Here is a 113,528-nt window from a genome sequence, read left to right as displayed (position 1 = left end):
AGCAGCCGCCGCTCGCGGAGCGACTCCCCGCCACGCAGCAGGCGCATGAAGGCCAGCCGGTCGGGGTCGTCGATGTGGAGCATGCGGCCGAGCGCCTTGCCGATCTTCTCGTCCAGGGGGCCGGGCGTACGGCCCCTGCCGGCCGCGCGGCGCAGCGCCGCCCAGCCGGGGCGGCGGCGGTAGAGGTCCTCCAGCTCCAACCCGGTCTCGTCGAGGAAGGCGGCCAGGGTGGTCTGTTCGGGCAGCGAGACGAGTTCGTCGGTCAGGTCGGGCCAGCGCAGGTTCAGCGACTGGCGGATGTTGTTCAGCACCAGCCGCGCGACCTCGCGGTCCAGGTCGATGTGGCAGCCGGGCGGCAGGGTGGGGAAGCCCGCTTCGACCTCGCGGGCGACGCCCGTACGGCTGGTGCCGGTCAGCGCGCGGTAACGACGGTCGAAGCGGAACCGGCGGTGCTGGTTGCCGATGAAGTCCAGCACGGTCAGGCAGGCCTTGCCGTCATCGAGGCGCAGTCCGCGGCCGAGCTGCTGCAGGAAGACGGTGGCACTGTCGGTCGGGCGCAGGAGGAGAACGGTGTCGATGCTGGGGATGTCGACGCCCTCGTTGAACAGGTCGACGGCGAAGACGATGTTGACCTCACGGGACCGCAGCTTCCGCAGCCCTTCCTCCCGTTCGGTGCGCGGAGTGCGGGAGGTGACGGCCAGGGCGGGGATGCCCGCCTCGCTGAAGCGCCGCGCCATGTATTCGGCGTGTTCCACGCTCACGCAGAAGCCCAGCGCCCGCATCCGCGCGACGTCGCCGATCTTGCGACGCAGCGTTTCCAGCACCAGGCGGACGCGCGCGTCGTTGCCGGTGAACACGTTGCTGAGGCGGGCCAGCTCGTAGCCCTGGCCGCGCTTCCACGGCACGGCGGAGAGGTCCACGCCATCGTGTACGCCGAAGTACTGGAACGGCGCCAGAAGCTGCCGTTCGACGGCCTCCCACAGGCGCAGCTCGACCGCGATCCGGCCGCCGAACCAGCGCTTGACGTCCTGGCCGTCGGTCCGCTCGGGGGTGGCGGTCAGGCCCAGCAGCACGCGCGGCTTGAGGTGGTCGAGCAGGCGGACGTACGTGGCCGCCTCGGCGTGGTGGAACTCGTCCACGATCACCATGTCGAACGCGTCCGGGCCGAGCGGGTCCAGGTCGAGGCGGTGCAGCGACTGGATGGAGGCGAACACGTGCCGCCACTGCTCGGGTCGTCGCCCGCCGACGTACAGCTCGCCGAACGCGCCGTCACGCAGCACGTGCCGGAAGGTGGCCTGGCTCTGGGTGAGGATCTCCTCCCGGTGTGCGACGAAGAGCAGCGAGTCGACCTCGCCCGCCTCGCGCAGCCCCCGGTAGTCCAGCGCGGACACCACCGTCTTGCCGGTCCCGGTGGCCATCACCACCAGGTTGTGCCAACGGTCGTGGACCTGCCGCTCGGCGGCGAGGTCGGCCAGGACCTCGCTCTGGTAGCCGAAGGGGCGTACGTCCAGGGACGCGATCGCCAGCGGCAGCTCGCGCGGCCCGGCGCTCTCCAGCTCCAGCGCCTCATCCAGACGCGCGCGATCCTCCCCCGACGTGGGGTCGTAGCTCTCGAAGGCCGGGTCGCCCCAGTACTCCTCGAAGGTGGCCGCGAAGGTGTCCAGCAGGTGCGGCTGCTCCATCGCCGACAGTCGGACGTTCCACTCCAACCCGTCGATCAGAGCGGACTTGGACAGGTTCGAGGATCCGACGTAGGCGGTGGAGAAGCCGGTCTCCCTGCGGAACAGCCACGCCTTGGCGTGCAGCCGGGTGGTCTTGGTCTCGTAGGAGATCTTGACGGTGGCGCCCAATTCGGCCAGCCGGTCGAGCGCGCGGCGTTCCGTCGCCCCTCGGTAGGTGGTCGTGATGACCCTCAGCCGTCCGCCTCGCCGTACGAACTCGGCCAGGTCGTCCTCGAGGATCCGCACCCCATACCAGCGGACGAAGGCACACAGCAGGTCGACCTGGTCCGCCGAGGCCAGCTCGCGCTTCAGCTCGTGGCCAACGCTCGGCTGCCCGTGCCCGTTGACCAGCAACGCGCTGGCCGCGAGCGGGGTCTCCGGGCGCCGCGGGAACACGGGCTCGCCGGCCGGGGTACGGTGGCGCGTCACGGCCAGCAGCAGCTCCCGCGAACTCGCCACCGTATCCTCCTGTGCGACCTCGCCCAGGACCGCGGCGAGCCGGTTGGCCAGCTCGACCTGGCCGGCCAGCCGCTCGGCGTCGGTGCCTCGCATCGAGCGCAGCGCCCTGCGGGTGAGCGCGGCGACGTGGGCGGTCAGCACGTCCGCGGCCTCGACATGGGTGAGCGCGCGCCGCTGAGCCAGGTCGCCGTGGCCGCTCAGCTCGTGGGCCAGCCCTTCGGTGACGATTTGCTCGTACAGCCCCGCCGCAAGATCAGCCATGGCCGGCACCGTACCTGAGGGGCAGCCGGCCGGTGGGCTGATCGACCGGGAATGCCGGGATTGCCATGGGCGGTGATGAGCCGCTTGTGCACCGGAGAATCGCTCCTTCCGAGGCGTGCCCCCGTCCAGACGACCCGGTCAATCGGGCCGCCGATGATCTGGCGTGGCGGAGAGATTCCTCTCGTCCTCGGCCACGTCCTGGGACAAGTGGGACACGGCACTCTCTTCGCCAAGGGAGACTGCATACATGACCCCGCCGTCCCAGGAGCATCAGCCTTTCGCGCACCTGAGCGCCCCCAACGCGGCCTTCTACCGGGAGATCCTGCGTTCTTTCGCCCGGGCGAAAGAACGTTTCGTCGTGCACCTTCGACCGGAGGACGTGGCGGCGGAACTGGGGCGGGCCAACGACGATTCCCTCGCACAGGCCCTGGAGAAGCTGCGGGAGTGGGGCAACCTCCGGGCCGACGCCGACACCGGCAGGGTCACCTCGGTGGAGGATTTCCACCGCAAGCGGTATCTGTTCCAGCTCACTCCCGCAGGTCAGGCCGCCGAGCAGGCGATCGCGTTCTACGAGGAGGCGATCGGACGGCGCGGCGTGCTGCAGTCGGTGGCGTTGGGCGACATCGCCGACCAACTGCGGTCGCTGACCGTACTGGCTCGGGACGGCGAGCCCGATCCGGCCCGGGTCCATCTGCTGCTGCTCTCCCTGACTGAACGGTTCTCGTCGCTGGCCGACAACGCGCAGGCGTTCATGGCGTCGCTGCGCCGGGCCATCGACTTCTCCGACGGTGACGTGGCGGGGTTCATCGCCTACAAGGAGCGGCTGATCGAATACATCAACCGATTCATCGCCGACCTCGCCAACTCCGGCGCGCGGATCGCCGCGCTCCTCGCCGAGCTGGAGGCGTCGGACCACGAGAGCCTGCTGAGGCTGGCCGCGCGCCGTGAGGCCGCCGACGCGGTGCCCGACAGGGAGGAGGCCGCGGACGCGTACGCCACGGCCGAGGAGGCGGCGTTCTCGTCCTGGCGCAACCGCTGGCGGGGGCTGCAGGACTGGTTCGTCTCCGCGGACGTGGGCCGGCCGTCCCAGGCCCGACTGCTGCGCCAGGCCGCGATCACGGCGATCAAACAGCTCATCGACGCGGTCGGGCTGCTCAACGAGCGCCGCTCCGGCCGCTCGGACCGCTCCGCGGATTTCCGCACCCTGGCGCGCTGGTTCGCCGAGGCGCCCGACGAGGCGGCGATGCACCGGCTCTGGCGGGCGGCGTTCGGCCTGACGTCCGCTCGGCACCTGACCGTCACGGCCGCGACTCTGGAAGAGTGGCGCGACGTCGGGGCCGGCGCGTCCTGGCGCGAGGCTCCGCCGATCAGGATCTCGCCGCAGTTGCGCCGTACCGGCTCGTACGAACGTCGCGGCAAGCCGAACAAGGTGGCCGACCGCGCCCACGCCCGCAGGCTCCTGCTGGAGCACGCCGAGCGGGAGGCCGCCGAGACCGCCGCGGCCCGCGCCCGGTTGCACACCGACGGGCCGGTCCTGCTGTCGGAGCTGAACGTGCTCGATCCGCGCGCGTTCCGGCTCTTTCTCGGTCTGCTCGGCGACGCGCTGGCGGCTCGGCGACCCGACGAGACGGAGGTGAAGACGGTTACCGGCGACGGCTCGATGGAGGTACGGCTGACCCTGGTTCCCGACGGCGGTGAGATCGAGATTCACACCGAGGACGGCGTCCTGACCGGGCCGGAGCACGTGATCGAGATCACCGATCTGATGGCCGCCCGATGACGCCCGAGGAGGAGGCGGCCCAACGGCGGACGGCACTGCGCGCTCTGCTGGCCAAGCCGCTGCTGACGGCCGAGGACGACGCCGAGACACTGGTGCTGGTCCGCCGCCACCTCGCCGAGTTGCGTGACTGGCTCACGCGGGAAACCGGCTGGCGGCTGACGGTGGATTCGGGCACGGCACGGCTGTTCAAGACCGCCGCCGACACCGCCGACGCCACTCACCCGGCCAGGGGAAAGGCCGGGGAGCCGTACGGCAGGCGTCGCTACGTCCTGCTGTGCCTGGCACTCGCTGTACTGGAGCGGGCCGACGCGCAGACCACGCTCGGTCGACTGGCCGAGGAGGTGCTGTCCGCCGTGGCCGATCCCGACCTGGACTTCGACTTCACCCTCGAGAGCCGGGCCGAGCGCGCCGACCTGGTGACCGTGGCGCGGACGTTGCTCGGCTGGGGCGTGCTGCGCCGGGTCGCCGGCGACGAGGATGCGTACCTGACCACGGGCGGCGACGTGCTGTACGACGTGCGCCGACCGGTGTTGGCCGCGCTTCTCACCGGCACGCGCGGGCCCTCCATGATCACGGCGGACACCTTCGAGGAGCGGCTGGCCGAGCTGACCGCCGAGACCGTCCCCGACACGGACGACCTGCGCAACCACGCGCTACGGCGCCGGTTGACTCGCAAGCTGCTCGAGGATCCGGTGATCTACCTGAACGATCTGGACGAGGCGGAACGGGCCTACCTGATCTCTCAGCGGCACGCGATCACCCGCCGGATCGAGGAAGCGACCGGATTGGTCGCCGAGGTGCGCGCGGAGGGCGTCGCGATGGTGGATCCCGAGGACGAGCTGACCGATGTGCGCATGCCCGAACAGCGGACCGACGGGCACCTGGCCCTTCTGGTGGCCGAGTATCTGGCCACCCGCGACGAGGTCGGCATGGAGGAGCTGAAGGACTTCGTGCGGCGGGCCGCGCGCGAGCACGCCTCGTTCTGGCGCAAGGGAGTGACCGAGCCGGGTGCCGAAGACGGGCTGCTGGCCACGGCGCTCGCCAAGTTGACCGCGTTGCGTCTGGTACGCGTGACAGCCGATTCCGCCGCGGGCCTTCCCGCGATCGCCCGCTATGCCCTCGACGAACCCGTCATCAAAGGACAGTGATGCCGCCTTCCCCGACCTCCGAGCGCTGGAAGCCGTTGCGCGCCGGGCTCGTCGACATGTTCTACTACGACGTCGAGGAGTTCCACTTCCACGACGGCCGCCTGCTGCTGCGCGGCAACAACGGCACCGGCAAGTCCAAGGTGCTGGCTCTGACGCTGCCATTCCTGCTCGACGGTGAGCTCGCTCCGCACCGGGTCGAGCCCGACGGCGACCGCCAGAAGCGGATGGAGTGGAACCTGCTGCTGGGCGGCAAGCACCCGCACCCGGAGCGGCTGGGCTACACCTGGATGGAGTTCGGGCGCCGCGCCGCCGACGGCACCGAGGAGTTCCGCACGATCGGCTGCGGGATGAAGGCCGTCAAGGACCGCGGCATCGTCCGGCACTGGTTCTTCGTCACGTCCCAGCGCGTCGGGTCCGAGCTTCACCTGCTCTCCGCGGCCGGGGTGGCGCTCACCCGGGAGAAGCTGCGCGAGGCGGTCGACGGCAGGGGCGTGGTCTACGACCGGGCCGCCGATTACCGCAGGGCCGTGGACGACGCCATGTTCGGGCTCGGTGAGCACCGTTACGAGGCCCTGGTGAACCTGCTGATCCAGTTGCGGCAGCCGCAGCTCTCCAAGAAGCCGGATGAGAAGCTGCTGTCCCGGGCGCTCACCGAGGCGCTGCCCCCGCTCAGCCCCGGCCTGATCGCGACGGTGGCCGAGGCGTTCCGCGGCCTCGACGAGGAGCGCGACGCGCTGCGCGGGCTGGAGGAGGCGCGCAAGGCCGCGACGGACTTCCTCGTCCACTACCGCCGGTACGCCGCGATCGCGGCCAAGCGCAAGGCGGCCGTGCCGCGGCTGGCCCAGAGCCGGTACGAGCATCTCGGTCGCGACCTGGGCGAGGTCGAGGCGGCGCACGCGGCGGCGGAGGCGGAGCTGGCGGCGGCCCATGAGCTGCTCGAGGAGCTCGCGACGCGGCGAAACCTGTTGGAGGCCCGCAGGGAAGCGCTGCGGCAGAGCCCGGAGATGCGGGACGCGGAACGGCTCACGCAGACCGGCGAGGAGGCCGAGCGGCTGGCTGCGCACGCGCGACGGTGTGAGCAGGAGCGGGACCGCCTCTCCGGCGAGACCCGGCGTCGCGAGCAGCGGGCCCGCATCGCCCTGGAGAAGGCCGACCAGGCGGCCCAGGAACTGGAACAGGCCCGGGAACAGACGCTCACGGCCGCCCGCGCGGCCGCACTCGAGTCCGAACACCTCTCCATCGCCGGCTGGGACGCCGCCGCCACGCCGTCCGAGGCGGCCGCGGCCCGCCGGGAGACCGAAGCGCTGGCGGCCCGCCAGGAGCAGGCGATCAACGAGCTGGAACGACTGATCGACGATGTGAAGCAGGCCCGGTCGCGGCTCGCCTCGGCGCGTGACGAGGTGGACCGGCTGACCGGCGAGCTGCAGGCCGCGGCCGAGCGCATCGCGGCCGCCGAGGGGATGACGTCGGCGGCGACGGCCGACCTTCTCCAGGCCTACTCCCTCTACCTGGCGGGGCTGACCGAGCTGCGGCTGGACGACCCCGACGAGCTGCTGACAGCGGTGGAGGCGTGGGCCGTCTCAGCCGACGGTCCCAATCCGGCCGTAGCCGCGATCGGCGACGCGGCCAGGAACGCCACCGACGCGCTCGGCCGTCTGGGCGCCGAGTTGGACGCCGAACTGCGCGGGGCGCGGCAGGCCGCGGCGTCGCTGACGGAGGAGATAGTCAGGCTGGAGGCCGGTGGACACGACGCCCCGCCCGTACCGCATACGCGCGCGCCCCAGGCCAGGATCGACCGCCCCGGTGCTCCCCTGTGGAAGGTCGTGGACTTCGCCGACGCCGTGCCGGCTGAGCATCGGGCGGGGCTGGAGGCCGCGCTCGAAGCCGCGGGCGTCCTCGACGCCTGGGTGACGCCCGGGGGAACGCTGGTCGCGGAGGACGACACCGTCATTGTGGCCGGCGAGCCGCTGCCCGGGGCGTCGTGCGCCGTCGTCCTGCGGCCGGCCGTCGACCGCGCCGATCCGCGGGCGGGGATGCTGGCCGACAGTGCCGTCGAGGCCGTGCTGCGCGGCATCGGACTCGGCCCGGGCGACGGCGGAACCTGGGTGGCCGTGGACGGCCGGTGGGCCAACGGCGTGCTCGCCGGATCGTGGCGCAAGGATGACGCCCACTACATCGGCGAAGGGACGCGAGAGGCGGCCCGGCGCGCCCGGCTCGCGGTGCTCCGGGCGGAACTGGACGAGGTCACCCTGCGGATCGACCGGCTGAGCGCCGAGCTCGACACGCTCGCGGCGCGGCGGGAGAAGCTCGCCGCCGAGCATCGGGCGCTGCCCGCGGACTCGCCGCTGCGGGAGGCACAGGTCAAGCTCGCCGCCGAGCACGACAGGCGGCGCGACCTGGACGCCAAGCACGCCCTCGCGACCCAGGTCGTGCTCGCGCGCCAGAACGAGCTGGACGCCGCCGGGGAGCGGGCCGCCGAGTTCGCGAGCGACGTCGGCCTGCCGGTGGATCACCATGCGCTGGCGCGGATCAAGGCGGGAGTCACCGACTATCGGCTGGCCCTGGCCCGCCTGTCGCCTCTCGGGCAGGCGTGGCGCGCCGCCCGAGAGGCGGCCGGCGAAGCCGCGGACGACCTCGACCTGATCGGGCGACAGCTGGGCGAAGCGGCGGAGCTGGCGGTCGCGGCACGGGAGAAGGCCGACGCCGCCGCCGAAACCTACCGTGCCCTGGTGGAGACCGCCGGCACGGCCGTCGAGGAGCTGTTCCGCCGGCTCGAACAGGTGGAACACGAGCTGGACGAACGTGCCCGCGCCGAAGCCGAGGCCCGGCGCAGGGAGCACGCCGCTCTGCAGGAACGCGGCAAGGCCGAGGGAGCACGCGACACGCTGCGCGCCCAGATCACGGACGCGGCCGTGACGCGGGATGTCGCGGTACGGGAGTTCCAGGCGTTCACCGCCACCGGCCTGCTGCATGTGGCACTCCCCGACCTGCGGGTGCCCGACGCGGCAGGTGAGTGGGCGGCCACCCCGGCCGTGCTCCTGGCCAGGACGGTCAACGCCGAGCTGGGCCAGGTGGACGACGGCGACGGTCCGTGGGATCGGGTGCAGAGAAAGGTGGCCGAGGAGCACAAACTGCTGTCGGACTCCATGGCCAGGCACGGACACTCGGTCGGGCTCACCCTGCACGACGGCGTGATGATCGTGGACGTGGTCTTCCAGGGCCGCAGCCGTGACGTTCCCAGCCTTGCCGCGGCGCTCGCCGAGGAGTCCGAGCACCGCGCCCGGCTCCTGTCGGCCAAGGAGCGCGAGATCCTGGAGAACCACCTGCTCAACGAAGTCGCCGGGACGCTGCAGGAGTTGATCGCCGCGGCCGAGTCCGAGGTCCGGGAGATGAACGCCGAGCTGGAGTCCCGCCCCACGTCCACCGGCATGCGCCTGCGCCTGGTCTGGAAGCCCGCCAAAAGCGCGCCCGAAGGACTGGACCGGGTCCGTGACAAACTCCGGCAGACGGTGGACGCCTGGTCGGTCGCCGACAGGTCCGCGGTCGGCGCGTTCCTTCAGGACCGCATCGCCCGCGAGCACGCCGGCAACCCCGCCGCCGGCTGGACCGAGGCGCTGACCAGAGCCCTCGACTACCGCACCTGGCACGAGTTCGCGATCCAGCGGCTGCAGGACGGGCAGTGGCGGGCCGCGACCGGGCCCGCGTCAGGCGGCGAGCGGGTGCTGGCGGCCTCGGTGCCGCTCTTCGCCGCCGCCTCGGCACACTACAAATCCGCCGGCAGCCCGTACGCGCCGCGGTTGGTCGCCCTGGACGAGGCGTTCGCCGGCGTCGACGACGACTCACGGGCCAAGTGCCTGGGGCTGCTTGCCACGTTCGACATGGACGTGGTGATGACCAGCGAGCGCGAGTGGGGCTGCTACCCGCAGGTCCCCGGCTTGGCGATCTGCCAGCTCTCCCGCCGTGACGGCATCGACGCGGTCCTGGTCACCCCCTGGCGCTGGGACGGACATGAGCGGCGGCGGATGGATCGCCCGGCCGTCGCGGTGCCCGCGAGTGGTTCCCGCGTCGAGGCGGCGATCGAAGGAGCACAGGACGGGCTGTTCGGATGAGCGATGACGACGACCGGCTACGGCGGTTGCTGGGCGGTGACGAGACGGCCTGGCTCGTCGAGCGGGTCCACCGCCGCCTGGAGCAGGGCAGGCCGCTGAGCGGAACGGTCACTCTCACCCGGGCGTCCGCGGCCCAGCGTCGCGCGGTCGAGCTGCTGCTCGGACGCCGTGCGGGTTCCGGCGGTTCGGTGTCGGTCTCCCTCGACGACGTGGACCGGATGCTGCGCACCAGTGGGGTCGCGCCCGAGGGGCTGCGCGAGGCCGTCGTACGGCTCCGCGGTCCGGTCCGCGACCTGGCGGTGGAGAGCGCGACGCGGGCGGCGGCCTGGCAGCGGGCGTTCGCGGAGCTCGACGCTCTCGTCGGCCGCCGCCCTGAGCTGTCCGGCTGGCGTTCGTGGCTGGAGAGCACCGGGCTGGTCAGGCGGCTGGCTCCGGCGGCCGAGGACGCGCGGCCGCTGCTCGACCGCCTCACCGCGGTGCTGGACCGGCTGCCGTCCCCGGGCATCCCCATCGGCCGCCTGGCCTCGGAAACCTGCGGTGACGCCCACGCGCTGGACGAGGGACGTCCGCTGGCCACACTCGCGCTCTCGGCGGCCCGCGCGCTGGGAGGGCGGTTGTACGCGAACGACGGCGGAGCGGACGCCCGGCGCGCGGCGTGGGCCGCGGTCGGGGTCCACCTCGACGATCTGTCCTCCCTTGTGCTCTGCCTGGGCCTGCCCGGCGACCGCCACACGCCCATGGGACGCGTGCTCAAGGCGGCGGCGGACGCGGGGGAGCCCTGCGTGCTGACCCTTCGCCAGCTTCGCCGCCACGAGAGTCCGCTGACCGCCGGTCTGGTCAGGGTCTGCGAGAACCCCGTCGTCGTGGCCGCCGCGGCCGACGAGCTCGGCCCCTCCTGCCCGCCGCTCGTCTGCACGGGCGGCAGGCCGTCGACGGCCGTCTGGCGGCTGCTGGATCTCCTCTCGTCCGGAGGCGCCGCGTTCGCCTACCACGGGGACTTCGATTGGGGCGGCGTCGCCATCGCCTCCGCCGTGTACGAGCGGTTCGGCTTCCGGCCGTGGCGCTTCGACGTGTCGGCCTACGAGGCGGCGCCCTCGTCGGCGCCGCTGACCGGCCGCCCCTGCGCGACGCCCTGGGACCCGGAACTCGCCAGGGCGATGGCGCGGCGCGCCGTACGCGTCGAGGAGGAACTCGTCATCCCCGACCTGCTCGCCGACCTGGCCTCAGCCATGTAGTCCGCGGGTGTGCGTGCGGTTCTCCCATATGCGGCTCTCGGCGGTCGTCGACCGGCGGTGTCCGGCGGTGTCCGGCGGTTCAAGATTCTGACTATTCTCAACAAGGGCGGCACCGTCGCCGCGGCGGCGGACGGCAGCCGGTTCGTCTGGGCGCCGGGTGACTCCGGGCTCCAGGTCGTTTACTCGACCGGCTCCGCGGTCAGCGTGCGGAACCTGAGCTGGAACGGTGCCCTCGCGCCCGGCGCGAGCACGACGTTCGGCTTCGGCGCGGGCTGGTCCGGCACGAACGCGGCTCCCTCGGCCGTCAGGTGTCCGGCCTCCTGAGCGGCGGAAGCACATGACAGGGGACGGCCGATGCCGGAGTTTCCGGGCCCCGGCCGTCTCGCCGCCGGGGCACACCGTAGGGGGAGTCCGTTTCGTCCGGAGGGACGAGAGCGGCCCGCACCGGGCTGCTTATTCTGTCCTCAGGGGGTGACCGGGTGGCGATGATCGAGAACGCGCTGGGCGGCGACGACGAGGGCGGGGAGGCGGCGGTGCGGCAGGTGGCCGAGCCCCTGAGCCGGCTCGATCAGATACGGGCCCGTCCCGGTGGCCGCCTCACTTTGAAGATCGTCGTCGGCGTGCTCGGCGCGGCGCTCGTCGTCGCGGGCCTCATCATGGTGCCGTTCCCCGGGCCCGGATGGCTCGTCGTCTTCGCCGGGCTGGCCGTACTGGCCACGGAGTTCCCGTGGGCACACCGGCTGCTCGGCTTCGCCAAGCGAACGGTCACGGCCGCGACCGGCTGGCTCAAACGCCAGAACTGGTTCGTCCGCGTCGTGGCCGCCCTGCTGACGGCCGCGCTCGCGGCCGCCATCGTCTGGCTCTCTCTCAAGCTCACCATGGGCGTTGACCTGATCGAGGAGGCCAGGCGTCTGCTCGGGTGACGTACCGACCACGACCGGGGCCGCCGTCGCCGTTCGCGCTTCGGCGAACGGCGAGCGCGCGGCCCGGCGCGGGAGAGGCGTCCCTCAGGACAGGACGACCGGATCGTCGTCCAGGTGAGAACGGTCCACCGCGAACGGCGGATGGGCAGGCTCCAGCACGATGTTCCGGCTCGGCGTGGGCACATGCCGGAGATCATGCGTGATCAGGATGGTCGTCCGCCCGGCCATGAGCCGTTGCAGGAGCTCCATGATCCGTGCCGCGGTCGGCGCGTCCAGGCCGGTCATCGGCTCGTCGAGGATCAGTACGGGCGCGTCGCGCAGGATGGCGCGGGCGATCGCGAGCCGCTGCCGCTGCCCGCCCGACAGCAGTCGTCCCCGCTGCCCGATCGGGGTGTCGTACCCCTCCGGCAGCGTGCGGATGAAGCCGTCCGCGTCCGCCGTGATCGCGGCCCGCACGATCTCGTCGAGGTCGGCCTCCGGGCGGCCGTAGGCGATGTTGTCCCGTACGGTCGCCGAGAAGAGCAGGTTCTCCTGCTGCAGGATGGTGATGTTCTCGCGCAGGGACCTGCGCGGCATCTCGCGGATGTCCACGCCGTCGAGCAGGACGCGGCCCGCCGTCGGGTCGTAGAACCGGAGCAGCAGCTTGGCGATGGTCGTCTTGCCCGCGCCGCTCGGCCCCGTGCAGACGACGAGCTCGCCCGGGGCGGCGGTGAAGGAGAGGCCGCTCAGCGTCGGCCTGGTCCGGTCCGGATAGGTGAACGCGACGTTCTCGAACTCGACCCGTCCGCGACCACGCGGGGTCGGGACGACTATGTCTCCGGATGCGCGGTCGTCCGCCTGGACGGTCGTCCTCCCGGACGCCGTCGCCGATACAGCGCCCGCGGCGGCTGTTCCCTTGTCCGCCCTGCCGTTCTCGCCGGCCTCGGAGACGCCGTCGTACGGGTCGGTGACGGCGGGCGTGGCGTGCAATACCTCGATCACACGGTCCGCGCCGGCCGCCGCCGACGACACGTTGAGCGCCAGCTCCCCGAGCCCCTGGAACGTCGGATACAGATAGGCCAGGTACGCGGCGAAGGCGAGCAGCCCGCCGATGGTGAGCCGGCCGGAGGCGATCTCCCACGCGCCCACGCCGATGATCATCAGCAGGCAGAGCGTCTCCACGATCTGCGCGGCCGGGCCGTACAGGGCGGAGAGCCGGGCCTGCGTCACGTTGGCGAGGAGCCACTTGCGGCCTTCCTCGTGCAGGCGCGCGGCCTCGACCTCCTGGCGGTTGTACGCCTGGACGAGGGACTGGTTGGCCAGGCTCTCCTCGATGACGCTGTTCATGGCGCCGTTGCTGGAGCGTTCGCGGGCGGACGCGTTGCGCAGCCGGGACGTGAACCCCTTGGAGACCAGCAGGAAGAGCGGGACCATCGCGAACGTCACCAGCGCGAGGTCCCACCGGATGAAGAACGCCGCTCCGGAGAAGAGCACCGCGCCCGCGGTCGTGGTGATGATCCGCACCAGGCCGGAGCCGACGAGCTCCTCGATGGCCTCGATGTCGTCGGTCAGGCGGGCCATCAGGTCGCCCAGGCGGCGGTTCTCGAAATAGTCGGGTGTGAGCGTCTGCAGGTGGGCGAACACCCTGTCGCGCAGCCGCAGCAGGAAGCGTTCCCCCGCGAGCGCCGTCGCGTACGCGCTGGAGAAGGAGAGCAGCCCGGCCAGGACGCCGATGCCGACCCAGGCTCCCGCCGGACCCCAGAAGGCGCTCAGCTCGCCGCTGGCCAGAACCTCGTCGGTGATGCGCCCGAACAGGCCGATGACACCGACCTCGCAGACCGCCGCCAGGACCGCGGCCGCGACGCCGGCGACGAACAGCCAGCGCACGCCGCGAGTCTGCGGCCAGAACTCTCGCAAGGTGGTGCGGATCGAGACGATCGGCGCGATGACGCCCGGCGCCTCATCCTCCGGGCCGGACGCGTTCTCCCCGGAGCGGGACACGTTCTCCGTGGACCGGAGGGCGTCGTCTCTAGACCCGGCCGCGCCGTCCCCGGAGCGGGACGCGCTCTCTGGGGACGGGGTCACGTTCTGTCTGGACCAGGGCGGGTCGTTCCCCGGGCGGCGTACGTCCTCCCCGAATGCGGCGTCGTGCCGCGGGCGACTCCGCCTCCGGGGTCTGTGGCCGGGCCGGATGATTTCCACCGTGTCCTCGGAGCCGGGGTCGTGGTGTGGGTCTGCCGTGTGGTCCCCGACCGCGTCGCCCGGCGACGTGTCGCTCGCCGCCGAGGTCGGGTTCGGGTCAGGTGTCGTGATCGCCGCACGCCGTTCTGTCGTCGTCTTGCCGGGGCGGGCGGCCGGTGTGGGGGCGGGGGAGACCGGGTGCCCGGTGTCGGCGTGCGGCGCGTACTCCTCGTCGGAAGATGGGTTCAGTTCCACGTGAGATACCTGCCTCTGTGATGGCCGAGAGCCGGCGGGAAAAACCCGCCGGCTCTCTTTCTTCAGATCAGCCAGGGCCTACCAGCAGCAACTGCGCCAGCAGCACCGGCGACGGCAGCAGCAGCGGCGACGACGACGGCAGCCACCCCAGCCACCGCAGCCTCCGCAGCCGCCCCCCCATCCCCAGGAGCTGAACTGCCCCGTCGGAAAGACTTTGGTAAGGCTCATTGGTGCCTCCCTCAGACTGGTTTCCGTGATCTTTCAAAAGCGACACTATCATCCTTAGTGCCACAAATCATTTAAAATGCGGTCGAATTGATCAGCTTTTAACTGGCGACCGAATGTGAATTATTCTGATTTAGTGTCAGCAAAGAATCTTGCCGATCCTGTTTGGGGGCGCTGGCGCATTGCCCCTGTTTGACGTGGGTGGACCCCCTCGCCATCGGTGTGTCGCGGGCGATGCGGCGGGCGCTTGCCGGTTCCCGGCATCGGGAAGCGGGAAAGCGTCGGGCTCGCCCGGGATTTCGCGACCGTTCCCCGACCTGTCAATGGTGTGTGGAATAACCGGTTACTGGCATTAACCCGGGATGTCAATGTATGCCGGGTAAAGCCGGTGCTCGATCCCTAAAGAAGGTGGTTCCGCGGACGCCCTTGCGGGAATGTCTGTACGGCTTCCGCCGCCGTCGTTATGATCACGATGGCCGGACAGAGGGGTATTCGTCGGAGGCGAGATGCCGGAGTTGGAGCGCGTTCCCGACGGGATCGACACCTCTGTGCCGAGTTCGGCGCGTGTGTACGACTATCTCCTGGGCGGCACGGACAACTCCGCCCTGGACCGGATGGTGGCGGAGAAGCTGCTTTCGGCCGCACCGGACGCGCGCACCGTCGCCCGGGCGACCCGGACGTTCCTCGCCAGGGCCGTCCGCCACGTCGCCTCGCAGGGGATCCGGCAGTACGTCGACCTCGGCGCGGGCCTGCCCACCTCGCCGAGCGTTCACGAGATCGCCAGGGAGTCGGTCCCGGACGCGCGCGTCGTCTACGTCGACTACGACCCCCTGGTCAAGATCCGCAACGACGCGACGTTCGCCGCCACCGAGGGCGTGATCACCCTGCGGCGCGACGTCCGCGACCCGGAGGCGATCCTCGGCGACCCCGATCTGCGCGCGGTCGTCGACTTCGGGGAGCCGGTGGCCGTGCTGCTCCTCGGCGTCCTGCACTTCGTCTCCGACGACGAGGGCGCCCATGACATCGTCGCCGCCTGGCGTGCCCGCATGGCGCCGGGCAGCCACGTGATCATCTCCAACCTGACCGCGGACAGCGATCCCGAGGCGCTGGCCCGGCTCGCGGCGGCGACGGCGGGCAGCCCGGCCGAGTCGACCTACCGCTCCCACGACGAACTGGTCCGCTTCTTCGACGGGTTCACCCTGGTCGCGCCGGGCCTGGTGCCGGTCCAGGAGTGGCGGCCGTCCCCCGAGGGGCCCGCCGTCGGTGCGAAGGTGGTCGTCGAAGGCGGCGTCGGCGTCCTGGCCTGACCCGTCCGCGCGTACGGGACCGGACGGCCTCGGCGGAACCCGCCGAACCTCCCGCTCCGGCGAGCCGCGGACCATGGATTCAGGCGCAGGACATCAGCGGTCGCGCTTCAGCGTGGCGTGCATGAAGAACGGCTGGTCCTTCGTCACCTTGTTCTCGCCGTGCCCGGAGTACTCGAAGCCGAGCGTGCCGTCGTCGTTGAGCGTGAGGAAGATCTCGCCGTTGCGTACGCAGTTGCCGCGCATGCTCGTCCGTTCGAGCCGTGCGATCGAGTCGGTGATCCCGGTGAGCTTGGACGTGCCGGTGCAGCGGTAGTCCAGGAACTGCTCCGTGGCGGTCCTGCTTCCTTTCTTTATGGTCAGCACCAGCCGGTCGTACGCGCCGGGGTCGTAGTCGACCCGGCCGCGCCACACTCCCGCGTAGCCCGCCGGGAATCCGTTCGTGCCCTTGGCGTCCGATCCGGATCCGGACGTGGGGGAGATTTCCGGCGATGGGGAAGGTGGATCGGACGAGGCCGAGGGAGCGGGCGGCGTCGGAGAGCCGGTCGTGTCGCTGATCTCCGGCCCCGTCGTCCCGAGCGCGGCCGTCCCGTCCCCGCCGCCGGTGGGTTCGCGGGAGTCCCCGTTCCCCGCGCCCTGCCAGAGCAGCACGCCCACCACCACGGCCACGGCGAGCGTGGCCGCTCCCGTGCCGGCGAGCAGCGCGTTCCGGCGGCGCGCGCCGTGCCCGCCGGGCGCGGTGACCACGCCGGCGTTCGTACCGGCGGGAGGGACCGTGGTTCGGCCGTCGGTTCCCCGCCCCCGGGAGGCGGGCCCCGGTGCGGTGTCCGAAGGCGCGGCGGACAGGTCCGCGTGCGCCCGCGGGAGCGGCAGCGGGGGCGCGTCGGGAGCGGCAGACGCCGTGGCGGGTGGCGGTGCGTCCGCCGCGGGCGCCTTCTCATCGGCCGGTCGGCCGAGCAGCCGCATCTGGATCTCGAGGATGGACGGGCGCCGCGCCGGATCCTTGCACAGCGCGTCCGTGACGATCGACCGCAGCGGCTCGACCAGATCGCCGAGGTCGGGTTCGCGGTGCATCACCCGGTTGATCACGGCGGGTACGGAATCGTCGCCGAAGGGCGGACGCCCCGTGGCGGCGAACACGACCACGCACCCCCACGCGAACACGTCACTGGCCGGCGTCGCCTTGGCGCCCGCGATCTGCTCGGGGGACATGTAGGTGGGGGTGCCGACCAGGCCGCCGCTTCTCGTGGTCGCGTCCAGGTGCCGGGCGATCCCGAAGTCGATGACCCGGGGACCGTCCGAGCCGAGCAGGACGTTGGCGGGCTTGAAGTCGCGGTGCACGACCCCGGCCTCGTGGACGGCCGCCAGGGCGGTCGCGGTCGAGACGGCCAGCCGGTGCAGCGCCGTCCCCGACCGCGGGCCGGCCTGCTGCAGAGAGGGGCCCTCGACGTACTCGCTCACGATGTACGGAAGGTCGGCGTCCACGTCGGCGTCGAGGACCTGCGCGACGCAGAAGGGCGCCACCCGGCGTGCGGCGCTGATCTCGCGGACGAGCCGCTGGCGGGTCTCACCGTCGGCCCATTCCCGGTGCAGGACCTTGACCGCGACGTTCGTTCCGTCGGGCGCGCGGCCCAGGTAGACGACTCCCTGGCCTCCCGCGCCGAGCCGGGCCTGCAGCGCGTATCCGCCGACCTCGCGCGGGTCGTCCGGAAGCAGCGGCTTCTCCACGCCGAATCCTCCCCTTTTTGCCCCCGCTTTACCTTAGATCGGTCCTGCCGCGCGGGCGAAGGGTCCGGCCGTACGAACGCGAGGAAAGGGAGGGCGGCCAGGGGAGGGGAAGACGGCGGAAGGCGGGGCGACAGGCGCCCCGCCTTCCGGTCGGTCAGGGGGCCTCGGCCGGCGGTCGATGTCGGCGCGAGCCGGCGGAGGACGATGTGGGGTGATGCGCGGAGGAGGTCAGAGGTAGAGACCCGTGCCGTGGTCGGTCTGCGGGGTCGCCACGGCGTGCAGGTCCCGCTCACGCATCACGAGGTAGACCTGGCCCTGGACGTCGACTTCGGACTGCTCCTCGGGGTTGAAAAGCACCTTGTCGCCGACCTTCACCGCTCGGGCGTTGGCCCCGACGCCGCAGACCACGCCCCAGACGAGCCGGTTGGCCATCTTGACGGTGGCCGGGATGACGATGCCCGCGTTGCTCCGCCGCTCTTCGGTCTCGGGGTCCGCCTTGACCATGACGCGGTCGTGGAGCATCTGGATCTCGAATTTGGGGTCAGCCACTCTCGCAGTTTACGCGGGCACGAGCATCGAGGGTGAAGCGCGCCTATCGGCCCATGGCCAGCTTGTAGCCGGTGCCGGAGGTCCGGTAGACCCGCCCGGTGCCCCACTTGAGGACTTCGAAGTCGACGTGGACGCTGTTGGAGCGGACGCCGGTGAGGTCGGCCATCATCTTCTCCGACAGGTCGAGAATCGCGGGGATGTCGTGCTGCGCGACGGCCCATTCGGCGGGACCGAAGTCCTCCACCACGCCGATCGCGCTCTTGCCCTTGTAGGTGACCTTGACCTTGGTGCCGAGCGGCCAGTACGGGCTGGCGATGGTCTCGTAGCGCATCGGCTTGCCGGAGGCGGTCTGCGCGTCCCAGAAAGATGTGGCGGTGGACCTGCCGGAGGGGAGCTTCGGCTCGGCCTTGGCCGTCTTGGCGGTCTCGGCGGCCGTGGTCTTGGTGGCGGTGGCGGCGCTCGTCTCGCTCGCCTTCGCCGGAACGAACTTCACCGGCTGAGCCGCCTGGGCGGCGGTGACCGCACCGGTCGTGAGGGGGATCGCGGTGCTCGCGGCGACATGGGTGGCACCGCCGGACTCGCCGGTGCTGCGGCTCTCGGTGGACGGGCCGGCCTGGGGGGTCGAGGAGGTCTCGGCGGCGGACGTCGACTGGGCGACACGCGCCCCGTCGACGCCCTGGCCCGGCGACATCATCACCGCGGCGGCGGCAGACACGCTTCCGATGAGCGTGAGACCTGCGGTCACGGTGACGATCGCCTGGCGGGCTCGCTTCTGCATGAGCATCCTTTCGCTGGATCGCGACTCGCTCCCGGAGGGGGCCGGGGCGAGTGCCGCCGCGAGAGGACGTGTGGCCGCCGTCGGGGGATCGACGGCGAACCTGGTTCCGGGCAGGCCAAAAACCGGCCCGGCGGGGTGTGAGTTGGGGGGACTCCGGGGGGAGGGAGGGCCACGTCATCTCAGGAGGTTTGCGACGACATTGCGATATTTGGGGATTTAGTTCGCAAGAGGGCTTTGCGTGGCACGAGTATAGGCAATCAGACAGTAAAGCGGACAAACCAGCACAAATGGGAGGTAGATCTTCTTTTTGGGACCGCCCTCGGAAAGCGCTCTCCTGGCATGATCGAGTGCACTCGAGTGAAGGAGCGGTCATGCCGTACACGGGCTGGGAATGGATCAACGAGCCCCGCGAATGGGCGGTGGAAGAGGCCCTTCGGGTCGTGGCCGACCCGGGCACCGATTTCTGGCAGAAGACCCACTACGGCTTCACGCATGACAACGGCCACATTTTCGGGCGGGTCATGGACGGCGACCTGCGGATCACCGCCACCTTCGAGATCGACTGGGGCGAGCAGTACGACCAGGCGGGGGTGGCCCTCAGGATCGACGAGGAGAACTGGATCAAGACGGGGGTCGAGCTGGTGGACGGCGTGCCGCTGGTCAGCGCCGTCGTCACGCGGGGCTGGTCGGACTGGTCCGTGGTCGCGGCGCCGGACGGCTTCCGCTCGGTCACCGTCGATCTCGAACGGACCGGCGACACCGTGACCGTGCGCTACGGGCTCGACGGCGCGGCGCCGGAGCGGATGCTGCGCCTCGCCTACTTCCCGCCGGGCGTCCCCGCGTTCGCGGGAGTGATGTGCGCGGCTCCGGTCGGGAAGGGCTTCGATACCCGTTTCCGCCACGTATCGCTCACCTGAACGGCTTCACTTTGATGCGCCGGGGGAGCCGGCGCGCGTTCGCCGGAACCCGGCAGGTGTTCAGCGAGAACAGTGCGGCCGTCGCCGAAGCGTCGGCCGCCTACGTTGGCGCTCATGACGACCGACCACCTGACGATCACGCCGAGTGTCCTCTACTTCGGGACACCGGTGGCCCTGCTCTCCACCGAGAACGAGGACGGCTCCTTCAACCTCGCCCCGATGTCCTCCGCCTGGGCGCTGGGGCGGACGATCGTGCTCGGCCTCGGGAAGGACAGCCAGACCGCGCACAACCTCGCCGCCCGTCCCGACCTGGTGATCAACCTTCCCGAGCCGGCGCAGTGGCCGGCGGTGGAGCGCCTGGCCCCGCTCACCGGCCGTGACCCCGTCCCCGCGCGCAAGCAGGGCGCCTTCCGCTACGAGCCGGCCAAGTTCGAGGCGGCGGGGTTGCGTCCCGAGCCGTCGGAGACGGTACGGCCGCCCCGGGTGGCGAGCTGCCCGATCCAGTTGGAGGCGCGGGCCGCACGGGTCCGGCTCGACGTGACCGGCGAGTTCCAGGTGATCGAGGCCCACGTGCTGCGCGTACACGCGGATCCGCGCATCGTCGTGCCGGGCACCCAGCACATCGACCCTGCGGCCTGGAGCCCGCTGATCTACAACTTCCGGCACTACTTCGGCCTCGGGCGGGAGCTCGGGCACACCTTCCGCTCGGAGACGGCGCGGCTCAGCGCGCGGGGAGCGTGAGCTCGGCGAACACGGCGCGATGATCCGTACGCGGGAGCGGGTGGACGCCGAAGGACCGGGTCGCCACGCCGGGAGCGGCGAGGATGTGGTCCAGCGTGACCGGAGGGATGCTCCACCCGTTGAAGTTCCACGGCTCGTACGGCCAGGTGGCGGCGAGGCCGTTCCCCGTCATGGCGGCGGCGTCCCGGTAGCCGGCGTCCAGCAGACGGCGCATCCGGGCGTGATCGAGGGTGGCGTTGAAGTCTCCGGCGAGGATCCGCACCGGACCGCCGGGCGCGGGCAGGGGCAGCGCCGCCAGCCCCTCCGCCCAGCAGGGGGCCCTCTCCGCGTACCGGGGCGCGCAGGGATGGACGGAGACCACCGCGACCTCGGGAGCCCCGGGCACGCGCACCGTCGCCACTCCCTGCCGGAAGTCGCCGAACCGGATGTGCCGGCCCGGAGCGACCGGGTGGCGGCTGTAGATGCCCGACCCGTGCGCGCCGGGCTCGGACACGTCCACGCCGTACGGCAGCAGCGCGCCGATCCCGGCCGCGTGCAGGCCCGCGGCGGCCGAGGGGGTGAGCTCCTGCAGAGTGAGTACGTCGGGACGGAGCTCCCGGATGAGGGCGACGACCTTCTCCGGCGGGACCGTCCCCATCTTGAGGTTGGCAGACAGGACCCTCAGCCGGGGACCAGCGGCGGCCGGGGCGCCGGCCGGGACGGCGCGGGGCAGCACGCAGGCCGCGAGCGTGGTGGCCACGGCCAGGCTCACCACGAGCGCGGCCCATCGGCGCGCCGGTAGCGCGAGCAGCGGAAGGGCCGCCGAGGCGAGCGCCACGTAGGGCGTGAACGCCACGGCGCGGATCCACTGGAAGTGCACGTCCGCGGGGATCAGCCGGAGTGCGGCCCACGCCGCGAAGGGCGCGATCGACGTCCAGACGAGGACGCCGACCCACCACCGCCGCCGACGCCCGGGGCACGGAGCGGGCATCGCGTCGCTCAGGCCGGCCGCCCCGGAAGTGCCCTCCGGTTCCGCCGCGTCCGCCGTCGGCCCATGGTCCAGCGAGGGTGTCGCTTCCGCCGCGTCCGACGGGATCCAATGTTCGGTCCCGGCCCCGGGTTCCGGCTGGTTCGCACGAGGCGTCGACTCGGCCGGGCGGGCCGGCGACAGCGGCGTCGCATGGTCTTTTGGAAGGGCGTCGGCGGATCGCGGATCGGTCAACTGAACGCACTCTCCCGTACCTGAGCGGCCGCCCGCGGAGGAAGGCGGGGATTGATCTTATGTGCCGGACCTTCATACTGTGATGCGCGTTCCAGAGGAAAGGTCGGTCGATGGTCAGGCTCGCCCCCTATGCTCGTTTCCCTTGGCCCATCCGATGGCTACTCCGTGTCGTGACCGTCGTGCTGGTCCTCGCGCTCGTGCTCGCGGGCGTGGTCACGTGGACCGTACGGCGGTCGTTCCCGCAGGTGGACGGTGAGATCAGGCTGCCCGGCCTGGCGGCGAACGTCAGCGTCCTGCGTGACCGGTACGGCGTCCCCCAGATCTACGCCGACACCTCGGCCGACCTCTTCAAAGCACAGGGCTACGTCCACGCCCAGGACCGTTTCTGGGAGATGGACTTCCGCCGCAAGACCACGGCCGGCCGCCTCTCCGAACTGTTCGGGTCGTCCACGCTCGACATCGACAAGGTGGTGCGCACGCTCGGCTGGCGCCGTACCTCGGAGAAAGAGATCGAGCTGCTCGACCCGGAGGCGCGCACGGCACTGGAGGACTACGCGGCCGGCGTGAACGCGTGGATGGAGCAGAACCAGGGGTTCGCGGCCCGGAGCCTTGAGTACGGCGTGCTCGCCCTGACCAACCGCTCGTACGACCCGGAGCCGTGGACCCCGGCCGACTCCCTCTCCTGGCTCAAGGCCCTGGCCTGGGACCTGCGCTCCAACATGGGTGAGGAGATCGAGCGCGCGATCGACGCGTCCGCGCTTCCGCTGGAGCGGGTGGAGGAGCTGTTCCCCGGCTACCCGTTCGACCGGCACCAGCCGATCGTGACCAGGGGAGCCGTACGGGACGGCAAGTTCAGCCAGGACGCGGACGAGAAGCGCGCCACCGGAGCCCCGGCTCAGCCCGCCGCGCCGCTCGCGACCCGGCCGGTGACCGGGAGCGCCACAGAACAGGAGCGGGCGTCCGACTCGTCTCTTTCCGGCGCGCCCGCGACCGAGGCGCTCGCCCGCGTCGCGAAGGTGCTCGACGCCGTCCCGAACCTGCTCGGCACGTCCGGTGCCGACCGGGCGGGCATCGGCTCGAACTCGTGGGTCGTCAGCGGCGCGCACACCGAGAGCGGCAAGCCCCTGCTGGCCAACGACCCGCACCTCGGGCCCCGGATGCCGTCGATCTGGTACCAGGCCGGGCTGCACTGCCGTACGCGGGGACCGGCCTGTCCCTACGACGTCAGCGGCTACACCTTCTCCGGCGTCCCCGGTGTGATCATCGGGCACAACCACAAGATCGCCTGGGGGTTCACCAACCTCGGGCCCGACGTCACCGACCTGTACGTCGAGCGCGTGCAGGACGACAGGTACGAGGTGAAGGGCTCGTGGGTTCCGCTGCAGACCAGGGTTGAGCAGATCAAGGTCGCGGGCGGGAAGACGATCGAGTTGACGGTGCGCTCGACCGCGCACGGGCCGATCATCTCGGAGGTCCTCGGGAACGCTCGGGAGGCGGTGCCGGGCGCCGCCGCCAAACTCGGCAAGCTCGACAAGGACATGGCCGTGGCGCTGCGCTGGACCGCGCTCGACCCCGGCCGGACCGGTGACTCGATCTTCATGCTGAACCGGGCGGAGAACTGGGAGCAGTTCCGCGCGGCGGCGGCGAAGTTCGAGGCCCCCGCCCAGAACCTGATCTACGCCGACCTGGAGGGCAACATCGGCTACCAGGCACCGGGCAAGATCCCGGTCCGCTCCGACGGTGACGGCACGTGGCCGGCCGCGGGGTGGACCGGCGCGCAGGAGTGGACCGGTTATATCCCGTTCGAGCAGCTTCCGTACGTGTACAACCCGCCCGAGGGCTTCATCGTCACCGCGAACAACGCCGCGATCCGGCCCGACTACGGCCCGTTCCTCACGTCCGACTGGTCGTACGGCTACCGCTCGCAGCGGATCGTGGACCGGATCACGCAGGCCGTCGGCGCGGGCAAGATCACCGCGGACACGATGCGGGACATCCAGATGGACTCGCGCAACGGTCTCGCCGAGGTGCTCGTCCCGCACCTGCTCCGGATCGGGGGAGGGGACACCCGGCTGCTGAAGGGATGGGACTTCACCCAGACCCGGGACTCCGCCCCGGCCGCGTACTACAACGCGATCTGGCGGCACCTGCTCAAGCGGACGTTCGACGACGATCTGCCGGAAAGCGTACGGCCGGGCGGCGGCGACAGATGGTTCGAGATCGTCGCCAAGCTGCTCGACGAGCCCGACTCGCCCTGGTGGGACGACACACGCACAGAGAGGGTGACGGAGTCCCGCGACGACATCCTGGCGGCGGCGATCAAGGACGCCGGGGCCGACCTGAGGGAGCGGCTCGGCGACGACTCGGACGCCTGGCGCTGGGGCGACCTGCACACGCTGGAGCTGACCAACGAGACGTTCGGCACCTCCGGCATCGGCCCGGTCGAGTGGCTGTTCAACCGCGGCCCGCTCCACCTCGCGGGCGGCAAGGACGCGGTCGACGCGACCGGCTGGGACAGCGACATGGGCTACGAGGTCGTCTGGGTCCCGTCGATGCGGATGGTCGTCGACCTCGCGGACCTCGACCGTTCGCGCTGGATCAACCTGACCGGGGCCTCGGGGCACGCCTTCCACTCGAACTACGACGACCAGGCGGAGCTGTGGGCCGACGGCCGCATGACCCCCTGGCCCTTCACCGAGCAGGGCGTACGCCGGGAGGCGGTGGACACCCTCACACTGACCCCGTGACCCGTCGTCGCCGTCCTACCGGGCGGCGACGACCGAGGTGATCTCGCCCAGCGGGAAGTCGAGGTAGTCCCCCGCCTCCTCGCACCACGCGTCGAGGACGCCGTCGCGCAGCTCGCCGTGGCTCACCGTGGCGGTCACGCCGTCCGCCAGCGTGATCAGCGCGCGTACGCCCCGATCGACGACGAAGCCGAGCAGCGTCTGCTGCGCGGTCGGCAGCCGGGTCGCCCGGCGCCCGATGACCGCCCACGTCCGGCCCGGCGCCCGGGCGGGCGTCTCGCCGGTGCGGGCGGCGCCGCTCGCCGCGAGCAGCCTCCGCGCGTGCTCGCGCGGGTCCGGCACGTCCGCCGGGAGGTCCGCGAGGCCGTCCGGCAGCGCGTGCGGCGGGTGGGGGACGTCGGCCTCGGCCGTCCGCCCGCCGGGGAACGGGATCAACCGGCCGTCGCCCGGTTCCGGCTCGCGCTTCGCGTCCCGGTCGCCGATCCGGTCCGAAGTGTCGTGGCTCGGGCGCGGGCCGCGCCGGACGGCGATCCCGCCGGAGCCGTCGGGCACCGGGGCGTACCCGGCCTCGCGCAGCGCGGCGAGCGTCCGCTCGGCGGTCGCGTCGCTCGCCAGAACGGTCGGCGCCAGGAGGCGGAGGCCGAGCCGGCCGAGCTTGCGATGCGCGTTGATCTCGGCCAGCAGCGCGGGGTCCGAGCCGAGGACGACGCAGCCCACCGAGGCCACGGTGACCTCGCCGTGCCTGCGGGCCACGTCCCGGACGAGGTACACGAGCGGCTGGGGCAGCGTGCCCACCTCGGCGAGCGCGTCGAGCAGCGTGTCGGCGGTCTCCCCGGCGTCCAGGGCACGCCGTACGCCGGCGGGGCCGAACCGCCAGACCGACGCCGCTCCCTGGGACTCGCGGTCGGCGGCGCGGTCGAGCAGGGACGCCAGCTCGGCGGAGGGCGGGCCGGTGACGACGGCCGTCAGGTCCGCGCCGAAGAGCGCCGTGCGCTGCGCGCTCGCCAGCGCCTTGGCCGACCGCTCCGCCAGGGCCGGGTCGTGCTCGATCTCGGGGACGGCGCTCTCGTTCTCGCCGCCCGCGACCGAGCCGAGCGCGGCCAGCGCCCGGCCCAGTGAGGTCAGGGCCGTGCCGGAGCACAGCCCGAGCAACTCGGCCTCCTCCAGAACGGCCGGCGCGCACTCGGCGAGCAGCTCCCTGTCGAGCAGCGGCGCCCGCCAATGGACGGCCTGCACGAGCTCCGGAAACGTCGCGAAGCCCCGGCCCTCGGGGATCTCCGCGAGCGCGCCGAGCAGGGCCCGGCGGATCCGGGCGAGCGTCTCGCCTTCGGGGTCGTCGCCCAGCACGGTCGCGTACCGCTCCTGGACGCGGCGCAGGGAGGACCGCTCCATCCGCCACCAGGCGGCCAGCAGCGCGCGGAGCCGGACGGGGCCCTCGGACAGCCGCCACCTGTCGAACCTGTCCGTGGGGACGAGCCCGCCCGCCTCCTCGTCCAGGCCGATCAACCGGGCCACGGCCGACACCTCGATCAGCAGGCGGGCCTCCGCCTCGGCGCAGCCGGTCTCCTTGGCGACGCGCTTCACCTCGCGCACGCCGACGCCGCCGCCCTTCAGCAGGGGCAGCGGCGTCTTGTCGATGTTCTCCAGGACGGCGGTCGCGCGGTCGAGCAGGCGCGGCGCGGCCAGGTACATGTCGTACTCGACCGCCTCCGCGCCGACCGGGACGGTCGCGAGGTCGGGCGGAAACGGCGTGAACGGCGGGTGGTACTCCGGCCCGCGCAGGGCCAGCGCCACCTCCCGCGGCATTCCGGCGACCCCCCATTGCGTACGGAAGAGCAGGCCGCGCTCGACGGCCCATTTCTCCGGGGTGCCCGGCGTGATGAACAGGTCGCCGTTCACGCTGCGGATCGGCCCGTCCCAGGCGAAGTCGTCGAGCATCCCGATCGTGCCCTCCGGCGCCTCGGCGACCAGGGAGGACAGCAGCTCGGCGTCGCTCAGGGTCGCCGACAGCCGAGTCATCATCTGGCGCTTCGTCCCCTGGGCCGGGACGCTCAGGTTGCGGCACATCCGCCGCAGCCCCTCGGTGTTCAGCGTCCACGATTCGAGGTACGCGGCGAGCGGCTCGCCGAGCCCGCACGGGGCCGTCCACCAGCGGGCGAGCGCCCCGGCCAGCCGGATCCTGCCGTCCGGCTCCGGCCAGGCCAGGGCGTGGTCGTACAGGCGGTCCAGCCAGGGGATCGTCTCGGAGACGCTCACCCCTAGGAAACGGGCGAGCCGGTCCTCGCCGGGGCGATCGCCGAGCGCGAGGCACGCCTGCACGATCTCCAGGGCCGGGAGGGGAAGCCTGCGCATGACCTCCATGACGGCGAAGTCGCCGGCGAGCCGTTCGGCGAGGGCCTTGAGCGTGCGGGGCCATGGCGGAATGAGGGCGTCCGGGCGGTTGCCCAGCACGCGCGTGAGTCGTTCTTCGTCGAGAGTGGCCAGCCAGCCGGTCAGGTGATCGTCCATCAGAGTCTCTCGGGAGTCTCGGGAGAGCCACCGTAATCCAGATCGCGGGCCGCGGGGGGCCGGGCGGCAGAAATATGAGTCCCTGTTTGACTCCTGTCGAGATCGGCCTGGAGGCGCGGCGACCCGGCCGCACCCCGCTCCCGACCGGCGTCGGGCCGAGTCAGGCGGAGAGGACGGCCCAGACGGCCTTGCCCTGGGGCGCGAGCGGGGACCAGCCCCAGCACACGCTCATGGACTCGACGATGTGCAGTCCCAGCCCGCCCGGCTCGAACGGAGACGGATCGCGCAGCACCGGGACGGCCGCGCCGGGGTCGGTGATCGCGCAGGCGACCAGCGGGCCGCGGCGGATCAGCGACAGCCGTACGACCTCGCGGTCGCGGCGAAGCGGTGTGGCACCGAGCATGAGGCCGTGCCGGAGGGCGTTGGTGGCGAGTTCGGAGACGACGAGCTCCATGCCCTCGGCCAGCGTGCCCATGTTCCAGCCGGCCAGCGTTCCCGCGGCGAAACTGCGGGCCGAGTGGATCGACTCCGCGCGCGGGAGCAGAACGAATGTGGCGCTCGCGGCGGCGGATCCGGGGGCGAGGAGATGACGCGCGGGCTCCGGCCACCATCCGAGGGGAGGCCACCAATCAAGCGCCGACCACTGGGTTTGGCCACGAGTCAGGTTCGCGGACTGCACGAGATCATGATGGTGCAAGGTCACGTGCATGTGCAAGAGCGGATGCACGTGCATTCGGGGGATGCAGGCGCTACGGTTACCCCCAATACACCTCTGGGACGAAGGGGGCGATCTTTGACAGACTGTGAACCAGTCCACATACCGGAGGAATAGCACGTGTCGATAGATCCGCCTGGATCCGGCTCCACCGTTCGGCGAATCATGCTTGGTGCGAGCCTTCGCAAACTGCGCGAGGACCGGGGGCTGACCCGGGAGGTCGCGGGATTTCATATCCGCGCCTCAGAATCCAAGATCAGCCGGATGGAGCTCGGACGGGTCGGATTCAAGACACGTGATGTCGAAGACCTGCTCACGTTGTACGGCGTCCACGACGACGCCGAACGCCGTGGCCTGCTGGAGATGGTCCGTGAGGCCAACACGCCCGGCTGGTGGCACAAGTACGGCGACGTGCTGCCGAACTGGTTCGTCACCTTCATCGGGCTCGAAGAGGCGGCGAGCGTGATCCGCACCTATGAGGTGCAGTTCGTGCCCGGCCTGCTCCAGACGGCCGCCTACGCCCGCGCGGTGATCCGACTCGGCTACCCGGACGACCCGGAGGAGTCGATCGAGCACCGCGTGCACCTGCGCATGCAGCGCCAGGAGCGGCTGCGGCAGAAGGGTGGGCCGAGGCTCTGGGCGGTCATCGACGAAGCCGCGCTCAGGCGTCCCATCGGTGGCGAGGGGATCATGCAGGAGCAGCTCCAGCACCTGCTGGAGGTGTCGATGCTGCCCAACATCACCGTCCAGGTGATGCCGTTCCGCTTCGGCATGCACGCGGCGGAGGGAGGGGCGTTCACGATCCTCCGGTTTCCCGAGTCCGACCTATCGGACGTGGTCTACGTCGAGCAGCTGTGGGGTGCGCTGTACCTCGACAAGCGTGAGGACATCGATCCTTACCTCACAGCCATGGAGCAGTTGTGCGTGGAGAGCACCACGCCCGGGGGTACCGCCGAGATCATCGGCGATCTTCTCAGAGAGATGTAAATGCAGACATATAACGGGATGCCGGCCACTGAGCTGACCGGGGTCACCTGGCGAAAGAGCGTTCGGAGCAACTCGACCGGCAACTGCGTGGAGCTCGCCGAGCTTCCCGACGGCGGTGTGGCCGTCCGGAACTCCCGGTTCCCCGAGGGGCCTGCGCTCATCTACACACGGGACGAGATCCGAGCGCTGGTGCTCGGAGTCAAAGACGGGGAGTTCGACGGTCTTCTGGTGTAACGCCGTTTTTACGCGACCACGTACGGCCTTAACCGGCTCGTGCGGAACCGTGTAACACGCGTCCGGCAGATTGGGTCCCACACCATCGTGAGATCAGGGGGCTCGCCATGCTGGACCAGATGACCTTCTATCCCGTGGCCGACGACGTGCTCTTCGCGCCCGGCGGCCGCGTCGTGATCCGCACGTACGGCGTCGCCACGGCGGCGGGGCCCGCCGACGGGCGGCCCCGGCCGGTGGCCTACCGGACGTGGGTCACCGGGGTCCGGGACCAGCCCAGGTACTGGCACTGGGGCCACTTCGAGGACGCGCGAACCGGACACCGCAAAGTCCTCGAATGGCTGACCGGACGCGGTCCCCAGCCCCAGCAGGTCGCGACCGGCTGAGCGCGCGCTCCGGCCGGGACGCCAGCTCCCGATGCACCACCTGAGACGCGTCAACGGCGCCGCGTCCGCAGCCGGGAGGCCGCGCCCACGCCACCCCTTTCCCCGGACGCGTCAACGGCGCCGCGTCCTCAAGAGAGCTGGGATCGTCAGGGAACCGGGGCGTTCCACCACATGATGGCGGGCTCGCCGTGCTCGAACCCGAGGGCGGAGTACGTCCCGGTGTCCAGCCGGAAGAACCGCCCGTCGGCGGCGGGCAGGCCCAGCCAGCGGGCGGCGAGCACGCGCAGGAAGTGACCGTGCGAGACGAGCGCGACGTCGCCGTCGGCGGCCCGGATGCGGGCGATCACCTTGTCCGCCCGCTCGCCCACGTGCGCGACGCTCTCGCCGGGATGCGCGGCGTCGCCCGGGACGACCCCGTCGCGCCAGAGGTACCAGCCGGGGCGCGTCGCGCGGATCTCCGGGGTGGTGATCCCCTCGTAGCCGCCGTAGTCCCACTCCCACAGGTGGGGATCGGTCTCGACGGCCGGGAGCCCGGCGAGCCGGGCGGTCTCGCGGGCCCGCCGCGCGGGGCTGGAGAGGGCGAGGGCGAACGCGCGCTCCCGCACCACGCGGCCGAGCGCGCGCGCCTGCTCCTCGCCCCGCTCCGTGAGCGGCAGGTCCGTCAGGCCGGTGTGCCGTCCGTCCCTGCTCCATTCCGTCTCGCCGTGCCTCAGCAGAATGACGTCCATATCAGGAATCATCCCGGCAGGGCGCCGCTCGCTGTCGCCGGGCCACGCCCAGGGAGGGCCGGCGCCGGGTCGCCCGCCCGTGCCGCGTCCCTACGGGTGAGCACGAGCAGGCCCGCGACGAGCACGCAGGTGGCGAGCGGCGGGAGCACCCCGACGGCGAACCCGGTGACCATGAGGGCGGTCAGCGCCGCGCCGATCATGAGGGTGCCGACGACCACGATGCGGGCCGAGGCGGTGCCGGGCGGCTCCTCCATCCGGCCGAAGAGGCCGACCAGCGCGAGCAACACGATCGTCAGAGCCGCCAGCCAGAGCGGGATCCGCGCCCACCAGGAGGCGGTGCCCACCTCGGGCGTGTTCGCCTCGAAGCCCAGGACGGCGATCCCCGCCACGAGGACCAGCGCCGTCATGTGCCAGAGGTAGAGCGTCATCATCCGGGGGGCGAGGACGCGGAGCAGCGTGTCCACCCGGCCGTCGCGGGTGATCCGGTCGAGCGCCGGGCGCAGCAGCATCGCCAGCCCGAGCTGCCCGACGAACAGCGCCAGCATGCAGGCGCTCGGCGGGGCCATGTTCGACACCGCTCCCGGCATCCCGATCATGTGCGGCGGGTACGGCCCGGCGGCGACCAGCCCGGCCACCATGCCGAAGCCCGCGACCGCCAGCGCCAGGGCGCGCCCACCGCGCAGCCACTCCAGCCGGCCCTCGGCGTACAGGAACCCGACCTGGTGGACGGCGAGCCAGACGAACAGCACGTTCAGGTAGCCCGCCTGCTCCAGCCCGGAGAACCTGACCACGTCCACCAGGACCGCGCCCGCCGCCAGCGCCGGAAGCACCCGGCCGGCGGGCTGCCGCGTCAGGTACGGCGTGGTCACCACCGCCAGCAGGTAGACGGCGAGGAACCACAGGAGCTGCCCCACGGTCCGGGCCGCGACCTCGACCGGCTGCGCGGGCACGCCGAAGAACCCGAGAACGTAGGGGAGCGGCAGCCAGACGAACGCCAGCGGCAGCACCGGCCAGGCGAGCCGCCGCAGCCGCCCCGCCACCCAGTGCCCGGGCGTGCGCCCCTTTGCCAGGGCGGAACGCCAGCTCATCGCGTTCGCGGCGCCGCCCGCGAAGAACACCAGCGGCATCACCTGGCTGATCCACGTGATCAGTGGCACCCCGGCCAGCGCGTTCCCCGTGGACAGTCGCCCGTCCGCGTAGACGAGCACCGGCATGGTCCAGTGCTGGACGACGACCAGGATCATCCCGAAAACGCGCAGGATGTCGACGAACCTGTCGCGGTGCGCGGGACTCGCCGGCACGCCGGTACCGGACGGGGGGAGCATGGTCAGTGACATGGGGGAATTCGCCTCCGCTGGGGATCAACTCCTCAAGCATGGCGAGGAACCCCTGCTCAACGCAGCGGTGCAGTCCCCCGTTCTGATCGTCGGCCAGGACTACCACCGATGGTGTAGCCAGCTACACCATCACCCTCCGGAACACCCGACCCCGTCAGTGCGAGAGGTAGCTGAGCACGGCCAACACCCGGCGGTGCCCGCCGTCGCTCGGCGGCAGCCCGAGCTTGAGGAAGATGTTGCCGACGTGCTTGTGCACCGAACGTTCCGTGACCGACAGGTGCGCCGCGATGTCGCCGTTCGACCTGCCCTCGGCCATGAGGGCGAGCACCTCGCGCTCGCGCGGGCTCAGCGCGTCCACCGGATGGCGGCCCTGCCGTACCAGCAGTTGGGAGATGACCTCGGGGTCCATGGCCGTGCCGCCGCCGGCCACCCGCCGCAGCGCGTCGACGAACTCCGAGACCCGGCTGACCCGGTCCTTCAGCATGTAGCCGATGCCGCCCTCGCCGCTCGCCAGCAGCTCCGTCGCGTACGTCCGCTCGACGTACTGCGAGAGCACGAGGATCGGCTGGCCCGGGTGCCTGCGCCGCACCTCGACGGCGGCGCGCACGCCCTCGTCGCTGAAGGTCGGCGGCAGCCGCACGTCCACCACGGCGATGTCGGGCCGCTGCTCGTCGACGGCGCGGAGGAACGCCTCGGCGGTGTCGACCGTCCCGGTCACCTCGTGCCCCTCGGTGCGGAGCAGCAGCGCCAGCCCTTCGGCCAGCAGGACGTTGTCCTCGACGATCAGCACTCTCACCGGCACGGCAGCTCCACGGTCAGGGTCGTCGGTCCGCCGGGCGGGCTGGACAGGTCGGCGCTCCCGTCGAAGGCCGCCGCCCTGCGCCGGATCCCCTTCAGGCCGGTGCCCGCGGTCTCGTCCGCCGCGCCCCGGCCGTCGTCGGAGACCACGACGGTCAGCCGCCCGCCTGCCTCGCTCAGCCGTACCGACACGGACGACGCGCCGCTGTGCTTGGCCACGTTGGTCAGCGCCTCCGCCACGACGAAGTAGGCCGCCGCCTCCACGGCGGCGGGTAACCGGTCGACGCCGTCCGTGGCGGTCGTCACGGGTACGGGACATCCGGCGGCGAGGGCGGCCACCGCGCCGGGCAGTCCGCGGTCGGCCAGGATCGGCGGGTACATGCCGCGGATGATGCCGCGCAGCTCGGTCATCGTCTCCTCGGTGCTCCGCCGGGCCTCCGAGACCAGCTCGGCCGCCTTGTCGGGGTCGCTCGCCATCATCCGCTCGGCGATGCCGAGACGCATCGCGATCGACACCAGCCGGGCCTGCGCGCCGTCGTGCAGGTCGCGCTCGATGCGGCGCAGCTCCGCGCCGTGCGCGTCGAGCGCCGCCGCCCGGGTCTCGGTCAGCTCCGCGACGCGTTCGGCCAGCCGTACCCGCTCGGGGGTGGCGAGGACCAGCCGGGACAGGTGCGCGTCGGCGGTGGCCAGCAGGGGGATCGCCCACAGCGCGATGGCGGTGAAGGCCGCGAAGTGGACCGGCACGACGGTGATCACCTTGAACCAGCTGTCGATGGGGATGCCGGTCAGGTTCACGGTGTGTTCCGCCGTCACCGCCCACCACCAGAACGGCAGGCCCAGGTCGAACCCGAGCGCGAACCACAGGGCGATCGCCAGGACGGGCAGTACCATACCGGCGACGAGATGGAGGGCGAGCCAGCCGATGTCCCGCCAGGTCATCGGGTCGTTCAGGGTCTGCAGGGCCCGGTTCAGCAGGCCCGAGCGGGGCCCGTACTGCGCCGTGACCGGCCGGCCGAGCCAGCGGGAGGCGAGCCGCCTGGCGAGCCCGGTGACGGCCCGGTTCACTCGCGTCGTCACCGGCAGCAGCAGCAGGCCGACGAACGTCACGCTGAGCACCAGCGACAGGAGGAACTGCAGGAGAGCCAGCACGCAGAGAGGGACCAGCAGCAGGCTGAGAAGCAGGTGGCCGGTCGCCCGCGCGGCCAGTCTCGCGCGCTGAACGATCCCTCCCACGGGGGCAAGACTATTTGGTCAGTGGTCCGGTTGATACCGTTCATCCCGACGCACGGCGTAGCGAAGTCCGGTGAGAGTCCGGCGCTGTCCCGCAACTGTGAGCCCCCGTCCCCAGGGGGAGAGCCAGGTCGCCTGCACCGTGCGCCGACGCCATCGACCCTCGTGGAAAAGGGTGATCCGTCAATTGTCACGGGTCTCTCCAATTCCCGGTGATCCCCCTGGAGGACTTCGTGTCGCCGCTACGCACGAGCTTCGCGGGCGCGTTGCTGGGTGTCGTCGTCCTGGCCGGTTGTGGCCAGACGGACGGCACCACAGGAGCCGCGCCCTCCGAGAGCGCCACCGCTTCGGCGCCCGCCGCGGGCTCCGCCTTCCCCGTCACTGTCCAGGCCGGCAACGGCGCGGTGACCATCGACAAGCGGCCCGAGCGCATCGTGTCGCTCTCCCCGACGGCCACCGAGACCCTGTACACCGTCGGCGCCGGAAGCCAGGTCACCGCCGTGGACGACCAGTCCAACTACCCGGCGGAGGCGCCGAAGACGTCGCTGTCCGGGTTCAAGCCCAACGTCGAGGCCATCGTCGCGGCCAAGCCGGACCTGGTCGTGCTCTCCAACGACATCGACAACGTCGTGGCCGGGCTGACGAAGGTGGGCGTGCCCGTCATCGTGGAGCCCGCCGCCAACACGCTCGACGAGGCGTACGACGAGATCACCGACCTGGGCGCGGCCACCGGCAACGCGGAGAAGGCCGCCGAGGTCGTGGCGGGCATGAAGAGCGAGCTGGAGCAGCTCGCCGCCGCCGCGCCGAAGGACAAGAAGCTCACCTACTACCACGAGCTTGACACCACGCCCTACGCGGCGACGTCCACGACCTTCCTCGGGCAGGTCTACGGCCTGTTCGGGCTGGTCAACGTGGCCGACAAGGCGCCCGACGCGGCCGGCGGCTATCCCAAGCTCTCGGCCGAGTTCGTCGTCAAGGCGGACCCGGCGCTGATCTTCCTCGGCGACACCAAGTGCTGCGGCCAGAACAAGGAGGCGCTCGCCAAGCGCCCCGGTTGGTCCGGGCTGTCCGCCATCAAGAACGACCGGGTGATCGAGCTCGACGACGACATCGCCTCCCGCTGGGGTCCGCGCGTCGTGGATCTCGCCAAGGCGATCGGCGAGGGCGTCCAGAAGGCCGCGAGCTGATCGCGTCATGAGTTCCGAGCCGCCCCGCGCCGATCCGCTCTGTACGGATTCGCCCCGATCCGACGTGGTCCAACGTGATCGGGAGCGCTCCGATGCGCTCCGTGCTGATTTGGTTGGTACCGATCGCGTACGAGCGGATGTGGGCCGGGCGGAGGCGGCGGAGGTCGTGGAGGTCGTGGGGCAGGAGGGCGACGGGCCGGGTGCCCGCCGTTCCGACGCGAGACGGTCCAACGCTGATGCATCGGAACGGTCGGCATCGGACGGCCGCGCCTCAGACCGTCTTGCAGCAGAACGCGGACATCCGGACGTGGACCTCGACATCGGACGGTCGGAGGCGGGGCGGTCGCGGCCCAGGCGGCTCCGGGCGACGACGCTGCTGGTCGCGGCGGCCCTCCTGCTCGCGAGCATGGCCGTCGGGCTGCTCGCCGGCGCGGCCGACATCTCGCCCAAGGGGATCCTGTTCGCCCTGCTCGACCGGCTGCCGTTCGTCCACCTGGACTCGGGGCTCGCGCCGGTCGACCAGGGGCTGCTGTTCCAGCTCCGGCTGCCGCGCGTGCTGCTCGCCGCCCTCGTCGGCGGGTTGCTGGCCATCGCGGGCGCGGGATACCAGGGGGTGTTCCGCAACCCGCTGGCCGACCCGTACCTGCTCGGCGCGGCGGCCGGTGCCGGGCTCTGCGTGACCCTGGTCGTCGTGTTCTTCGGCGGGGACAACGGAGGGGCGGTCATCCCCCTCGCCGCGTTCGCGGGCGCGGTCGGCGGAGTCCTCCTCGCGTACGCCGTGGGGAACACCGCCGGTCGCGGGGGCGGGACCGCCACGCTGGTGCTCGCCGGCGTCGCGGTCACGTCGTTCCTGACCGCGATCCAGACCTTCGCACAGCAGCTCAAGCTGGAGGAGCTCCAGCGCATCTACTCCTGGATCCTGGGCGACGTCGGCGGAGGCTGGGAACAGGTGCGGATGATCGCGCCGTACGCCGTGGTGTCGACGGTCGTGCTCCTGCTGCACGGGCGGCTGCTCGACGTGCTGTCGGTCGGCGACGAGGAGGCCACCGGGCTGGGGCTGCGCGCGGGCCGGGTCCGCTTCGTGGTGCTGCTCGCCGCCTCGCTCGCCACGGCGGCCGCGGTGGCGGCGGGCGGGCTGATCGCCTTCGTCGGGATCGTGGTTCCGCACGTGGTGCGGAGGCTGGCGGGCTGGTCCTACCGCGTCGTGCTGCCGATCTCCTTCCTGGGCGGCGGGGCCTTCCTGGTGCTCGCCGACATGGTCGCCCGTACGGTCCTCGCCCCGGCGGAGCTGCCGATCGGCGTCGTGACGGCGTTCGTGGGCGCGCCGTTCTTCGTCGCGGTCCTGCGCCTGACCCGGAAGGTGGGCACGTGAGCGGCCGCCGTACCTACCCCCTTGAAGTAACCGATCTCGGCGTGCGGCTGGACGGGCGCGAGGTCCTCTCCGGCGCCGAGGTCTCGGCGGCCGGAGGCGAGTGGCTGGCCGTCGTCGGTCCGAACGGCGCGGGCAAGTCCACCCTGCTCAAAGCCATGATGGGACTCCTGCCGCACACGGGTGAGGTCGCCGTCGGCGGCGTCCGGGTACGGGACCTGAAGCCGCGCGAGCGGGCCAGGCTCATCGCGTACGCACCGCAGAGCCCGTCGCTGCCGCCCGATATGACGGTGTTCGACTACACCCTGCTCGGGCGCACGCCGTACATCCCCTATCTGGGGCGGGAGAGCGCGGCGGACCGGGAGGTCGCCGGTGCGGTGCTGGAGCGCCTCGACCTCGCGGGCTTCGCGGCCCGCCCGCTGGCGCACATGTCCGGCGGCGAGCGCCAGCGCGTCGTCCTCGCCCGGGCGCTCGCCCAGCAGGCGCCGGTCCTGCTGCTGGACGAGCCGACCACCGCCCTCGACCTGGGACACCAGCAGCAGGTGCTCGAACTCGTGGACCGGCTGCGCGTGGGCGACGGCCTGACCGTCGTGACGACGCTGCACGACCTGAGCCTGGCCGGGCAGTACGCGGACGCGCTGCTGCTGCTCGCGGGCGGCCGGGTCGTCGCGTCGGGGCCTCCCGCGCAGGTGCTGACCGAGCCGCTGCTGGCCCGGCACTTCGGCGCCCGCGTACGCGTGGACCCCGAGGAGGACGGACGGCCTCTCGTGCGGTTGCTCCGCCCAGATGATCGATAGGTTGCCCGGCATGAAGATGACGCTGGGGTACCGGCACGAGGACGGGGCGCGGCTCGCGTCGCTGCTGTGGGAGTTCGGCCCGGGGTGGCGGATGATCTCGTCGGCGATGCTCGGCGGCGGCATCGGCCCCCGCGCGTGGGTGCTGAACGCCCAGGTCGTCGCCGCATATGCCCGGATGGACCCGCTGGACCACCTGGCCGAACTCGCGCCGCAGGGCGCCGGGGCCGGGGTGGGGATGCTCACCGCGGCGTCCGTGGACCGGTACGTCCAGGCGTCGGACGGGGGAGTGGAGGCGGTCGCCACGGTGGGGCTGCGCGTCCCCACCTGGGCGGCGTCGCCCGAGGGCAGGCCCGATCCCGAACTGCGTCCCGCGTTCGCCGACCCGGCGACGTTCGGCCCACTGTCGCCTGACCGGGCCCCGCGCACCCCTACCCCGTACGATCCGGCCCGGCCCGACCGGACACCGAACCACCCGCTCTTGCACAGCGCGGCCTTGCACGACGCGGCACCGGCCGATCGGACATCGCACAGTCCGGCCTCACTCGACTCGGCTCCCCGCGACCCGGCACCGGGTGACGAGGCGCCGCGCGGCTCCGCGCCATCCGGGTTCCCCGCACCCGGGACGATCAACATCATCGTGGCGGTTCCGGTCGCCTTCACCGACGCGGCCCTGATCAACGCCGTCATGACCGTGACAGAGGCGAAGACCCAGGCGTTGATCGAGGCCGGGTTCCCGGGCACCGGAACCGCGTCCGACGCGGTCTGCGTCGCCGTACGGGATGCCGGGACACACCAGGGAACGGGCGGCGGCTCCGGCGTGGGCCGTGCGACATGGGACGGCGGGGACGCCGGACCGGAGCTCTTCGGCGGCCCGAGATCGATCTGGGGCGCCCGCATCGCCCGCGCCGTCCACCGGGCCGTCCTCGCCGGAGCACGGCAGTGGACGGCGACCCACCTGGGCTAGTGGGGTGTCCTGTGATCATGTGACTGGGGGTCGGAGCCAGATCCGGATCGAAGCGACATCGAGGGTGCCCTGATAGATGAGCTCGCGCTTGTCGTCCCGCGTCGCCACGGCACGATGTTGGCGGAGCTTGTTGAACGCTCGACGGTGTTGCGCTCCTTGTAGCGCTCACGGTCGAACGCGGGCGGCCGCCCGCCCTTGGAACCGAGCTTCTGCCGGTTGGCCTGCTGGTCTCTCTTCACGGGGATGACCGCCTTGATGCCGCGTCGGCGCAGGTAGCGGCGATTGGCTCGGGAGGAGTAGGCCTTGTCGGCCATCGCCCGGGCCGGTCGCGTGCGGGGCCGCCCGAGCCCGCGGCGCACGATACGGATGGACTTCATCAGCGGATGAACCGCGGACAGCCGGCATGTTCGCATCCTGTTGACACCCGGACAGCGCGAACGCGTCGGCCGGTCCTCCGAGGGCGGACGCACCCCGGAAGACGGGCCGACGCACGGTTCGGCGGCTCATCGCACAGGCCTTGTCGTCGGCGCTGTCGCAGTTCCCCACGACTGAAGGCCGCTGTTGATCTCCCTGCGGAGCCGCTCGTCAGCAAGGGAGTTACAAGCGAAAATCGTCCGTACGGCCCGGCCGGCTCCTCCAGGGCGAGGTAGACCGACTGCTTGGAACCACTGCCCTTCATGAAGCGGCGCAGCACCTGCTCGGTCTCGGCGGTCCGCAATTGGAGCGCGGTCGCCGCACGGCTCGGCGCCGACCGTCGCACCGTGACCCGGTAGACACGGTCGGCAATGCAGTAGTGCAGTAACTCAGGCGTCGCCGTTGTCTCCACGCAGAGCCGCCGCGAAGCGCCGACCCGGCGTCGGGTCGACCCCGAAGCGCTCGGCGTAGCGTTCGTGAATTTCCTCCCACGGCTCGTGTGCTTCCTCTTCGGAGAGGTACTTGCCGGCGAGATGAGGCTGGAGCCGCGAGAGGTAGGTCTCCCATCCGGTAGCGGTCTGCGCTGCGAGGTCGCGGTCGTCGATGACGTGGGTGAAGATCAAACGACAGCCGTCTCCTTGAGCGGCCAGTTCGAAGCTGTACAGCTGGTCGGCGTAGGTCCAAGCCAGGCGATGAGGTGGATCGACCTCAGTCACCTCGCCGGTCGCGCCGGCGGCCTCAAAGGTCTCGCCTGCCGCCGGTGTCCAGTCGGTGGCTGCGGGAAACCAGCGCTCGAGTTCGGCTGGCGCGCTGACAGCTCGCCACACGCGCTCGACCGGGTAGGCGAGCGTGCGCTCGAAGCGCAGCGCTGGGCGACCGTCGATCGTTTCCAGGGTTCCGTGAATCATGGGTTCTCCTCCAGGTGTTGTTCCAGAGCGTCGAGGCGCTTCGACCAGAACATGCGATACGGCTCCAGCCACTGGTCGACCTTGGTAAGGGGTTCTGGGCGCAGCGCGTACACACGCTGCTTGCCATCCATGCGCACCACGACGAGTCCGGCCTCGCGTAACACGGCCAGGTGCTGGCTGATCGCCTGTCGGGACAGCCTCAGACCGTGCTTGGTCATCAGCCATGCGCAAATCTCGGCTAAGGCTCGACCGTCCCGTTCCGCCAGCTCATCGAGGATGCGCCGACGGGTGAGGTCGGCCAGCGCCTTGAAGACATCCTCGCCCACAGCCACACGATATGCAAGTAGCGGCTTGCCTATCAAGCCGGGCGCCCGCCGCGTGCCAGGTGCTCCGATGGCTGCCATGGCAACAAGCACCAGCACCGATGGGTGCCACCACGATCACGATCCTCCGCCCTGTGGGAGACATCTCCATGACAGACGCCAGGCTGTCCGATGGGCTGCTGTTGGAAGGTTCGCTCGGCGGCGACCCGCTGCAGGCCGAACCGGCGGTGCTGTCCGGCGCGCTGGTGGGCTACGCTCGCGTCTCCACCGCCGACCATTCCGGAGCGCGTCATTCGCGCCGCATCGTCGGCTTCGCGGCGCGGGCGCAACGACCACGCCGCGGCGAAGGTCGCCTCGTTGATGACATCTGGACGTCTTCGAAGTCCGGCGCCCTGGCCGAGAGCGGAAACTTGTGGACCGCCCGCCGTTCCGGCCTGGTCTGGGCCTGGTGGCTCGCGTGGCTGGTCGCCGCATGGGTCACAAAACTGGTGGGCCGCAAATACGTGAATGTCGAGGAGTTGTACGACATACGGGATGCGGCCGTTGCCGACATCGTCGGCAACGCCCTGTCCATTGTCGCGGCCGCCCTGGCCATCGCGGTCGTCCTGGCGATCACGCGCTTCCAGGAGAACCACTACCGAAATGTGGCATGGGGGTCGCGCGTCCGCCCCCTCCGCCGGGCAGCCGTTGGGGCGGGCGGCGGTTCGAGGAGCTCCCGCTCCGAGAGCGGATCGTCGTGGTGATCTGCTGGTCGACCGGGGCGATTCCGCTGTTCCCCCAGGGCATCGCGGCGGGAGTGAACAAGATCCAGGGCAGCGCGGAGCGGAGTTGGTTCCTCGCCCTCTACCTGCCCGGCCCGCTCCAGTGGCCGATGATCGTCTTGATGGTGCTGCTCGGGCTCGGCATGTACGGCCTCGCCGCGTGGCTCTCCCTGCGCAGCCCGGCGGCCTCACCGGAGTGAACCGGTCGACCCCGCCGCGCCCGAGGGGTACGCGTCGGAGCCGTCAGAGGGTGGCGCACCCGACGTTGACCGGGATGCGCGCCGACCAGCGGCCGGACTTCAGGTCGTGCGCCTGGACGTAGCCGTTCGGCTTCCCGGACCGGGAGCAGTAGAGGAGGTCGAGCTTCTTGCCGAAGCTGCCCCCGGCGTAACCGGCGTTGGCGACGGCCTTCACGTAACCGCTCTTGTAGATCTGACCGCTGTTGTACCGGAAGATGACCGAGACGGTGCCGAAGTTGTAGTGGTCGCCGTTGATCTGGATGCGCGGGATGGTGCCCGGCCCGTTCGGCTGGTACGTGCTGATCCAGAGGCGGGCCAGGACCTTGCGGTCGGCAGAGGTCCGGTTGGCGTCCAGCGTCTCGTCGCGGAGCTCGGGGGAGACGCAGACGTCGTCTCCGGTGAACGCCTCGCGCCAGACCAGGCCGGTCAGGCAGGTGTGCGGGCCGTACGCGCCGTCGGTCCAGCGGGCGGCTTTGGTGCGGTTCTCCTGAGCGGTCCGGGTGCGCACCTCGGGCGTGACGCAGACCAGGTCCGAGGGGCGCGCCTCCCGCCACACGTAGCCCTGAAGGCAGGTCTCGGGACCGGGGTCGGGGGTGGCGGCGGACGCGGGCGCGGCGAGGATCGTGGCGGGGACGGCGAGGGAGAGGCCGGCGATCGCGGCGGCGGCCAGACCGAGTGCGGTGCGCTTCATGGTGATCTCCTGGGCGGGGGTGTTCTCCTGCGGTGCGCCTCCAGGAAACGACCGGGCGCTTTCATCTCCCTTGATCACGGCATGCAGAAAGCCCTGCAAGTCCGGAAACCGTAGTGCAGGCCCTACCTCGGTCCCGGGTGCGGACGGGATGGGACGTGATCGGCCGTTCCGACAGCATCTCGATCATGAGTTTCGCTACGAACATGCGGCGATGCGTCGTCGCCGTGCTGGCGGCAGGTGCGGTGCTGGCCGCCTCGGTTCCGTCCGCATCGGCGGACGTCTCCCAGCCCGACTGGTGCCCCGTTGTGGAGGGCAGGCGGGTCGAGTGCGGGACGCTGACCGTCCCGCTGGTCCGCGCGGATCCGTCCCAGGGCAGCACGCGCATCGCGTACGCGCTGGTGCGGCGGACCGGCACCGGCCGTCCCGCCGCGGGCACGGTGGTGCCGGTGCCGGGCGGACCCGGCGAGCCGGCCATCAGTCAGGTGGACCTCTTCGCCCAGCAGACCGCGGCGCTGCGCGCCGACCACGACCTGCTCCTGATCGACCCGCGCGGTGTCGGACGGTCCGAGACGATCGAGTGCGGCCTGCCCGACGACCTGTACCTGCTGTCCCGGGAGCGGTACGTCGCCGAGATCGGGAAGTGCGGGCGCGCGCTCGGAGCGCGGGCGCGCGGCTACACCTCGGCGGAGTCGGCCGACGACATCGACGCGGTGCGCGCCCGGCTCGGCGTCGACCGGGTGGATCTGTACGGCGTCTCGTACGGCACCTACCTGAGCACGGTCTACGCGCACCGCCACCCGGACCGCGTGCGCAGGATCGTGCTGTCCGGCGCGTACCCGCTGGCGAGCGACCCGCTCGGCCGCTCCAGCGCGCGGGCCGTCCCGGACATCCTCGGCCGGCTGTGCGCGCGGAGCGGAACCTGCCGGGGTGGCGAGGCGGTCGCCGACCTGCGAACGCTGGCCGCCCGGCTCCGGAAGGACCCGATCCGTTTCACGGCGCGCTTCGCCGGTCGGTCCCGGACCGTCGCCATGGACGAGCGGATGCTGGCCTTGCTGCACTACTACGTCGCCGGCAGTGGAGGCACCCCCGCCGCGTGGAGCGAGTTGCCCGCGGCGGTCGGTGAGGCGGCGCGCGGGAAGCCGGCCGCGCTCGTCGCCATGACCCGGCAGACCGTCGAGATGATGGGCACGTTGCCGCCCGAGGCGCGCTCTTCGCGGGCGCAGAGCGTCGCGGTCCTCTGCAACGACTATCCCGTGGTCTGGGACCGCCGATCGGCCGTACCGGCCCGGCGGGCCTCCTTCCAGCGCGCCCTGCGCCGCGCGGACGGGACGTTCGGTCCGTTCAGCACCCGCGGCTGGACCGCCGCCGTCGCGGACAGCGCCGACGCCTGCCTCCGCTGGCCGCGTGAGACGCCCCGGGCCCCGCGGTACGGCGCCGCGCCCGATCTTCCGGTGCTCGTGCTCTCCGGCGACCTCGACACGAACACGACGCTGGACCAGGGCCGGCGGGCCGCCGCCCAGTTCCCGGATGCGACCTTCGTCAAGGTGCCCAACGCGGGCCACGTGCCCACCGGGGAGAAGAGCGGATGCGTGGCCCGCCTCGCCGCGGATTTCATCCGTACCGGCGAGTTGCGCGGGACCGCCTGCCTGAGCCGGATCCCGGCGCTGCCGGTCCGCCCCGTCCGCTGATCCGCCGCCGGGTGTTTTCCGGTGCAGCACCACTGGGGAGGCGGGGGTCCACGGTCAAGTCGCATGAATGCTCCGGAGAAGGTGGAGATGGCGCACCCGGTGCGCCACATGGGTCGCGAGAGCGGTCGTGCCGATCCCGAGCAGGCGAGAGGTCGCTGCTGCCTTTTCACGCGCTGTGCGGCGGCGGGCGGCGTGACGGCGAGTTCGACAGCGCGCGGTCAGCGGGTGTAGGTCACCTCCGGGAAGCCGGGGGCCGGTCCCTCAAGGAGCGGGCTCCTCTTCCCACGCAGGTGCAGGTCGAAGAACGCCCGCGGGTAGGCCCGTTGGAAGGCCAGGGCACGTGCGGTGGGGATGGCGCCGACCGACTCCGCGACCTCCTCGGGCGCCAGCCCGATCAGCGGCGCGATCAGCGGGATGAGCTGGACATCGTCGCCGAAGGAGTTGTGCGCGGCGCCCTTGACGGTCAGGTGGAGCCGCCACCCGCGCAGGTTCGACCAGAACGTCCGCAGGGCCGGGTTCGTGGACATCCCGCCCTTGCCTGGCGTGTCCACCACCATGTACGGCCGGTCCAGCCCGGCCCCGGCGACGGGGCCGATCACCGCGCCGTCCAGGCCGAGCCCGGCCTTGATCCGCCGATCGGCGTACATGGCCGAGGAAGTGGACGCGCCGCCCAGAGAATGGCCGAACATCCCGATCCGCTTCAGGTCCAGCGCGCCCCGCAGTCCGCTGGGCAGGGGCCTGGCCTCGGCGTCGGGATTTCGGCCCGCGTTGAGCGCGGTCAGCTCGTTCAGGACGAAGCGGACGTCCTCGGCGCGCACCCGGGCGGCCTTGGCATAGTCGGTGATCTCGCCGCCGGGGTTCTTCGCGACCCTGCCGCCGGGGAACTCCACGACGGCGGCGTCGTAGGTGTGGTCGATGGTCACCACCAGGTAGCCGCGGCTGGCCAGCTCCTCGACCACGCCGGTGCCGTACGAGCGCGAGGCGTTGGCCCCGGGCGAGTACAGCACGACGGGAAGGCGGCCGAGGCGGCCGTCGAGCGGCGCGCCCTGGCGTCCGTGCGTCGTGCCCGGCAGCAGCCTTCCGGGCGGCACGCCGACGTCGCGGAAGTAGCGTTCGGCGGCGGACGCGGGCATCCAGGGGGCGAGCGGACGACGTTCCGACTTCCGCGCCGGGTACCACAGGCTGACCATCAGTTCCCGCTTGCGGACCGTCGGCACCCAGGGGTCCCGCCGGGAGCCGTCCACCAGGTGCAGCGCCACCGTGCCGATCCGATGCGGCCCCGTAGGGGCGGGCAGGACCAGTCTCACCGGGGACGCCGCCGGTCCGGCCGATCCCGCCGTCTTGGGCGGCGCGTCCGCGTGGGCGGCGCCCGCCGTGGTGGTCACGACGGCGGCCAGCACCGCCGTGACGCCGATCATGAGTCGTGATCTGTACATGCCGTCAACGCTCGTGCACGCGTGGCCGCCCGGCATCGAACGCGGGCACGAGCCTCGCGTCGGCCCAGGAGGGTACGCCCGGGCCGGTTCCGGCCGACGGGTCATCCTTCGGGAGGAACTTTCTTCCACCGGGTGACCTGCGCCCTTTACGGTCGAGGGGTGACCGATCGCGATTCGCGCCCCCTGCTCACGCACCGGTTGCGCCGCGTCCACTGGGTCGCCGTGGATGCGGTCGCCGCGCTGCTGCTCGCCGTCGCCTTCGGCTTCGCCGCGAGCGCCCGCACGGGCGCGCAGGTCCTGCCGCTGCCGGCGGTGGCCGTCGCCGCCCTGCCCGTCGCGGCCCGGCGGTCGTGGCCTGTGCCGATGCTCGCCATATCGCTGGTGGGGGCCGCGGCGGGGCTGCTCATGGGCGTGGAGGCGTTGTATGTCCCCGTCGCAGTCATCCTGTACGCCGTCGGGTCGCTGGAGCCGCGGCGGCGGGCGATCGCCTGCCTTGTCCCGTCCCTGGCCGGGGTCGCGGCGGCGATGGCACCGGCCGGGGGATCCGCGTGGCCGGGCGGTCTTTCAGAGATCGCGTTCGGCTGGCTGCTGATGGGCCTGGCGTGGACGGCCGGCCTGGCGGTCCGGGAGCAGCGGCTGCACGCCGTACGGGTGGCGGAGCAGTCGGCCATGCGGGCGGTGACGGGCGAGCGCCTGCGGATCGCCAGGGATCTGCACGACGTCATCGGGCAGAGCGTGAGCCTGATCACGCTCAAGGCCGGAGTCGCCGGCATGGTCGCCGAGGACCGACCGCGGGAGGCGCGCGAGGCGCTGCGGGTCATCGAGGCCACCGGCAGGGCGACGATGGCCGAGATACGGGCCGTGCTGGGCATGCTGCGCTCGGGGGCCACCGACTCCGTGCCCGGCGTGTCAGGGGTGGCGGAGACGGCGCCCGCGCCCGGGCTGCGGGACCTGCGTGCGCTCGCCGTCCGCGCGGGCGTCGAGATGGACCTGACCGTGAACCTGGACGTCGAGCCGTCCGAAGGGGTGGCCCTGGCCGCCTACCGCATCGTGCAGGAGGCGCTGACGAACGTGGTCAAGCACGCCGGCGCGGCCCGCTGCCGGGTGCGGATCACCTCGCCGGAGCCGGGCGTGATGGAGGTCGAGGTGGCCGACGAGGGGCCGGGCCTCCCCACCGCCGGTGGTGGGTACGGGCTGATCGGCATGCGCGAGAGGTGCCTGATGTACGGCGGGAGCCTCACCGTCGGGCCCCGCCCGGAAGGCGGTTTCCGAGTGCTGGCCCGCCTGCCCTGCGTACGTGGGGCGGCGTCGTGACCGGCCCGATCCGGGTGGTCGTCGCCGACGATCAGCCGCTGCTGCGGGCCACGCTCACCATGCTGGTCGGCACCGCCCCCGACATGGTCGCGGTCGGCGAGGCGGGCACCGGTGCGCAGGCGGTGGAGGCGGCCGTCCGGCTGCGGCCCGACGTCCTGGTGATGGACGTGCGCATGCCCGGCATGGACGGTCTGGAGGCCACCCGCCTCATCCGTGCCGACCCCGCGCTGGTCGCGGTCCGCATCGTCATCCTGACCACGTTCGACCTGGACGAGTACGTCTTCCGGGCGCTGCGCGCAGGGGCCGCCGGCTTTCTGCTCAAGGACATTCCGCCGGCCGATCTGCTCGCCGCGATCCGTGTCGTGGCCTCCGGCGAGGCATTGCTCGCCCCCACCGTCACCCGCCGCCTCATCGCCGAGTTCGCGCGCCGCGACGAGACCGACGCGTTGATCGCCCGCGAGCTGAGCCAGGTGACCGACAGGGAGCGGCAGGTCCTGGGCCTCATCGCCCGTGGCCTGACCAACCCGGAGATCGCCGACCGGCTGGGGGTCAGCGTCTCCACCGTCAAGACCCACGTCCGCCGCCTCCTCGCGAAGCTGTCCGTCCACGACCGCGCCCAGCTCGTCATCGTGGCCTACGAGACCGGCCTGGTCTCCCCGGCGCGACGGCCCGGCTGACCCACCCGCGCGGACGCGTCTCCGGAATCGGGTTCCCATGAATCCTGGGCTTTCTCGGCCTCGGGGCCGCCTGTTTCGGCCGGCCGTTCCGTACGGCCGGCGCGGCGCGACGAGCCGGCTGGTCTACGGCTGGTCTACGAGGTGAACTGCACGGTGTTGATCATGTGGTCGATCAGGCCGGGGTCGCACTTCGCGCAGAAGAACGTGATCAACACCGACGACTCTCCGGAGCCCTGCCGTACGACGTAGGCGGAGAAGTCGAGGCGGCCGCCCTGCCCGGGGTCGCCCACCACGCCGGACAGCTTGACGGCGGGGCGGCCTCCTACCGTGGCCGCCATCGGAGCGCCGGTGAAGGCGACGGTGCCCGGCAGCGCGGACGGCAGGCTCTGCTGGAGCTCCACAGGGGAGTCCGACGTGCTCAGCGCGTTGTTGACCTGGGCGAAGATCCCCGAGGCGCGCTCCGGCTGCCCGTTGATGACCGGGTTGACCTTGGACCAGTCGGTGTTCCCCGGGATGGCGAACAGGGCGTTGAACTCGTCGGTCGCGGGTGTGGCGATCATCCACTGGTCGCCGTTGGTCTTCGCGTCCCCCCAGGTCGAGGGGTAGGCGATCGTGAAGGGAGCCGCGACGGACCCGGGATAGGTGTTCCAGGTCGCCGCGGTGTCGCCGCCCCGGGTGAGGATCAGCACGGCCGCCACCACGACGGACACCAGTACGGCACAGCCGCCGATCAGCGGCCCGAGCGGCAGCCGCCGACGCCGCCCGGCCCCCCCGACGGTCGCCTCGGCGGACCCGGGAGGCTCGGGTGTCGGGGGCGAGGCGTGCCCGGAAGCCGGGGGGTACGAGGTGGGTCCGGGTGCCGCGCCGTACCCGGGTGGATTAGAGGTGGGACCGGGCGGCGCGCCGTATCCCGGGGGATACGAGGTGGCGGCGAGCGTCGGGGGATACGACGTGGGAGTGCCGGTCCCCGCCGGCCCCGCTCCCGTAACCGGCGCGGGACGCCCACCGGGAGGGAGAGGCGTCACCGGCGGGAGCGGGCCGCCGACGCCACCGGCACCGCCGCCGATCTCGTCGCCGTGCCCGCTGATCGCGTCGCGCAAAGCGGCGACGAACGCCTGGCAGGTCGGGTAGCGCTCGTTCGGCGATTTGGCCAGCGCCCGCGCCGTGACGTGGTTGACCGCGTGCGGCAGGTCCGGCCGGTACGGCGTGACCGGCGGCGGCTCATGTGAGACGTGCGCGTACAGCAGCGCCAGCTCGCTGTCCCGCTGGAACGGCGGCAGCCCGGTGAGCGCCTCGTACGCCACGCAGGCGAAGGCGTACAGGTCGCTGCGCCCGTCCACCGGCAGGCCGCGGATCTGCTCCGGGGCGACGTAGCGGGGCGTGCCCATGAAATGGCCGTGACTGGTCAGCCCCGCCTCCGCCGACGAGCTCTTGGTGAGTCCGAAGTCGGTGAGATAGACGTGGTCGCCGTCCGCCACCAGGATGTTGGCCGGCTTCACGTCGCGGTGCACCAGCCCGTCGGCGTGCGCCGCGTCCAGCGCCGACGCGATCTGCGCGAACAGCCGGTACGCCCGCGCCACCGGCAGCGGCCCGGCCGAAAGCAGGAGCCGGCGCAGGTCGCTGCCCTCGACGTACCGCATGGCGATGAACAGCAGCTCGTCCCGCTCGCCCGCCTCGTAGATCGGGATGATGTTCGGGTGGTCGATGCTCGCGACCATCCGGGACTCGCGGACGAACCGCTCGCGGAACCGATGGTCGTGGGTGAGCTGCGGGGCGAGGATCTTCAGCGCGACGGGGCGGCCGAGCCGCCGGTCGCGCGCGCGGTACACGGTCGCCATGCCGCCGCGTCCGACGACGGCCTCGATCGTGTAGTCGCCCAGCGTGCGGCCGACCAGCCCGGACGGCTCGCTCATCGCGGGTCCGCCGGATGCCCGCAGAAGCCGCAGAACCGGTGGCCCTGCCCGAGACGCATCCCGCACTGGGTGCAGAACTTGAGCTGCGCCTGCCCGCGTGGCGGCGATGGATCCGGCGCGGGCCGCGCGTCGAACGGCGGCGCGGCGGCTGCCGCCCCGGCTCCCTCGGAGGCGTCCCGCCGGGGGGAGACCGGCGCCTCGTACGGCGCGGCCTCGAACACCTGGGTCGCGGCGGGCGGCCAGGAGCCGACCTCCGCCCCCGCCTGCCCGGAAGCCACCCCGTTGGGGGCCGGATCGTGCGCGTCGTCGGCGGCGCTCCCGGCCTCCGCGCCGGATCGCCGCCGTCGGCGGCGGGCCAGGGCCGCCGCGGCTCCCGCCGCGATCACGATCACGACCGCCGCGCCGCCGCCCAGCCAGAGCAGCGACGAGGTCGCCGAGGACCGCTTCGCCGCGGCCACCGGCGAGGGCGCGACCCGGGCGCCCGCGTCCTCGGCGGTCCCCGCCTTGGCCCTGGCGACCTTGAGGTGGTCGAGCGCGACAGCCTGGTCCGGCCGCAGGTTGAGCACCTGGAGCAGCACCGGGACCGCCTCGGCGTACAGCTTGTTGTGGTAGGACGCCAGCGCGCTCTCGTACACGACGTCCACCGGGCCGCGGCGCGGCGTGACGCCGGCGGCGACCAGGGAGGTGCGGACCTCGTCCACCGGCGTGATCGTCAGCGGTGTGCCGGAGTCGCCGGCCAGCAGCCCGACGACCTCGCTCTTGTTGTCGTCGATCAGCGCGCCGCCGGTCGCGCCGTTCTTGAGCAGCTTCGCGAGCTTGTCGCGGTCCTCCTGCTTGAACGTGCGGGTGCCGGGCGGGTCCAGGTGGGCGGTGTCGGCCTTGGCGGGCTGCTTGGCCGACGGCCGGCCGGCGAACGAGATCACGTCGAGGGCGACGACGGACTGGCCGAGAGAGACGGCCAGCGGCACGGTGGGGAGGGTCTGCTTCTCGCCGCCCTTGGTGACCTTCAGTACGGCGGGGGCGGCGGGGGAGGTGCCGGTGGTGAGGATCTGGGCGGGCAGCCCGTCCGGCAGCGGGGGGTCGAGGTAGGGGAAGACGGTGACGTCGGTGGTGACCGTCGCGATGCAGGTCGAGTTCTGTCCCTGCGGGGGATAGCAGGCCTGTAATCGCCGGTTGAGGTCCGGGTCGTCGAGGGTGTGCCGGGAGAAGTCCGCCGGGATCTTGACCTTGAAGTATTCGGAGAAGACCCGGTTCGCGGCGTAGATCCGGGGGTCGCGGCTCGCCTGCACCACGCCGGTCGCGGTGACGACCACGCCGTCGGGGGTGACGGTGAACCCGCTGCCCTCGGCCAGGTCGGTGTCGTACTCGCGGACGACCTGCTGGATGACGCTGCGGTCGTCGAGCAGGGTGATCGACACGTGCGAGGCGGACTCGACCCGCACGACGCCGGGCGTGACCCGGTCGGTCGAGCCGCTGGGGTGGGGGTGGAACGGCAGCGAGAGCAGACCGAGGGCGCCCAGCCCCGCAATGAGGGAGTGCAGGGAGGGCATCGCAGCCTCCTACGACCTGGTGGGAACAGTCCAAGAGTCCCAGCGCGGAGAGTGATGTTCAAGAGCCCGAACGGTGACCGACATCCACTTGATACCGGCGCCGGCCCGCGCGCTCACTTGTCATCCGCTTGCCGTCTGATTGAAGTCCCGGTCGCGGCCGGTGTCCCTCTCCGGAGCCGCATATTAATGTGCGCGTCATGCCCTCCCTGATGCGCCACTTCCGATCTCTCCCTCTGGTGGACGCGCTGATCGGCGCCGCAGTGATCACTCTCGGCACGCTCGAGGCGATGACGGTCGCGACGTCCTACGGGTCGGCGCAGAACCCGCAGTTCTGGTGGGTGGCCCAGGCGGTCGTCACCGGCGTGCTGGTCCTCTACCGCCGCAGGTTCCCGGTGGCGGTCTTCATCCTGATGGTGCTCGCGCAGTACGCCTGGCACCGGCAGGGCAACGAGGGCTGTCCCGTGTGGCAGCTCGCCTCGCTGCTCATCGTCTTCCACACGATCGGCGCGAAACTGCCGCCGAAGCCGGGGGCGTCGTGGGCGATCGCGGGCATCCTCATCTTCGACTCGGGAGCGGTGGACCACCGGCAGCTGCCGCTCGACGAGATCATCTTCCTCACCGTCCTCTTCGGCTCCGCGTACCTGACCGGGCTGGCGCTGCGCGGCTATCAGGTGCGCGTGCAGCGGATGGCCGAGCGTGCGGCCCGCCTGGAGCTGGAGCGCGAGCGCCGGGCCACGGAGGCGGTCGCCGCCGAGCGCACCCGCATCGCCAGGGAGCTGCACGACGTGGTCGCCCACAGCGTGAGCATGATGGTCATGCAGGCCGGGGTGCTGCGCCGCGGCCTGGGCGGCGACAACGCGATCCTGTCCGGCATCGAGCAGGCCGGCCGGGAGGCCGTCGAGGAGCTGCGCATCATGCTCGGTGCGCTCCGGATGCCGCAGGACGAGGCGCTGCCCCAGCCGGGCCTGGACATGGTGGACAACCTCATCGCCACGCTCGGGTCGTCCGGCCTGCGGGTCCACCTCGCCGTCGAGGGCGAGCCGGTACGGCTCCCGCCCGGCCTCGACCTGTCCGCCTACCGGATCGTGCAGGAGGCGCTGACCAACGCGGTGAAGTACGCGGGCGACGCCGACGTGCGGATCACGATCGGCTATCGGGACGATGTCGTGGAGCTCCGGATCGTCGACAATGGCACGGCCGGCCCGTCCGCGGCCGGGCTGTCCACCGGCAACGGCCTCATCGGCATGCGCGAGCGGGCCGAGCTGTTCGGCGGCTCGATCGAGGCCGGGCCGCTGCCCGAGGGCGGCTTCCAGGTCCACGCCCGGCTTCCCCTTTCCCAAGGAGTCCCGATGAGCGAGCACGCGTGATGAGCGAGGCGTCCCCGATCCGCGTCGTCGTCGCCGACGACCAGGCCATGATCCGCGCGGGGCTGCGCATGGTCGTGGAGAGCGAGCCCGGCATGGAGGTCGTCGGCGAGGCCGCCGACGGCGTGGAGGCGGTCGCCGTGGCCCGGCGGTGCCGGCCGGACGTCGTCCTCATGGACATCTCGATGCCGCGCATGGACGGACTGACCGCGGCCAGGCACCTGCTCGACACACCGCACCCGCCGAAGATCGTCATACTGACGACGTTCGACACCGACGAGAACCTGTACGCCGCGCTGCGCGCCGGGACGAGCGGCTTCCTGCTGAAGGTGTCGCCGCCGGAGCAGCTCGTCGAGGCCATCAGGGTGGTGGCCGGCGGCGACGGGCTGCTCGACCCCGCGGTGACCACGCGCGTGATCGCGTCCTTCGCGGGACGGCACGAGCCGGTCCGCCCGCCGCAGCTCTCCGAGCTGACCCCGCGCGAGCTGGAGGTGCTCCGGATGCTCGCCCGCGGCCTCACCAACGCCGAGATCGCCGGGGAGCTCTTCGTCGGCGAGGCCACGGTCAAGACCCATGTGGCGCGGGTGCTCATGAAGCTGAACCTCCGCGACCGCGCTCAGGCGGTCGTCTTCGCGTACGAGTCGGGCGTGGTGACGCCGGGGGCGGCGGGGTAGTAGGCGGCCCACGCGTCGTCGCCCATCCGGAGCACCTTCAGGCCGAACGCGCCGAGGGCGACGACGGGCAGCGCCCAGAAGAGGACCGTGATCGGGCCGTACGGCACGGGGAACGAGACGATGTAGCCGACCGCCACCGTGGCCGGCACCCACCAGTGGACCGCCCCGGCCCGCCACACGGCGGTCAGCAGCAGGGGCAGCGCGGCGATCCCGATCATCCCCGGCAGCCTGAACCCGAAGGTGGAGTGGGGCAGGCCCATTATCTCGTCGAGGATGCGCTGCGCCTGCTCCGGCGTGTAGTGCTGCCCGAGCCACCACTCGACCGGGTCCGTCATCAGCAGTGACGAGAGGTTGATGTAGCCGAGGACGGTCACCACGCCGGCGATGTGGCCGAACGCCACGGCGCGGCGCCGGACGAAGTGCAGAACACCGACGGCCGCGACGGCCATCAGCAGCCAGCTCCAGTGGTAGAGCACGGACTGGAGCTGGGCGAGGGCCGGGTTGGCGCCGTAGCTGACCGCCTCCCGGTCGTCGCCCCACGTGCCGGGGTCGACGATCACGGCGACGAGCTGCAGCAGCGGGGCGGCGATCAGCAGCGTGCCGGTGGCGACGCGCCTGAATCTGGTCGTGTTTTTGAGCATGAGATTTTCCTCACAGCGGTGCCTTCCGATCGTTTTCCGATCGCGCCGGACACTAGGCGGCCCGCGTTCGGGCGCACGTCCGCCGCCGGGGTGATTCGCCGTCCATCGCTTGGGGGACTTGTGGCCGCAGGAGGGACTATGTGTATATTTTTCGGCAGATAGGTCCTGAATCGGGAGATATTTCATGACGACGTTCCCCTCGATCCTGTTCGACGAGGCACACAGCGAGGCATGGACCATCCGGCGCGACGTCGCTGAGGCCATGAATCCGGCGCATCCCGACGACAACAGTTACGCCAGGGCGGCGGGGGCGCTGCGCGAGCTGGGCCACACGGTCGCCGCCCACACCGAAGGACCGATCACGCCGTCATTGCTGAGCGCCCACGACGTCTTCGTCGTCGCGCACCCGTCGGCGGAGCTGTGGGAGCGGACCACCGGCCTGGGCAGCCCCGTCTTCCCGGTCGAGGAGCTGGACGCGATCGAGGCGTACGTCGCCGACGGCGGCGGGCTGATCGTGCTGGCCGAGTGCGAGCAGGAGAAGTACGGGAGCAACCTGACCGAGCTGCTGGCCCGCTTCGGCGTCGGCGTGGAGCACGTCACCGTCCAGGACCCGGCCAACTGCCACAACAAGGTCGCGACCTGGGTCCTCGGCGCTCCGCAGGCCGCCGTCGTGTCCGGCGCCGCGGCCGAGGGGGCGGGCGCCGCCCCCGCGCAGGACCTGCTCGCCGGCGTCCGCCAGGCCTGCTTCTACCGCTCCGGCACGCTCGTCCCGCCGGACGGCGCGACCGTGCTCTTCGCCACCTCGGACACCGCCGACCCCGCCCGCCGCCCCGTCGCCCTCGCCGTACGACACGGCCGGGGCCGGGTGGTCGTGCTCGCCGACTCCGACCTCTTCGGCGACGACTCGATCGGCGACTACGACCACGAGCGCCTCTGGGAGAACCTCGTCACCTGGGTCGCCCGCGACCCCGCCGACTCGGCCGGCGACCGCGCCTCCAACGCGAGCGGCGAGCAGGACGCCCAGGAGGAGGAGTACGTCCGGCTGTTCGCCGGGCTCAAGGCGGCCGCCGAGGAACTGCGCGGCCTCCAGGCCAAGGACGGCTCCGTGACCGGCGACCGCGACCGCGCCGTCGCGCTCGTCGGCGACATCGTCGACCACGTCGTACGGCTCGCGCCGCGCTTCCCGCACGACAGCGCGTACCTGGACGCGGTCGTCGCCGACTTCCGCAAGTGGGTGGCCGACGGGCTAGGCGTGCCCGACTTCCTCGACTCCCTCGACGCCTTCCACCCCGACACGCAGCGCGTGGACGGGCTGGAGCACCTCGTCGTCTTCCCGATGTACACCCAGAACGGCAACCTGAACCGCAACATCGAGGCCGTCTGGATCCGCACCGTCTGGCCGGAGTGGCTGGCCGAGCTGGAGCGCGGCGGCTACGACAACCCGATGTTCGTCCCGATCGCGTTCGTGGACTTCACCTCGGGCTACGACACCAACTCCGCCGTGCTGTTCCCCGAGACCGTCGCCGTGCGGCGGACGCCGCCCGCGTTCACCTGGGGCGGCATCTTCTGCGACCGCGAGGCCGCCCGGTTCCGCGTCGTCAGCGGCGCCGCGGCCACGACGCTGAAGCTGGCCCTGCCGCCGGACGCGGCCCGGCTGATCGCCTCGCAGCGGCTCGCCCAGGACACGTTCGTGATGTGGGACCTGATCCACGACCGGACGCACAGCCACGGCGACCTGCCGTTCGACCCCTTCATGATCAAGCAGCGGATGCCGTACTGGCTGTACTCCCTGGAGGAGCTGCGCTGCGACCTGACGGCGTTCGGCGAGGCGGTGAAGCTGGAGGCGGCCGGAGTGCCGCAGGCCAAGTACGTCCAGTACGCGATCCTGTTCGACCGGTTGTTCCGCTTCCCGATCACCGGTGACCGGGTGCGCAACTACGACGGGCTCGGCGGCCAGCTCCTCTTCGCCTACCTGCACCGGAACGACATCGTGCGCTGGACCGACAACCGGCTCACCGTCGACTGGGAGCGCATCGCCGACGGCATCGCCGACCTGCGCGGCGAGGTCGAGAAGCTCTACCGCGACGGCATCGACCGGTCCAAGCTCGCCCACTGGCTCGCCGCGCACCAGCTCGTGGCCGCCTACGTCGAGCCGCACCCGGCCTCGGTCTGGCACAAGGGCGTGGACGCGCTGCCGGTCGAGGGCTTCCCCAAGGCCGTCGTGGACGCCGTCCTGTCGGACGAGTTCCCCCTGAGCATGTTCTACGAGGCCCTGCGCCGTAAGCTCACCGATGTCGTCGAGTCCACCCGTGGGATCAGGGCGTGACCCCGTCCGTCCGCACGGGCCGTACGCGAGAGAGTGAGTGAGCGATGAGCAGAGTGATCCTGGTCGCCGGCGCGGCCGGACCCGCCGGGCAGGCCGTCGTCCGCCGGTTCGAGGAGCTCGGCGACACGGTGATCGGCCTCGACCGGACCGCAGCCGACGGCTGCCTCCCGATCGACCTGCTCGACGAGCAGGCCGTGCGCGACCTGGCCGGGCGGATCGGTGAGGAGCACGGCCGGGTGGACGGCATCGTCCACCTCGTCGGCGGGTGGCGCGGGTCCAAGGCCTTCGCCGACACCTCGCTCGCCGACTGGAACCTGCTGCACGACCTGCTGGTCCGCACGCTCCAGCACGTCTCGCTCGCGTTCGAGCCGCTGCTGCGGGCCAGCGACGACGGCCGGTTCGTGATCGTCTCGGCCAAGGCGGCGCAGGCGCCCACCCAGGGCAACGCGGCGTACGCGACGGCGAAGGCCGCCGCGGAGGCGTGGACCCTCGCGTTCGCCGACGCCCTGAAGGGCACGGCGTCCGCGGCGACGATCCTGGTGGTGATGGCCCTGGTCAACGACGCCATGCGGGCGGCCAGCCCGGAGCGGCCGTTCAAGGGGTGCACCGACGTCGCTACCCTGGCGAAGGCCGTCTCCGACCTGTGGGACCGCCGCCCCGAGGAGGTCAACGGGCAGCGGATCGACCTCACCGCGAGCTGAGCGGCGACGGCGACCCGGGGAACGGGCCGGGAGACCGGCCCGGGACCCGGGAGGACTATCACGACGAGAAACATGGAGAGCTTCCGTGACCACGGATGCCGTTCGGCGGCACGATCCCGAGATCAAGACGTTCGCGAGCGACAACTACGCGGGCGTGCATCCCGAGATCCTGGAGGCCGTCGCCCTCGCGAACGGAGGTCACCAGATCTCCTACGGCGACGACGTCTACACGGAGGCGACGCGGGAGATCTTCCGCGGGCACTTCGGCGACCGGGCCGAGGCGTGGCCGGTCTTCAACGGCACGGCGGCCAACGTCATCTCGCTGCGCTCGATGTGCGCCCCCTGGGAGGCCGTGGTGTGCGCGGAGAGCGCGCACATCAACACCGATGAGGGCGGCGCGCCCGAGGTGACCGGCGGGCTCAAGCTGCTCACGGTGCCGACCCCGGACGGCAAGCTCACGCCGGAGCTGATCGACCGGCAGGCGTGGGGCTTCGGCGACGTGCACCGGGCGCAGCCGCGGGTCGTCTCGATCTCCAACACCACCGAACTGGGCACGCTCTACACGCCCGCCGAGATCAAGGCGATCTGCGACCACGCCCACGAGCTGGGCATGACCGTCCACCTGGACGGCTCCCGCATCACGAACGCGGCGGCCGCCCTGGACGTGCCGCTGCGCGCGCTCACCACCGACGCCGGGGTGGACGTGCTCTCGTTCGGCGGCACCAAGATCGGCCTGCTGCTGGGGGAGGCGGTGGTCGTCCTCAACCCCGCGGCCGTGAGCGGCCTGCCGTACCTCCGGAAGACGAGCATGCAGCTCGCCTCCAAGATGCGGTTCGTCTCGGTCCAGTTCGAGGCGCTCCTCGCGGGCGACCTGTGGCTGCGCAACGCCCGCCAGGCGAACACGATGGCGGCCCGGCTGGCGAGCGCCGTGCGGGACATCCCCGGCGTCGAGGTGCCGCGGCCGGTCGAGGCGAACGCGGTGTTCGCGATCCTGCCCGCCGACGCGGCGGACCGGCTGCGCAAGCGCTACCGCTTCTACAACTGGAACGAACAGGTCGGCGGCGGCCGGGTCGAGGTCCGCTGGATGTGCGCCTTCGACACCACCGAGGCCGACGTGGACGCCTTCGCGGCCGCCCTCGCCGCCGAGATGCACGCCTGACCGTCAGGTCGTGTCCGACAGCTCCGGCCGGCGTACGCGGTGCCCGGTACGCCGGCCGGGCACCTGTCGTTCCGGAAGGGGAGCGGCGGTCAGAGCTTGTGGCCGGTCTCCTTCTCGAACGCGGTGAGCTGCTGTTCCAGCGCCTTCATCAGCTCGAAGACCTGAGCGGGAGGGATCCGGATCCGGCTGACGATCCGCGTCGGCACGCTGACGTACTGCGTGCCCGACTGCGGGTCGTCCGCGATGGCCGGTGGCCGGGTGATCACCGCGAAATCCAGGATGAACCCATCACGGGTGTGCCACACCGAGGCGAAGTTGGCGTACTGTCCCGCCTCGACCTCGGGTGAGATGGTCACCTCAAGGCGGCTTTCCGGCTCGTCAATCAATGTTCGCCTCTCCTCCGGACACTTCCCCTCATGTTGCCCTGGCGAGCGCGTTTCCGCGCACTATGACACGGCGCGCACTATGACACGGCGCACTGTGACGCGGCGCACTGTGACGCGGCGCACTGTGACGCGGCGCACTGTGACGCGGCGCGAATGCGGGGGCGCGTACCGGGCCGGCTCACGGGGTGAGGATCGACGGGAGCGGCTGCCCGCCGCGTGCCCGGAGGAAGTCCTTCATCAAGGCGATCTCGGCGGTCTGGCCGTCGACGATGTGCTGGGCCAGCTCGCGGACCTCCGTGCGGTCCGACAGCCGCAACAGGCCCTTGGCCATGTCCACGCCGCCCTCGTGATGACGGATCATCAACTGGAGGAAGAGGATCTCGGCGTCCCGCCCCTTGGCGGCGCGCAGCCGATCCATCTCCTCGGGTGTGGCCATCCCCGGCATCACGCCCTGCGTTCCGGTGGCCGCGCCCGTGCCCGGGCCGCCGTGGCCGTGACCGGACATCCACGCCATCGGTGGGAGGTCGGACGCCTGGTCGAGGCCCCACTGCTGCAGCCAGCCCATGAAGATCCCGCGCTGGGTGGACTGCGTCGTGATGATGTCGTACGCCAGGTTGCGGATCGGGCCGTCGGTGCTCACGTCGCGCACCGCGAACGCCATCTCGACCGCCTGCGCGTGATGGACGGCCATGTCCCGGGCGAACCCGGCCTCGGGAGAGGTGTCGCCGGGCGTCCCCGGCCGCGCCATGACCAGCAGGAGGAACGCGGCCGCCGCGACCGCGAGGGCGATCAGCCCGCCCAGGAGGGCGCCCCGGCGAGGAGGCGCCGCCACCTCGCCGGCGGGGGCGCCGACGGGCTCGGCTGAGGAGGGAACGGTCTCGGTGCTCATCGCCACACAGGCTACTTGTCGCCTGGCCGGAACGGGCCCGCACGCGAACGCCCTCTTTATCCGGGAACCCACTATTCTCCGATACGCAATGCGGGGAGTTTGGTGACCAGTCGCTGGAGGACCGATGAGTAAGGAAAAGGCGCAGGCGCGCCGCGAGCACCTCGCCCGCATGCGAGCGGAGCAGAAGCGTAAGGAACGGCGGGCCTCGCTGCTCATGTGGGGCGTCGGCGGCCTGGTCATCGTCGTGCTCGTCGGTCTCGTCGGGTTCTACATCGTCAACGACCAGTCGCAGAAGTCGCTGGACGACGTGAAGACCTTCGCCTACAAGGGGTCGGAGCACACCTGGGACAAGGTGGCGTACAAGGAGACGCCCCCGGCGGGCGGCCCGCACAACTACTACTGGCAGAACTGCGGCATCTACGACCAGCCGATCCACAACGAGCACGGGGTGCACTCGCTCGAACACGGCGCGGTCTGGATCACCTACCGCTCGGACCTGCCCAAGGCCGACGTGGACAAGCTGAAGACCCTCGCGTCGAGCGACTTCATGCTGCTCAGCCCGTACGAGGGGCTGAAGGCCGACGTCGTGGTCAGCTCGTGGAACCACCAGCTCGCCCTCAACGGCGCCGACGACCCCCGGCTCCCCGCGTACATCAAGAAGTACAAGCAGAACCCGACCTTCACGCCCGAGTTCGGCGCCGCCTGCGACCGGGGCGTCGGCACCACCGCGGGCCAGCAGCCGCTCCCGACCCCCGACCCCGAGCTCGACACGCACGCCGAGGTGTCGGCGGTGCCCACGCCGCAGCCCTCCACCGAGCCTTCCACCGGGTCCTCGACCGAGCCGAGCGCCGCGCCCAGCCCGTCCGCGTCCTGACCGGTTCCGCGCCGCGGCTTCCGCGTCAGGCGAGCACCTGCTCCAGGGGCACCGACTCCAGCCCGTGCGCCTCGGCCACGGGCCGGCTGGTCAGGTGCCCCTCGTGCGCGTTGAGCCCCATGGCCAGCGCGGGGTCGGCGAGCAGGGCCTCCCGCCAGCCGAGGTCGGCGATCGCCAGCGCGTACGGCACCGTCGCGTTGGTCAGGGCGAACGTCGAGGTGTGCGGCACCGCGCCCGGCATGTTCGCCACGCAGTAGAACACTGAGTCGTGCACCCGGTAGACGGGGTTCGCGTGCGTCGTCGGCCGCGAGTCCTCGAAGCAGCCGCCCTGGTCGATCGCGATGTCGACCAGGACGGAGCCGGTCTTCATCCGCGCCACCAGGTCGTTGGTGATCAGCGTGGGCGCCTTGGCCCCCGGCAGCAGCACCGCGCCGATGACCAGATCCGCGTCGAGCACCGCCCGCTCGATCTCGTACGCGTTGGACGCCACGGTCTGGCAGTGCCCCTGATAGATGATGTCGGCCTGGCGGAGCCGGTCGATGTTCACGTCCAGCAGCAGGACCTCGGCCTGCATCCCGAGCGCGATCGCGGCGGCGTTCATGCCGGTGACGCCCGCGCCGATCACCACCACCTTGGCCGCGTAGACGCCCGAGGCGCCGCCCATCAGCACCCCGCGCCCGCCGCCCTGGCGCATCAGGTGGTACGCGCCGACCTGGGGCGCGAGCCGTCCGGCGACCTCCGACATCGGCGCCAGCAGCGGCAGCGCCCCGATCTCCGTCTGGACGGTCTCGTAGGCGATGGCGGTGACGCCCGAGTTCAGGATCGCCCTGGTGCAGGGCTCCGACGCGGCGAGGTGCAGGTAGGTGAACACCACCTGCCCCTTCCGCATCCAGTGGTACTCCTGGGGGACCGGCTCCTTGACCTTGAGGACGAGTTCGGAGCGGGCCCAGATCTCCTCGGCCGACTCCACGATCCGCGCGCCCGCCACGGTGAAGTCGTCGTCCGTGATGGCCGACCCGATCCCGGCCCCCTTCTCGACCAACACCTCGTGGCCGTGCAGTACCAGCTCGTGGGCGCCGGCGGGGGTGAGGGCGACGCGATATTCCTGGCTCTTGATCTCGCGCGGGACTCCGACCTTCATCTCTTCACTGTCCGTTCGAGAGAGCGCGGACGGGAGGTCCCCAGATGCAACTAATTGCCTGTCATTCGTGACAAATTGTGATCGATGGCTGTCGAGGGGACATCGCTGATCTTCCGATTACCTCGACATGGCATAGCTCGATAGGCTCTGCGACGATGTCAGGGATCGAGGTCGGGATGCAGAACACGCCGGTTCCAGGTGGCCAGGGATCCGATCAGGGTGCGGAAAGGTCCGGAGCCGCCCCGGGTCCGGCAGGGCCCCCAGGTTCAGCGAGTGCACCGGGCCCGGCGACCACACCAGGTTTACCCGGTCTGGCAGGTTTGGCGGCAGGACCCGGTCCGGCAGGCGGACCCGGTCAGGCGGTTTCCTCAGCGGGCTCCTCCGGCCCCGCGGGCTCCGCGGCCGCTGTCCCGGGCCCCGCAGGTTCCGCGGCCGCGGCGGGAGCCCCCGATGCCACCTCTTCGGACCCCGCGTCCGGTCCCGCCGCGCCTCCGGGGCCGCCGCAGGCGACGCGCGGCACCACGATCGTCCTGGCGGTGGCGCTCGTCCTCGTCGTCGTCATGACCGGGGTGCTGGGCGCGGTCGCCGTGTTGATGACCCGCAACCCGGACTCTCCTCCGCTCTCCCGCACGCCGCTCCGCACCCTGCGGACGTCCATCCACTTCGCGCCGGTCACCGGCGTACGCGCCGCGCCCTGCACGGGAACCGACGCGGTGCCCGACGACGCGGGGACCACCTGCTACCAGCTCGATCCCGGGGTCACGGTCACCAGCGTCCAGAAGATCGAGCGGGTGACCGAGCAGAACGGCACCTTCTCCGTCCGGATCGTCCTGTCGCCCGCCACGCGGGAGCAGGTCGCCGACCTGACCCGGGAGACGGTGAAGCAGCAGCTCGCGATCGTCGTCGGAGACAAGGTCATCGCCGCGCCGCGGGTGGCACAGGAGATCACCCAGGACAGCCTCAGCATCGCGGGCTTCACCGAGCCCACCGCCGACGCCCTGATCGCCCGCCTCCTCGGCAGCGGCGCGGGTGACGGCGACACCGGGCCGACCACCGGCGACACCACGGGGACGACCGGCGACACGACCGACACGACGGGCGGCACCGGCGGCACGACGGGCGGCACGGGGGACACGACCGGCACCACCGGAGGCACAGGGGACACGACCGGCACCACAGGCGGGACCACCGGCGGCACGACCGACACGGGCACCACGGGCGGCACGACCGGGACCACGGGCGGTACGACGGGGACCACCGGAGGCACCACGGGCACGACAGGTGGCACGGGCGGCGCGACCGGGACCACGGGCGGCGCGACCGGTACGGGAGGTACCACCGGCGCCGCCACCACCGCGCAAAACCGCACCGGCCCGACCGAGCCCGGCCGCTTCGCGACCTGCAGGGAGGCCGTGGCCGCCGGCTACGGGCCGTACACCCGGGGCGTCCACAAGGAATACGACTGGTACGACGACGTCAACCACAACGGCGTCGCCTGCGACCGAGGCGACCTCTGACCCAGGCCGCGGACATGGCAGGCCAGGGGACCGACACGGCCTCGGTCAGTCGGTGGGGGCGAGGGCGATGTCCTCGGGGCGGATGGGGACGCGCGGCAGCGCGAGGCCCGTCGCCGCGCGTACGGCCGCCGCAACGGCGGGCGTGGAGGACAGCGTGGGCGGCTCCCCCGCGCCGCGCAGGCCGTAGGGGGCGTTGGGGTCCGGGTTCTCCAGGATCGACAGCCGCATCGGCGGCATGTCGAGGATGGTCGGGATCAGATAGTCGGTGAACGACGGGTTGAGCACCGTGCCGTCGCGCACCTGGATCTCCTCCATGAGGGCGAGGCCGAGGCCCTGCGCCGAACCGCCGTGGATCTGACCCTCCAGCGCGAGCGGGTTCAAGATCCGGCCGACGTCCTGGACGGCGGCGAGCTCGACGACCTTGACCAGCCCGAGCTCCACGTCCACGTCCACGACGGCCCGGTGGACGCACAGCGCGAGCTGGGTGTGCGAGTCGCCCTGGCCGGTCACCGGGTCCATGGGGAACGTCGGCCGGTGGCGGTACTCCCGCGTCTCCTCCACCGGGCCGTACCGGTCGAGCAGCTCCCCAAGCGAGAGTCCGGGGTCGGCGGCGGCGAGCGCCTCCAGGCGTCGCCGTACGGCCTCGCACGCCGTCTTGACCGCGCCTCCCGTGACGTAGGACTGGCGGGAGGCGGAGGAGGATCCGGCCGACCCGACGGAGGTGTCCGCCGGGGCCACGGTGACCCGGTCGATTCCCAGCTCGGTGCGGGCGATCTGGGCCTGGATCGCGAGGAGACCCTGCCCGACCTCGGCCGCCGCCGTGTGGACGAGCGCGTGCGGTTCGCCGCCGAGGAGCTCGACCCGGACCCGGGCCGTCGAGTAGTCGTCGAAGCCTTCGGAGAAGCAGATGTTCTTGATGCCGACGCCGTAGCCGACCCCGCGCCGTACGCTCTCGCCGCGCGTGGTCCGGCCGACGCCGCCCGGCAGTCGCCTCGGGTCGGGCTCCTCCCGCGTGAGGAACGCCCCGGACGCCCCGGAGGGAGCGGCCGGTCCGGTCCCATCCGCCCCGCTCATGCTCGCCGCGCTCGGCTCGCGTGGCGGGACTTCGCTCGGCCCGCTGGCCCGCGGCCCGCTTCCGCCCTCCCCGCTCAAACCGGACGGTAAGTACGCCGGGGGGTCGGGGAGGGGCATCGCCGCAAGCTCGCGGAGCATCGCGGCGAGCGGCGCCGGAGAGTCGATGACCTGCCCGGTCGCCAGCCGTGACCCCTGCGACACGGCGTTGCGCACGCGGATCTCGACCGGCGAGAGGCCGCACGCCACCGCGAGCCGGTCCATCTGCGACTCGTACGCATAGCACGCCTGGACGGCGCCGAACCCCCGCATGGCGCCGCACGGCGGGTTGTTGGTGTAAGTGCCGTAGGCATCGATCCACACGTTCTCCACCTCGTACGGCCCGACGCCGAGCGAGGCGGCGTTGCCGACGACGGCGGGCGAGGAGGAGCAGTAGGCGCCGCCGTCGAGCACGATCTCGGCCTTCACGTAGACGAGCCGCCCGTCGGCGGTCGCGCCGTGCTCGTAGCGCATCCACGCCGGGTGCCGGTGGACGTGCCCGAAGAACGACTCCTCCCGGCCGTACACGATCTTCACGGGGCGGCCCGTGCGCAGCGCCAGCATCGAGGCGTGGATCTGCATCGACAGGTCCTCGCGGGCGCCGAAGGCGCCGCCGACGCCGGCCAGCGTGAGCCGTACCTTGTCCTCGGGCAGGGCGAGGCAGGGCGCGATCTGGTCCCGGTCCACGTGCAGCCACTGGGTGGCGATGAAGAGGTCCACGCCTCCGTCGTCCGCCGGTACGGCGAGGCCGGCCTCGGGGCCGAGGAACGCCTGGTCCTGCATCCCGACCTCGTACTCGCCGGTGACGACGACCTCGGCCCCGGATCCGGCCGACCCGACCCGTACCGGCTGGTGCCTTACGACGTTGCCGCCGGGGTGGACGAGGGGACAGGCCGGGTCGAAGGCGGCGCGGCGGGCGTCGGTGACCGCCTCGCGGACCTCGTACTCGACGACGACGGCGGCGGCCGCCCTGCGAGCCGTCTCCGGATGGTCGGCCGCGGCGATCGCCACCGGCTCGCCCTGGTAGCGGACCTGGTCCACGGCGAGTACCGGCTGGTCGGCGTGCTCCAGGCCGTAGAACTTCGCGCCGGGCACGTCCTCGTGCGTCAGCACGGCGAAGACCCCCGGCAGGGCGAGGGCCGGTCCGACGTCGATCGAGCGGATCCAGGCCGACGGGTGCGGGCTGCGCAGCGTCGCGCCCCACAGCATCCCGTCGAGCCACAGGTCCGAGGCGTAGGCGAACTCGCCGGCCACCTTCAACGCGCCGTCGGGGCGCGGGGCGCTCGCGCCGACGCCCAGGCCGGTGCGGGTCTCGGTCTTCAATGCTCGCTCCCCACTTCCGCACGTCCGGGGCTCCGGGTCAGGAGGCCCACCGTCCGGCGTCCCGGCGCTCGGCCGGTTCCGCACGGCACGGCATCCGGCCGCGCCCAGTGGGGAACCGTCCTTGCTTCCCGCCCGCCGGGCGAGGTCGTACGCGCAGTACATCAGGCGCGGTCACCCGGGCCAACCCCCAGCGCGCGGGATGCCGAGTGGAGATCTCCCCAAATAGTGGGATCCGCATGCTTCTGCCGGATCTGCCGGCCGTAGAGGAGAGCCGGCTCACCCTCGCAGGGCGGTGACGCTGAGTGGCCGGAGCGTGGAGGAACTTGCTCGACAGGAGGGCCGCGGCGGCCGCGGCCCGCGGGCGGGCACGCCGGGCGGACGGCGGAGTCGCGCGGAGGCGGGACGTCACCGGCGACGAGACGTAGACGACCCAGAAGTGCCGGACGGCGTACGCGGGTCGTTCGGGAGCCGGTCGCTCGACCCGCCGGTGGGCTACGACCGGTGCCACCAGGGGGAGCTGCTACAACCGCTCTGCATTTCTTGGACCGCTCGTGGAACGCGTGCGCCGAGCGGGTGAACATTCACGCAGCCAGAGTGCGGTGTCGGATCCGCCGCATCGAGGAGCTCAGCGGACCCTCCTCGATGGCGGACCGGGTGGATCTGTTACCTCGCGTCGCGGGCGGGATGAGCCCGCTGGGGGACAGATGGGCTCGAAGCGGATGGGGTCAGGGATAGATAACGACTCAGCAGCACCAGTCGCTGAGCGTGTGCTTCGGGGCAGACGTCGCGGCGTTGGCAGTCGTAGCATTTGCCGCAACAACCACACTGGTTGAGAAGAGAACAGCCAAGACAGAGACGATGAGTCGGCGGCGCATGATCAGCTCCTGTCGGAAAATCGTCTGATTTACACCATTCTTGCAGGGGGAGCCCGTGACGAGTCAAGATCTAGTCGGTCAGCGCATCAAGGTGATCCGTCGTCAACGTGGTCTTTCTCAAGCGCAACTGGCACATCCGGAGCTTTCGGACAGCTACGTTTCGCTGATCGAGAGTGGAAAGCGGACGCCCACTCCGGCCGTTTTGGAACTGCTCGCTCAGAAGCTCGATTGCTCACTCACTTATCTGATCAATGGCGTGACCGCCGAGCAGATGGAGGAGTTGGAGCTCGGCCTGCGCTTCGCCCGGCTCGCCCTGGACAACGGCGAGGTCGAGGAGGCCCGGCGCCGCTTCGGCGAGCTGCTGGCGGACCGGAGCCTGGTCGGGCTCTCCCAGCTCCACCAGGACGCCGAGTTCGGCTACGCGCTCGCCGCCGAGGCGTGCGGCCACCTCGGCGAGGCCATCGCGATCCTGAACCGCCTGCTCGACACCGAGGCCGGGGCCATGCCGGAGGCCCGCCGGGTGGCGATCGCCGTCGCCCTGTGCCGGTGCTACCGCGAGAAGGGTGACCTCGGGCCGGCCGTCGAAGTGGGCGAGACGATGCTCAAGGACATGAACCGGACCAACTGGACCGACGATCTGATCGAGCTCGCCGCGACCCTGCTCGCCGCGTACGGCGTGCGCGGCGACCTGCTGCGCGCCAGCCAGTTCGCGAACGAGCTGCTCGCCGCCGCCGACCTGCTCGGCACGCCGCGCGCGACGGTCGCCACGAACTGGAACGCCGCCAGGATCGCCGAGCTGACCGGCCGGGGCGAGGAGTCGATCGCGCTGGCCGAGCGCGCCCTGGCCGTGCAGAGCGAGAACGGCGACTCGCGCAACCTCGCCCGGCTCCGCCTCGCGTACGCGATCCTGCTGCTCCGGGTCCGCCCGGACGACCTGGAGACGGCCCGTGACCTGATGGCGCGCACCCGCCGGGAGCTCGGCGAGTCGGCGGCGAGCAGGGCCGACATCGCCCGCTGCTCGGTCTTCCTGGCCCGCACCGAGCTGGCCCTGGGCCACCCGGAGGAGGCCGCCGAGCACGCCCACGCCGCCAAGGCCCTGATGGAGGAGCCGCACGGCGAGCTGCGGGCCGAGGCGCACCTCGTGCTCGGCCAGGCGTACGAGCAGCTCGGCAGGCGCGAGGAGGCGGCGGCCGAGCTGGCCGCGGCCGGCGAGTGGCTGGAGCGTTCCCCCAAGATCAGGATTGCCGCGCAGGGCTGGCTGGAGGCCGCCGAGGCGTTCCAGCGCATCGAGGACCGCTCCGCGAGCACCGTCGCCTACCAGCGCGCGCTCGCCTGCGTCGGCCTGTAGGTCGTGTCAGGGTGCGCCCGCCCGCGTCCTTCCGCGGGCGGGCCGCGTCGCGAGAGCGCCCCGGTTGAGCCGGACATGTGGGGCCGCCGAGACCCCTGCGGCGGCCTTCACATCGTGTTACGGAAGCGTCGCGCCTCCGTGCCTCACGCGGGGTAAGGACCGGACCCATGCGTCGGTAGCCTTGTTGCTGCCATGAGAAAATCCCCGCTTGCGGCCGTGGTCGCCTTCGTCGCGACCCTTCTGCTCGGTACGGCTCTCGCCATGCCCGCGCTGGCCCACACCTCGCTCAGGAGCAGCGACCCGAAGGAGAACGCCCGGGTCGACGAACTCACGAAGGTGAGCCTGACCTTCTCGGAACCGGTCCGCTACCCGGTCGTCCTGGTACGCGGCCAGGACGGCCGACGGTACGAGTCGGGCGGTCCGGCCGTCTCCGGCTCGGAGGTGACCCAGGCCGTGGCCGGCTCCCTGCCCGCCGGAAAGTACAGCGTCGCCTGGCGGGTCGTCTCCAGTGACGGTCACCCGATCGAGGGGGAGATCCCGTTCACGGTGACCGGCTCCGCCGCCGCGGCCGACCAGGACGCGACCGCCTCCGCGGCGCCCTCCACCCCGGCCGCCTCCGGTGTTCAGCCGACCCCTGAGCAGAGCGCCGCGCCGGCCACGGTCGCGGCGACGCCGGCGGCGGACGATCAGGCCGAAGCGGACGCGGGCAAGGGCGCCATCCCGGCCTGGGTGTGGATCGTGGTCTTCGGCATCGCGGGCATCGGCATCGGGATGGCCATCAGCATGCGGAAGAAGCCGTGAGCCGCACCGCGCGCCTGGCGGTCGCCGCCGTCTGCGCGGCGGCCGTCGCGCTGGTGGTCGCGATGGTGGCCGGAGGCGCGGCCAGCCCGCGCATCATCCCCGGGCTGCCCGACGAGGGCGTGTTCACCCGCTGGATGCTCCCGCTGTCCAAGCTCGCCATGGACGGCGCCGGCCTCGTCACGATCGGCCTGCTCGTGATGAGCGTCGCGTTCCTCCCAAGCGACAAGGGGGTGCTCGGCAAGCCCGCCCAGGAGTACGTCAAGGCCGCTTCGTGGTCGGCGCTGGTCTGGGCGGCCGCGGCCGCGTCGGCCCTCGTCTTCAACCTGTCCGACGCGCTCGGCATGCCGGTCGCGGACGTCCTCGGCGGCAACGAGCTGACCAGCTACGCCAGCCAGGTCCCGCAGGGCATCGCGCTCACGCTGGTCGTGCTCTTCGCGGTCGCCATCGCGCTGTTCGCGCGCGGCGCGATCACCGTCGGCGCGGCGGCGGGGCTGCTGCTCTTCGCCATGGCCACGCTGCTGCCGCCCGCGCTGACCGGCCACTCGTCCTCCTCGCCGAACCACAGCCTCGCCACCACATCGGTCGCCTTCCACGTGATCTTCCTGGCGTTGTGGGTGGGCGGCCTCGGCGTGCTGTGCGTGCACGCCTACCGCGGCGGCGACCGGCTCGACGTCGCCGCCGCGCGCTTCTCCCAGATGGCCCTCTGGTGCTTCATCGGCGTCGGTCTGTCCGGCGTCGCGAGCGTCCTCGCCCGGCTCGCGTCGGTCGAGGAGCTGTTCACCACGTCGTACGGCCTGCTGATCGTGGCCAAGACGGTGGCGTTCGTCGGGCTCGGCGTGATCGGCTGGTGGCACCGCGGCCGCACGGTCCCCGCGCTGGCAGCGGGGAAGTCCGGGGCGTTCCTGCGCCTCGCCCTCGGCGAGATCCTGCTGATGGCCGCGACGGTCGGCCTGGCCGTCGCCCTCGCGCGCACCGCCCCGCCGGAGATCAAGGGGCCGATCGACCGCGCCTACGAGCTGCTCGGCTACCTCGTGCCGCCGCCGATCTCGCTGGGCAACCTGGTGACGCTGTGGTGGTTCGACCTGTTCTTCGCGGTCGTCGCCGCCGCCCTCGCCGGCCTCTACGTGGCCGGTCTGGTACGGCTGGCCCGCCGGGGCGACTCCTGGCCGCGCGGCCGGACCGCCGCCTGGTTCATCGGCGTCATCATCCTCGTCATCGCCACCCAGAGCGGCGTCGCCAAGTACGCGCCGGTGCTGTTCAGCGTCCACATGGCCGAGCACATGGTGCTCGCCATGCTGGTGCCGATCCTGCTCGTGCTCGGCGCACCCGTCACGCTCGCGCTGCGCGCGCTCAAGCCCGCCGTACGGCGCGGCGACCGGGGCCCGCGCGAGTGGCTGACCGTTCTCCTGCACAGCCGCTACGTCAGGTTCATCGCGCACCCCGCGATCGCGACAGCGATCTTCATCGTGTCGACGTACGCCCTGTACTTCACCCCGCTGTTCGCGGCGGCGATGCAGGAGCACCTCGGGCACATCGCGATGACGGTCCACTTCCTGGTGAGCGGCTGCCTGTTCTTCTGGGTGATCATCGGAGTGGACCCGGGGCCGCACCGGCTGCCCCACGTCGGCCGGCTGCTGCTGCTGTTCATCACCATGCCGTTCCACGCGTTCTTCGGCATCGCGCTGATGAGCATGAGCACGCTCCTCGCCTCCGAGTGGTACGCCCAGCTCGGCCGCACCTGGGGCGCGTCGTCGGTGTCCGACCAGCAGACCGGAGGCGCGATCGCCTGGGCGTTCGGCGAGATCCCGACCCTGATCGTGGTCATCGCGCTGGCGCTGCAGTGGTGGCGGGCCGACGACCGGCAGGCTCGGCGCGCCGACCGCCGGGCCGAGGAGCGGGCCGCGAAGGTGGGCGGCACCGGTGACGCCGAACTGGACGCCTACAACGATTACCTCGCCAAGCTGAACAAGCGCGACACCGCCCAGTGAGCGGCTCCGGAGCCGCTCGCCGAAATGACGCGATGAGCCGCCCGGCGACGCCGCCCACGAGTACGGTGGAAGCGCGTGACCTGCCGGGCGGGCGGGCATAACCGCAGGTGACGCCCACCCCGGGAGCGGGGTGGGCCACGATCGGCGAACTGTTCGAAGCCCGTGCCGTCGGCGTCCGCGTCGCCCCGTCGGCCGGAAGGCGGCGCGACGATTGAGGAGGGGCGGGGTGGCGGAGGAACTGCGGATCCGGCCGAACGGCGATCTGGCCGCGGCCCTGCAGGGCTACCTCGCGGAGTGGTCCGAGCGCTGCGGCATCGCCGTCGAGATCTGGGCGCTGCCCGCCGCGCCGGTGTCGCGGCGGGTCGCGCAGGCCGTGTACGCCACTCTCGTCGAGGCCCTGTCCAACGTCGAACGGCACAGCCGCGCGCGGCAGGTGTCCGTCGCCGTCACCGCCGGGAAGGCGGGCCTGCGGATGACCGTGAGCGACGACGGAGCCGGGTTCGCCGTGGACGAGGTCGCGTCCGGCCCGGGGCGCGGGCTGGCCGCGATGCGGGCCCGGTTCGCCGAGGCCGGAGGCACATTGACGATCAACAGCGTCCCCGGTGGCGGGACGACCGTCACCGGGGTGATCCGCTCCCGCTGACGATCTCAGCGCGACACGGCGGGGGCGCTAGGGGAGCGTCAGGATCTCGTGGCCCGAGTCGGTGACCAGGATCGTGTGCTCGAACTGGGCCGTACGCTTGCGGTCCTTGGTCACGGCGGTCCAGTTGTCCGGCCAGATGTCGTAGTCGATCGTCCCCAGCGTGAGCATGGGCTCGATCGTGAACGTCATGCCGGGCACGAGCGTGACCGCGAGCGAGGGGTCGTCGTAGTGCGGGACGATCAGGCCGGAGTGGAACGACGTGCTGATGCCGTGGCCGGTGAAGTCGCGGACGACGCCGTAGCCGAACCGCTTCGCGTACGCCTCGATCACCCGGCCGACCACGTTGAGCTGGCGCCCGGGGGCGACCGCACGGATCGCCCGCATGGTGGCCTCGCGGGTGCGCTCGACCAGCAGCCGGGACTCCTCGTCCACCTCGCCGACGAGGAACGTCGCGTCGGTGTCCCCGTGGACGCCCCCGATGTACGCGGTGATGTCGACGTTGACGATGTCGCCGTCGTTCAGCGCCGTGTCGTCCGGGATGCCGTGGCAGATCACCTCGTTGATCGAGGTGCACAGCGACTTGGGATATCTGCGGTAGCCCAGGGTCGAGGGGTAGGCGCCGTGGTCGCAGAGGAACTCGTGGCCGATCCGGTCCAGCTCGTCGGTGGTGACGCCGGGCGCGACGTGCCGGCCGACCTCCTCGAGGGCCTGGGCGGCGATCCGGCCCGCGATCCGCATCTTCTCGATCGTCTCCGGGGTCTGGACGTCGGTGGTGCCCTTCTTCGGGGCGGCCTTCCCCACGTACTCCGGACGTTCGATGTGGGCGGGGACCTTACGCATGGGCGACACTCGCCCTGGCCGGAGGAGTGTTGTCATGCGGTCAAGTCTAGATGCGGTCTGGAGGGGGGAGGATTAGCCCCGTGAGTGGTCAATGGTGGTTCTGCCTGAAGCACATGCGTGTCGAGCCGGAGAAGGGCTGCCCCAACAAGGACCGGATGGGTCCGTACGCCACGGAGGCGGAGGCGGCCCGCGCGCTGCAGACCGCCTCGGAGCGGAACGAGACGTGGCAGGTCCAGGACGAGGAATGGGACGAGTAGTGCTTTGACCTGACATTGGGGGACATCTCCGCCGATGGCCTGTAAAGCTGGCCTGGGGCGGGAGGTGACTCATGACGGACCTCGGCGAGCCGGGAGCTCTGAGCGGCGTGGACGAACGCGCACGCCGCCTTTCCGGTCCGGAGCGCAGGGTCGCGGCGCTGCTGGCGGCCGAGGGACATCGTGTCGTCGCCGTGGCCCCCATTGACGAGCGGCGCCCCGGCCCGTCTCGGGCCAGCCGTCCGGACGCCCTCGTGGACGGGCGGCCCACGGACTTCGTCGTGCTCGCCGAAGGCGACACCGGCGTCGCGGTCACGATGGCGCTGAGCCGCGCCGCCCGCCACGCGGACCGGGCCGTGATCGACGCCCGCGGCACCGGACTGGGCCGCGCCGCCGCAGAGGCGGGCGTCCGCTGGTTCACCGCCGTCCCGCACAGCAACGTGCTGCGCGGGTGGCGGGTCATCGGCGACGGCTACGACATCACCCACGAGAACGACCACGACGCGAGCGTGTAGGAGCCGCGGGCGGCCGACCACACCCGGCATCGCGGTGAGGTGGGTGCGCCTCAGTCGGAGACGTGCGGCCCGCTGACCCGGTCCACCAGACGGGCCAGGCGCTGACGCAGGCCGAGCCGCCGGATGTCGCCCGCCGCGCTGCTCACCAGGTGCTGGGCGCCGTCGAAGCTGAGCGGGCCGTCCAGGCGCGGGACGGCCAGCGCGTCGTGCGCCAGGGACTCCAGGGAGGGGTCGCCGCCGTCGAGGGCCAGGATCGTGGCCCCGGTCCGCCGCGCGTCGTCGACGCGTTCCAGCAGCGGCACGGGGGCCTGCTCCTCGGCGACCACGAAGAGCGTCTCGCCGCGCCGGGCGTCGCGCAGCCGGTTGAGCCCGACCCGCAGGTGGGCGGGCGCGTTCGCGGGCGGCGACCAGCGCAGCAGGGTCGGGGTGAGCTGGGAGAGCCCCGACAGCCGCGCCTCGTCCGACAGGTGGGCGGTCAGGTGCCAGGGTTCGTCGTCGGGCGTTCCCACCAGGAGCAGCCCTCCGGGGGACCGGGTCGCGCGCAGCGCCCGCCCCAGCTCTCGGGTGCGCTCCAGCCAGCCGGTCGAGGCGAGCACCTCGCGGAGGAGGCTCACCGAGTCAGCATCCATGCGCCCCATCGTGCCTTACATGTCCACGCGCGGTCCGGTGAATGTCGCTCTTGACACGCCGGGAAATTCCGCCCGTCATGTCGCTCTTCGCGGGGCCTGGAGCGCGCGGCCGGTACGGCGCACACCGCCCCGGGCGGCGGCGTGCCGAAGACGCCCTGGCATGATCTGCCTATGGCTGAGCTCAAAGACTTTCCGGACGTTTCCGGCCTCTCCATCGGCATCCTCGGCGGCACCGGCGACCAGGGCAAGGGCCTGGCGCGCAGGTTCGCCCTCGCGGGGCACACCGTCCTGATCGGCTCGCGCAGCGCCGAGCGCGCCCACACGGCCGCCGAGAGCATCGGCGTACGCGGCGCCGAGAACGCCGCGGTCGCCGCCGAGGCGGACATCGTGATCGTGGCCGTGCCGTGGGACGGGCACAAGGCCACCCTGGAGTCCCTGCGCACCGAGCTCGCCGGGAAGATCGTCGTCGACTGCGTGAACCCCCTCGGCTTCGACAAGCAGGGCGCGTACGCGTTGCCGGTCGAGGAGGGCAGCGCGGCCCAGCAGGCGGCGGCCGTCCTTCCGGACAGCCGGGTCGTCGCGGCGTTCCACCACGTGTCCGCGGTGCTGCTGCTCGACCCGGAGGTGGACGAGGTCAGCCTGGACGTCCTCGTGCTCGGCGACGACCGGGAGGCCACGGACATCGTCCAGGCGCTCGCGTCGCGCATCTCGGGGGTGCGGGGCATCTACGGTGGACGGCTGCGCAACGCGGGCCAGGTCGAGGCGCTGACCGCCAACCTGATCGCGATCAACCGCCGGTACAAGGCCCACGCCGGGTTCCGGGTCACCGACGTCTGACGCCGTCCGGGACGCGCCCGACGGCGGGGTGTCGGGCGTCGTTCACCGGACCTTCACCGGAGGGAAAGCGATGATCACTACCTTCGGGCGCTGGAGTCCCACGTCCGAAAGGCGGTCCCCGTGTTCCGTCCCCTCTCCGCCGGCCTGGCTGCCGCGGCCGCGTTCGCCCTGACCGCGCCCTGCGCCGCTTCGGCCGCCGCCGGTCCGAGCCCGGCCGGCTCCCACGGCGGGGCACCCGCCGTCGTCACCGACGTGACGCTGCCGGCCCCGGCGCTGAAGCTCGTCCAGCCGTCGATCACCGACGACCACGGCGTACGGCTGGGCGGCATGGGCAGCGGCCTGTTCCCCGGCGACCGGAACGGCGAGTTCTGGATGGTCACCGACCGGGGCCCGAACGGGCAGCCGACCGTGGACGGCGAGAAGCGCCGGACCTTCCCCGTGCCGGAGTTCAACCCGGCCATCGTGAAGGTCGCGGTGGAGCGCGGGAAGGCCGCGATCAAGCAGTACATCCCGATCACCGGGGCCTCCGGGGCCGGCGTGACCGGCCTGTCCAACCAGGCGGGCCACGACGAGACGCCCTACACCTGGGACGGCCGCACCGTCCTGTCGTACAACCCGGACGGGATCGACACCGAGGACCTGGTCCGCACCCGCGGCGGCGACTTCTGGCTGGTCGAGGAGTACGGCCCCTCGCTGCTGCGCGTCTCGTCCAAGGGACGCGTCCTCGAACGGCATGTGCCGCGCGGCCTCGGGCTCACCGGGACGAACTACCCCGTGAAGGAGACGCTCCCCGCGATCCTCGCCTCCCGGCAGCAGAACCGCGGCTTCGAGGGCCTGGCCCTCTCCTCCGACGAGCGGACCCTCTTCCTCGCCGTGCAGAGCCCGCTCGCCAACCCGGACAAGAAGGCCGCCAAGAAGTCGCGCGTGGGGCGCATCCTCACCTTCGACGTGCGTGCCGGCAAGGTCACCGGCGAGTACGCCTACCGGTTCGAGGACGTGGCGACCTTCGACCCGAAGGCGGGCGGCGACCAGAGCGAGATGAAGATCTCCGGCCTCGCCTACGTGGGACCGGGGCGGCTCCTCGTCGACGAGCGCACGGACAACGTCGCGCGGATCTACGAGATCGACCTGACCCGCGCCACGAACCTGCTCGGCGGCGCGTACGACGACGCGGCGACCACGCCGTCCCTGGAGGCGCTGACCGACCTGACCGGCATCACGCCCGTCGCCAAGTCGCTGGTGCTCGAACCGAACACGGTGGTTCCCGGCCTGCCCGGCAAGATCGAGGGCGTCGCCGTGCTGGACCGGCGAACGATCGCGCTGGCCAACGACAACGACTTCGGGCTCGGCGACTTCGACGCGGACGGCAGGCTGATCGACAGCGGCGTGCCGAACCGGCTGGTCGTGATCCGGCTGCCCAGGCCGCTGGGTCGGTGACCCCGGAGCCGCACCCGCGCTCAGGCTGTCGGCGGGAGCGGCTGCGGATCGCTTTGCACGGTTTTGTGGCGGCCCCCGGATCTGACATCCGGGGGCCGACCAGGTAATCCTTGTGGGCATGACCCTGCGCCCGGAGACGCGAGCCGTCCACCTGCCCCGACCCGAACTGAACGGCAGCACGCCGATCACGGTCCCCATCTACCAGACGTCGGGCTTCGCGTTCGACAGCCCGGCCGTCTTCGCTGACGGGATGGGGCGCCCGGACGGCGCCTTCGTCTACGGGCGGCTCTCCAACCCCACGGTGCGCGCGCTGGAGGAGGCCGTCACCGGGCTGGAGGGCGGCCAGGCGGCCGTGGCCACCGGCTCCGGAATGGGAGCCATCAACTCGGTGCTGCTCGCGCTGCTGAGCCCGGGCGACCACGTGATCGCCCAGCGCCCGCTGTACGGCGGCACCGCCCACATGCTGGCCGACCTGACCGCGCGGTTCGGCGTCGAGGTGACGTACGTCCGCGAGGCGGACCCGGCGGCGGTGCGCGAGGCCGCACGGCCGGAGACGAAGCTGCTCTATCTGGAGACGATCGCCAACCCGATGACCCAGGTCGCGGACCTGCCCGGGATGGCCTCCGCCGCGCGCGAGGCGGGGGTGCTGACCGTCGTGGACAACACGTTCGCCTCGCCCATCCTGTGCCGGCCGATCGAGCACGGTGCGGACGTGGTGGTGCACTCCACCACGAAGTACCTCTCCGGCCACACCGACGTCCTCGGCGGCGTCGCGGTCTTCGCCTCCGCCGAGCTGCACCGCAAGGTCTGGTCGTACGCGATCGAGCTGGGCGCCACGGCGGACCCGTTCGCCGCCTGGCTCACCCTGCGCGGCATCCAGACCCTGGCGCTGCGCATGGAGCGCCACTGCGCCAACACGCGCCTGCTGGCCACCCGCCTCGCCGAGCACCCCGCCGTGGCGGCCGTGCACTGGCCCGGCCTGCCGTCGCACCCGTCGTACGACGTGGCGGCCAAGCTGCTGACGGACTTCGGCGGCGTGTTCTCGTTCGACCTGCGCGGGGGCCGCGCGGCCGGCGAGGCGTTCATGAGTTCCGTACGGCTCGCGCTGCTCGCGCCCTCGCTCGGCGGCGTCGAGACGCTGATCCTGCACCCCGCGACGACGTCGCACCGGTCACTCGACGCGGCCGGGCTGGCCGCGGCGGGCATCGGCGAGGGGACGGTCCGGGTGTCCGTCGGCATCGAGCACCCGGAAGATCTGTGGGCCGACTTCGCGCAGGCGCTCGGCTGACGCCCCGGCGGACCGGTCCCGTGTGACGACGGGACCGGTCCGCCGCGGCGGTCAGTGGTAGCTGTGCTCGGGGGCGGGGAAGGCGCCGGAGACGACCTCGTCGGCGTATGTCCGGACGGCCCGGCCCATCTCGCCCGCGAGGTCGAAGTACTTCTTCACGAACTTCGCCGGGTGCGGGGTGAGGCCCATCAGGTCCTGCCAGACGAGGACCTGGGCGTCGGTGCCCCCGCCCGCCCCGATGCCGATGGTGGGGATGCTCAGCGACGCGGTCACCCGCTCCGCCAGCTCGGCCGGGACACACTCCAGCACGACGGCGAACGCGCCGGCGTGCTCAAGGGCCTTTGCGTCGGCCATCAGTTCGTCGCCCGACTGGCCCCGGCCCTGCACGCGGTACCCGCCGAGGACGTTCACCGACTGCGGGGTCAGGCCGATGTGCGCCATGACCGGCACGCCGGCCGACACGAGCATCTCGACCTGCGACAGCACGCGGCGGCCGCCCTCCAGCTTCACGGCGTGGGCCCCGGCCTCCTTCATGAACCGGGCCGCCGCCTCCAGCGCCTGCTGCGGCGACGCCTGGTAGGACGCGAACGGCAGGTCGGCGACCACCAGCGCGCGGCTGGAGCCGCGTACCACGGCGGCGGTGAGCGGAATGAGGTCGTCGACCGTGACCGGCAGGGTCGAGTCGTACCCGTAGACGACCATCGCGGCCGAGTCGCCGACGAGCAGGACGGGGATGCCCGCCTCGTCGAAGATCTTCGCCGTCATCGCGTCGTACGCGGTGACCATCGGCCACTTCTCGTGGCGTTCCTTCGCCGTCGCGAGATCGCGGACGGTCACCCTGCGCCCCGACGTGCCGCCGTAGAGAGCGGTGGATGCAGCGGAAACAGAGGACATGGCTACCTCCAGGTCTCGTGGCGCCCCTGTGGCGTCCCCGGACAGTCAGATCATCGCATGCGGCCCGCAAATAGAACACCCGAGGGGCTGACCGTAATCCGGTGGAAATCCTGTCGGTGCGGCACGGCACAATGCCATCCCGGAGGTACGCACCAAATGGCACTCGAACCTTATCGGAGGGTTCTCGCCCTGCCGGGAGTCCGCACGCTGCTGCTGGTCGGCATGCTCGCCAGGATCCCGATGACGGGCACGGGCATCACGCTCACCCTGCACGTGGTCAACGGGCTCGGCATGGGCTTCCTGCAAGCCGGGCTGGTCGGCACGGGCAACCTGATCGGAGCCGCGATCGGCTCGCCGCTCGCCGGGCGGTTCGTCGACCGGCGCGGACTGCGCCCCGTGCTCGCGGTGACCACAGCGGTCCAGCTCGTCTTCTGGTGCTCCGCTCCGCTGCTCCCGTATGAGGCGCTGATCCCCGGCGCGCTCGTCGCGGGGCTGTTCGCCCAGCCCGTCTTCGGCGCCCTCCGGCAGTGCCTGGGCGCGATGGTCCCCGCGGAGCGCCACCAGTCGGCGTTCGCGCTGGACTCCATGGCCGTCGAGGTGTCGTACATGGTGGGCCCGGCCCTGGCGGTCGCCCTCTCGACCGGGTTCGGCACCACCATGACGATGTACGCGGTCGGTGTCGGACTGGTCGGCACCGGTGTCGCCCTGTATGCGCTGAACCCGCCGACACAGTCCCCGGGCGAGGAGATCCCCGAGAGGGTGTCACGACGCAGGTGGCTCGGGCCCGGGCTGCTCACGCTGCTCGGCGTCGCGTCGTCGCTCACCTTCGTCCTGACCACCACCGAGCTGTCGGTCGTCGCCATGCTCAAGGCGGGGGCGGCCACCCAGTGGACCGGGCTGGTGCTCGGGCTCTGGTGCGGATACTCCCTCATCGGCGGGTTCGTGTACGGCGGGCTGCCCCGGGGGTTCTCGCCCCTGCTCCTCACCGGCGTCCTGTGCGTGTTCACCGTGCCGGTCGGCATCGTCGGCGGCGGCTGGTGGTGGCTGTGCCTGGCGCTGGTCCCGGCCGGCCTGCTGTGCGCGCCCGCGATGTCGGCCACCGTGGCGGCGATCAACGGGCGGGTGCCCGCGGGGGCGCGCGGCGAGGCGATGGGCCTGCACGGCACCGCGCTGCTGATCGGCGGCGCCTGCGCCGGTCCGGCGGCCGGGGCGGTGGTCGACACGCACGGCCCGGCCTGGGCGTTCGCGGCCGCGGGCTCCGTCGGGCTGGTGCTGGTCCTGATCGCCTTCCCGTTCTGGCGCGAGGCCCGGCGGCCGGCCGCCGAGCCGGTGTCCGCGTCGCTCTGACGCCCCGACCCGCCCGGAGTCGTTCCCGGGGCGTTCCGAGGTCGTTCGGGGAACGTTCCGGGAAGGTTGCGAGGCTGGCCGGGGTTGGCCACTGAGGAGGCGCGGGAGGCCGGCCTCACACGCGGTGGCCGCCCCACCCGTCGCCGCCTGCGAGCGTGACGTGGCCGGGCCGGACGGCAGGCGGCCTGGTCGTCCACATTATGAAACGCGACGGTTGCGTATCGAATCTCGCTCCGCTACGGTACCGTTCCGAAACTCATGCGTATCGAAACTTCACTGGGGGACTCTTTGGACGCGCATACCGGTCACCCACGCCGATGGCAGATCCTCGGCGTCATGGTGTTCAGCCTGCTGGCCGTGGTGCTCGACAACACCATCCTGAACGTCGCGATCAAGACGATCGCCGACCCGGTGCAGGGCCTGGGCGCCACCCAGAGCGAGCTGGAGTGGGCGATGAACTCCTACACGCTCGTCTTCGCGGGGCTGCTGTTCACCTTCGGCGTGCTGGGCGACAGGTACGGCCGCAAGAAGATGCTGCTGACCGGCATGGTCATCTTCGGTCTCTCGTCGCTGGTCAGCGCGTACGCGCAGGACCCGATGCAGCTCATCATGGCCCGCGCGCTGATGGGGCTCGGCGGCGCGGCCATCATGCCGGCCACGCTGGCGATCATCTCGAACGTCTTCCCGATCCACGAGCGGGGCAGGGCGATCGGCATCTGGGCGGGCGGCGTCGGCATCGCCGTCGCGATCGGCCCGATCACCGGCGGCCTGCTTCTTGAGCACTTCTGGTGGGGCTCGGTCTTCCTGGTCAACATCCCGATCGTGCTGATCGCCCTGGTGCTGATCGCGTCCCTGGTGCCCGACTCCAAGGACCCCGCCAAGACCGGCCTCGACCCGGTCGGTGTGCTGTTGTCGATCGTCGGCCTGGTGGCCCTGGTCTACGGCATCGTGCGGATCAGCGACCTCGGCACCTTCGCCGACGTCTCGGTCGTCGTCCCGTCGCTGCTCGGCCTCGCCATCCTCGGTGCGTTCTTCTGGTACGAGCGGCGCATCGACCACCCGGCCTTCGACGTGCGCCACTTCAGGAACGCCGCCTTCTCCACCGCGATCGCCAGCGTCGGCCTGGTCTTCTTCGCGGCGATGGGCGTGATGTTCTTCATGGCCTTCTACTGGCAGATCGTGCGGGGATACTCGCCGCTCCAGTCGGGCGCCCTGGTGCTGCCGTTCGCCGTGGCCCAGCTCATCTTCGCGCCGCGCAGCTCCAAGGTCGTCGAGAAGTACGGCGCCAAGGCGGTCGGCACGGTCGGCATGCTCGTGATCACCGCCTGCCTCGCGGCCTACGCCCTCGTCGGTGTGGACACGCCCATCTGGATGCTGCTGGTCCTCACGTTCATCCAGGGCACGGCGATGGCCCACATCATGCCTCCCGCGACCACCGCGATCATGAACGCCCTGCCCCGCGAGAAGGCCGGCGTGGGCTCCTCGATGAGCAACGTCGTGCGCCAGGTCGGCGGCACCCTCGGCATCGCCATCCTCGGCGCGGTGCTCTCCGCCGTGTACCGCGACGGCATGGAGGGCAAGGTGACCGGCGTCCCGCAGCAGCTCCACCACGTCGTGACCGAGTCGATCTCCGGCGCCGCCGGCGTCGCCGAGCGTCTCGGCCCGCAGGGGGCCGGGCTGATGAAGGCGGCCGGCGAGGCGTTCGTCAGCGGCATCCACTGGGCGGCCCTCGGCTCGGCCGCGGTCGCGCTGGTCGGCGCCCTCCTCATGGCGCGCTGGATGCCGGGACGGCCGGTTGCCGTGATCCCGGAGGAACCGACGGGGGTGGATCGCGAAGCGGCGGTAGTGTGAGCGCACGATGATGACGCGGCAGATGGCGGAAGGGGCGGCTCGGGCCGCGGGTCGCCCCCGCAGTGAGAAGGCGGAGAAGTCGATCATCGAGGCCACTCTTGAGATGATCGGCGAGGGCATCGCGGTGTCCGAGCTGTCCATCGAGGGCATCGCCTCCCGGGCGGGCGTCGGCAAGACGACGATCTACCGCCGCTGGTCCAACAAGGAGGATCTCGTCGTCGACGCCCTGGCGACGCTGAAACCACCCCTCCCGCCGCTGCGGGGGGACTCCGTCCGGGACGACCTGGTCGCCTATCTCACCGTCATAAAGGATGAGTCCCGGCACAGTCGCACGCGCTGCATCATGAACATCGCGATGAGCGACTCCGACCGGCACCCCCGCCTGGCCGCCCGCTTCGACGAGCTGGCCATCCAGCCGCGCCGCGCCGTCATGGCGGAGGTGCTGCGGCGCGGCATCGAGCGCGGGGAGCTGCGGCCCGACCTCGACGTCGAGATGGCGATGGCCATCCTGAGCGGCGCGATGCTGTGGCACACGAAGTGGTCGCACCGCTCCACCGATCTGCCCGACGACCTGGCCGAGCGGATCGTGGACGAGGCGCTGCGCGGCTTCCGGCCGCGCTGAACGCGGGACGCCGTCCGGGTTCCAGCCGCGCTGAACGCGGGACGCGGCCCTGCTTCCGCCCGGGTCGGAAGACGAGCACCGCCCGGCTTCCACCTCTCATGGAGGGGGAAGCCGGGCGGGCGCGTGTCAGTGGGTCGTCTCCCGCCACCGGTTCGTGATCGGCAGCCGCCGGTCGCGGCCGAAGTTCTTCGGCGTGATCTTCGGCCCCGGCGGGTACTGGCGCCGCTTGTACTCCGCGATGTCCACCAGCCGGATGATCCGGCTCACCAGCTCGCTGTCGTGCCCGGCCGCCACCAGCTCCGGGGCGCCCATGTCCTTCTCCACGTACTCGTCCAGCAGCCGGTCGAGCACGTCGTACGGCGGGAGCGAGTCGGTGTCGCGCTGGTCGGGCCGCAGCTCGGCGCTGGGCTCCTTGGTGATCGAGTTCTCCGGGATCGGCGGCTCGTCCGTGTGGAGCAGGAAGAAGTCGTCCGGGCCATGGGCGTTGCGCCACGTGGACAGCGCCCAGACCAGGGTCTTGGGCACGTCCTTGATGGGGGCGAACCCGCCCGCCGAGTCGCCGTAGAGGGTGGAGTAGCCCGTGGCCAGCTCGCTCTTGTTGCCGGTGGTCAGCACCAGGTGGCCGTGCTCGTTCGACAGGCTCATCAGCAGCATGCCGCGCACGCGGGCCTGGAGGTTCTCGGCCGCCAGGCCGTGCAGGTCGACCTCCTTCTCGAACGCGGTGACGATGTCGGCGATCGGGACGGTCCGTGCGGTGATGCCCTGCCGCCGCACCAGTTCCTCCGCGTCGCCGACCGAGTGCTCGGACGAGTAGCGCGAGGGCATCAGCACGACGTGCACCCGCTCCGGCCCGATGGCGTCGGACGCGATCGTCGTGGCGAGGGCGGAGTCGATGCCGCCGGACAGGCCGAGGATCACCGAGCGGAAGCCGTTCTTGGTGATGTAGTCGCGCACGCCGAGGACGAGCGCGTGGTAGATCTCGGCGAGGTCGTCCAGCCGCGGGGCCACGACGGGCGGCACGGGGGTGTACGGCTCGACCGGCCCGCCCGCGAGCTCCAGCCGTTCGACCGTGATGGTGGTGCCGTCCTGCGCGTCCACGGGGAACTCGCCGAACTCGCCGGTGCCGAGCGGCAGGTCGAGGTCGGTGACGAGCAGCTCCTCCTTGAACTGGGAGGCGCGGGCGATCAGGGCCCCGGAGGCGTCCACCACGATCGAGTCGCCGTCGAAGACGAGCTCGTCCTGTCCGCCGACCTGGTTGACGTAGGCGAGGGCGCAGCCCGCCTCCCGGGCCCGCCTTTCGACCAGCTCCAGCCGCACGTCGTCCTTCTCCACCTCGTACGGCGAGGCGTTGGGCACGACGAGCAGGCCGGCGCCGGCCTGGGCGACCGCGGAGACCGGCCCGCCGTCCTGCCAGAGGTCCTCGCAGACGGCGATGGCGACGTCCACGCCGCGCACCCGCACGATGGGCATCCGGTCGCCGCGCACGAAGTAGCGGTACTCGTCGAAGACGCCGTAGTTGGGCAGGTGGTGCTTGGCGCTGCGCGCCACCACGCGCCCGCCGTGCAGCACGGCCACGGCGTCGAGGGGCGCGCCCTTCGGCTGGCCGAGCCGGGGCTCGAGATCGGCCCGGTCGACGTAGCCGGTGACGACGGGAAGCTCGCCGAGCCCCTCGTCGGCGAGGCGGCGCGCCACGGCGTCGAGGGTCGCGATGGAGGCGTCCACGAACGAGGAGCGGAGCACCAGGTCCTCGACGGGATATCCGGTCAGGAACATCTCCGTGAAGACCACCAGGTGCGCGCCCTCCCGGGCGGCGCGGTGGGTCCACTCGACGAGCCGGTCCGCGTTCCCGGCGAGGTCGCCGACGACAGGGTTGGTCTGGGCCAGGGCGATACGCAGTTGTGCCACAGGCCCAGCGTAGAACCCGCCGTTATTTGTCGTCAAAACGACGATAAGTCATCGTTCGGGCGACCCCGGGCTGACCAGGCCGCTCTCGTACGCGAGGACCACGAGCTGCGCCCGGTCGAGCAGCTCCAGCCGTTTGAGCAGCGCGGCCACCTCCTCGGCCACCTCGCTTTCGGGCACGGCCAGGGTGACGGCTATCTGCCGGTTGGTGAATCCACGCGCCACCAGCTTGACCAGGTCGAGGTCGGAGTCCGACAGCCCGGCGGGGGCGGCCGGGTCGCGCCGCCCGGCGAAGGCCGCGATCAGGTGCGTGGTGACCGCCGGGTCGAGCAGGGCGTCGCCCGCGACCGCGGCCCGGATCGCCGCGATGAGCTGCTCCGGCGGAGAGGTCTTGAGCACGAAGCCGCTCACCCCCGCGCGCAGCGCGGCGTAGAGGTTCTCGTCGGTCCCGAAGGTCGTCATCATGATCACCTTCGGCGGGTCGCCGCCCGCGAGGATCCGCCGCGCCGCGGCCAGGCCGTCGAGCCGGGGCATCTGGATGTCCATCAGGATCACGTCCGGCCGCGCCGCCTGGACGAGGGCGATCGCCTGCTCGCCGTTCTCGGCCTCCCCGGCGAACTCCAGGCCGGGCTCCGAGTCCAGGACCACCTTCATGCCGGTGCGTACCAGCGCCTGGTCGTCGGCGACCAGGACGCGGATCGCGGCCGGCGGGGCGTACGACGCCGTCCCGGCCGCCGGCGTGTGCCGGGGCTCCGGAGCGTCCAGGTGCGGCGCCTGCGACAAGATGTCCTGCTCCAGCCGCTGCAGGGCGGGGCCCAGGTCCAGCCCCAGCTCGTCGCGGAGGGCCTCGCGCGCCCGCCTCAGGGCGCCGAGCGCGTCACCCTGCCGTCCCGCCCGGTACAGCGCCAGCGCGAGCAGCCGCCAGGCCTCCTCGCGCAGCGGGTACGCCGACGCATGGGCCTCCAGGTCGGGGACCAGCGCGCCGGCCCTGCCCAGCCGGATCGCCGCGTCACCCCGGCGTTCGACCGCGAGCAGGCGCAGCTCCTCCAGTCGCAGCCCCTCGGCCACCGCCCACGGCAGGTCGGAGAACTCGGCCAGCGCGGGTCCGCGCCACAGGCCGAGCGCGGTCTCCATCCGTTCCAGCGCGCGCGCCGGATCGTCGTCGTGGTCGCTCTTGACGAGATCCTCGAACCACCAGGAGTCGACCTGCTCCACCGTGGCGCGCAGCGCGTACCCCGGGGGAGCGGAGACCAGGATCCCGGCCTGCTCGCGGGGCGCGCGGTCCGGTTCGAGCGCGCGGCGCAGCCGCGACACGTATCCCTGGATGGTCGAGAGCGCCTGCGCGGGCGGCTCGCCCGGCCACAGCTCGTCGATGAGCACGCCGACGGGTACGGCCCGGCCGCCCGCGACGACCAGCCGGGCCAGCACGGCCTGCTGCCGCTGACCTCCCAGGTCGAGGACCTGGCCGTTGGACTCCGCCTGGAACGGTCCGAGAGCACGAAATTTCACCATCGCACCGGTAAGCGTAGGGCCATCCGGCGCGACTGAGCAGTGTCCGATCCGAGCTGTGTTGCCTGCCGTCCGTCCTCTCCCGCGGTCTTCCCTGCTCGGCGACCGGCGAGGTGCGGGCCGGGATGGTCAGGACGGCGGCAGGAGAGGGGGTCGGCGGCCGGGAGCGGCGTCGGGGGAGGCGCTCGTGCCGGAGCCGGCGGGAGAGTCCGGAGAGGGGCCGGCCGCTGAGCCCTCCGGCGCGGCGGGAAAGTCCGAGGAAGGGGCGGTCGGGATGGGCGCGGCGGTCAAGCCGTCCGGCACCGGTGGCTCGGCGGGGGAGGCGAGGGGGAACCGGGCCTCCACCGTGGTGCCCCCACCGGGAGCGGCGGCGATGACGCAGCTCCCGCCCAGCTCGGCGGCGCGTTCGCGCATCGACGACGTCCCGACACCGGCCCGCCGGTCCTCCGGCAGGCCGATGCCGTCGTCGGTGACGGTGACCCGCAGCTCGGTGTCCCGGGAGAGCGTCACCCTCACGCGCTCGGCCCGCGCGTGCCTGCGGACGTTGGTCAGCGCCTCCTGCACCACGCGGTACGCCGCCACCTCCACCGCGGCGGGCAGCCCCGACGTCTCGCCCTCGACGACGACCTCCGCGGCCGGCGGCGCCTCCTCCGCCAGGGCTCGTACTGCTCCCGCCAGGCCGAGGTCGTCGAGCGCCGGGGGCCGCAGGCCGTACACGAGCCGGCGGATGTCGCCGGTGACGGCGTCCATGCCGGCGCCCAGGTCGCGGAGCAGTTCGTCGGCCGTGGAGGGGGAGCGCCCGAGGCTGAGCCGCGCGACATTGACGGTCATCGCCATGGCGGACAGGGTCTGGCCGAGGCCGTCGTGCAGGTCGCGGCGCAGGCGGCGGCGCTCCTCCTCGCGGGCGGCGAGGATCCGCTCCCTGGACCTTTGCAGGTCCGAGGCCATGCGCACGGCGTGCGCCACGTCGGCGACGTGGGGCAGCAGCGTGGCGATGACCCGCTCGTCGTGGGCGGCGGCGAACCGCCGCTGCTCCGGCTCGCCGATCAGCAGGCGGCCCACCGGCTCGCCGTGCCAGACCAGGGCGATCTCCCTGGGCGAGCCGCCGACGTCCCCGCTCGCGACGTGGCCGGGCCGTCCGCCGGTCACCTCGACGGCGGCGCCGCCGACGGCCAGGCCGTCCCGCACGACCGCGACGACGGACGCGAGCGCGTCGGCGGGACCGGCCAGACGCACCTCCTGGGTGAGCCGGTCGGCGAGGACCGCGGGGTCGCCGACCGGGCCGTAGAGCATGCGGTCGATCGCGCGCTGGAGGGCGCGGCGCAGCGGCTGGAAGAACGCGCCGGAGAGCACCGCCGCCGCGACCCCGGCGACCTGGTGGTATCCCGACGCCAGCAGGCCGGCCAGCCCGCTCGCCGCGAAGTAGACGCCGCCGACCACGGCGAGCAGGCCCGCCGCCACGAAGGTCCTGCTGATGACCGTGTCGATGCCGTACAGCCGGTAGCGCAGCGCCGAGAAGAAGATCGCGAGGGGGATGACGGCCGTCCACACCGAGGCCGGCACCACCATGGACGCGCCCGGCAGATAGAGGCCCGGCAGATAGAAGACGACATATCCGGCGAAGGCAATGAGCGGCCAGGCGATCTGCCGCCGGGTGACCGGGTCGGCCCCGCGCAGCCGCAGCACCAGCGAGAGCAGTGCGGCGACCACGCACCCCGCTATGGCGTACGCCAGCGCCGAGACGACCTGGTCGTAGTACGGCGCCAGCGCCTCGATCGCCAGGGGGTTGGGGATGACGGCGGGCAGGCGGTAGCGCGCCGGGTCCGGAGTGGGGCGGGCGACGATCACGACGATCTCCGCGAGCGTCGCCACGACGCCGGCCACGACCACCGGCCGCCACCGGCGCGAGGGCAGCCGGCCGGTCGGCGAGTAGAGAGGCAGCACGATCGCGAGCAGCAGTCCCGCGACGGCCCAGCACGCCACATCCAGCCAGCGCAGCACCCCGGCGACATCGAGGTCGCCCCGCGAGGCGACGTGGAGGAGCACCATCCCGCTGATCTGGTTGCCCGCGCCGAGCAGTCCGCCGGCGCACATCAGCCAGGCGAGGATCAGCCGCGGGCGCTGCGCGACCAGGAAGGCGCCGACGGGCGCGAAGGTGAGGCCGACGCCGAGGTCCGGGGAGACCGGGAACTCGGGCTGCCAGTCAGGGGGGAGCCGGAGCTGGATCAGCAGGCCGAGTGCCGTCAGGGCGACCGACGCGACCGCCATGACGGCGGCGACCGTCCGGCCGCGTCGTTCGTTCATGGTGAACTCGGATTATGTCGCCAGGGCCGCCTCGGCGCCAGCCCGGCGGCGGATCGCCGGGGCGATGGCGAGCATCGCCGCGGCGGCCAGCGCTCCGAGCACGCCGCAGGTGATCCACAGCATCGGCGCGCCGGCCTCCAGCAGCCGGGTGCCGAGCAGCGGCGCGAGCAGTGAGGCGACCGACCAGGCGAGGCCGTTCAGGCCGGCGTAGCGGCCCCGTAGGTGGGGCGGGGCGAGTGCGGCGACGATCGCGCCGGGGATGCCGGCCAGGGCGATCTCGCCGAGCGTCCAGACGGCGATCGCGGCGCCGTGGCCGAGCGCCGACGACATCAGGGCGGTGAGCGCGAACCCTCCGCCCACGACGGTGAAGCCGAGAGCCATCAGGCGGCTCGGGTCGCGGTGGGCGAGCCATCCGTTCGTCAGCGGCTGGATGAGCACGATCAGCACGCCGTTCACCGCCATCGCGCTGCCGTACGCGCTGGTCGGGAGGCCCTGGACGGTCATCGCCAGCGGCAGCGTGGTGAACCCCTGGAGGTAGACGAACGCGTAAACGAGGTTGATCAGTGTGAACGCGACCATCAGCCGGTCACGCAGCACGTCGCCGAACCCGCCCTCGGAGACTTCGCTCTTGGCCGGGCGGGTCTCGGGGATCGCCCGCCACACCAGGACGCCGAAGGCGGCGCAGGTGATCGCGTCGATCCAGAACAGCGTGGTGAAGCCGGTTTTGGCCAGCCAGCCGCCGGCGATCATCGCGACGGAGAAGCCGAGGTTGAGCGCCCAGTAGATCAGGCCGTACGCGCGGGGCCGGTCCTCGGGGGAGACCAGGTCGGCCACCAGCGCCTGGGAGGCGGGGCGGTAGGCGTCGATCACGATCCCGAGCACGAACATCCCGGCGACGATGCCCGGGACGCTCGTCGTGTACCCGAGCGCGATGAACGCGACCGCCGTCATGATCATCGAGCCGGCCAGCGTCACCCGTCGCCCGAAGCGGTCGGCCATCCACCCTGCGACCGGCTGGGACGCCAGCGACCCCGCGCCGTAGACGGTGAGCACCAGGCCGGTCGTCGAGAGCGACATCCCGCGCGACTGGGTCAGGTAGACGCCGATGAACGGGTCCACCATGGTGCCGAGACGGTTGACGAGGGTGCCGCTGAAGAGGGCCCAGAAGGGGCGGGGGAGGCCGCCGATCCGCGACCGGAGGAAACCGGTCCTGACGATGGTCGTGCTTGTCACGGAGAAAGCCTCGGACAGGTGTTCGGTACGATGCGACTGTTTTAGCCGTCGCTAAAAGGTCCTGCGGCGAAAGGGTGGCCGGTGAGCATCGAGTGGTGGTTCGCCCCCGGTGACGTGGCCCGGCTGCGGTTCGCGTTCTCGCCGTTGTGGGAGCTGGTGTCGAGCCTGCGCGTGCTGCGGCAACCCGGCCGGCACTCCGTCCACCTGCCGTGGCTGCGCGCCGTACGGCCCCGGGTGGCCGGGCTCGACCTCTCCGAGCTGTACTCGCTCGTTCCGATGCGGGGCTACCTCCCCGACTTCCTGACGCCGCCGCCCGACACGACGCTCCCGGACTTCGCGGCCGAGTTGGAGCGGGTACGGCGCACGCGGCCCGCGACGGCGCTGGAGGAGCTGGCCCACGTGCGCTCCCCCGACCCGGAGGCGCTGCGCAGGTTCGCCGACGATCCGGAGGCCGGTATCCGCCGCGTGTCCGACACGCTGTGGCACCTCTGGACCGTCGCCATGGAGGAGTTCTGGCCGCGCGTCTACGGCGTGCTGGAGGCCGACGTCATGCGGCGTTCCCGCATCCTCGCGACCGGGGGAGTGCAGGAGGTGTTCGCCGACCTGCACGACTCCGTGACCTGGTACGGAGACCGGCTCGTCGCGGCCAAGGAGTGGAACCACTCCGGGCCGATCACGGGGGACGGCCTGCTGCTCGTGCCCAGCGCGTTCCACTGGCCCGAGGTCGCGATCATGTGCGAGCCGTACCAGCCGCTGCTGTGCTATCCGGCCTGGGGCGTCGGCACGCTGTGGACGACGGGACGGCCGTGCACCTCCGGCGGGCTCAGCGCGCTCATCGGCCGTACCAGGGCGGGCATCCTCACCGCACTGGAGGAGCCCGTCTCGACCTCCGCGCTGGCCCGCCGGATGGACCTCACTCCGGGGGCGGTGAGCCAGCACCTGACCGTGCTGTCCGGCGGCGGACTCGTCACCCGGCAGCGGATGGGCCGGGAGGTGCTCTACCGGCGCACCTCGATGGGGGACGCGCTGGTCAGCGGGGTGTGACGGGCGCCCGCGGCCCGGTCGCGCGGGACGTCTTCCCTCGTAATGCAGGTGAAACACGCAGAGGGCACACTGGTACGAGACCAGACGTGTAGTTCCCGAGAGGTACGCCGTGGACCGCCAGCAGGAATTCGTTCTCCGAACGCTCGAAGAGCGTGACATCCGGTTCATCCGGCTGTGGTTCACCGACGTGCTCGGCTTCCTCAAGTCGGTGGCCATAGCGCCCGCCGAGCTCGAAGGGGCCTTCGCCGAGGGCATCGGGTTCGACGGGTCGGCGATCGAGGGCTTCTCCCGCGTCTACGAGTCCGACATGCTGGCCAAGCCGGACCCGTCCACGTTCCAGATCCTGCCGTGGCGCAGTGAGTCGCCGGGCGCGGGCCGGATGTTCTGCGACATCCTCATGCCGGACGGCTCGCCGTCGCACGCGGACCCGCGCTGGGTGCTCAAGCGCACCCTGGCCAGGGCGGCGGAGATGGGGTTCACCTTCTACACCCACCCCGAGGTGGAGTTCTTCCTGCTGCGCGACCGGCCCGAGCGCGGGGAGCGGCCCAGCCCGATAGACGAGGGCGGCTACTTCGACCACACGCCGCACAGCGCGGGCCACGACTTCCGCCGTCAGGCGATCATGATGCTGGAGTCGATGGGCATCTCGGTGGAGTACAGCCACCACGAGGGCGCCCCCGGCCAGCAGGAGATCGACCTGCGCTACGCCGACGCGCTGACGACCGCCGACAACATCATGACCTTCCGGCTGGTGATGAAGGAGGTCGCTCTGGAGCAGGGCGTCTGGGCGTCCTTCATGCCCAAGCCGTTCACCGAGTACCCCGGCTCGGGCATGCACACCCACATGTCGCTCTTCGAGGGTGACCGGAACGCCTTCTACGAGCCGGGCGCCGACTACCAGCTCTCCAAGGTCGGCCGGTCGTTCATCGGCGGCCTGCTGCGGCACGCCGCCGAGATCACGGCGGTCTGCAACCAGTGGGTGAACTCGTACAAGCGGCTGTGGGGCGGCGCCGAGGCGATCGCCGGGCAGGGCGGCGAGGCCCCCGCCTACATCTGCTGGGGCCACAACAACCGCTCCGCGCTGGTCCGGGTCCCGATGTACAAGCCGCACAAGGGCGGCTCGACCCGCATCGAGTTCCGCTCGCTGGACTCCTCGTGCAACCCCTACCTCGCGTTCGCGGTGATCCTCGCCGCCGGTCTGAAGGGCATCGAGCAGGGGTACGAGATGCCGCCCGGCGCGGAGGACGACGTATGGGCGCTGACCAGCGGGGAGCGCCGGGCGCTCGGCATCCAGCCGCTGCCGCAGTCGCTCGACGAGGCGATAAGCGTGATGGAGCGCAGCGAGCTGGTCGCCGAGACGCTGGGCGAGCACGTCTTCGACTTCTTCCTGCGCAACAAGCGGACCGAGTGGCGCGAGTACCGCCGCCAGGTCACCGAGTTCGAGCTGGGTCGGTACCTCCCGATCCTGTGAGTGCAGGTCAGCGGCATGATCAGCACTCTTGCCACTTTCCACAAATGTTCGTGAGGTCCCAGATTCGGATGCTGCCGTCGCGGCCGCCGGAGACGGCGATCGGTTTGCCTTTGAGCATGGTCACCGCGACCCCGCTGACGGCACCGTCGTGGCCGGAGAAGGGAGGCAGGAGCGGTTTCATCGTCTGCGGGTCCCACACGATCACCGTGCCGTCGTCCTGCCCGGTCACCAGCACCGTCCGGGATCCGACGCGCGTGACGGCCATGGCGGTGGAGCGGATGCTCAGAGCCTTTCCATACGGTTCGCCCGTCATGGCGTCCCACAAGTGGATGCTGCCCCATCCGGGGGCGTATTTGCGCTGGAAGAAGACGATGGTCTTACCGTCGACCTGCCCGATCGCCAGGGATTCAGCCTGGCCTCCGCTAGTGATCGGCTTGCCGATCGGTTGGCCGGTGGCCTGGTCCCATAGCTCTATCTGATCGCCGGAGGCGGTGGCGATGATCCGGCTGCCAACCGCGACGGCGTCCACTCCCGTCGCGGTGACCTGGCGGGGATGGCTTCCCGCCGACAGATCCCAGAGTTCGGCTCTGCCGTCCCGCGTCGCGCTGGCCACGACGGAGCCATCCGCCGAGAGCGGGGCAGGTCCGTCGGCGTATGCGACGAAGATCCCTGTCTTGTCCACCCGCTTGCCCGTCGCCGCATCGCGGGCCACCAGCCCATGCTCAATATCCGCGTAGACGATGACCGGCTTGCCGTCTCGCGTGGCCGTGGTCATGGGCGCGTACTCGATACACAAGCAGGAGATGGGTGCACGGAACGGCTTGCGGGTGGCCAGATCCCACATGCGGATCGTGTCGTCGTCGCCGACGGCCACGGCTGTGGCCTTGCCCCGGACCTTGGTCACCGCGAGTGTTTCGACGCCCCCGCCGTAGCCGAAGAACGGCTTGCCGAGTTGTCTGCCCGTGCGCAGGTCCCAGATCGTCAACATCCCGTCGAGATCGCCGATGACCAGGATCGGCGTGGTGCCGTACTTGCCCACCGCCGCCACGTGATCCAAGAGATCGTCGCTGTCCCAGCCTTGGCCGATGACTTTGCCGGTTGCCAGGTCGGCGACCCGCAGGGTGCTGTCCCCACCCAAGATCGTGACCGTTTTCCCGTCGAGTTCGCTCAACTCCACGGGGGAGAACTCACCCTTGCGTTTCACCTCGGTGACAGCGCCAGTGGCCAGGTCCCAGCGTTCCATGCGGCCGTGGAAATCGCCGTCGGCACCGGTGACAACTGCGGCGCCACCCTGGATGGCGATGCTGCTGATGTACTCAATCGATGTCACCTTGACGGTGGCCAGAGCCTTGCCCGTCTTCAGGTCCCACGAACGGAGAACCTTATCCGCGTCCCCGGTGACGGCTATGGTCGTCCCGCCCAGTTGCCCGATCGCCCCGGCCCTGGGTTCGGCCTCATGCCCCTTCAGCGGGGCGCCGACCGCGGAGCCGGTGGTCAGGTTCCAGAGCTGGAGCTCGCCATACTCGCCTTCGGTCAGCGCGACATGCTGACCGTCGTGGGAGCCAACGGCCAGCAGATTGGTATGAAGGGTTTGGGTCATGATCGGTGGGGTCAACGGGCGGCGCGTGCCGAGGTCCCACGCGCGCAGGGTGTCACCGCTCACGACCGCGATGTCCTTGCCGTCCCAGCGGTGCAGCTCGACGTGGTACAAGTCGCCCTGACCAGCGGGGATGGGATCGCCGATGAGCTTGCGCGTGACGAGATCCCAGACGCGAAGCAGGCCGTCGCTGCCACCCGTGACGATCACCGGCTTGCCGTTCACCGAACCAACCGCGGGGAAGACTCTCCCGTTGCTGGGCCCGTACATGGCGGGCCCAAGCTGACGGCCGGGCATCGGCGCCGCATGCGCGGTGATCTCCGGGATCTCAGGGGACGATGGGGCGGGTGCGGTGCGAGGATCCGCGCTGCAGGCGCAGGTAAGGGTGAGCAACCCAAGCGCAATCGCAAGCGCCTTGAACGATGCCATCCGAACCCTCCCGCGATGGCATATCAACGCTTATAGCCATCTATTGGTTCATCTTCCCGTATAGCGACTAGATGATCAACGGAAGGGAAGGGCTGGTCTAGTCGGCGAATGTTGTGCCCAGAGGGTGTCGTGCCTTGTCGAGCTGCGTCGGCCTTAAATTTTAGTTGCTCCTCAAGTGAAATCCCAGTTTGCAGCGCGAATGACTTTAGCGCCTCCGCATTCTCCAGCACTGTCGTAATTTGATCTAGGGCCTGCTCCATGAGTGTTCCCGATGTCCCTGAGCGCCGTTTGAACTGCGGAAACTTCTTCGCATGATCGGGGACCGCACGTCACGAGCCCACCTCCCGCCGGCGGAAGGGGGCTCGCTTTGCCGTGATCGGTTATGCCTTCCGGGGGGACTACTCGGCTGTCGCCCTGTTTTTCTCGAGGCGATCCCGGAACCAATTCGCGTGCGCGTTGCTGCCCTGCTTGCCGGGAGACAGCTTGATGATCGCGTGGTCGTTCTGACCTCCACTGAGGTACGTCTCCGAGATGACGTATGGGGTTCCGTCGAGACGGAAGCGGACGCTTCCGTCGGAGTAGGCCAGGACGCGCACCTTCCGGCCGTCGGGGAGTTCGAGCCCTTCCGAGAATGTGATCTCGGGGGAATCGGGGTTCTTCGCCATAACAGACCCTCCTAGGTCATACAGGCTTGTTCCGAACTTCGACGCTACGCCGGACGGAGATCATTCGCTATCGGGTTGCGTTTCCGTGACGAAGGTTCCCGTCCTGCCCCGTCTCGGTTCGTCGCGAGGCGTCTGGGCCGTCTGTGGGCCGTCCAGAGTGGGCCAACGATGACAGACGACGACCGATCCTGACGGCTCGATGCCAGGTCGGCGCGGTCGTTGCGCAGCACTGCTCAAGTCGCCCGCTCGGAATATCACTTCCTGCGCAACAAGCGGACCGAGTGGCGCGAGTACCGCCGCCAGGTCACCGAGTTCGAGCTGGGGCGGTACCTCCCGATCCTGTGACCTCGTCTTGGAAGGTCTGTCCGGTCGACAGCCGTTCGATGAGGGTTCGTACGGCCGATTTCCCGCCGTTCGTCCCTGCCCAACGACTCACCTGACAGGCGGCTTCGGCGTACAGCTGGCGATCCGCTGATGCCGCACGCAGCCAGTCGTCGAGCGTGGCCGGGAGGGGCCGACGAGAGTCGGTCAGGCAGCGGTCGCCGGTCGGGGCGAGGTAGCGGGGGTCGTCGCTCACCAGGACGGCTCATCGCCACGGTCGTGGCCGCGGACACGGCGCTGCTGTGGTTGGACGGAACGCGGGGATGGACACTCGCCGCGTACGCCGTGGCGGTGGCGCTCACCATGGCGGCGATGAACCGCCTGCCGTTCGCGGCCTTCCTCGCGGCGCTGGTGCTGGCGGTGCTCACCGACGGTTCGCTGGCCCTGCTGGTCTGCACCGGCTTCCAGGCCGGGCATCGCATCTCCGCACGTAGAGATGTGGTGGTGACGGCATGCGCCCTCACCCCCGACGAGCTGATCCGCGCGGTCCGTGCCGCTCACGCCGGACAGGCGTACCTGTCACCGGCGGTGACCCGCCAGGTGCTCGACATGGCTGCGCCGGGCGACCACGAGCGTGGGCGCGACGCCGCCCGCCGACTGGCCGCCCTCACCGCGCGCGAAGCCGACATCCTCGCCTTGGTGGCGCAGGGCCTGTCCAACGCCCAGGTGGCTCGGCGCATCCACATGACCGAGGCCAGCGTCAAGACCTACGTCAGCCGCATCCTCGCCAAACTGAACTGCACCAACCGGGTGCAAGCGGCCCTGCTGCTGCGTGATGCGCCGAGCCCGCGCGAGTGTAGCGAGCGCAAATAGGCGCAGGTGCGCTGCGTCATCGTTACGTTACGTATGGCGAACGTGGCCAACATCCCGGTCTGTTTAACTTCTCTTAAGCGGAGAAGCGTAAAATCGGAGAGTTGGTTACGACTGATGCGGATGGGCCGTAATTGGGCGTGACGTTGGAGGGTGTTGCATGACGACGGCTGCCGGGCTGCAGACCGTTCTGACCGTCCCGGAGCGTTTCCGGGGGCCCGAGGGAACCGCCAACGGCGGCTGGATCTCGGGCACACTGGCCGGTTTCCTGACCGGCGCGAGTGACGGCTCGGCCGTCGAAGTCACCCTCCATAAACCCGTCCCGCTGGAGAAGGAGCTGGGGGTCGCCAACGTCGGCAACACCCTCGCCCTCGGCGACGACGATCGGCATCTCGCCGAGGCCATCCCGGTCGCCGAGACCCTGACCCCGCCCCCGTTCGTGTCGTTCACGGACGCGGCGCGGGCCGAGTCCGGGTTCGCGGGCCTGCGCGGGCACGCGATCGCCGGGTGCTTCGCCTGCGGCCTGCGCGAGCCGGGCGACGGCCTGCGCATCTTCCCCGGCCCGGTGCCGGAGGCGGGCGCGGTGGCGGCGGGCTGGCGGGTCCCGGTCAACGTGACCGACGAGGACGGCGTCGTCCCCGACTCGATCGTCTGGGCCGCGCTCGACTGCGTGACCTTCTGGGCGCACTTCGGCGGCCCCGGCGCGCCCGCCGAGCCGCAGCCGCAGCCCGGCCAGTCCGCGCTCCTCGGCCGGTTGACCGCGCAGGTCTTCCGCCGGGTCTACCCGCTCGGCCGCTACTCCGTGGTCGGCCGCGTCTCCGGCCGCGACGGCCGCAAGCTCTTCGGCGAGAGCGCCGTCTACGAGCTCGACGGCACCCTGGTCGCGGCCGCCAAGGCCACCTGGATCGTTCCGCGCGGCTGAGCCCGCGACGACGACCCACGTCCGGCGGCCCGTGGCCCCCGCGAGAGCGGGCGCGGCCACGGGCCGTCGCGCGTCGCGGAGCGGTCGATCTGGGGGGATCACCCGCTCCGGACGGCTCCCCTTCTCGAGGGGCTCAATCCCGCGCGCGACTCGTGGGGCTCCATCCAGTGTGCGACCGTTCGGCCGCGATCAGTCGGCGGTCAGCCGATCGACGACCGTGCGGACGCAGCGCTCGTCGAAGACGATCGTGTAGTGGTTGCAGTCCTCGACGACCTCGTCCCGCAGCTCGGGGAGCCGTGCCCGCCACTGCGCGGCCAGGTCGTCGGGCAGCATCCCGACCTCCTGGTTGAGCAGGCCGCGCGGCGCCCGCAGCAGGCTGAGCGGGGACTTGACGCTCTCCAGCGCCCGGCCGATCTCCTCGGCGCCGGTCAGCAGCCAGCGGCCGTCCTGCCGCACCGCGTCCTCCTGGGCCCGGGGGCGTACGGCGTCGGCCGGGCCGGTCGCGTCGTAGCGCACGTACTCCTCCACTACGGGGGACCAGTTCTCGGCGAACGCCGGGTGCGCCTGGAAGAAGCCGACGTAGTCGTCCACGCTGGGGTAGGTCTGGCTCAGCCGTGCGATGGCCGGGCCGAGCGTGGCCTCCAGCACCGCGTCCGGGTCGGCGCCCGGCGGCATCGGCAGCGGGAGCCCGCCGTCCACCAGGACGACCCTGGCGTACGCGCGCCGAGCGCCGTGCAGCGCAGCGACGTACGCGCCCATGGAGTGGCCGGTGAGGACGGACGTCTCGTCCGCGCCGACGTGGTCGGCGACGAGATCGAGGTCCTCGGCGTGCCGGGGCAGCCCGTACGGGCCGGGCACGTCGGCGCTGTGGCCGCGCCCGCGCAGGTCCACGGCGACCAGCGACCATCCCTCCGGGAGAGCCTCGCCCACCGCCCGCCAGGCCATGAGGGAGGCGGTGATGCCGTGGGCCGCGATGATCAGGCGCGGGCCCACGCCGAACGTCGCGATCCGCAGCCTGCCGCCCGGTACCGTGACCTCGTCGAGCCGCATCGATTCCTCCTGGAATTAACGATCTTTCCCGTGCTGTTGCCCGGCACTGTACGGCAGCGACGCCACAAAAGGTACGTCCAGTGACAGACGTGTAATTTCTTCCCCCTTATGCTCGTCGTCATGAGCGAGCGTGTCGTCGTGGTGGAGCATGAGGTCGGCGCGGGCCTGGGGTTCTTCGCGGGCTGGCTGGAGGACGCGGGGATCGAGTACGAGATCGTCCGGCCGCACATGGGAGAGGCGGTGCCCTCCGACCCCGGAGCCGGGCTCGTCGTGCTCGGCGGATCGCCCTCGGCGTGGGACGACGACGGCTGCGCCTGGCTGCCGGACGCCCGCGCGCTCATCGCCAAGGCGGTGGAGAGCGGCGTTCCGACGCTGGGCATCTGCCTGGGTGCCCAGCTCATGACCATCGCCTGCGGCGGCACCGTCGAGCGCGGCGGCGACGGCCTGGAGATCGGCCTCGGCTCGATCGAGCTGCTGCCCGAGGTGGCCGCCGACCGCCTGTTCGGCCCGGTCGCGGCGGTGGCGCCGGAGCCGCGGGCGGTGCAGTACCACTACGACGCGATGACCGAGCTGCCGCCCGGCGCGGTGCGCCTGGCGACCGGGTCGCGCTATCCCAATCAGGCGTACCGGCTCGGCGACTCGGCGTGGGCGGTGCAGTTCCACCCGGAGGCGAGCCCGGAGATCTTCGCGACGTGGACCGCCGCGGGCCAACTGCCCGATCACGATGTGGCGGAGCTGGACCGCGAGGTGAAGGAGGCGGAGGCGGGGCTCCGGGCCGCGTGGCGTCCCCTCGCGGAGGCGTTCGCCGCGGTGGTCCGCGACCACCACGACCGGAGCTGACGGCGGGGAACGCCGGGAGTCGTCCCGAGGTCCGTGCGCGCGAAGCGTGACGACACGATCACGCAGGGAAAGCGCCAGTGAGTGTCCACGAACCGTTGCCCGTACTCGGCGGGCGGGTGAGCGGGCCACCACGCTCGCCCGGCAACGCTCTTCGTCATGACTGGGTGAGGAGCCGGGTCTCCACTGCGCCGGTGACCGCGAGGTGGCGGCGGCGGCTCGGCATCATCATGGTCGGGTGGGAGACGCTCCAGGCCGCGCTGGCGCAGACCATCTCCTTGATGCGGGCGGCGGTCCGGCCCGTGATGACGGTGGAGGTGACCTGATCGTCGGGGGTCATGCGCTGGATGATTCCATCGCGGCGTCCGAGGCTGATCGCTACTCCTTGCAGTGCGATCGTGGTCTCGGGAACCTTGTGACCGGTCAAACGCGCGGCGATGACGTCGGCTGCCAGCCACGCCATCGGGTTCGCCGAGGCGCAGGACATCCGCAGCGGCTTGCCACCCGCTCCCTCGGCGAGCGCGGCGTCGCCGACGGCGTACACATCGGGGTGCGAGACCGATCGCATGCTGGCGTCGACGACGATCCGGCCGCTGTCGGACACCTCAAGGGTGGTGGCGGCCGCGATCGGGTGCACGGTGAAACCCGCGGTCCACACGGTCACCTGGGCCCGGATCTTTCCGCCTGCACCGGTGACCACGCCGTTCGCTTCGACGCGCGTGATGTCGGCATGGTCGTGGACCGTGATGCCGAGCCGGTCCAAGGCGCCGCGCAAGTGGCGCTGGGCCTTGTCGCTGAGCCAGCCGCCGACGCGGCCGCGGGCGGCGATCGCGACCTCAAGGTCCGGGCGGGCTTCGGCGATCTCGGTGGCCGCCTCGATGCCGGTCAGGCCGCCGCCCACGATCAGCACGGTCCCACCGGGCGTCACCTCGCTCAGGCGCGCCCGCAGCCGCAGAGCGGCCTGCTTGCCGGCCACGTTGTAGGCGTGCTCCGCGACACCGGGGACGCCGTGATCGGCGACGGCGCTGCCCAGGGCGTACACGAGGGTGTCATAGGCGAGGGTCTCACCGCCGAGATCGACGGTCTTGCCTTCCACATCGACAGCGGTGACCCGCGCGGTCCGGACCTGTACGCCGGTGCCCGCGTAGAGGTCGCGCAGCGGGCGAGGCCGCAGGTCCTGCCCGCTCGCGAGCTGGTGCATGCGCACCCGTTCGACGAACTCCGAGTCGCCGTTGACCAGTGTGATCTCGATGTCGTCGCGGTGCAGCCGCCTGGCGAGGCGACCGGCGGTGTTGGCTCCGGCGTATCCGGCTCCCAGGACGACGATGCGGTGCTTCATGGCTCGCTCCTATCTGGTTGCTTTCACCTCCTGAACCGGACGGGCGCGCGATCCCTGACAGCGAACCAGTGTGATCTGGTTCACCAATTCACCACCAGCGGGCGATGGGGTCCAGCGGCCGTCCACTGGCGCGCGATGCGCTGAAGTTTGTCCGGATTGACCTGGATGTGGATCGACGCCAGACCGCCGGGGGTCGCATCGAGGCAGAACACGCCGATGACCTGCTCGTCGACCTCGGCCAGCACGGCAGGACCGCCGTTGACCACGGCGGCGTAGAAGGCGGGACTGCCACCGACGAGGGCTCGCTTGGCATCGCTCGGCTGGAACAGAGCACGCAGGTACTTCGCGATGCCCATCGCTCCGACGACCGGGGTCCTGCGGGCGTGAACCTTGCCGCCGCCGTCGGCCATGCTGACCGCGTCGTCGGCGAGCAGCCGGATCAGCGGTGCGGTGTCGCCGCTGAGGGCCGCGGCGAGAAACTCCTCGACGATCTTCCGCGCGGCGGCCGCATCGATCTCCGTGCGGGATCGATCGACGGCCAGATGCTGCCTGGCACGCCGGTAGATCTGCTGGCAGTTCGACTCGGTGACGTCCAGGATCTCCGCGATCTCGCGGTGCGCGTACCCGAACGCCTCGCGCAGCACATACACCACGCGCTCATTGGGGGACAGCCGCTCCATCAGGGTGAGCATCGCCATGGAGACCGACTCACGCTGCTCGAAGGCGTCGGCGGGACCGAGCATCCGATCTCCGTCCAGCACCGGCTCAGGGAGCCACTGCCCCACGTAGGTCTCCCGCCTGGCCCGCGCCGAGGTGAGCCGGTTGAGGCAGAGATTGGTGAGCACCTTCGTCAGCCACGCTTCGGGCGTCTCGATCCGTTCCCGGTCCGCCGCATGCCAGCGCAGGTACGTATCCTGCACCGCGTCCTCCGCATCACCGGCCGATCCCAGCAGCCGGTAGGCGATCGCCTCCAAGCGGCCCCTAGAGCTCTCGAACAGATCGGCCTCGTGCATGCGGAGCGACATCGCCCCATGATCGGTCATTCGCGCAGGCCGCGTCCACCTCGCCCCACACGCCCTGGATCACCAGAAACGCGGTGATGGTGCACACGCCCGTGCACGCCCCTGCGGCGCGCCGCAGCGGATCTCCGCCAGGGAGCCTCTCCCCGTCGTGTGTACCGTTGCTGCGAAGGCCTGTCCACGATGGCCGATGTCATCGATGTCGAGGTGGAAGAAGGCACGGTGAACGCCGACTCCCGGATGCAGACCACGGCGGGGCGCCTGGCCAGGCTCGGATTCACCGACGGAGCCAGGGCCGAGCGGCTGCTGGACGAACTCGGCCCGGAGGCGGTCGGCGACGTCGGCCTGCTCGGCGACCTCCTCGCGACCGCCGACCCCGACCTCGCGCTCGCCTCGCTGGCCCGCCTGGTCGAACGCGACCCGAGTGTGCTCGCAGCGTTCCACGCGGATCCCGCCCTGGGCGCGCGGCTGCTGCGCGTCCTCGGCCTGAGCGCCGCGCTCGGCGACCACGTCGTACGGCATCCGGAGCACCTGCGGCTCCTGGAGCAGCGCGGGGCCGCCGGGGCCGAGGCACCCGCGACCGGTTCCGAGGCCGGGGCCGCCGGGGGCGCGCCACCCGCGACCGGTTCCGAAGCCGGGGCCGCCGGGCCGGCAAGGGCCGGTCGGCCGGCCGAGAGTGAGCTGCGCGAGGAGCTGACGGCCGAGGTCGCCGCGTTCCCGCAGGACCGCCGGGCCGCGCTGGACGCCCTCCGGGTGGCCTACCGGGGACGGCTGCTCCACCTCGCGGCCCGCGACCTGATGGGCGAGTCGCCCTTCGCCGACACCACCGCCGAGCTGGCCGACCTCGCCGCGGCCGCGCTCGACGCCGCCCTGGCGATCGCCCGCACCGAGGTGCCGGACGCGGACGACGTACGGCTCGCCGTCATCGGCATGGGCAAGTGCGGCGCCAGGGAGCTCAACTACATCTCCGACGTCGATGTCGTCTTCGTGGCCGAGCCGAAGGAGGGCGCCGACGAGACCAAGGCGCTGCAGGCAGGGACCCGGCTGGCCCAGGCGATGATGCGGGCCTGCTCCGAGAGCACTCCTGAGGGCGCGCTGTGGGAGGTCGACGCGGGGCTGCGCCCCGAGGGCAGGATGGGCCCGCTGGTCCGCACGCTCGACAGCCACCTCGCGTACTACCGGCGGTGGGCCAAGACCTGGGAGTTCCAGGCGCTGCTCAAGGCCAGGCCGGTGGCCGGTGACCTGGAGCTCGGCCAGGAGTACGTCGCCGCCGTCAACGAGCTGGTCTGGCAGGCCGCGGCCAGGGAGAACTTCGTCGAGGACGTGCAGGCGATGCGCCGCCGCGTGGAGGCCCAGGTCAGGGCCGGCGACGCCGACCGCCAGATCAAGCTCGGGCCGGGCGGGCTGCGCGACATCGAGTTCGCCGTCCAGCTCCTCCAGCTCGTCCACGGCCGCGGCGATCCGCTGCTGCGCCGCCGCGCCACGCTGTCCGCGCTCGCCGCCCTGTCCAGGGGCGGGTACGTCGGCCGGGACGACGCCAAGTCGCTCGCCGAGGCGTACACGTTCCTGCGCCGGGTCGAGCACCTGATCCAGCTCCACCGGCTGCGCCGTACGCACGTCGTGCCCTCGGAGGCCGCCGACCTCCGCAGGCTCGGGCGGGCGCTCGGCATGACGAGCGACCCCGTCGGCCAGTTCACCGCGACGTGGCGGCGGCACGCGCTGGAGGCGCGGCGGCTGCACGAGAAGCTGTTCTACCGGCCGCTGCTGCAGGCCGTCGCGCGGCTGCCCGAGACCGAGACCCGGCTGTCCGCGGCCGCCGCGACGGCCCGGCTGGAGGCGCTCGGATACACCGACGCCGAGGGCGCGCTGCGGCACATCGCCGCCCTCACCAGCGGGGTGTCCCGCCGCGCCGCGATCCAGCGCACGCTGCTGCCCGTCATGCTCGGCTGGTTCGCCGACGCGCCGGACCCTGACGCCGGGCTCCTCGGGTTCCGTCAGATCAGCGACAAGCTCGGGGCCACGCCGTGGTATCTGCGGCTGCTCCGGGACGAGACCGCCGTCGCCGAACGGCTCGCCCGGCTGCTCGGGACCAGCCGCTACGTCACCGGGTTGCTGCTGCACGCGCCGGAGGCCGTCGCGATCCTCGGCTCCGACGCCGCCCTCGCCGTACGGCCCGCCGCCGCGCTCGCGTCCGAGGCCGCCGCGGCGGTCGGCCGGCACGGTGGAGACGCCGAGACCGCCGTCGCCGCCGTCCGCGCGCTGCGCCGCCGCGAGCTGCTGCGTACGGCGTGCGCCGACCTGGCCGGGCTGATCGACATCGAGGGCGTGGGGCAGGCGCTCTCCGCGCTCAACGACGTGACCATCCAGGCCGCGCTCGACGCGGCGGTCAACAAGGTGAGCGCCGAGCGGCGCGAACCGATGCCGACCCGGATCGCCGTGATCGCGATGGGCCGGCTGGGCGGCCTGGAGAGCTCGTACGCGAGCGACGCCGACGTGATGTTCGTCCACGCCCCGCTGCCGGGCGCGGCCGACCGGGACGCCACCGACGCCGCCCACGCCGTCGCCGAGGAGCTGCGCCGGCTGCTCGCGCTTCAGGCTCCCGACCCGCCGCTGCTCGTGGACGCCGGGCTGCGGCCCGAGGGCAGGCAGGGGCCGCTGGTCCGCACGATCGCGTCCTACGAGGCGTACTACGCCCGCTGGTCGTCCCACTGGGAGGCGCAGGCCTTGCTGCGCGCCCGGTTCTGCGCGGGGGACGCCGAGCTCGGCGCCGGCTTCATCGCCATGATCGACCCGGTGCGCTACCCCGCCGACGGCATCCCGGCCGACGCCGTACGGGAGATCCGCAAGCTCAAGGCCCGCATGGAGGCCGAACGGCTGCCGCGCGGCGCCGATCCCGCCCTGCACACCAAGCTGGGCCGGGGCGGGCTCTCGGACGTGGAGTGGGTGGCGCAGCTCGTCCAGCTCCGCCACGCGGGAGCCGTACCGGCGCTGCGCACGACCCGGACGCTCGGCGCGCTGCGCGCCGCGGTCGACGAGGGCCTGCTGACGGCCGAGGACGAGGCCGTGCTCGACCAGGCGTGGCGGTTCGCCTCGCGGATCAGGGACGCCGTGATGCTGGTCAGGGGCCGGGCCGGGGACATGATCCCCACGGCGGTCAAGGAGCGGTCGCTGATCGCGCGGGCGCTCGGCTACCCGCCGGACGGCTCCGAGGACTTCATCGAGGACTACCGCCGCGTCACCCGCCGGGCCAGGACGGTCGTGGAGCGCGTCTTCTACGAGGACTGACTCGCCCACCCCCCGAGGCGGGTTTCCGGCGGAACGCCCCCGGCCGGATTGCGCCGGCTGATCGGTGCGGTCTCGGAGTGGATGTCCGCCTCGATGCCGCGAACCCATCCCGGTGAAGAGGGCTTCGAGTACGCGATCGACGTAGTCGTGGGTCAGGGGCTCCTGGATGATCAGGAGCCTGAAGTACAGGGGGCCGGACAGGACCGCCATGGCCAGGTTGAGATCGAAGCCGCGCGATATCTGTCCCTGCTCTTGGGCCGCCTTGAGACGGGCGATGGTCTTGTCCGTCTGCGGGCGGATGAAGCGTTCGGCGAGACCGGCGGCGACCGCGGGATCGTGCTGGGCCTCGCCCCACCAGGGCGCGGTAGAGCGGGCCCCATGGGGGATTGCCCAGCAGGTCGACCGCGCTGCTCGGCCTGCTGGTCGCAGGCGCCCGGCTCGTCGCGAACGCCCTGGTGGCCGTGCCCGCGATGGTGCTGCAGCTGGTCGCCCTCGCACTGCGCACCCGGCTGGGGCGATCGCCTCCGGCCTGCTCAACGGCGCCATCCGGGGAGGGCTCGGGCAGATCTGGGTCTTCCTGGTGGCCTTCGGCCAGACCGGTGTGCCGCCGGGGTCTGGTACCTGCCCTCCAGCTGGAGGCTGTTCGCGATGATCACTAGCGGCGCGCCGCCGCACGCGGCCGCGAAGTACGACGGCGACCACAGCTGCCCGTGCATGAACACCCGTTTGGTCCCGGTGAACTCCTTGCGAAGGTAGTGCCCCGAGACGCCCTTGAGCCGGTTGACCAGGGTCGAGATCGACAGTTTAGGCGGATAGTGCACCAGCGGGACGTAGTCGTCTTCGCCGTTGACTTCACGCAGCTCCGCCCCCATCTGCGCGCGCACCTCCCGCATGACCTGTTCGCATCGGGCGAGCATCCGCGTCTCGAGGACGTCGCGACCGTACGCATGGTAAAACCCTGACGTGAAACTGGTCATGCAGGTAAAGCTGCTCCCCGATGCCGCCACGCAGGCGGCGCTGCGGGAGACGCTCACCCTGTGCAACCGGGCCGCCAACCACGCCTCCCGCCGCGCATTCACCACGGGCGTGAAAGGAAAAACCTCCCTGCAACGGCTCGTCTACGGCGAGCTGAAAGCGATGGGCCTGTCGGCGCAACCGGCCATCCACGCCATCCGTAAAGTCGCCGGCGCGTACGCCACGCTGAACGGGAACTTGAAGGCGGGGAACTACGGCCCGCAGGGGTCCAAGCGGCGGGCAGCGGTCGAAAGCAGCCCGGTGCGGTTCCGCAAGGACGCCGCGCAGCCGTTCGACGACCGGTGTCTGTCCTGGCAGCTCGATGCCCGTACCGTGTCGATCTGGACGGTACGCGGCCGCTTGGGGCGTATCCCGTTCGCCTGCTCGCCCGCCCAGCTCGACATGCTGACCCGCTATCGCCGGGGTGAGTCCGATCTGGTGTTCCGGGGCGGGGCGTGGTATCTGTACGCGACCTGCGAGGCCCCCGTACCCGATGTCTACGACCCAGACGGGTTCCTGGGCGTGGACCTGGGTATCGCCAACATCGCCACCACCAGCGACGGCATACGGCACGCGGGCAGGCAGCTCAACCAGGTACGGCACCGCAACCGCCGCCTGCGCTCCCGACTGCAGGCCAAGGGCACCAAGTCGGCCAAACGCCTGCTGCGCAGACGCTCCGGCCGGGAAGCCCGTTTTGCGGCCGACACCAACCACCGCATCGCGAAAAGCATCGTGACCGAGGCTGAACGCACCTGTCGTGGGATCGCCCTGGAAGACCTGGGCGGCATCCGCGAGAGGGTACGGCTCCGCAAGCCCCAGCGGGTCACCTTGCATTCGTGGGCGTTCCACCAGCTCGGGACGTTCATCGCCTACAAGGCCCAGCGGCGCGGGGTGCCGGTGGTGTATGTGGACCCCGCCTACACCTCCAAGGGGTGTTCGGTCTGCGGCCACATCGATAAGAGGAACCGGCCCGACCAGGCCACCTTCGCCTGCACGTCGTGCGGCTTCGCTGAGCACGCCGACGTGAACGCAGCCCGCAACATCGCCGCGCGCGGTGTCGCGGGCTGGGCAGTGAGTCACGCTGCCCACGACGCGGCCTGAACTGTCGAATCCATCGATGGTGAGGAGCTGCAAGCTTGGCCTTCAGGGCCAAGAAGCTGACCAGTGCGATCGACGTCCCCCCGGTGAGCCCCGATCCGCTGGACGGGGCCGCGCGTAGATTCGCGGTGATCCCTTGATCTCGTACTACACCGACCTCGCCCTCGGCCTGGTGCTCGCCTTCCTGCTGCTGTCGTTGCTGGTCAGCGGTGTCAACGAGGGAATCGTCCGGCTGCTGGGCATCCGCAGCAAGTTCCTGTGGGCGTACCTGCGCGACACCCTCGACGGCGCGGAGGTCGCGGAGCGGGTCCCGGCCGCGCTGCGGGTCCTGACGCGGGTGCTCGACCGGTTGAAGGGCGTGGGGCGCTGGCTGTGCGCCCGGCTGGCCGACCTGCTCCCGCCACCCGGTGAGGGGCGGTCCCGGCTGCCCGCGACCGTGCTCGGCGTGTTCGCGAAGCTGCCGTTCGGGCGGGATCCGCGACCGGCGTTCACCGCGCGGCCCGCGCCCGTGGAGAGCCCGCCGCTCGCGGCCGCCCCCGGCACGGTCGCGGCCGAGGCGGTGGCGGCCGAGGCGGTGGCGGCCGAGGCGGTCGCCGACCCGGCGCACGGTCCGGGACTGGCCGACCCCGAGGAGGTCGCCGCGGCCACGGCGACGCTCGCCCTCCAGGGAGACGGCCCGGGCCGGCCGGAGGAGGGCGAGTCGCTGGCCGACCTCCTGCACGAGCGGCTGCAGGAGATCGACCACTCGGCGCGCGGCCGGACCAACATCGCGCAGATCCCCCCGGCCCGGTTCGCCGTAGCGCTGATGGAGATCGCCACCGACATGGGCGGCGTCGAGCGGCTGATGCGCGAGCTGGACACGCTCAGGAGCCCGCTCTACCGGCCGCTCAAGGCCGTGTGGGACCGCGCGTCCCACGACGTCGAGGCGTTCCGCAACGGGGTCGCGGACTGGTTCGACGGCGAGATGCAGCGGCTCACCATGCTGTACCGGAGGTACGTCCGCTGGGTGATCGCCGCGCTCAGCCTGCTCGTCACGGTGATCTTCGGCATGGACTCCCTGGAGTACGGCAAGTCGCTGCTGAACGACAGCGCCTACCGAAGCTCGGTCGCGGCGTTCGCCCAGTCGGGTGCGGAGGCGCTGGCTCCGCTGAGGGAGCGGTGCGCGTCCGGGGAGGACACCTACTCCTGCGTGACCGACGTGCTCAGCACCCCGGCGTTCGTGCAGATCTTCACGCACGCGCCGGTGACGGTCGAGATGAGCGCCGAGGCCGGGCCGTCCTGGTCGTGGCGGGGCGGCGACTGGTGGAGCCGGGTGGCGTCCCCGTCCCACTGGCCCGGCTTCCTGATCACCCTGTTCGCGCTGCTCTTCGGCGCCCCGTTCTGGTGGGACGTCTTCCGCCGGGTCACCGGCATCCGCTCGCGCGTCTCCACGCCGGACAAGTAGCCCCAGGGCACGCAGGCGCTACAGGCCGAGCAGGTCGGGCAGGTCGGCCACGCCGGGCAGCAGGTGGGTGTGCCGCTCCGCGCCCAGGCCGACGGCGTCCAGCTTTCCCGTCAGCACGCCGGCGACGAGGCGGGCCCCCGCGTTCGTCCCGGCCTGGAGGTCGCGTACGGTGTCGCCCGCCACGGCGACCCGCGCGACGTCCCACACGCCCGTCGCCTCCATCGCCCGGAAGATCATGTAGGGGGCGGGACGGCCGGTGGGCACGTCGTCCACGCAGATCGCCGCGTCGATCACCACGCCGTCCATGCCGTCCGCGGCGTCCACTGGGGCCGCGCCGGGCGCGACGCGCCAGCCGAGGGTGGCGAGCAGCGCGGTGGTGACCTCGCGGTCGAACCCGGTCGTCAGCGCGACCTTCACACCGGCCGCCCGGATGCGGCCCAGGGCCTCCGGCACGCCGGGCAGGGGCGCGGGCGGCCGGTCGCGGTACGCCTTGTCCAGCCGGGCGCGGAAGTCGGCGAAGGCGGCGTCCACCGTCGCCTCGTCCGGGTCCTGTCCGGTGCTCTCGGCGAGCAGGCGGGTGATCGCCTCGCGCTTGCTCGCGCCCATCCAGCGCTGGATGTCCGCCTCGGTGGGGCGGCCCCCGGCGGCGGTGACGGCCTCGGCCAGCGCCTCGTACACGGCGCCGTGCTCCTCCACGGTCGTGCCGGCCATGTCCAGGACCACGAGTTCGATCGTCAAGAGGGTTCCTCCTCAGCAGGTGCGGGCCGCGCGTCGTCAACCAGGCCGGGCCGCCAGGTGCGGCCGACAGAGGGGCGGGCCCGCTGGGCGTTCTCGATGGTGAAGGTGACGACGTCCGGCCGGTAACGGTCGTCGGAGTACTCGTACGGCTCGCCCGCCGCGCTGCCGGCCCTCCGGCGCTCGCGTAGCAGCGGCGCACCCGGCGGGACGTCGAGGAGCGAGGCGTCCGTCTCGTCGGCGGCGACCGCGTCGAAGACGTGCCGGGCGACGGAGAGATCGACCCCGCGCTCCGCGAGGTAGGCGTAGACCGACCCCGAGTCGGTGTCGAAGTCGAAGAGCAGGCGGCCCACCGGCTCGACGAAGGCGGTGCGCTCCACCATCGTCGGCCGGCCGTCCAGCAGCCGCAGCCGCAGCAGTTCGACGACCGGGTCGCCCTCGTCGATCGCCAGCGCGTCGGCCACCTCGGGCCGCGCGGGCCGTCGCGCGATCTCCACCGTGCGCTGGCCGGGCGTACGGCCGAGGCCGCGCGCCCACAGCGAGAACGACAGGAACGTCTCGAACGGCTGCGGCACCTGGCCCGTGCGCACGACCGGCGGTCGTCCGCGGCCGCCGCCGACGAGCCCCTCGGCGCGCAGCGCGCTCAGGGCCTGACGTACCGGGCCGCGCGAGACCGACCACTGCTCGCACAGTTGGGACTCCGATGGCAGCGCCGCGCCGACCGGGAGCTCACCGCCGGCGATGCGGCGCCTCAGGTCGTCGGCGATGCGTTCGTGAATAGCCTGCTCCACGGCAGTTGACTATACATCTCGACGTCGCCGACGCAAGCGGTTCCGACCTCTCGATAACCCCGTCTGACCTGCGAGGTTAATAGAAGGCGAACAAGGTGCGACAACTCGCTTCGACGTGTTGACGAGCGTCGGAGAGGTCGGCCACCTTACTTGTCATGACAAGTGCACCGCTGCTTGCGAGGCCGCGGGAACGCGCCGACGTCGTCATCGTCGGCGCGGGGATCGTCGGCCTCGCCCACGCCGTGGACGCCGTACGCCGTGGCCTGTCCGTCGTGGTCGTCGAACGGGACGAACACGCGGTCGGAGCCTCGGTGCGGAACTTCGGCCACGGATGCACCACGGCCCAGGACGGCCCGGCGCTCGAGTACGCCCTGGACGCCCGCGCCGCGTGGATCCGGCTGGCGAAGGAGGCCGGCTTCTGGCTGCGCGAGTGCGGCACCGTGGTGGTCGCCCGCGCCGACGACGAGCGCGCCGTGCTCGAGGAGTTCCGCGACCGGCGCGGCGACCAGGTGCGGCTGCTCGACCGCGCCGACGTCGCGGCCCGCGTGCCGGTCGGCGCGGACGCCGTCGGAGGGGCGTGGCTGCCGCTGGACATCCGGGTCGACCCCCGCGAGGCGGTCCACGCCCTCGCGTCCTGGCTGGCGACTCAGGGCGTGCGCTTCCTGTGGGGGACCGCGGCGTTGACGATCGAGCCGGGGCTGGTCCGCACCGCCCGGGGCGACGTGGCGGCCACCGCTGTCGTGCTGGCCGCCGGCCACGACCTGGACCGGCACTTCCCCGATCTCGCGGACGAGGCGAAGGTGGAGCGCTGCGGCCTGCAGATGCTGCGGGTGCGCTCGCCGTGGGCCCGCGCCCTCGATCCGGCCGTCTTCAGCGGTTTCTCGCTGCTGCGCTACCGGGGCTTCGGGAGCTGCCCGTCCCTGTCCGCCGTACGCGCGCGGTTGGAGGCCGAGCACCCCGACCTGGTCGCCGCCGGGCTGAACCTGATGCTCACCCAGCGGCCGGACGGGGACCTCACCCTCGGCGACACGCACGTGTACGGCCGCACGCTCGACCCGTTCAACGCCGAGGTCCTCGACGAGGCGGTGCTCGCCCAGGCGGCCCGGCTCCTCGGGACGGGGCCGTTGCGGGTGGTCGAGCGGTGGCGCGGCGTCTACGCCGCCTCGCCCGACAGTGACTTCCTCGTCGAGGCGCCCCTTCCCGGCGTGCGCGCGGTCGCGGTCACCTCCGGCGTCGGCATGACGACCGCGCTCGGACTCGCCCCGCGCGTCCTCGACGACCTGCTCGCCTAGACCCTCCCTGACCCCCTTCTCGATCCCCGCTTCGACCGGCCCGCCCGATCCGGGCCGGTCGCCCCCACCCCGTACTCGTTGAAAGCTGAAGGAGAATCGGATGCGCGCCAAGCGGCCCATCGCGTTCGTCGCGGCGGTCTCATCCCTCTGTTTCGCCCTCGCCGCCTGCGGCGGCACGGGCACGGACACGGCCACCGGAGCCGCCGGTTCCGCCTCGGCCACCTGTCCGGACGGCAAGATCCGGTTCGGCATCGAGCCGTACGAGGACCCGGCCAAGCTCAAGCCCGCGTACGAGGTCCTCGCCTCGGCGCTGCAGAAGAAGCTGAACTGCCCGGTCGAGCTCCAGGTCGTGGACGACTACTCGGCCGAGGTACTCGCCATGCGCAACGGGAAGCTCGACATCGCGCAGTTCGGCCCGCTCGGCTACGTCTTCGCCAGCCAGAAGGCCGGGGCGCAGGCCCTCGTCTCCTTCGCCGACGGCTCCGGCCGGCTGACCACGTACACCGCCGGGATCTGGGTGCCCAAGGACTCGCCGGTCACGTCCGTCGCGGACCTGAAGGGCCGCACGCTCGCCCTCGGCGGCACCGGATCGACCTCCGGCGACGCGCTGCCCCGTTACGCCCTGAAGAAGGCCGGCATCGCCGAGGCGGACGTGAAGATCAACTACGCCGGAGGGCACCCCGAGGCGCTGCTCGCGCTGACCAACGGCAAGGCGGACGCGGCCGAGATCAACAGCCAGCAGCTCGCCGTCGCGCAGGCCGCCGGCACGTTCGACCCCTCCGGCTACCGGAGGATCTGGACGTCCGACCCGATCCCGAACGACCCGATCACCGTGGCCGGCACGCTCGACCCGGCCTTCCGCACCGCCCTGAAGGACGCGCTGCTCGGCCTTGAGCCCGGCGACGTCGCCAAGGTCGGCGCCTTCCTGGACGTGGACCCGCCCGGCCCGCTCGCCGAGGTCACCCAGGACACCTACCGGCCGCTGTTCGAGCTGGCCACCGCGCTCGGCCTGACCGAGAAGGACGTATGAGCGTGTCGCCGGGACGTTCAGCGGGCGGCACCGCCGTCGCCGACAGATCGCCGTCCCCCGAGGCCGTGCCGTCGCTGTCCATCACCGGGCTGCGCAAATCCTTCCCGGGCCGTACCGTGTTGGCCGGGCTCGACCTGCGGATCCCCGCGCGCGGCCTGGTCGCGGTGCTCGGGGCGAACGGCTCGGGCAAGTCCACCGCCCTGCGCTGCGTGGTCGGGCTGGAGCAGCCCGACGGCGGGTCGATCCGGCTGCACGGCGAAGAGATCGTCGGGCTGTCCGGGCGGGAGCTCGCCCGGCGACGCAGCAGAGCCGCGATGATCTTCCAGAAGATCCACCTGGTCCAGCGCCGGACCGTGCTCGACAACGTCTGCGCCGGAGCGCTCGGGCGGCTGCCGCTGCGGCACTCGCTCGTTCCCGCGCTCTTTCCGCGCGAGCTGCGCGAGGAGGCGATGGAGTGCCTGCACCGCGTCGGCCTCGCCGACCGGGCGGGTGACACGGTGGGCCGGCTCTCCGGCGGCCAGCAGCAACGCGTCGCGGTCGCCCGCGCGCTGTGCCAGCGCGCCGACGTCGTGCTCGCGGACGAGCCCGTCGCCGCCCTCGACCCGGCCGCCGCCACGCAGGTCCTGGAGCTGCTGTCCGACCTGGCCCGCGGCCAGGGCCTCGCGGTCGCCGCCGTACTGCACCAGCCGGAGCTGGCGCGGCGCTACGCGGACCGGGTGGTGGGGCTCGCGCGCGGCCGGCTCGCGTTCGACACGGCGCCCGAGCACCTCTCGGAGCGCGATCTCGACGACCTCTACGCCGCCGGGGAGGGGGCGTCATGACCTGGGACACGCGCGGGCCCGCGGCCGGCGACCCGTTCACGCCGGACAGGGGGAGCGGCCTGGCCGCCGTCGCGGCGGGCAACCCGGGCGAACGGAGAGGAGCGGTGCCGGGCCCGCCGCCCCGGCGCCGCTCGCCCTCGGCGCTCGGAGCGGCCGTCGTCACCGTGCTCGTCGCGCTTCACGTCCTGGCCTGGCAGGGGACCGGCTTCTCGCCGGCCGACCTCGTACGGGGCTGGCGTGGGATGGCCGACTTCATCGGCGAGGCGATCCCTCCGGACCTGTCCTGGCCGGTGCTGGGGCCCGGGATCCAGGCGGCGCTCGTCACGCTCTACATCGGCCTGCTCGGGACGACGTTCTCGGTGCCGTTCGCGCTCGTCCTCGCCGTGCTCGGCGCCCGGACCACCGCGCCGAACCGGTGGATCTACCAGGCGGCCCGGTCGCTGCTGTCGTTCCTGCGGGCGGTGCCGGACGTCGTGTTCGCGCTGATCTTCGTGACCGCCGTCGGGCTGGGGCCGTTCGCCGGCGTCCTCGCGCTGATCTTCCACAACACCGGGGTGATGGGGAAGCTGTGGTCGGAGGCGATGGAGGAGATCGACCTCGGCCCCCGCGACGCGCTGCGCACCAACGGCGCGGGCGGCGTCCAGGTCGTGGCGCACGCGATCCTGCCCGCGGTCGTGCCGCAGTTCATCGGGCTGCTGCTCTACCGGTTCGACGTCAACGTGCGCTCGTCCCTGGTGCTCGGGCTCGTCGGCGCCGGAGGGATCGGCTTCCTGGTCAACCAGTCGATCAAGCTCTTCCGGTTCGACCAGATGGCCACGCACCTGCTGATCGTGCTCGTGCTCGTCATCGGCGTGGACCTGCTCTCCGCCGCCGTACGCCGCCGCATCACCGTCTGACGTCCGACGGCCTGTCGTCTCCCTGGCCTCGGGCTCCCTCTGACGGCGTTTCCCGCCCCCGTCTGTGGTCCGCGTGACCCTCCCGGGGAACGCACGGGGGCGGAGCCGGCGGCCCCGCCGTCCGGTCGGATGATTCGGGCCGGGGCTCAGTCGCCGGTGACGCCGTCGGCCATCTCCCTGAGGATGTCGATGTGCCCGTTGTGGCGGGCGGTCTCCTCGATCAGATGCATGATGATCCAGCGCAGCTCCACCTCTTTGCCGCTCCGGATCTTGCGCTTCGCGAGGGTGCCGAGATCGTGGGACGCCACCAGCTTCCGGTAGCGGTCGGACTGGGCCTCGTAGTCGGCCAGCAGCTCTGCCAGCGGGAAGTCGGGGCCGATCCGCATCTCCCGGTCGGGGTCCTCGTCCGTCCACGGTCCCTCGTCCTCCTCGCCGAGGAACACGACCTGCATCCAGGAGTACTCCACCCAGCGCAGATGGCTGACCAGGCCGGAGATCGTCATGAGCGGCGACCCGGGGAGGGGGGCCTTGCGGGCGTCCTCGTCCGAGAGCCCCTCACACTTCGCGTGGACGGTGGCACGCGCGTAGTCGAGGAAGGTCGTCAGCATGGTGCGCTCGTCGAAGGACGAGGGCATGTCGGTGCGTGTCATGGCTCGCATCCTTCAGGTGCCGCAACTGGTGTGTCCAACCGTTTTGGCCGGTCGCCCGGCCACGCTCCCGCCCCGGAACGGCGCGGCCGGTACGGTCTCCCGCCCGGCCGGATGAGGAGGCCGGGTCGGCCTCGGCGGTCACTTGGTGGTGGGATGGGTGGGCTGGTAAAGGCGCGTGGCGTACTCGGGTCCGTAGTAGCGCTCCAGCTCCTCCAGCGTCTCCTCCGTCTTCTGGACGCTCGCGACGATGCGCGCGTGCGACGGCAGCGCGTCGGGGTTCCACGTCTCCGGCTTCCACAGCTCGGAGCGCAGGAACGCCTTGGCGCAGTGGAAGAAGATCTGCTCGATCTCGACGACGAGGGCGAAGCTCGGCCGGTGCCCCTTGACGATCATCTGGTCGAAGAACGGCGCCTCGCGGACCAGCCGGGCCCGGCCGTTGATGCGGAGCGTCTCGTTCCGGCCCGGGACGAAATAGATGAGGCCGACGTGCGGGTTGGACAGCACGTTGCGGAAGCCGTCCGCCCTGCGGTTGCCGGGCCGTTCGGGGATCGCGATCGTGGTGTCGTCCAGGACGAGCGTGAACCCGGCGGGGTCGCCCTTCGGGGAGACGTCGCAGGCCCCGTCCGCGTCGGCCGTCGCGACCAGGCAGAACGGCGAGGTCGCCAGCCACTCCCGGTCGCGCTCGTGCAGCCGTACGCGCTCCTTGGCGATCGCCCTCGGCATCGGTTCCCCCAGCAACTCGCGGAGCTCGGCCTCCGAAGTGATCTCCACGAACTCCGCCGACTTGATGCTCTCGGGCATGGTCGCTCCCGTCGTCGCGCTGATGGACCGCCGTTGAGCATACTTGGCGATGTTCATCCCGTTCCGAGGAGCATGCGGCCGTGCGCTCTGGTCGCCTGCCGTACGGTCGGCCCGGATCGCGCGGGACTCGGCGGGGCCAGGGGCGTCATACTCGGCGGGGCAGCCGTCTGGAAGGGACCTGCTTACGCTGCCATTCGGGCGGCGGTGGCCGTTCGAAAGGGACCTGGGTACGCGGGCCCGGGCAACTCGACCGCATGCTCGATTGGTACGCGCCGCCTGATCGGCTCGCGCTGGTGGCCTCGGGTTCGAGCCCGGGTCAGGACGACCTGCGCCACCGTCTGAACCAGGAGCGCTCCCGTTTGGGGCGGGTTTCCGCCGGGGGCACGGGCGGCGTCTCGGCGGGCTGCCGCTCCCGCCATTCACGCACGACCCGTTCGACGTCGAAGGGTGCCAGATTGAGCGGCGGACCCGACATCGCCTTCCTGATCCCCTCGACGATCTTCTCGTTGATGTCGGCGACGATCTCCCGGACCTCGGCCTCCGACCTCGCCCCCTGCGCCTCGGCGAGGGCCTCCTCGGCCTCCTTCCGCAGGGCGAGCGTGCCGGGCAGCGGCATGGACAGGTTCTCCTCGCGGAGCTTCTGCTTGACCCACCACATTTCGTCGTACGGCTTGCCCCGGTCGGGAAGGGGTTTGCCCGCGCCGGGCAGGTTGTCGAACAGGCCGCGCTCGGTGGCCTCGCGTATCTGCCGATCGACCCAGGTCTCGAAGCTGACCCCGGGCGGTTTCCGCTCTGTCATGGATACGCCTCCCGTCGCAGGCGGTCATACGGAGCATAACCACGAGGGGGAACGGGGCTGCGTTCGTCATACCTGTGGCACGGGCGCCCCCGCCGCCCATCTCGCCAGGCACTGGTCCGGACGGCCGCCTCGTCACCGAGGTCTGGGATTTCAATGACGAAGCCCGCTCGTTCTACGAAGCCTCGGGCTTCCTGCCGATGAAGCGTTCGCTGGAGCAACCGCTATGAACGTGGACGGCCCCTGAGAGCCGCCCATCAGCGTTGACCCTACTCCTCCGCAGGATCTCGCGGCTGATCGCGTTCAGCGCGGAATTCATCCAGGAGGGCGAAGAACAGCTCCATCGCCGGCGTGCCGGTCTTCTCGGCCGCACGTTCGATTTCCACGGCCCAGCCCAAAGCGCTGGGATACGACATCTCCAGCCGCTTCCACAGCCACTCCGCGAAGGGCCCGTTGTTCCAGAAGTCGAACGGCTCATCGATTCCGTGGATTTGCAAAGCGGTCCCATAACCGGCCAGTGTGGAGTCCAAGTGCTGCAGAGAACCGCGTCGGATCCACATGCTTGGCCGGAGCCGAACCTCATCCAGGAACTCGTAGACATCGTGCAGCTCGCTCGGCATTCGGAACGCTCGCCTGCTTTTCTCCATTTCCGTCATGTCGGCACCCTATTTGAGGACCAAGGGGGCCAGGTTCACGATCG

General features: G+C 71.7%; 97 protein-coding genes, 1 pseudogene and 1 riboswitch (1 of these 99 cut by a window edge). Of the genes and pseudogenes, 54 read left to right on the top strand and 44 right to left on the bottom strand.

Translation table 11 applies throughout. The features are described from left to right. On the bottom strand, nt 1-2,441 hold the 5' portion of the coding sequence (locus AWQ68_RS07195) for a DEAD/DEAH box helicase (protein WP_066936494.1). 622 nt of this gene lie to the left of the window's left edge; 2,441 of the gene's 3,063 nt are visible here — the first part of the coding sequence; the start codon lies at nt 2,439-2,441; its stop codon lies off the left edge, out of view. Nucleotides 2,442-2,688: 247 nt separating this feature from the next. Between AWQ68_RS07195 and AWQ68_RS07190 the strand changes: the two genes are divergently transcribed. The 6 genes from AWQ68_RS07190 (at nt 2,689) to AWQ68_RS07165 (ending at nt 11,636) form a co-directional block, all read left to right on the top strand. Then, nucleotides 2,689-4,221, top strand: a complete 1,533-nt coding sequence (locus AWQ68_RS07190; RefSeq protein WP_066936491.1) for a TIGR02677 family protein — start codon at nt 2,689-2,691, stop codon at nt 4,219-4,221. Then, nucleotides 4,218-5,369, top strand: a complete 1,152-nt coding sequence (locus tag AWQ68_RS07185; protein WP_066936488.1) for a TIGR02678 family protein — start codon at nt 4,218-4,220, stop codon at nt 5,367-5,369. Before AWQ68_RS07190 ends, AWQ68_RS07185 begins: the two co-directional genes overlap by 4 nt. Beyond that, a complete protein-coding gene (locus tag AWQ68_RS07180) occupies nt 5,369-9,478 on the top strand; it encodes a TIGR02680 family protein (RefSeq protein WP_066936484.1) in 4,110 nt (1,369 codons plus the stop codon). The genes AWQ68_RS07185 and AWQ68_RS07180 overlap by 1 nt, the downstream gene beginning before the upstream one ends. Continuing rightward, nucleotides 9,475-10,713 (top strand): TIGR02679 family protein, encoded by a 1,239-nt coding sequence (locus AWQ68_RS07175; protein WP_066936481.1) that lies wholly within the window; start codon nt 9,475-9,477, stop codon nt 10,711-10,713. Before AWQ68_RS07180 ends, AWQ68_RS07175 begins: the two co-directional genes overlap by 4 nt. A 57-nt stretch (nt 10,714-10,770) precedes the next feature. Beyond that, nucleotides 10,771-11,037, top strand: a complete 267-nt coding sequence (locus AWQ68_RS45635; RefSeq protein ID WP_066936478.1) for a cellulose binding domain-containing protein — start codon at nt 10,771-10,773, stop codon at nt 11,035-11,037. Between the two features lie 161 nt (nt 11,038-11,198). Continuing rightward, entirely contained in the window at nt 11,199-11,636 is a 438-nt protein-coding gene (locus AWQ68_RS07165; RefSeq protein WP_084463717.1) for a TIGR02611 family protein, read from the top strand. 84 nt (nt 11,637-11,720) lie between these two features. On the opposite strand, the gene AWQ68_RS07160 is transcribed toward AWQ68_RS07165, so the two are convergent. Beyond that, a complete protein-coding gene (locus AWQ68_RS07160) occupies nt 11,721-14,051 on the bottom strand; it encodes an ABC transporter ATP-binding protein (protein ID WP_218006790.1) in 2,331 nt (776 codons plus the stop codon). Nucleotides 14,052-14,782: 731 nt separating this feature from the next. Here AWQ68_RS07160 and AWQ68_RS07145 point away from each other — a divergent pair. Continuing rightward, nucleotides 14,783-15,583: an SAM-dependent methyltransferase gene (locus tag AWQ68_RS07145; protein ID WP_066936467.1), complete on the top strand. Its 801-nt coding sequence runs from the start codon at nt 14,783-14,785 to the stop codon at nt 15,581-15,583. Between the two features lie 93 nt (nt 15,584-15,676). Here the strand turns inward: AWQ68_RS07145 and AWQ68_RS07140 are convergent, their stop codons facing one another. The 3 genes from AWQ68_RS07140 to AWQ68_RS42140 form a co-directional block, all read right to left on the bottom strand. After that, a complete protein-coding gene (locus tag AWQ68_RS07140; protein ID WP_066936464.1) occupies nt 15,677-17,308 on the bottom strand; it encodes a serine/threonine protein kinase in 1,632 nt (543 codons plus the stop codon). Between the two features lie 228 nt (nt 17,309-17,536). Continuing rightward, entirely contained in the window at nt 17,537-17,857 is a 321-nt protein-coding gene (locus tag AWQ68_RS07135) for a GroES family chaperonin (RefSeq protein WP_066936461.1), read from the bottom strand. 43 nt (nt 17,858-17,900) lie between these two features. Further along, the gene (locus AWQ68_RS42140) at nt 17,901-18,635 is read right to left on the bottom strand and encodes an RlpA-like double-psi beta-barrel domain-containing protein (RefSeq protein WP_066936458.1); all 735 of its coding nucleotides are present in this window, start codon (nt 18,633-18,635) and stop codon (nt 17,901-17,903) included. A gap of 371 nt (nt 18,636-19,006) precedes the next feature. On the opposite strand from AWQ68_RS42140, the gene AWQ68_RS07125 reads away from it, so the two are divergent. Together AWQ68_RS07125 and AWQ68_RS07120 are read left to right on the top strand one after the other, a co-directional pair. Beyond that, nucleotides 19,007-19,552, top strand: a complete 546-nt coding sequence (locus AWQ68_RS07125; RefSeq protein ID WP_066936455.1) for a DUF1349 domain-containing protein — start codon at nt 19,007-19,009, stop codon at nt 19,550-19,552. A 114-nt stretch (nt 19,553-19,666) separates the two neighbouring features. Further along, nucleotides 19,667-20,293 (top strand): flavin reductase family protein, encoded by a 627-nt coding sequence (locus AWQ68_RS07120; RefSeq protein ID WP_066936453.1) that lies wholly within the window; start codon nt 19,667-19,669, stop codon nt 20,291-20,293. Here AWQ68_RS07120 and AWQ68_RS07115 read toward each other — a convergent pair. Further along, a complete protein-coding gene (locus AWQ68_RS07115; RefSeq protein ID WP_066936450.1) occupies nt 20,274-21,263 on the bottom strand; it encodes an endonuclease/exonuclease/phosphatase family protein in 990 nt (329 codons plus the stop codon). The genes AWQ68_RS07120 and AWQ68_RS07115 overlap by 20 nt on opposite strands. A 341-nt stretch (nt 21,264-21,604) precedes the next feature. Between AWQ68_RS07115 and AWQ68_RS07110 the strand changes: the two genes are divergently transcribed. After that, nucleotides 21,605-24,241 (top strand): penicillin acylase family protein, encoded by a 2,637-nt coding sequence (locus AWQ68_RS07110; protein ID WP_066936447.1) that lies wholly within the window; start codon nt 21,605-21,607, stop codon nt 24,239-24,241. 15 nt (nt 24,242-24,256) lie between these two features. On the opposite strand, the gene AWQ68_RS07105 is transcribed toward AWQ68_RS07110, so the two are convergent. Beyond that, on the bottom strand, nt 24,257-26,746 hold the full coding sequence (locus tag AWQ68_RS07105) for a helicase-associated domain-containing protein (protein ID WP_066936444.1): 2,490 nt from the start codon (nt 26,744-26,746) through the stop codon (nt 24,257-24,259). Between the two features lie 160 nt (nt 26,747-26,906). Further along, the gene (locus tag AWQ68_RS07100; RefSeq protein ID WP_066936737.1) at nt 26,907-27,425 is read right to left on the bottom strand and encodes an ATP-binding protein; all 519 of its coding nucleotides are present in this window, start codon (nt 27,423-27,425) and stop codon (nt 26,907-26,909) included. 156 nt (nt 27,426-27,581) lie between these two features. Between AWQ68_RS07100 and AWQ68_RS07095 the strand changes: the two genes are divergently transcribed. The 3 genes from AWQ68_RS07095 (at nt 27,582) to AWQ68_RS07085 (ending at nt 29,065) form a co-directional block, all read left to right on the top strand. Continuing rightward, entirely contained in the window at nt 27,582-28,448 is an 867-nt protein-coding gene (locus AWQ68_RS07095; protein ID WP_084463715.1) for a Sco1979 family transcriptional regulator, read from the top strand. Then, on the top strand, nt 28,449-28,682 hold the full coding sequence (locus AWQ68_RS07090; protein ID WP_066936441.1) for a DUF397 domain-containing protein: 234 nt from the start codon (nt 28,449-28,451) through the stop codon (nt 28,680-28,682). 119 nt (nt 28,683-28,801) lie between these two features. Continuing rightward, complete coding sequence (locus AWQ68_RS07085) at nt 28,802-29,065, top strand: hypothetical protein (protein ID WP_245655780.1); 264 nt, start codon at nt 28,802-28,804, stop codon at nt 29,063-29,065. A gap of 146 nt (nt 29,066-29,211) precedes the next feature. On the opposite strand, the gene AWQ68_RS07080 is transcribed toward AWQ68_RS07085, so the two are convergent. From AWQ68_RS07080 to AWQ68_RS07065, 4 genes are all read right to left on the bottom strand, one after another. Continuing rightward, nucleotides 29,212-29,793 carry a histidine phosphatase family protein gene (locus tag AWQ68_RS07080; RefSeq protein ID WP_245655779.1) on the bottom strand — a complete coding sequence of 194 codons (582 nt, stop codon included), beginning with the start codon at nt 29,791-29,793 and terminating at the stop codon, nt 29,212-29,214. Nucleotides 29,794-29,801: 8 nt separating this feature from the next. Continuing rightward, nucleotides 29,802-31,130, bottom strand: coding sequence for an acyltransferase family protein (locus AWQ68_RS07075; protein WP_174554084.1), 1,329 nt, complete (start codon nt 31,128-31,130; stop codon nt 29,802-29,804). Nucleotides 31,131-31,284: 154 nt separating this feature from the next. Then, entirely contained in the window at nt 31,285-31,926 is a 642-nt protein-coding gene (locus tag AWQ68_RS07070) for a response regulator (protein WP_066936728.1), read from the bottom strand. Further along, a complete protein-coding gene (locus AWQ68_RS07065; RefSeq protein ID WP_066936432.1) occupies nt 31,923-33,161 on the bottom strand; it encodes a sensor histidine kinase in 1,239 nt (412 codons plus the stop codon). Before AWQ68_RS07065 ends, AWQ68_RS07070 begins: the two co-directional genes overlap by 4 nt. A gap of 38 nt (nt 33,162-33,199) precedes the next feature. Then, nucleotides 33,200-33,315, top strand: a riboswitch (cobalamin riboswitch). Nucleotides 33,316-33,391: 76 nt separating this feature from the next. Here AWQ68_RS07065 and AWQ68_RS07060 point away from each other — a divergent pair. From AWQ68_RS07060 to AWQ68_RS07045, 4 genes are all read left to right on the top strand, one after another. Further along, the gene (locus tag AWQ68_RS07060; RefSeq protein WP_066936725.1) at nt 33,392-34,345 is read left to right on the top strand and encodes an ABC transporter substrate-binding protein; all 954 of its coding nucleotides are present in this window, start codon (nt 33,392-33,394) and stop codon (nt 34,343-34,345) included. A gap of 406 nt (nt 34,346-34,751) precedes the next feature. Next, complete coding sequence (locus tag AWQ68_RS07055) at nt 34,752-35,717, top strand: FecCD family ABC transporter permease (protein WP_084463743.1); 966 nt, start codon at nt 34,752-34,754, stop codon at nt 35,715-35,717. Next, nucleotides 35,714-36,511 (top strand): ABC transporter ATP-binding protein, encoded by a 798-nt coding sequence (locus AWQ68_RS07050; protein WP_066936429.1) that lies wholly within the window; start codon nt 35,714-35,716, stop codon nt 36,509-36,511. Before AWQ68_RS07055 ends, AWQ68_RS07050 begins: the two co-directional genes overlap by 4 nt. Before the next feature lie 10 nt (nt 36,512-36,521). Continuing rightward, nucleotides 36,522-37,475: an adenosylcobinamide amidohydrolase gene (locus AWQ68_RS07045; RefSeq protein WP_245655778.1), complete on the top strand. Its 954-nt coding sequence runs from the start codon at nt 36,522-36,524 to the stop codon at nt 37,473-37,475. Here the strand turns inward: AWQ68_RS07045 and AWQ68_RS40535 are convergent. From AWQ68_RS40535 to AWQ68_RS07035, 3 genes are all read right to left on the bottom strand, one after another. Next, nucleotides 37,472-37,852, bottom strand: coding sequence for a transposase (locus AWQ68_RS40535; RefSeq protein ID WP_169808868.1), 381 nt, complete (start codon nt 37,850-37,852; stop codon nt 37,472-37,474). The genes AWQ68_RS07045 and AWQ68_RS40535 overlap by 4 nt on opposite strands. A 426-nt stretch (nt 37,853-38,278) precedes the next feature. Then, entirely contained in the window at nt 38,279-38,797 is a 519-nt protein-coding gene (locus AWQ68_RS07040) for an SRPBCC domain-containing protein (protein ID WP_066936426.1), read from the bottom strand. Next, nucleotides 38,794-39,123, bottom strand: coding sequence for an ArsR/SmtB family transcription factor (locus AWQ68_RS07035; RefSeq protein ID WP_066936423.1), 330 nt, complete (start codon nt 39,121-39,123; stop codon nt 38,794-38,796). Before AWQ68_RS07035 ends, AWQ68_RS07040 begins: the two co-directional genes overlap by 4 nt. Before the next feature lie 98 nt (nt 39,124-39,221). On the opposite strand from AWQ68_RS07035, the gene AWQ68_RS07030 reads away from it, so the two are divergent. Both AWQ68_RS07030 and AWQ68_RS07025 read left to right on the top strand, forming a co-directional pair. Then, a complete protein-coding gene (locus AWQ68_RS07030) occupies nt 39,222-39,863 on the top strand; it encodes a DUF4328 domain-containing protein (RefSeq protein ID WP_066936420.1) in 642 nt (213 codons plus the stop codon). Then, nucleotides 39,860-40,081, top strand: a complete 222-nt coding sequence (locus tag AWQ68_RS07025; RefSeq protein WP_157544981.1) for a hypothetical protein — start codon at nt 39,860-39,862, stop codon at nt 40,079-40,081. The genes AWQ68_RS07030 and AWQ68_RS07025 overlap by 4 nt, the downstream gene beginning before the upstream one ends. Before the next feature lie 43 nt (nt 40,082-40,124). Here AWQ68_RS07025 and AWQ68_RS42135 read toward each other — a convergent pair whose 3' ends face one another. Next, complete coding sequence (locus AWQ68_RS42135; RefSeq protein WP_066936414.1) at nt 40,125-40,811, bottom strand: hypothetical protein; 687 nt, start codon at nt 40,809-40,811, stop codon at nt 40,125-40,127. Nucleotides 40,812-40,996: 185 nt separating this feature from the next. Here AWQ68_RS42135 and AWQ68_RS07015 point away from each other — a divergent pair, with 185 nt between their 5' ends. Beyond that, the gene (locus AWQ68_RS07015) at nt 40,997-42,499 is read left to right on the top strand and encodes an alpha/beta fold hydrolase (protein WP_157544979.1); all 1,503 of its coding nucleotides are present in this window, start codon (nt 40,997-40,999) and stop codon (nt 42,497-42,499) included. A gap of 218 nt (nt 42,500-42,717) precedes the next feature. Here AWQ68_RS07015 and AWQ68_RS07010 read toward each other — a convergent pair whose 3' ends face one another. Further along, entirely contained in the window at nt 42,718-43,935 is a 1,218-nt protein-coding gene (locus tag AWQ68_RS07010; RefSeq protein WP_218006788.1) for an alpha/beta hydrolase family protein, read from the bottom strand. A 159-nt stretch (nt 43,936-44,094) separates the two neighbouring features. Here AWQ68_RS07010 and AWQ68_RS07005 point away from each other — a divergent pair, with 159 nt between their 5' ends. Together AWQ68_RS07005 and AWQ68_RS07000 are read left to right on the top strand one after the other, a co-directional pair. Next, complete coding sequence (locus AWQ68_RS07005; RefSeq protein WP_218006787.1) at nt 44,095-45,249, top strand: sensor histidine kinase; 1,155 nt, start codon at nt 44,095-44,097, stop codon at nt 45,247-45,249. Beyond that, a complete protein-coding gene (locus AWQ68_RS07000; protein ID WP_066936408.1) occupies nt 45,246-45,926 on the top strand; it encodes a response regulator in 681 nt (226 codons plus the stop codon). The genes AWQ68_RS07005 and AWQ68_RS07000 overlap by 4 nt, the downstream gene beginning before the upstream one ends. Before the next feature lie 134 nt (nt 45,927-46,060). Here the strand turns inward: AWQ68_RS07000 and AWQ68_RS44700 are convergent, their stop codons facing one another. After that, on the bottom strand, nt 46,061-47,839 hold the full coding sequence (locus tag AWQ68_RS44700) for a serine/threonine-protein kinase (protein ID WP_066936405.1): 1,779 nt from the start codon (nt 47,837-47,839) through the stop codon (nt 46,061-46,063). Further along, nucleotides 47,836-49,389, bottom strand: coding sequence for a zinc ribbon domain-containing protein (locus AWQ68_RS06990; protein WP_066936402.1), 1,554 nt, complete (start codon nt 49,387-49,389; stop codon nt 47,836-47,838). The genes AWQ68_RS44700 and AWQ68_RS06990 overlap by 4 nt, the downstream gene beginning before the upstream one ends. A 197-nt stretch (nt 49,390-49,586) precedes the next feature. On the opposite strand from AWQ68_RS06990, the gene AWQ68_RS06985 reads away from it, so the two are divergent. Together AWQ68_RS06985 and AWQ68_RS06980 are read left to right on the top strand one after the other, a co-directional pair. Further along, a complete protein-coding gene (locus AWQ68_RS06985) occupies nt 49,587-50,756 on the top strand; it encodes a sensor histidine kinase (protein ID WP_084463711.1) in 1,170 nt (389 codons plus the stop codon). Continuing rightward, nucleotides 50,756-51,427, top strand: coding sequence for a response regulator (locus AWQ68_RS06980; protein WP_066936399.1), 672 nt, complete (start codon nt 50,756-50,758; stop codon nt 51,425-51,427). The genes AWQ68_RS06985 and AWQ68_RS06980 overlap by 1 nt, the downstream gene beginning before the upstream one ends. On the opposite strand, the gene AWQ68_RS06975 is transcribed toward AWQ68_RS06980, so the two are convergent. Beyond that, nucleotides 51,370-52,068, bottom strand: coding sequence for a hypothetical protein (locus AWQ68_RS06975; RefSeq protein WP_066936396.1), 699 nt, complete (start codon nt 52,066-52,068; stop codon nt 51,370-51,372). The two genes, AWQ68_RS06980 and AWQ68_RS06975, sit on opposite strands and share 58 nt — an antisense overlap. A gap of 184 nt (nt 52,069-52,252) precedes the next feature. On the opposite strand from AWQ68_RS06975, the gene AWQ68_RS06970 reads away from it, so the two are divergent. The 3 genes from AWQ68_RS06970 (at nt 52,253) to AWQ68_RS06960 (ending at nt 56,254) form a co-directional block, all read left to right on the top strand. Beyond that, nucleotides 52,253-54,394 carry a DUF6421 family protein gene (locus tag AWQ68_RS06970; RefSeq protein ID WP_066936394.1) on the top strand — a complete coding sequence of 714 codons (2,142 nt, stop codon included), beginning with the start codon at nt 52,253-52,255 and terminating at the stop codon, nt 54,392-54,394. Nucleotides 54,395-54,438: 44 nt separating this feature from the next. Continuing rightward, entirely contained in the window at nt 54,439-55,095 is a 657-nt protein-coding gene (locus tag AWQ68_RS06965) for an SDR family NAD(P)-dependent oxidoreductase (RefSeq protein ID WP_174554083.1), read from the top strand. A gap of 85 nt (nt 55,096-55,180) precedes the next feature. Beyond that, on the top strand, nt 55,181-56,254 hold the full coding sequence (locus AWQ68_RS06960) for a threonine aldolase family protein (RefSeq protein WP_066936388.1): 1,074 nt from the start codon (nt 55,181-55,183) through the stop codon (nt 56,252-56,254). 89 nt (nt 56,255-56,343) lie between these two features. Here the strand turns inward: AWQ68_RS06960 and AWQ68_RS06955 are convergent, their stop codons facing one another. Both AWQ68_RS06955 and AWQ68_RS06950 read right to left on the bottom strand, forming a co-directional pair. Continuing rightward, nucleotides 56,344-56,610: a DUF3467 domain-containing protein gene (locus AWQ68_RS06955; protein WP_218006786.1), complete on the bottom strand. Its 267-nt coding sequence runs from the start codon at nt 56,608-56,610 to the stop codon at nt 56,344-56,346. 208 nt (nt 56,611-56,818) lie between these two features. Continuing rightward, nucleotides 56,819-57,529 carry a DUF305 domain-containing protein gene (locus AWQ68_RS06950; protein ID WP_084463710.1) on the bottom strand — a complete coding sequence of 237 codons (711 nt, stop codon included), beginning with the start codon at nt 57,527-57,529 and terminating at the stop codon, nt 56,819-56,821. A gap of 124 nt (nt 57,530-57,653) precedes the next feature. On the opposite strand from AWQ68_RS06950, the gene AWQ68_RS06945 reads away from it, so the two are divergent. After that, the gene (locus tag AWQ68_RS06945; RefSeq protein ID WP_066936383.1) at nt 57,654-58,403 is read left to right on the top strand and encodes a thioredoxin-like domain-containing protein; all 750 of its coding nucleotides are present in this window, start codon (nt 57,654-57,656) and stop codon (nt 58,401-58,403) included. Between the two features lie 25 nt (nt 58,404-58,428). Here the strand turns inward: AWQ68_RS06945 and ald are convergent, their stop codons facing one another. Next, on the bottom strand, nt 58,429-59,544 hold the full coding sequence (gene ald / locus AWQ68_RS06940; RefSeq protein ID WP_066936380.1) for an alanine dehydrogenase: 1,116 nt from the start codon (nt 59,542-59,544) through the stop codon (nt 58,429-58,431). A gap of 536 nt (nt 59,545-60,080) precedes the next feature. Here ald and AWQ68_RS42130 point away from each other — a divergent pair. After that, complete coding sequence (locus AWQ68_RS42130) at nt 60,081-61,061, top strand: SecDF P1 head subdomain-containing protein (RefSeq protein WP_066936377.1); 981 nt, start codon at nt 60,081-60,083, stop codon at nt 61,059-61,061. 45 nt (nt 61,062-61,106) lie between these two features. Here AWQ68_RS42130 and AWQ68_RS44690 read toward each other — a convergent pair whose 3' ends face one another. Further along, on the bottom strand, nt 61,107-63,494 hold the full coding sequence (locus AWQ68_RS44690) for a molybdopterin cofactor-binding domain-containing protein (RefSeq protein ID WP_245655777.1): 2,388 nt from the start codon (nt 63,492-63,494) through the stop codon (nt 61,107-61,109). Between the two features lie 930 nt (nt 63,495-64,424). Here AWQ68_RS44690 and AWQ68_RS06920 point away from each other — a divergent pair. The 4 genes from AWQ68_RS06920 to AWQ68_RS06905 all read left to right on the top strand — a co-directional run bounded on the left by AWQ68_RS06920 (nt 64,425) and on the right by AWQ68_RS06905 (nt 69,149). After that, a complete protein-coding gene (locus AWQ68_RS06920) occupies nt 64,425-65,717 on the top strand; it encodes a helix-turn-helix domain-containing protein (RefSeq protein WP_066936374.1) in 1,293 nt (430 codons plus the stop codon). A 192-nt stretch (nt 65,718-65,909) separates the two neighbouring features. Continuing rightward, nucleotides 65,910-66,518: a copper resistance CopC family protein gene (locus AWQ68_RS06915; RefSeq protein WP_084463708.1), complete on the top strand. Its 609-nt coding sequence runs from the start codon at nt 65,910-65,912 to the stop codon at nt 66,516-66,518. After that, a complete protein-coding gene (locus AWQ68_RS06910; RefSeq protein ID WP_066936368.1) occupies nt 66,515-68,506 on the top strand; it encodes a bifunctional copper resistance protein CopD/cytochrome c oxidase assembly protein in 1,992 nt (663 codons plus the stop codon). The genes AWQ68_RS06915 and AWQ68_RS06910 overlap by 4 nt, the downstream gene beginning before the upstream one ends. Nucleotides 68,507-68,732: 226 nt before the next feature. Beyond that, nucleotides 68,733-69,149 carry a sensor histidine kinase gene (locus tag AWQ68_RS06905; protein ID WP_066936365.1) on the top strand — a complete coding sequence of 139 codons (417 nt, stop codon included), beginning with the start codon at nt 68,733-68,735 and terminating at the stop codon, nt 69,147-69,149. A gap of 27 nt (nt 69,150-69,176) precedes the next feature. On the opposite strand, the gene map is transcribed toward AWQ68_RS06905, so the two are convergent. Continuing rightward, nucleotides 69,177-70,025: a type I methionyl aminopeptidase gene (gene map, locus AWQ68_RS06900; RefSeq protein WP_066936363.1), complete on the bottom strand. Its 849-nt coding sequence runs from the start codon at nt 70,023-70,025 to the stop codon at nt 69,177-69,179. Nucleotides 70,026-70,069: 44 nt separating this feature from the next. On the opposite strand from map, the gene AWQ68_RS06895 reads away from it, so the two are divergent. Both AWQ68_RS06895 and AWQ68_RS06890 read left to right on the top strand, forming a co-directional pair. Continuing rightward, on the top strand, nt 70,070-70,246 hold the full coding sequence (locus AWQ68_RS06895; RefSeq protein ID WP_245655776.1) for a hypothetical protein: 177 nt from the start codon (nt 70,070-70,072) through the stop codon (nt 70,244-70,246). A gap of 71 nt (nt 70,247-70,317) precedes the next feature. Beyond that, nucleotides 70,318-70,758, top strand: coding sequence for a hypothetical protein (locus AWQ68_RS06890; protein WP_066936358.1), 441 nt, complete (start codon nt 70,318-70,320; stop codon nt 70,756-70,758). Between the two features lie 50 nt (nt 70,759-70,808). Here AWQ68_RS06890 and AWQ68_RS06885 read toward each other — a convergent pair whose 3' ends face one another. Then, on the bottom strand, nt 70,809-71,387 hold the full coding sequence (locus AWQ68_RS06885) for a hypothetical protein (protein ID WP_174554082.1): 579 nt from the start codon (nt 71,385-71,387) through the stop codon (nt 70,809-70,811). A gap of 171 nt (nt 71,388-71,558) precedes the next feature. Between AWQ68_RS06885 and npdG the strand changes: the two genes are divergently transcribed. The 3 genes from npdG (at nt 71,559) to AWQ68_RS06870 (ending at nt 74,949) form a co-directional block, all read left to right on the top strand. Beyond that, on the top strand, nt 71,559-72,224 hold the full coding sequence (npdG, locus tag AWQ68_RS06880) for an NADPH-dependent F420 reductase (RefSeq protein WP_066936353.1): 666 nt from the start codon (nt 71,559-71,561) through the stop codon (nt 72,222-72,224). Between the two features lie 120 nt (nt 72,225-72,344). After that, nucleotides 72,345-73,661, top strand: a complete 1,317-nt coding sequence (locus tag AWQ68_RS06875; RefSeq protein ID WP_084463706.1) for an esterase-like activity of phytase family protein — start codon at nt 72,345-72,347, stop codon at nt 73,659-73,661. 118 nt (nt 73,662-73,779) lie between these two features. After that, the gene (locus AWQ68_RS06870) at nt 73,780-74,949 is read left to right on the top strand and encodes a trans-sulfuration enzyme family protein (protein WP_066936705.1); all 1,170 of its coding nucleotides are present in this window, start codon (nt 73,780-73,782) and stop codon (nt 74,947-74,949) included. 51 nt (nt 74,950-75,000) lie between these two features. Here AWQ68_RS06870 and panB read toward each other — a convergent pair whose 3' ends face one another. Then, nucleotides 75,001-75,843, bottom strand: coding sequence for a 3-methyl-2-oxobutanoate hydroxymethyltransferase (gene panB / locus AWQ68_RS06865; protein WP_066936348.1), 843 nt, complete (start codon nt 75,841-75,843; stop codon nt 75,001-75,003). A 156-nt stretch (nt 75,844-75,999) separates the two neighbouring features. On the opposite strand from panB, the gene AWQ68_RS06860 reads away from it, so the two are divergent. The 3 genes from AWQ68_RS06860 to AWQ68_RS06850 all read left to right on the top strand — a co-directional run bounded on the left by AWQ68_RS06860 (nt 76,000) and on the right by AWQ68_RS06850 (nt 79,663). Further along, nucleotides 76,000-77,190, top strand: a complete 1,191-nt coding sequence (locus AWQ68_RS06860) for an MFS transporter (RefSeq protein WP_066936346.1) — start codon at nt 76,000-76,002, stop codon at nt 77,188-77,190. 258 nt (nt 77,191-77,448) lie between these two features. Beyond that, nucleotides 77,449-79,041, top strand: a complete 1,593-nt coding sequence (locus AWQ68_RS06855; protein WP_245655775.1) for an MFS transporter — start codon at nt 77,449-77,451, stop codon at nt 79,039-79,041. 7 nt (nt 79,042-79,048) lie between these two features. Beyond that, nucleotides 79,049-79,663, top strand: a complete 615-nt coding sequence (locus tag AWQ68_RS06850) for a TetR/AcrR family transcriptional regulator (protein ID WP_066936341.1) — start codon at nt 79,049-79,051, stop codon at nt 79,661-79,663. 126 nt (nt 79,664-79,789) lie between these two features. Here AWQ68_RS06850 and AWQ68_RS06845 read toward each other — a convergent pair whose 3' ends face one another. The 4 genes from AWQ68_RS06845 to AWQ68_RS06830 form a co-directional block, all read right to left on the bottom strand. Beyond that, the gene (locus AWQ68_RS06845; RefSeq protein WP_066936338.1) at nt 79,790-81,568 is read right to left on the bottom strand and encodes an NAD+ synthase; all 1,779 of its coding nucleotides are present in this window, start codon (nt 81,566-81,568) and stop codon (nt 79,790-79,792) included. A gap of 48 nt (nt 81,569-81,616) precedes the next feature. Next, the gene (locus AWQ68_RS45935) at nt 81,617-83,077 is read right to left on the bottom strand and encodes a BTAD domain-containing putative transcriptional regulator (protein WP_066936335.1); all 1,461 of its coding nucleotides are present in this window, start codon (nt 83,075-83,077) and stop codon (nt 81,617-81,619) included. Nucleotides 83,078-83,203: 126 nt separating this feature from the next. Continuing rightward, nucleotides 83,204-85,378, bottom strand: a complete 2,175-nt coding sequence (locus AWQ68_RS06835) for a sensor histidine kinase (RefSeq protein ID WP_066936332.1) — start codon at nt 85,376-85,378, stop codon at nt 83,204-83,206. Between the two features lie 12 nt (nt 85,379-85,390). Further along, a complete protein-coding gene (locus tag AWQ68_RS06830; protein WP_066936329.1) occupies nt 85,391-86,611 on the bottom strand; it encodes an MDR family MFS transporter in 1,221 nt (406 codons plus the stop codon). Between the two features lie 81 nt (nt 86,612-86,692). Between AWQ68_RS06830 and AWQ68_RS06825 the strand changes: the two genes are divergently transcribed. Next, nucleotides 86,693-87,655: a DUF5937 family protein gene (locus AWQ68_RS06825; protein WP_066936327.1), complete on the top strand. Its 963-nt coding sequence runs from the start codon at nt 86,693-86,695 to the stop codon at nt 87,653-87,655. 109 nt (nt 87,656-87,764) lie between these two features. Beyond that, nucleotides 87,765-89,126 carry a gamma-glutamylpolyamine synthetase GlnA2 gene (gene glnA2 / locus AWQ68_RS06820; protein WP_066936324.1) on the top strand — a complete coding sequence of 454 codons (1,362 nt, stop codon included), beginning with the start codon at nt 87,765-87,767 and terminating at the stop codon, nt 89,124-89,126. 19 nt (nt 89,127-89,145) lie between these two features. Here glnA2 and AWQ68_RS06815 read toward each other — a convergent pair whose 3' ends face one another. Both AWQ68_RS06815 and AWQ68_RS06810 read right to left on the bottom strand, forming a co-directional pair. Beyond that, the gene (locus AWQ68_RS06815) at nt 89,146-91,152 is read right to left on the bottom strand and encodes a WD40 repeat domain-containing protein (protein WP_066936321.1); all 2,007 of its coding nucleotides are present in this window, start codon (nt 91,150-91,152) and stop codon (nt 89,146-89,148) included. Nucleotides 91,153-91,550: 398 nt separating this feature from the next. Then, nucleotides 91,551-91,817, bottom strand: a complete 267-nt coding sequence (locus AWQ68_RS06810) for a hypothetical protein (RefSeq protein ID WP_066936318.1) — start codon at nt 91,815-91,817, stop codon at nt 91,551-91,553. 219 nt (nt 91,818-92,036) lie between these two features. Here AWQ68_RS06810 and AWQ68_RS44140 point away from each other — a divergent pair, with 219 nt between their 5' ends. The 3 genes from AWQ68_RS44140 (at nt 92,037) to AWQ68_RS06800 (ending at nt 93,930) form a co-directional block, all read left to right on the top strand. Continuing rightward, a complete protein-coding gene (locus AWQ68_RS44140) occupies nt 92,037-92,162 on the top strand; it encodes a glutamine synthetase (protein ID WP_218006785.1) in 126 nt (41 codons plus the stop codon). Between the two features lie 255 nt (nt 92,163-92,417). Further along, nucleotides 92,418-93,011: a response regulator transcription factor gene (locus tag AWQ68_RS06805; protein WP_066936315.1), complete on the top strand. Its 594-nt coding sequence runs from the start codon at nt 92,418-92,420 to the stop codon at nt 93,009-93,011. A gap of 157 nt (nt 93,012-93,168) precedes the next feature. Beyond that, on the top strand, nt 93,169-93,930 hold the full coding sequence (locus AWQ68_RS06800; RefSeq protein WP_066936313.1) for a hypothetical protein: 762 nt from the start codon (nt 93,169-93,171) through the stop codon (nt 93,928-93,930). A 189-nt stretch (nt 93,931-94,119) separates the two neighbouring features. Here AWQ68_RS06800 and AWQ68_RS06795 read toward each other — a convergent pair whose 3' ends face one another. Continuing rightward, a complete protein-coding gene (locus tag AWQ68_RS06795) occupies nt 94,120-94,980 on the bottom strand; it encodes an alpha/beta hydrolase (RefSeq protein ID WP_066936311.1) in 861 nt (286 codons plus the stop codon). A gap of 120 nt (nt 94,981-95,100) precedes the next feature. On the opposite strand from AWQ68_RS06795, the gene AWQ68_RS06790 reads away from it, so the two are divergent. Beyond that, nucleotides 95,101-95,820 (top strand): type 1 glutamine amidotransferase, encoded by a 720-nt coding sequence (locus AWQ68_RS06790; protein ID WP_084463736.1) that lies wholly within the window; start codon nt 95,101-95,103, stop codon nt 95,818-95,820. Nucleotides 95,821-95,974: 154 nt separating this feature from the next. On the opposite strand, the gene AWQ68_RS06785 is transcribed toward AWQ68_RS06790, so the two are convergent. Together AWQ68_RS06785 and AWQ68_RS06780 are read right to left on the bottom strand one after the other, a co-directional pair. After that, on the bottom strand, nt 95,975-97,156 hold the full coding sequence (locus tag AWQ68_RS06785; RefSeq protein WP_066936307.1) for an NAD(P)/FAD-dependent oxidoreductase: 1,182 nt from the start codon (nt 97,154-97,156) through the stop codon (nt 95,975-95,977). Nucleotides 97,157-97,236: 80 nt separating this feature from the next. Beyond that, nucleotides 97,237-98,181: an RNA polymerase sigma-70 factor gene (locus AWQ68_RS06780; RefSeq protein WP_066936305.1), complete on the bottom strand. Its 945-nt coding sequence runs from the start codon at nt 98,179-98,181 to the stop codon at nt 97,237-97,239. A gap of 177 nt (nt 98,182-98,358) precedes the next feature. Here AWQ68_RS06780 and AWQ68_RS06775 point away from each other — a divergent pair, with 177 nt between their 5' ends. Then, nucleotides 98,359-101,460, top strand: coding sequence for a bifunctional [glutamine synthetase] adenylyltransferase/[glutamine synthetase]-adenylyl-L-tyrosine phosphorylase (locus AWQ68_RS06775; RefSeq protein ID WP_373281503.1), 3,102 nt, complete (start codon nt 98,359-98,361; stop codon nt 101,458-101,460). A gap of 180 nt (nt 101,461-101,640) precedes the next feature. Here the strand turns inward: AWQ68_RS06775 and AWQ68_RS44675 are convergent. After that, nucleotides 101,641-102,006, bottom strand: a pseudogene (locus AWQ68_RS44675) (TetR-like C-terminal domain-containing protein); the annotation flags it as partial. Next, a complete protein-coding gene (tnpA, locus tag AWQ68_RS06770; protein ID WP_218006783.1) occupies nt 101,994-102,437 on the bottom strand; it encodes an IS200/IS605 family transposase in 444 nt (147 codons plus the stop codon). The pseudogene AWQ68_RS44675 and the gene tnpA, both read right to left, overlap by 13 nt. On the opposite strand from tnpA, the gene AWQ68_RS06765 reads away from it, so the two are divergent. Beyond that, the gene (locus AWQ68_RS06765; protein ID WP_066936299.1) at nt 102,424-103,575 is read left to right on the top strand and encodes an RNA-guided endonuclease InsQ/TnpB family protein; all 1,152 of its coding nucleotides are present in this window, start codon (nt 102,424-102,426) and stop codon (nt 103,573-103,575) included. The genes tnpA and AWQ68_RS06765 overlap by 14 nt on opposite strands. Nucleotides 103,576-103,708: 133 nt before the next feature. Next, nucleotides 103,709-105,016: a hypothetical protein gene (locus AWQ68_RS06760; RefSeq protein ID WP_066936296.1), complete on the top strand. Its 1,308-nt coding sequence runs from the start codon at nt 103,709-103,711 to the stop codon at nt 105,014-105,016. A gap of 18 nt (nt 105,017-105,034) precedes the next feature. Here the strand turns inward: AWQ68_RS06760 and AWQ68_RS06755 are convergent, their stop codons facing one another. Further along, nucleotides 105,035-105,754 (bottom strand): phosphonatase-like hydrolase, encoded by a 720-nt coding sequence (locus AWQ68_RS06755; RefSeq protein ID WP_218006782.1) that lies wholly within the window; start codon nt 105,752-105,754, stop codon nt 105,035-105,037. Beyond that, a complete protein-coding gene (locus AWQ68_RS06750; RefSeq protein WP_066936294.1) occupies nt 105,751-106,542 on the bottom strand; it encodes a GntR family transcriptional regulator in 792 nt (263 codons plus the stop codon). Before AWQ68_RS06750 ends, AWQ68_RS06755 begins: the two co-directional genes overlap by 4 nt. Nucleotides 106,543-106,697: 155 nt before the next feature. Here AWQ68_RS06750 and AWQ68_RS06745 point away from each other — a divergent pair, with 155 nt between their 5' ends. The 4 genes from AWQ68_RS06745 to phnE all read left to right on the top strand — a co-directional run bounded on the left by AWQ68_RS06745 (nt 106,698) and on the right by phnE (nt 110,581). Then, the gene (locus AWQ68_RS06745; RefSeq protein WP_066936291.1) at nt 106,698-107,834 is read left to right on the top strand and encodes a TIGR03364 family FAD-dependent oxidoreductase; all 1,137 of its coding nucleotides are present in this window, start codon (nt 106,698-106,700) and stop codon (nt 107,832-107,834) included. Between the two features lie 100 nt (nt 107,835-107,934). Then, nucleotides 107,935-108,864: a phosphate/phosphite/phosphonate ABC transporter substrate-binding protein gene (locus AWQ68_RS06740; RefSeq protein WP_066936288.1), complete on the top strand. Its 930-nt coding sequence runs from the start codon at nt 107,935-107,937 to the stop codon at nt 108,862-108,864. Continuing rightward, nucleotides 108,861-109,685 (top strand): phosphonate ABC transporter ATP-binding protein, encoded by an 825-nt coding sequence (locus tag AWQ68_RS06735; protein ID WP_084463705.1) that lies wholly within the window; start codon nt 108,861-108,863, stop codon nt 109,683-109,685. The genes AWQ68_RS06740 and AWQ68_RS06735 overlap by 4 nt, the downstream gene beginning before the upstream one ends. Beyond that, nucleotides 109,682-110,581: a phosphonate ABC transporter, permease protein PhnE gene (phnE, locus tag AWQ68_RS06730; protein WP_084463704.1), complete on the top strand. Its 900-nt coding sequence runs from the start codon at nt 109,682-109,684 to the stop codon at nt 110,579-110,581. The genes AWQ68_RS06735 and phnE overlap by 4 nt, the downstream gene beginning before the upstream one ends. A 146-nt stretch (nt 110,582-110,727) precedes the next feature. Here the strand turns inward: phnE and AWQ68_RS06725 are convergent, their stop codons facing one another. The 4 genes from AWQ68_RS06725 to AWQ68_RS06710 all read right to left on the bottom strand — a co-directional run bounded on the left by AWQ68_RS06725 (nt 110,728) and on the right by AWQ68_RS06710 (nt 113,484). Then, nucleotides 110,728-111,231 (bottom strand): DinB family protein, encoded by a 504-nt coding sequence (locus AWQ68_RS06725; RefSeq protein WP_066936286.1) that lies wholly within the window; start codon nt 111,229-111,231, stop codon nt 110,728-110,730. Between the two features lie 138 nt (nt 111,232-111,369). Next, nucleotides 111,370-112,032 carry a pyridoxamine 5'-phosphate oxidase family protein gene (locus AWQ68_RS06720; protein ID WP_066936690.1) on the bottom strand — a complete coding sequence of 221 codons (663 nt, stop codon included), beginning with the start codon at nt 112,030-112,032 and terminating at the stop codon, nt 111,370-111,372. Between the two features lie 316 nt (nt 112,033-112,348). Next, complete coding sequence (locus AWQ68_RS06715; RefSeq protein ID WP_066936283.1) at nt 112,349-112,831, bottom strand: DnaJ family domain-containing protein; 483 nt, start codon at nt 112,829-112,831, stop codon at nt 112,349-112,351. A gap of 266 nt (nt 112,832-113,097) precedes the next feature. Continuing rightward, nucleotides 113,098-113,484, bottom strand: coding sequence for a hypothetical protein (locus tag AWQ68_RS06710; protein ID WP_218006781.1), 387 nt, complete (start codon nt 113,482-113,484; stop codon nt 113,098-113,100). Nucleotides 113,485-113,528 lie beyond the last annotated feature (44 nt).

It is taken from the genome of Microtetraspora fusca, from assembly GCF_001570365.1.
Lineage (GTDB): Bacteria > Actinomycetota > Actinomycetes > Streptosporangiales > Streptosporangiaceae > Microtetraspora > Microtetraspora fusca.
This window is presented reverse-complemented; position numbering and strand designations above follow the sequence as displayed.

What these genes read in the sequence shown, in the direction of transcription:
- AWQ68_RS07190 (WP_066936491.1), top strand. Translation starts at nt 2,689, where the DNA reads ATGACCCCGCCGTCCCAGGAGCATCAGCCTTTCGCGCACCTGAGCGCC.
- AWQ68_RS07185 (WP_066936488.1), top strand. Translation starts at nt 4,218, where the DNA reads ATGACGCCCGAGGAGGAGGCGGCCCAACGGCGGACGGCACTGCGCGCT.
- AWQ68_RS07180 (WP_066936484.1), top strand. Translation starts at nt 5,369, where the DNA reads ATGCCGCCTTCCCCGACCTCCGAGCGCTGGAAGCCGTTGCGCGCCGGG.
- AWQ68_RS07175 (WP_066936481.1), top strand. Translation starts at nt 9,475, where the DNA reads ATGAGCGATGACGACGACCGGCTACGGCGGTTGCTGGGCGGTGACGAG.
- AWQ68_RS07165 (WP_084463717.1), top strand. Translation starts at nt 11,199, where the DNA reads ATGATCGAGAACGCGCTGGGCGGCGACGACGAGGGCGGGGAGGCGGCG.
- AWQ68_RS07145 (WP_066936467.1), top strand. Translation starts at nt 14,783, where the DNA reads ATGCCGGAGTTGGAGCGCGTTCCCGACGGGATCGACACCTCTGTGCCG.
- AWQ68_RS42140 (WP_066936458.1), bottom strand. Translation starts at nt 18,635, where the DNA reads ATGCAGAAGCGAGCCCGCCAGGCGATCGTCACCGTGACCGCAGGTCTC.
- AWQ68_RS07125 (WP_066936455.1), top strand. Translation starts at nt 19,007, where the DNA reads ATGCCGTACACGGGCTGGGAATGGATCAACGAGCCCCGCGAATGGGCG.
- AWQ68_RS07120 (WP_066936453.1), top strand. Translation starts at nt 19,667, where the DNA reads ATGACGACCGACCACCTGACGATCACGCCGAGTGTCCTCTACTTCGGG.
- AWQ68_RS07115 (WP_066936450.1), bottom strand. Translation starts at nt 21,263, where the DNA reads ATGCCCGCTCCGTGCCCCGGGCGTCGGCGGCGGTGGTGGGTCGGCGTC.
- AWQ68_RS07110 (WP_066936447.1), top strand. Translation starts at nt 21,605, where the DNA reads ATGGTCAGGCTCGCCCCCTATGCTCGTTTCCCTTGGCCCATCCGATGG.
- AWQ68_RS07105 (WP_066936444.1), bottom strand. Translation starts at nt 26,746, where the DNA reads ATGGACGATCACCTGACCGGCTGGCTGGCCACTCTCGACGAAGAACGA.
- AWQ68_RS07090 (WP_066936441.1), top strand. Translation starts at nt 28,449, where the DNA reads ATGCAGACATATAACGGGATGCCGGCCACTGAGCTGACCGGGGTCACC.
- AWQ68_RS07085 (WP_245655780.1), top strand. Translation starts at nt 28,802, where the DNA reads ATGACCTTCTATCCCGTGGCCGACGACGTGCTCTTCGCGCCCGGCGGC.
- AWQ68_RS07080 (WP_245655779.1), bottom strand. Translation starts at nt 29,793, where the DNA reads ATGGACGTCATTCTGCTGAGGCACGGCGAGACGGAATGGAGCAGGGAC.
- AWQ68_RS07075 (WP_174554084.1), bottom strand. Translation starts at nt 31,130, where the DNA reads ATGTCACTGACCATGCTCCCCCCGTCCGGTACCGGCGTGCCGGCGAGT.
- AWQ68_RS07055 (WP_084463743.1), top strand. Translation starts at nt 34,752, where the DNA reads ATGGCCGTCGGGCTGCTCGCCGGCGCGGCCGACATCTCGCCCAAGGGG.
- AWQ68_RS07045 (WP_245655778.1), top strand. Translation starts at nt 36,522, where the DNA reads ATGAAGATGACGCTGGGGTACCGGCACGAGGACGGGGCGCGGCTCGCG.
- AWQ68_RS40535 (WP_169808868.1), bottom strand. Translation starts at nt 37,852, where the DNA reads ATGAAGTCCATCCGTATCGTGCGCCGCGGGCTCGGGCGGCCCCGCACG.
- AWQ68_RS07040 (WP_066936426.1), bottom strand. Translation starts at nt 38,797, where the DNA reads ATGATTCACGGAACCCTGGAAACGATCGACGGTCGCCCAGCGCTGCGC.
- AWQ68_RS07030 (WP_066936420.1), top strand. Translation starts at nt 39,222, where the DNA reads ATGGGTGCCACCACGATCACGATCCTCCGCCCTGTGGGAGACATCTCC.
- AWQ68_RS42135 (WP_066936414.1), bottom strand. Translation starts at nt 40,811, where the DNA reads ATGAAGCGCACCGCACTCGGTCTGGCCGCCGCCGCGATCGCCGGCCTC.
- AWQ68_RS07015 (WP_157544979.1), top strand. Translation starts at nt 40,997, where the DNA reads ATGAGTTTCGCTACGAACATGCGGCGATGCGTCGTCGCCGTGCTGGCG.
- AWQ68_RS07010 (WP_218006788.1), bottom strand. Translation starts at nt 43,935, where the DNA reads ATGTACAGATCACGACTCATGATCGGCGTCACGGCGGTGCTGGCCGCC.
- AWQ68_RS44700 (WP_066936405.1), bottom strand. Translation starts at nt 47,839, where the DNA reads ATGAGCGAGCCGTCCGGGCTGGTCGGCCGCACGCTGGGCGACTACACG.
- AWQ68_RS06990 (WP_066936402.1), bottom strand. Translation starts at nt 49,389, where the DNA reads ATGCCCTCCCTGCACTCCCTCATTGCGGGGCTGGGCGCCCTCGGTCTG.
- AWQ68_RS06985 (WP_084463711.1), top strand. Translation starts at nt 49,587, where the DNA reads ATGCCCTCCCTGATGCGCCACTTCCGATCTCTCCCTCTGGTGGACGCG.
- AWQ68_RS06980 (WP_066936399.1), top strand. Translation starts at nt 50,756, where the DNA reads ATGAGCGAGGCGTCCCCGATCCGCGTCGTCGTCGCCGACGACCAGGCC.
- AWQ68_RS06975 (WP_066936396.1), bottom strand. Translation starts at nt 52,068, where the DNA reads ATGCTCAAAAACACGACCAGATTCAGGCGCGTCGCCACCGGCACGCTG.
- AWQ68_RS06970 (WP_066936394.1), top strand. Translation starts at nt 52,253, where the DNA reads ATGACGACGTTCCCCTCGATCCTGTTCGACGAGGCACACAGCGAGGCA.
- AWQ68_RS06965 (WP_174554083.1), top strand. Translation starts at nt 54,439, where the DNA reads ATGAGCAGAGTGATCCTGGTCGCCGGCGCGGCCGGACCCGCCGGGCAG.
- AWQ68_RS06950 (WP_084463710.1), bottom strand. Translation starts at nt 57,529, where the DNA reads ATGAGCACCGAGACCGTTCCCTCCTCAGCCGAGCCCGTCGGCGCCCCC.
- AWQ68_RS06945 (WP_066936383.1), top strand. Translation starts at nt 57,654, where the DNA reads ATGAGTAAGGAAAAGGCGCAGGCGCGCCGCGAGCACCTCGCCCGCATG.
- ald (WP_066936380.1), bottom strand. Translation starts at nt 59,544, where the DNA reads ATGAAGGTCGGAGTCCCGCGCGAGATCAAGAGCCAGGAATATCGCGTC.
- AWQ68_RS06915 (WP_084463708.1), top strand. Translation starts at nt 65,910, where the DNA reads ATGAGAAAATCCCCGCTTGCGGCCGTGGTCGCCTTCGTCGCGACCCTT.
- map (WP_066936363.1), bottom strand. Translation starts at nt 70,025, where the DNA reads ATGACAACACTCCTCCGGCCAGGGCGAGTGTCGCCCATGCGTAAGGTC.
- AWQ68_RS06890 (WP_066936358.1), top strand. Translation starts at nt 70,318, where the DNA reads ATGACGGACCTCGGCGAGCCGGGAGCTCTGAGCGGCGTGGACGAACGC.
- AWQ68_RS06885 (WP_174554082.1), bottom strand. Translation starts at nt 71,387, where the DNA reads ATGGATGCTGACTCGGTGAGCCTCCTCCGCGAGGTGCTCGCCTCGACC.
- npdG (WP_066936353.1), top strand. Translation starts at nt 71,559, where the DNA reads ATGGCTGAGCTCAAAGACTTTCCGGACGTTTCCGGCCTCTCCATCGGC.
- AWQ68_RS06870 (WP_066936705.1), top strand. Translation starts at nt 73,780, where the DNA reads ATGACCCTGCGCCCGGAGACGCGAGCCGTCCACCTGCCCCGACCCGAA.
- panB (WP_066936348.1), bottom strand. Translation starts at nt 75,843, where the DNA reads ATGTCCTCTGTTTCCGCTGCATCCACCGCTCTCTACGGCGGCACGTCG.
- AWQ68_RS06860 (WP_066936346.1), top strand. Translation starts at nt 76,000, where the DNA reads ATGGCACTCGAACCTTATCGGAGGGTTCTCGCCCTGCCGGGAGTCCGC.
- AWQ68_RS06855 (WP_245655775.1), top strand. Translation starts at nt 77,449, where the DNA reads ATGCGTATCGAAACTTCACTGGGGGACTCTTTGGACGCGCATACCGGT.
- AWQ68_RS06850 (WP_066936341.1), top strand. Translation starts at nt 79,049, where the DNA reads ATGATGACGCGGCAGATGGCGGAAGGGGCGGCTCGGGCCGCGGGTCGC.
- AWQ68_RS45935 (WP_066936335.1), bottom strand. Translation starts at nt 83,077, where the DNA reads ATGGTGAAATTTCGTGCTCTCGGACCGTTCCAGGCGGAGTCCAACGGC.
- AWQ68_RS06835 (WP_066936332.1), bottom strand. Translation starts at nt 85,378, where the DNA reads ATGAACGAACGACGCGGCCGGACGGTCGCCGCCGTCATGGCGGTCGCG.
- AWQ68_RS06815 (WP_066936321.1), bottom strand. Translation starts at nt 91,152, where the DNA reads ATGGCATCGTTCAAGGCGCTTGCGATTGCGCTTGGGTTGCTCACCCTT.
- AWQ68_RS06810 (WP_066936318.1), bottom strand. Translation starts at nt 91,817, where the DNA reads ATGGCGAAGAACCCCGATTCCCCCGAGATCACATTCTCGGAAGGGCTC.
- AWQ68_RS06800 (WP_066936313.1), top strand. Translation starts at nt 93,169, where the DNA reads ATGACGACGGCTGCCGGGCTGCAGACCGTTCTGACCGTCCCGGAGCGT.
- AWQ68_RS06795 (WP_066936311.1), bottom strand. Translation starts at nt 94,980, where the DNA reads ATGCGGCTCGACGAGGTCACGGTACCGGGCGGCAGGCTGCGGATCGCG.
- AWQ68_RS06790 (WP_084463736.1), top strand. Translation starts at nt 95,101, where the DNA reads ATGAGCGAGCGTGTCGTCGTGGTGGAGCATGAGGTCGGCGCGGGCCTG.
- AWQ68_RS06785 (WP_066936307.1), bottom strand. Translation starts at nt 97,156, where the DNA reads ATGAAGCACCGCATCGTCGTCCTGGGAGCCGGATACGCCGGAGCCAAC.
- AWQ68_RS06780 (WP_066936305.1), bottom strand. Translation starts at nt 98,181, where the DNA reads ATGTCGCTCCGCATGCACGAGGCCGATCTGTTCGAGAGCTCTAGGGGC.
- AWQ68_RS06775 (WP_373281503.1), top strand. Translation starts at nt 98,359, where the DNA reads ATGGCCGATGTCATCGATGTCGAGGTGGAAGAAGGCACGGTGAACGCC.
- tnpA (WP_218006783.1), bottom strand. Translation starts at nt 102,437, where the DNA reads ATGACCAGTTTCACGTCAGGGTTTTACCATGCGTACGGTCGCGACGTC.
- AWQ68_RS06745 (WP_066936291.1), top strand. Translation starts at nt 106,698, where the DNA reads ATGACAAGTGCACCGCTGCTTGCGAGGCCGCGGGAACGCGCCGACGTC.
- AWQ68_RS06740 (WP_066936288.1), top strand. Translation starts at nt 107,935, where the DNA reads ATGCGCGCCAAGCGGCCCATCGCGTTCGTCGCGGCGGTCTCATCCCTC.
- AWQ68_RS06735 (WP_084463705.1), top strand. Translation starts at nt 108,861, where the DNA reads ATGAGCGTGTCGCCGGGACGTTCAGCGGGCGGCACCGCCGTCGCCGAC.
- phnE (WP_084463704.1), top strand. Translation starts at nt 109,682, where the DNA reads ATGACCTGGGACACGCGCGGGCCCGCGGCCGGCGACCCGTTCACGCCG.
- AWQ68_RS06725 (WP_066936286.1), bottom strand. Translation starts at nt 111,231, where the DNA reads ATGACACGCACCGACATGCCCTCGTCCTTCGACGAGCGCACCATGCTG.
- AWQ68_RS06720 (WP_066936690.1), bottom strand. Translation starts at nt 112,032, where the DNA reads ATGCCCGAGAGCATCAAGTCGGCGGAGTTCGTGGAGATCACTTCGGAG.
- AWQ68_RS06715 (WP_066936283.1), bottom strand. Translation starts at nt 112,831, where the DNA reads ATGACAGAGCGGAAACCGCCCGGGGTCAGCTTCGAGACCTGGGTCGAT.
- AWQ68_RS06710 (WP_218006781.1), bottom strand. Translation starts at nt 113,484, where the DNA reads ATGACGGAAATGGAGAAAAGCAGGCGAGCGTTCCGAATGCCGAGCGAG.